Origin of the sequence: Bradyrhizobium ivorense, assembly GCF_900696085.1 — a bacterium.
GTDB classification, from domain to species: domain Bacteria; phylum Pseudomonadota; class Alphaproteobacteria; order Rhizobiales; family Xanthobacteraceae; genus Bradyrhizobium; species Bradyrhizobium ivorense.
This window is the reverse complement of record NZ_CAADFC020000004.1, coordinates 1,644,064-1,742,598: the sequence shown is the minus strand read 5'-3', so window position 1 is coordinate 1,742,598 and position 98,535 is coordinate 1,644,064. Positions and strand designations below refer to the sequence as shown.

Annotated in this window: 86 protein-coding genes and 1 tRNA gene; 48 read left to right on the top strand and 39 right to left on the bottom strand. The window is 65.8% G+C overall.

Annotated elements, in window-relative coordinates:
* Both CI41S_RS08815 and CI41S_RS08810 read left to right on the top strand, forming a co-directional pair.
* Positions 1 to 354: transposase (locus CI41S_RS08815; RefSeq protein WP_139858513.1), on the top strand; the 354-nt coding region annotated here is incomplete at its 5' end.
* Positions 355 to 784: 430 nt separating this feature from the next.
* Positions 785 to 1,885: an LLM class flavin-dependent oxidoreductase gene (locus CI41S_RS08810; RefSeq protein WP_139858512.1), complete on the top strand. Its 1,101-nt coding sequence runs from the start codon at positions 785 to 787 to the stop codon at positions 1,883 to 1,885.
* A 51-nt stretch (positions 1,886 to 1,936) separates the two neighbouring features.
* Here CI41S_RS08810 and CI41S_RS08805 read toward each other — a convergent pair whose 3' ends face one another.
* Positions 1,937 to 4,204 (bottom strand): T6SS phospholipase effector Tle1-like catalytic domain-containing protein, encoded by a 2,268-nt coding sequence (locus CI41S_RS08805; protein ID WP_139858511.1) that lies wholly within the window; start codon positions 4,202 to 4,204, stop codon positions 1,937 to 1,939.
* 214 nt (positions 4,205 to 4,418) lie between these two features.
* Here CI41S_RS08805 and CI41S_RS08800 point away from each other — a divergent pair, with 214 nt between their 5' ends.
* A complete protein-coding gene (locus CI41S_RS08800) occupies positions 4,419 to 4,838 on the top strand; it encodes a hypothetical protein (protein ID WP_139481756.1) in 420 nt (139 codons plus the stop codon).
* 3 nt (positions 4,839 to 4,841) lie between these two features.
* On the opposite strand, the gene CI41S_RS08795 is transcribed toward CI41S_RS08800, so the two are convergent.
* A complete protein-coding gene (locus CI41S_RS08795; RefSeq protein ID WP_172627952.1) occupies positions 4,842 to 5,459 on the bottom strand; it encodes a TetR/AcrR family transcriptional regulator in 618 nt (205 codons plus the stop codon).
* Positions 5,460 to 5,510: 51 nt separating this feature from the next.
* Here CI41S_RS08795 and CI41S_RS08790 point away from each other — a divergent pair, with 51 nt between their 5' ends.
* The 3 genes from CI41S_RS08790 (at position 5,511) to CI41S_RS08780 (ending at position 10,551) form a co-directional block, all read left to right on the top strand.
* Positions 5,511 to 5,765 carry a hypothetical protein gene (locus CI41S_RS08790; protein WP_139858510.1) on the top strand — a complete coding sequence of 85 codons (255 nt, stop codon included), beginning with the start codon at positions 5,511 to 5,513 and terminating at the stop codon, positions 5,763 to 5,765.
* Between the two features lie 280 nt (positions 5,766 to 6,045).
* A complete protein-coding gene (locus CI41S_RS08785) occupies positions 6,046 to 9,513 on the top strand; it encodes an acyl-[ACP]--phospholipid O-acyltransferase (RefSeq protein WP_139858509.1) in 3,468 nt (1,155 codons plus the stop codon).
* A 72-nt stretch (positions 9,514 to 9,585) separates the two neighbouring features.
* The gene (locus CI41S_RS08780) at positions 9,586 to 10,551 is read left to right on the top strand and encodes an alpha/beta hydrolase (RefSeq protein WP_139858508.1); all 966 of its coding nucleotides are present in this window, start codon (positions 9,586 to 9,588) and stop codon (positions 10,549 to 10,551) included.
* A gap of 65 nt (positions 10,552 to 10,616) precedes the next feature.
* Here the strand turns inward: CI41S_RS08780 and CI41S_RS08775 are convergent, their stop codons facing one another.
* Positions 10,617 to 11,822 (bottom strand): ABC transporter substrate-binding protein, encoded by a 1,206-nt coding sequence (locus tag CI41S_RS08775; protein WP_139858507.1) that lies wholly within the window; start codon positions 11,820 to 11,822, stop codon positions 10,617 to 10,619.
* A gap of 320 nt (positions 11,823 to 12,142) precedes the next feature.
* Positions 12,143 to 12,367 carry a hypothetical protein gene (locus CI41S_RS08770; protein ID WP_139481761.1) on the bottom strand — a complete coding sequence of 75 codons (225 nt, stop codon included), beginning with the start codon at positions 12,365 to 12,367 and terminating at the stop codon, positions 12,143 to 12,145.
* Between the two features lie 1,195 nt (positions 12,368 to 13,562).
* Between CI41S_RS08770 and CI41S_RS08765 the strand changes: the two genes are divergently transcribed.
* Positions 13,563 to 13,760 (top strand): hypothetical protein, encoded by a 198-nt coding sequence (locus CI41S_RS08765; RefSeq protein WP_139481762.1) that lies wholly within the window; start codon positions 13,563 to 13,565, stop codon positions 13,758 to 13,760.
* A 2-nt stretch (positions 13,761 to 13,762) separates the two neighbouring features.
* Here the strand turns inward: CI41S_RS08765 and CI41S_RS08760 are convergent, their stop codons facing one another.
* The 3 genes from CI41S_RS08760 to rpmB form a co-directional block, all read right to left on the bottom strand.
* Positions 13,763 to 14,425 (bottom strand): SOS response-associated peptidase, encoded by a 663-nt coding sequence (locus tag CI41S_RS08760; protein ID WP_139858506.1) that lies wholly within the window; start codon positions 14,423 to 14,425, stop codon positions 13,763 to 13,765.
* 68 nt (positions 14,426 to 14,493) lie between these two features.
* Positions 14,494 to 14,952, bottom strand: a complete 459-nt coding sequence (locus CI41S_RS08755; protein ID WP_139858505.1) for a very short patch repair endonuclease — start codon at positions 14,950 to 14,952, stop codon at positions 14,494 to 14,496.
* Between the two features lie 127 nt (positions 14,953 to 15,079).
* Positions 15,080 to 15,388, bottom strand: a complete 309-nt coding sequence (gene rpmB / locus CI41S_RS08750) for a 50S ribosomal protein L28 (protein ID WP_139481766.1) — start codon at positions 15,386 to 15,388, stop codon at positions 15,080 to 15,082.
* A 379-nt stretch (positions 15,389 to 15,767) separates the two neighbouring features.
* Here rpmB and CI41S_RS08745 point away from each other — a divergent pair, with 379 nt between their 5' ends.
* The 6 genes from CI41S_RS08745 (at position 15,768) to CI41S_RS44170 (ending at position 23,411) form a co-directional block, all read left to right on the top strand.
* Entirely contained in the window at positions 15,768 to 16,568 is an 801-nt protein-coding gene (locus CI41S_RS08745; protein WP_244626448.1) for a DUF3108 domain-containing protein, read from the top strand.
* Positions 16,569 to 17,353: 785 nt separating this feature from the next.
* Positions 17,354 to 20,890, top strand: a complete 3,537-nt coding sequence (locus CI41S_RS08740) for a helicase-related protein (RefSeq protein ID WP_139858504.1) — start codon at positions 17,354 to 17,356, stop codon at positions 20,888 to 20,890.
* Between the two features lie 26 nt (positions 20,891 to 20,916).
* On the top strand, positions 20,917 to 21,186 hold the full coding sequence (locus CI41S_RS08735; RefSeq protein ID WP_139858503.1) for an RNA-binding S4 domain-containing protein: 270 nt from the start codon (positions 20,917 to 20,919) through the stop codon (positions 21,184 to 21,186).
* A 175-nt stretch (positions 21,187 to 21,361) separates the two neighbouring features.
* Positions 21,362 to 21,700, top strand: coding sequence for a ferredoxin FdxA (gene fdxA, locus CI41S_RS08730; protein WP_139481769.1), 339 nt, complete (start codon positions 21,362 to 21,364; stop codon positions 21,698 to 21,700).
* 431 nt (positions 21,701 to 22,131) lie between these two features.
* Complete coding sequence (locus tag CI41S_RS08725) at positions 22,132 to 22,938, top strand: CarD family transcriptional regulator (RefSeq protein WP_172626779.1); 807 nt, start codon at positions 22,132 to 22,134, stop codon at positions 22,936 to 22,938.
* A gap of 209 nt (positions 22,939 to 23,147) precedes the next feature.
* Positions 23,148 to 23,411: a hypothetical protein gene (locus CI41S_RS44170; protein WP_244626431.1), complete on the top strand. Its 264-nt coding sequence runs from the start codon at positions 23,148 to 23,150 to the stop codon at positions 23,409 to 23,411.
* Between the two features lie 132 nt (positions 23,412 to 23,543).
* On the opposite strand, the gene CI41S_RS08715 is transcribed toward CI41S_RS44170, so the two are convergent.
* Positions 23,544 to 23,786, bottom strand: a complete 243-nt coding sequence (locus tag CI41S_RS08715; RefSeq protein ID WP_139858501.1) for a hypothetical protein — start codon at positions 23,784 to 23,786, stop codon at positions 23,544 to 23,546.
* A 164-nt stretch (positions 23,787 to 23,950) separates the two neighbouring features.
* Between CI41S_RS08715 and CI41S_RS08710 the strand changes: the two genes are divergently transcribed.
* The gene (locus tag CI41S_RS08710) at positions 23,951 to 24,307 is read left to right on the top strand and encodes a response regulator (RefSeq protein ID WP_139481771.1); all 357 of its coding nucleotides are present in this window, start codon (positions 23,951 to 23,953) and stop codon (positions 24,305 to 24,307) included.
* Positions 24,308 to 24,382: 75 nt separating this feature from the next.
* On the opposite strand, the gene CI41S_RS08705 is transcribed toward CI41S_RS08710, so the two are convergent.
* Genes CI41S_RS08705 through cyoA form a run of 7 tightly spaced genes read right to left on the bottom strand, consistent with a single transcriptional unit; the run spans position 24,383 to position 31,296 of the window.
* Positions 24,383 to 24,916, bottom strand: coding sequence for a response regulator transcription factor (locus tag CI41S_RS08705; protein WP_139481772.1), 534 nt, complete (start codon positions 24,914 to 24,916; stop codon positions 24,383 to 24,385).
* Positions 24,909 to 26,237: an ATP-binding protein gene (locus CI41S_RS08700; protein WP_244626447.1), complete on the bottom strand. Its 1,329-nt coding sequence runs from the start codon at positions 26,235 to 26,237 to the stop codon at positions 24,909 to 24,911. Before CI41S_RS08700 ends, CI41S_RS08705 begins: the two co-directional genes overlap by 8 nt.
* A 28-nt stretch (positions 26,238 to 26,265) precedes the next feature.
* Positions 26,266 to 27,084 carry an SURF1 family protein gene (locus CI41S_RS08695; RefSeq protein WP_172627951.1) on the bottom strand — a complete coding sequence of 273 codons (819 nt, stop codon included), beginning with the start codon at positions 27,082 to 27,084 and terminating at the stop codon, positions 26,266 to 26,268.
* 2 nt (positions 27,085 to 27,086) lie between these two features.
* Complete coding sequence (cyoD, locus tag CI41S_RS08690; RefSeq protein ID WP_139858499.1) at positions 27,087 to 27,479, bottom strand: cytochrome o ubiquinol oxidase subunit IV; 393 nt, start codon at positions 27,477 to 27,479, stop codon at positions 27,087 to 27,089.
* Positions 27,476 to 28,105 carry a cytochrome o ubiquinol oxidase subunit III gene (gene cyoC, locus CI41S_RS08685; protein WP_139858498.1) on the bottom strand — a complete coding sequence of 210 codons (630 nt, stop codon included), beginning with the start codon at positions 28,103 to 28,105 and terminating at the stop codon, positions 27,476 to 27,478. The genes cyoD and cyoC overlap by 4 nt, the downstream gene beginning before the upstream one ends.
* Positions 28,102 to 30,111 (bottom strand): cytochrome o ubiquinol oxidase subunit I, encoded by a 2,010-nt coding sequence (gene cyoB, locus CI41S_RS08680; protein ID WP_139858497.1) that lies wholly within the window; start codon positions 30,109 to 30,111, stop codon positions 28,102 to 28,104. Before cyoB ends, cyoC begins: the two co-directional genes overlap by 4 nt.
* 9 nt (positions 30,112 to 30,120) lie before the next feature.
* Positions 30,121 to 31,296 (bottom strand): ubiquinol oxidase subunit II, encoded by a 1,176-nt coding sequence (gene cyoA, locus CI41S_RS08675; protein WP_139858496.1) that lies wholly within the window; start codon positions 31,294 to 31,296, stop codon positions 30,121 to 30,123.
* Between the two features lie 185 nt (positions 31,297 to 31,481).
* Here cyoA and CI41S_RS08670 point away from each other — a divergent pair, with 185 nt between their 5' ends.
* Complete coding sequence (locus CI41S_RS08670) at positions 31,482 to 32,789, top strand: MFS transporter (protein WP_430650003.1); 1,308 nt, start codon at positions 31,482 to 31,484, stop codon at positions 32,787 to 32,789.
* Positions 32,790 to 33,051: 262 nt separating this feature from the next.
* Here the strand turns inward: CI41S_RS08670 and CI41S_RS08665 are convergent, their stop codons facing one another.
* Positions 33,052 to 34,548, bottom strand: coding sequence for a M48 family metalloprotease (locus CI41S_RS08665; RefSeq protein ID WP_139858495.1), 1,497 nt, complete (start codon positions 34,546 to 34,548; stop codon positions 33,052 to 33,054).
* Positions 34,549 to 34,605: 57 nt separating this feature from the next.
* Positions 34,606 to 35,349 (bottom strand): thermonuclease family protein, encoded by a 744-nt coding sequence (locus tag CI41S_RS08660; protein WP_139858605.1) that lies wholly within the window; start codon positions 35,347 to 35,349, stop codon positions 34,606 to 34,608.
* Between the two features lie 452 nt (positions 35,350 to 35,801).
* Between CI41S_RS08660 and CI41S_RS44935 the strand changes: the two genes are divergently transcribed.
* The 5 genes from CI41S_RS44935 (at position 35,802) to CI41S_RS08615 (ending at position 48,984) form a co-directional block, all read left to right on the top strand.
* On the top strand, positions 35,802 to 43,289 hold the full coding sequence (locus tag CI41S_RS44935) for an Ig-like domain-containing protein (protein WP_283813064.1): 7,488 nt from the start codon (positions 35,802 to 35,804) through the stop codon (positions 43,287 to 43,289).
* A gap of 145 nt (positions 43,290 to 43,434) precedes the next feature.
* The gene (locus tag CI41S_RS08630; RefSeq protein WP_139858494.1) at positions 43,435 to 44,640 is read left to right on the top strand and encodes an ABC transporter substrate-binding protein; all 1,206 of its coding nucleotides are present in this window, start codon (positions 43,435 to 43,437) and stop codon (positions 44,638 to 44,640) included.
* A gap of 148 nt (positions 44,641 to 44,788) precedes the next feature.
* Positions 44,789 to 45,583 carry an enoyl-CoA hydratase gene (locus CI41S_RS08625; RefSeq protein ID WP_139858493.1) on the top strand — a complete coding sequence of 265 codons (795 nt, stop codon included), beginning with the start codon at positions 44,789 to 44,791 and terminating at the stop codon, positions 45,581 to 45,583.
* 3 nt (positions 45,584 to 45,586) lie between these two features.
* Positions 45,587 to 46,342 carry a VOC family protein gene (locus CI41S_RS08620; protein ID WP_139858492.1) on the top strand — a complete coding sequence of 252 codons (756 nt, stop codon included), beginning with the start codon at positions 45,587 to 45,589 and terminating at the stop codon, positions 46,340 to 46,342.
* 527 nt (positions 46,343 to 46,869) lie between these two features.
* Positions 46,870 to 48,984, top strand: coding sequence for an acetate--CoA ligase family protein (locus tag CI41S_RS08615; protein ID WP_139858491.1), 2,115 nt, complete (start codon positions 46,870 to 46,872; stop codon positions 48,982 to 48,984).
* 338 nt (positions 48,985 to 49,322) lie between these two features.
* Here the strand turns inward: CI41S_RS08615 and CI41S_RS08605 are convergent, their stop codons facing one another.
* The 3 genes from CI41S_RS08605 to CI41S_RS08595 form a co-directional block, all read right to left on the bottom strand.
* Positions 49,323 to 50,123: an enoyl-CoA hydratase/isomerase family protein gene (locus CI41S_RS08605; protein WP_139481782.1), complete on the bottom strand. Its 801-nt coding sequence runs from the start codon at positions 50,121 to 50,123 to the stop codon at positions 49,323 to 49,325.
* A 196-nt stretch (positions 50,124 to 50,319) separates the two neighbouring features.
* Positions 50,320 to 51,480 carry an acyl-CoA dehydrogenase family protein gene (locus tag CI41S_RS08600; protein WP_139481783.1) on the bottom strand — a complete coding sequence of 387 codons (1,161 nt, stop codon included), beginning with the start codon at positions 51,478 to 51,480 and terminating at the stop codon, positions 50,320 to 50,322.
* A 30-nt stretch (positions 51,481 to 51,510) separates the two neighbouring features.
* On the bottom strand, positions 51,511 to 52,578 hold the full coding sequence (locus tag CI41S_RS08595) for an acyl-CoA dehydrogenase family protein (RefSeq protein WP_139858490.1): 1,068 nt from the start codon (positions 52,576 to 52,578) through the stop codon (positions 51,511 to 51,513).
* Between the two features lie 268 nt (positions 52,579 to 52,846).
* Between CI41S_RS08595 and CI41S_RS08590 the strand changes: the two genes are divergently transcribed.
* On the top strand, positions 52,847 to 53,629 hold the full coding sequence (locus tag CI41S_RS08590) for an SDR family NAD(P)-dependent oxidoreductase (RefSeq protein WP_139481785.1): 783 nt from the start codon (positions 52,847 to 52,849) through the stop codon (positions 53,627 to 53,629).
* A 393-nt stretch (positions 53,630 to 54,022) separates the two neighbouring features.
* Here the strand turns inward: CI41S_RS08590 and CI41S_RS08585 are convergent, their stop codons facing one another.
* Positions 54,023 to 54,301, bottom strand: coding sequence for a GlsB/YeaQ/YmgE family stress response membrane protein (locus CI41S_RS08585; RefSeq protein WP_139858489.1), 279 nt, complete (start codon positions 54,299 to 54,301; stop codon positions 54,023 to 54,025).
* A gap of 25 nt (positions 54,302 to 54,326) precedes the next feature.
* On the bottom strand, positions 54,327 to 54,929 hold the full coding sequence (locus CI41S_RS08580) for a YidB family protein (RefSeq protein WP_139858488.1): 603 nt from the start codon (positions 54,927 to 54,929) through the stop codon (positions 54,327 to 54,329).
* 155 nt (positions 54,930 to 55,084) lie between these two features.
* On the opposite strand from CI41S_RS08580, the gene CI41S_RS08575 reads away from it, so the two are divergent.
* The 3 genes from CI41S_RS08575 to CI41S_RS08565 all read left to right on the top strand — a co-directional run bounded on the left by CI41S_RS08575 (position 55,085) and on the right by CI41S_RS08565 (position 57,111).
* Entirely contained in the window at positions 55,085 to 56,095 is a 1,011-nt protein-coding gene (locus CI41S_RS08575) for a 2-dehydropantoate 2-reductase (protein ID WP_139858604.1), read from the top strand.
* A gap of 82 nt (positions 56,096 to 56,177) precedes the next feature.
* Entirely contained in the window at positions 56,178 to 56,384 is a 207-nt protein-coding gene (locus CI41S_RS08570; RefSeq protein WP_139858487.1) for a hypothetical protein, read from the top strand.
* A 304-nt stretch (positions 56,385 to 56,688) separates the two neighbouring features.
* Positions 56,689 to 57,111: a CAP domain-containing protein gene (locus CI41S_RS08565; protein WP_139858486.1), complete on the top strand. Its 423-nt coding sequence runs from the start codon at positions 56,689 to 56,691 to the stop codon at positions 57,109 to 57,111.
* Between the two features lie 10 nt (positions 57,112 to 57,121).
* On the opposite strand, the gene CI41S_RS08560 is transcribed toward CI41S_RS08565, so the two are convergent.
* From CI41S_RS08560 to CI41S_RS08550, 3 genes are all read right to left on the bottom strand, one after another.
* Positions 57,122 to 57,718, bottom strand: coding sequence for a hypothetical protein (locus tag CI41S_RS08560; protein ID WP_430650010.1), 597 nt, complete (start codon positions 57,716 to 57,718; stop codon positions 57,122 to 57,124).
* Positions 57,719 to 57,988: 270 nt separating this feature from the next.
* Positions 57,989 to 59,086, bottom strand: coding sequence for a helix-turn-helix transcriptional regulator (locus CI41S_RS08555; RefSeq protein ID WP_139858484.1), 1,098 nt, complete (start codon positions 59,084 to 59,086; stop codon positions 57,989 to 57,991).
* A 215-nt stretch (positions 59,087 to 59,301) separates the two neighbouring features.
* On the bottom strand, positions 59,302 to 59,940 hold the full coding sequence (locus CI41S_RS08550) for a TetR/AcrR family transcriptional regulator (RefSeq protein ID WP_139858483.1): 639 nt from the start codon (positions 59,938 to 59,940) through the stop codon (positions 59,302 to 59,304).
* A gap of 77 nt (positions 59,941 to 60,017) precedes the next feature.
* Between CI41S_RS08550 and CI41S_RS08545 the strand changes: the two genes are divergently transcribed.
* Positions 60,018 to 61,523 (top strand): flavin-containing monooxygenase, encoded by a 1,506-nt coding sequence (locus tag CI41S_RS08545; RefSeq protein WP_139858482.1) that lies wholly within the window; start codon positions 60,018 to 60,020, stop codon positions 61,521 to 61,523.
* A gap of 115 nt (positions 61,524 to 61,638) precedes the next feature.
* Positions 61,639 to 61,715, top strand: a tRNA-Arg gene (locus CI41S_RS08540).
* A gap of 32 nt (positions 61,716 to 61,747) precedes the next feature.
* On the opposite strand, the gene CI41S_RS08535 is transcribed toward CI41S_RS08540, so the two are convergent.
* On the bottom strand, positions 61,748 to 62,677 hold the full coding sequence (locus CI41S_RS08535; RefSeq protein ID WP_210242625.1) for a LysR family transcriptional regulator: 930 nt from the start codon (positions 62,675 to 62,677) through the stop codon (positions 61,748 to 61,750).
* Positions 62,678 to 63,083: 406 nt separating this feature from the next.
* Between CI41S_RS08535 and CI41S_RS08530 the strand changes: the two genes are divergently transcribed.
* From CI41S_RS08530 to CI41S_RS43330, 8 genes are all read left to right on the top strand, one after another.
* The gene (locus CI41S_RS08530; protein ID WP_139858480.1) at positions 63,084 to 63,683 is read left to right on the top strand and encodes a flavin reductase family protein; all 600 of its coding nucleotides are present in this window, start codon (positions 63,084 to 63,086) and stop codon (positions 63,681 to 63,683) included.
* Between the two features lie 2 nt (positions 63,684 to 63,685).
* Positions 63,686 to 64,102, top strand: coding sequence for an ester cyclase (locus CI41S_RS08525; protein WP_139858479.1), 417 nt, complete (start codon positions 63,686 to 63,688; stop codon positions 64,100 to 64,102).
* 4 nt (positions 64,103 to 64,106) lie between these two features.
* The gene (locus CI41S_RS08520; protein ID WP_139858478.1) at positions 64,107 to 65,714 is read left to right on the top strand and encodes a 4-hydroxyphenylacetate 3-hydroxylase family protein; all 1,608 of its coding nucleotides are present in this window, start codon (positions 64,107 to 64,109) and stop codon (positions 65,712 to 65,714) included.
* Positions 65,715 to 65,838: 124 nt separating this feature from the next.
* Positions 65,839 to 66,744 carry a dioxygenase family protein gene (locus tag CI41S_RS08515; protein ID WP_139858477.1) on the top strand — a complete coding sequence of 302 codons (906 nt, stop codon included), beginning with the start codon at positions 65,839 to 65,841 and terminating at the stop codon, positions 66,742 to 66,744.
* A 375-nt stretch (positions 66,745 to 67,119) separates the two neighbouring features.
* Complete coding sequence (locus CI41S_RS08510) at positions 67,120 to 67,437, top strand: DUF485 domain-containing protein (protein ID WP_139858476.1); 318 nt, start codon at positions 67,120 to 67,122, stop codon at positions 67,435 to 67,437.
* Complete coding sequence (gene actP / locus CI41S_RS08505) at positions 67,434 to 69,128, top strand: cation/acetate symporter ActP (protein ID WP_139858475.1); 1,695 nt, start codon at positions 67,434 to 67,436, stop codon at positions 69,126 to 69,128. The genes CI41S_RS08510 and actP overlap by 4 nt, the downstream gene beginning before the upstream one ends.
* Positions 69,129 to 69,151: 23 nt before the next feature.
* Positions 69,152 to 70,507 (top strand): fumarylacetoacetase, encoded by a 1,356-nt coding sequence (gene fahA, locus CI41S_RS08500; protein ID WP_139858474.1) that lies wholly within the window; start codon positions 69,152 to 69,154, stop codon positions 70,505 to 70,507.
* A gap of 15 nt (positions 70,508 to 70,522) precedes the next feature.
* Positions 70,523 to 70,675 carry a hypothetical protein gene (locus CI41S_RS43330; protein WP_172627950.1) on the top strand — a complete coding sequence of 51 codons (153 nt, stop codon included), beginning with the start codon at positions 70,523 to 70,525 and terminating at the stop codon, positions 70,673 to 70,675.
* On the opposite strand, the gene CI41S_RS08495 is transcribed toward CI41S_RS43330, so the two are convergent.
* Positions 70,638 to 71,714 carry an AraC family transcriptional regulator gene (locus CI41S_RS08495; RefSeq protein WP_139858473.1) on the bottom strand — a complete coding sequence of 359 codons (1,077 nt, stop codon included), beginning with the start codon at positions 71,712 to 71,714 and terminating at the stop codon, positions 70,638 to 70,640. The genes CI41S_RS43330 and CI41S_RS08495 overlap by 38 nt on opposite strands.
* Before the next feature lie 240 nt (positions 71,715 to 71,954).
* Here CI41S_RS08495 and CI41S_RS08490 point away from each other — a divergent pair, with 240 nt between their 5' ends.
* The 3 genes from CI41S_RS08490 (at position 71,955) to CI41S_RS08480 (ending at position 74,894) form a co-directional block, all read left to right on the top strand.
* Positions 71,955 to 72,722, top strand: coding sequence for an enoyl-CoA hydratase/isomerase family protein (locus CI41S_RS08490; protein WP_139858472.1), 768 nt, complete (start codon positions 71,955 to 71,957; stop codon positions 72,720 to 72,722).
* Between the two features lie 2 nt (positions 72,723 to 72,724).
* Positions 72,725 to 73,936, top strand: coding sequence for a CaiB/BaiF CoA transferase family protein (locus CI41S_RS08485; RefSeq protein ID WP_139858471.1), 1,212 nt, complete (start codon positions 72,725 to 72,727; stop codon positions 73,934 to 73,936).
* A 109-nt stretch (positions 73,937 to 74,045) separates the two neighbouring features.
* Positions 74,046 to 74,894, top strand: coding sequence for a tetratricopeptide repeat protein (locus tag CI41S_RS08480; RefSeq protein ID WP_139858470.1), 849 nt, complete (start codon positions 74,046 to 74,048; stop codon positions 74,892 to 74,894).
* Positions 74,895 to 75,203: 309 nt separating this feature from the next.
* Here the strand turns inward: CI41S_RS08480 and CI41S_RS08475 are convergent, their stop codons facing one another.
* Complete coding sequence (locus CI41S_RS08475) at positions 75,204 to 75,914, bottom strand: hypothetical protein (protein WP_139858469.1); 711 nt, start codon at positions 75,912 to 75,914, stop codon at positions 75,204 to 75,206.
* A gap of 382 nt (positions 75,915 to 76,296) precedes the next feature.
* Here CI41S_RS08475 and CI41S_RS08470 point away from each other — a divergent pair, with 382 nt between their 5' ends.
* A complete protein-coding gene (locus tag CI41S_RS08470) occupies positions 76,297 to 77,838 on the top strand; it encodes an aspartate ammonia-lyase (protein WP_139858468.1) in 1,542 nt (513 codons plus the stop codon).
* Positions 77,839 to 77,993: 155 nt separating this feature from the next.
* Here the strand turns inward: CI41S_RS08470 and CI41S_RS08465 are convergent, their stop codons facing one another.
* Positions 77,994 to 79,829: a c-type cytochrome gene (locus CI41S_RS08465; protein ID WP_139858467.1), complete on the bottom strand. Its 1,836-nt coding sequence runs from the start codon at positions 79,827 to 79,829 to the stop codon at positions 77,994 to 77,996.
* 245 nt (positions 79,830 to 80,074) lie between these two features.
* On the opposite strand from CI41S_RS08465, the gene CI41S_RS08460 reads away from it, so the two are divergent.
* Positions 80,075 to 80,755 carry an alpha/beta hydrolase family protein gene (locus tag CI41S_RS08460; protein WP_139858466.1) on the top strand — a complete coding sequence of 227 codons (681 nt, stop codon included), beginning with the start codon at positions 80,075 to 80,077 and terminating at the stop codon, positions 80,753 to 80,755.
* 93 nt (positions 80,756 to 80,848) lie between these two features.
* Positions 80,849 to 81,577, top strand: coding sequence for an aspartate/glutamate racemase family protein (locus tag CI41S_RS08455; protein WP_139858465.1), 729 nt, complete (start codon positions 80,849 to 80,851; stop codon positions 81,575 to 81,577).
* Between the two features lie 138 nt (positions 81,578 to 81,715).
* Here the strand turns inward: CI41S_RS08455 and CI41S_RS08450 are convergent, their stop codons facing one another.
* Together CI41S_RS08450 and CI41S_RS08445 are read right to left on the bottom strand one after the other, a co-directional pair.
* Complete coding sequence (locus tag CI41S_RS08450; RefSeq protein ID WP_139858464.1) at positions 81,716 to 82,492, bottom strand: SDR family oxidoreductase; 777 nt, start codon at positions 82,490 to 82,492, stop codon at positions 81,716 to 81,718.
* Between the two features lie 37 nt (positions 82,493 to 82,529).
* The gene (locus CI41S_RS08445; RefSeq protein WP_139858463.1) at positions 82,530 to 83,504 is read right to left on the bottom strand and encodes a ketopantoate reductase family protein; all 975 of its coding nucleotides are present in this window, start codon (positions 83,502 to 83,504) and stop codon (positions 82,530 to 82,532) included.
* A gap of 163 nt (positions 83,505 to 83,667) precedes the next feature.
* Between CI41S_RS08445 and CI41S_RS08440 the strand changes: the two genes are divergently transcribed.
* Positions 83,668 to 84,468: an enoyl-CoA hydratase-related protein gene (locus CI41S_RS08440; protein WP_139858462.1), complete on the top strand. Its 801-nt coding sequence runs from the start codon at positions 83,668 to 83,670 to the stop codon at positions 84,466 to 84,468.
* Between the two features lie 9 nt (positions 84,469 to 84,477).
* Here the strand turns inward: CI41S_RS08440 and CI41S_RS08435 are convergent, their stop codons facing one another.
* Positions 84,478 to 84,747, bottom strand: coding sequence for a hypothetical protein (locus CI41S_RS08435; RefSeq protein WP_244626428.1), 270 nt, complete (start codon positions 84,745 to 84,747; stop codon positions 84,478 to 84,480).
* 56 nt (positions 84,748 to 84,803) lie between these two features.
* The gene (locus CI41S_RS08430) at positions 84,804 to 85,688 is read right to left on the bottom strand and encodes a LysR family transcriptional regulator (protein WP_139858461.1); all 885 of its coding nucleotides are present in this window, start codon (positions 85,686 to 85,688) and stop codon (positions 84,804 to 84,806) included.
* Between the two features lie 105 nt (positions 85,689 to 85,793).
* On the opposite strand from CI41S_RS08430, the gene CI41S_RS08425 reads away from it, so the two are divergent.
* The 4 genes from CI41S_RS08425 to CI41S_RS08410 all read left to right on the top strand — a co-directional run bounded on the left by CI41S_RS08425 (position 85,794) and on the right by CI41S_RS08410 (position 90,164).
* Positions 85,794 to 87,155, top strand: a complete 1,362-nt coding sequence (locus CI41S_RS08425) for an FAD-dependent oxidoreductase (protein ID WP_139858460.1) — start codon at positions 85,794 to 85,796, stop codon at positions 87,153 to 87,155.
* A 24-nt stretch (positions 87,156 to 87,179) separates the two neighbouring features.
* Positions 87,180 to 88,184, top strand: a complete 1,005-nt coding sequence (locus tag CI41S_RS08420; RefSeq protein ID WP_139858459.1) for an ABC transporter substrate-binding protein — start codon at positions 87,180 to 87,182, stop codon at positions 88,182 to 88,184.
* 389 nt (positions 88,185 to 88,573) lie between these two features.
* On the top strand, positions 88,574 to 89,347 hold the full coding sequence (locus CI41S_RS08415; protein ID WP_139858458.1) for an ABC transporter ATP-binding protein: 774 nt from the start codon (positions 88,574 to 88,576) through the stop codon (positions 89,345 to 89,347).
* The gene (locus CI41S_RS08410; protein ID WP_172627948.1) at positions 89,340 to 90,164 is read left to right on the top strand and encodes an ABC transporter permease; all 825 of its coding nucleotides are present in this window, start codon (positions 89,340 to 89,342) and stop codon (positions 90,162 to 90,164) included. The genes CI41S_RS08415 and CI41S_RS08410 overlap by 8 nt, the downstream gene beginning before the upstream one ends.
* 158 nt (positions 90,165 to 90,322) lie before the next feature.
* Here CI41S_RS08410 and gtdA read toward each other — a convergent pair whose 3' ends face one another.
* A complete protein-coding gene (gtdA, locus tag CI41S_RS08405; RefSeq protein WP_139479729.1) occupies positions 90,323 to 91,363 on the bottom strand; it encodes a gentisate 1,2-dioxygenase in 1,041 nt (346 codons plus the stop codon).
* 104 nt (positions 91,364 to 91,467) lie between these two features.
* Between gtdA and maiA the strand changes: the two genes are divergently transcribed.
* The 3 genes from maiA to CI41S_RS08390 are packed head-to-tail and all read left to right on the top strand — an operon-like array spanning position 91,468 to position 93,780.
* On the top strand, positions 91,468 to 92,100 hold the full coding sequence (gene maiA, locus CI41S_RS08400) for a maleylacetoacetate isomerase (RefSeq protein ID WP_139858456.1): 633 nt from the start codon (positions 91,468 to 91,470) through the stop codon (positions 92,098 to 92,100).
* Positions 92,090 to 92,596 carry a MarR family winged helix-turn-helix transcriptional regulator gene (locus CI41S_RS08395; RefSeq protein WP_139479727.1) on the top strand — a complete coding sequence of 169 codons (507 nt, stop codon included), beginning with the start codon at positions 92,090 to 92,092 and terminating at the stop codon, positions 92,594 to 92,596. Before maiA ends, CI41S_RS08395 begins: the two co-directional genes overlap by 11 nt.
* The gene (locus CI41S_RS08390; protein WP_139858455.1) at positions 92,596 to 93,780 is read left to right on the top strand and encodes a 3-hydroxybenzoate 6-monooxygenase; all 1,185 of its coding nucleotides are present in this window, start codon (positions 92,596 to 92,598) and stop codon (positions 93,778 to 93,780) included. Before CI41S_RS08395 ends, CI41S_RS08390 begins: the two co-directional genes overlap by 1 nt.
* 250 nt (positions 93,781 to 94,030) lie before the next feature.
* Here the strand turns inward: CI41S_RS08390 and CI41S_RS08385 are convergent, their stop codons facing one another.
* The 5 genes from CI41S_RS08385 to CI41S_RS08365 all read right to left on the bottom strand — a co-directional run bounded on the left by CI41S_RS08385 (position 94,031) and on the right by CI41S_RS08365 (position 98,387).
* Complete coding sequence (locus tag CI41S_RS08385) at positions 94,031 to 95,641, bottom strand: benzoate-CoA ligase family protein (protein WP_139858452.1); 1,611 nt, start codon at positions 95,639 to 95,641, stop codon at positions 94,031 to 94,033.
* Entirely contained in the window at positions 95,638 to 96,783 is a 1,146-nt protein-coding gene (locus CI41S_RS08380; protein WP_139858450.1) for an FAD-dependent monooxygenase, read from the bottom strand. Before CI41S_RS08380 ends, CI41S_RS08385 begins: the two co-directional genes overlap by 4 nt.
* A gap of 221 nt (positions 96,784 to 97,004) precedes the next feature.
* Positions 97,005 to 97,217 carry a hypothetical protein gene (locus tag CI41S_RS08375; RefSeq protein WP_139479723.1) on the bottom strand — a complete coding sequence of 71 codons (213 nt, stop codon included), beginning with the start codon at positions 97,215 to 97,217 and terminating at the stop codon, positions 97,005 to 97,007.
* A 111-nt stretch (positions 97,218 to 97,328) separates the two neighbouring features.
* A complete protein-coding gene (locus CI41S_RS08370; RefSeq protein ID WP_139858448.1) occupies positions 97,329 to 97,550 on the bottom strand; it encodes a cysteine rich repeat-containing protein in 222 nt (73 codons plus the stop codon).
* 42 nt (positions 97,551 to 97,592) lie between these two features.
* Positions 97,593 to 98,387 carry a hypothetical protein gene (locus CI41S_RS08365; RefSeq protein WP_139479721.1) on the bottom strand — a complete coding sequence of 265 codons (795 nt, stop codon included), beginning with the start codon at positions 98,385 to 98,387 and terminating at the stop codon, positions 97,593 to 97,595.
* Positions 98,388 to 98,535 lie beyond the last annotated feature (148 nt).

Here is a 98,535-nt window from a genome sequence, read left to right as displayed (position 1 = left end):
GCCAGCGCCATCGACGACACCTCCCGCTTCATTTCGTCGAAGCGGGCGGGGCCGCTGTTCGGGCTGACGCCGAAGAAGTATCAGTCGGGCGAGACCGACTATTCCGGCCGCATCAGCAAAAACGGCGACGCCGCGGTGCGCGAGGCGCTCTATGAGGCCGCCCACAGCATCCTGAGCAAGCCGATCAAGGGCTGCGCGCAGCTCAAGAGCTGGGCGATGCGGATCGCCCGCCGCGCCGGCATCAGCAAGGCCAAGGTGGCGCTGGCGCGCAAGCTCGCCGTGATCATGCTGCGCATGCTCAAGGACAACGTCCCCTTCAACGCGACTGCCAAGGCAACCGCCATGGCGGCTTAAAACAGGAGCAAACAAGTTTTCGGGCGGGTCACCACACCAGCCTTCCCGAAGCGAAGTCCCTTCGCCGGGACGATGGATCAGGTCAGGCCGTCATCCGGGTTGTCGACGCATCCGTTGATGCGATCACGCTTCCGTAGATTGGCCGGCCTGCTCCTCTTAGAACCCCATCAGGCGACGGCCACCGCGCCGATCCCGTACAGAAGCAGGTTCCCGGCGAGCGGATGATGCAAAAAGGGATTGACTAACCAAGGCCCGTTACAGAAGCCCGGATGGAGCGAAGCGAAATCCGGGACGGTTGTGCCGGTTGCGAGATCCCCGGATTGCGCTTCGCTCCATCCGGGCTACGCGCCACTATTCCGCCGCTGAAGCGGCCGCTACTCTCCCATCGCGTGCGCGCAAGACACGCATCAAACAAGATGAGAGGAGACCCATGCAACTCGGATACTTCGCGATGCCGTCGCATCCGCCGGAGTGCGGATTGAAGGAGGGCCACGATTGGGACCTGCAGGTGCTGCGCTGGCTCGATGAGCTCGGCTATCAGGAAGCCTGGATCGGCGAGCATCACACCGCGCCGTGGGAGCCGCATCCGTCGCCGGATCTGTTGATCGCGCAATCGTTGCTGCAGACGAAAAACATCCGCATCGGCCCCGGCGGCTTCCTGCTGCCCTATCACCACCCGGCCGAGCTCGCCAACCGCGTCGCGATGCTCGATCATCTCTCGAACGGGCGGCTGAATTTTGGCGTCGCGGCCAGCGGACTGCCGAGCGACTGGGCGATGTTCAACGTCGACGGCATGTCCGGCCAGAACCGCGACATGACCCGCGAGGCGCTGGAGATCATCTTGAAGATGTGGATCGAGCCGGGGCCCTGGACCCACAAGGGCAAGTTCTGGACGGTGACGAAGCCGGACACGATGTTCGATTTCCTCAAGCCGCACATCAAGCCGCTGCAAGCGCCGCATCCGCCGATCGGTGTCGCGGGCCTGTCGAAGAACTCCGACACGCTGAAGCTGGCCGGCGAGCGCGGCTTCATCCCGATGAGCCTCAACCTCAACCCGGCCTATGTCGGCAGCCACTGGGATTCGGTGGAGGCTGGCGCCGCCAAGACCGGCCGCACGCCGAGCCGCAAGGATTGGCGCATGGTGCGCGAGGTGTTCGTCGCGGATACTGACGAAGAGGCGTGGAAGCTCTCGACCGGCGACATGATGGGCCGGATGATGGGCGAGTACTTCCTGCCGCTGCTCGGCCACTTCGGCTTCAAGGATTATCTGAAGGCCTCGCCTGACGTGCCCGACAGCGACGTCACCGTCGAATATTGCGCGCGCCACAACTGGATCGTCGGTTCGCCCGCGACCGTCACTGAGAAGATCGAGAAGATCTACCGGGAGGTCGGCGGCTTCGGCGTGCTGCTGGTGTTCGGCTTCGACTACAAGCACAAGCCCGAGGCCTGGCACCATTCGCTCCGGTTGTTGAAGCAGGAAGTGCTGCCGAAGCTGAAGCATCTCGATGCTTCGGTGGGCCGCGCGGCGTAAGCCCTTGCGAGATGTGGAAGGTGGGGCGCGCAGTCATGCGGCCCTGCGCTTCTACAGCAAACGCACGGTTACCTTCGCCTTGCCTTTGTTGGCGACATAGAACCAATCGGTGACCCACGGCAAGCCGACGACGGCCTCGTTGACATACAGGAAAATCTCGCCGCTGCGGTCGGCCGTGAACCTTGCTTTGTAAACCTGTGGGGCGCTGTTTGGCGCAGGCACCGGATCGAGAAAATACTCGTCGACCCCGGTCTCTCCGACGCGTGCGATCAGCCTGAACCACGGCCGGAACAGGACGCGGCGAAGCAGGATCGTCGCATATCCGCGCCAGCGCGTTGCGGGCTCGATGGTCGACGTCCTGTATCCGATCGGCGTGACCGCACGCCCGGAGTCCTCCCAGGGTTCGGTCATGGTGATTGCGATTTCATACTTGAAGCCAGTACGGACCTTCAGCCCGGTCGGCGCGCATATCGCGGTCGTGTCGAAATCGGTCGCATCCTGCGGGATACCCTTGTCGACGGCGACGAGCTTCTCGGCTGCCGTGCCCTTGCAGAAAGCGCCTGTCGAATCGAAGGCGTTGAACAGGAAATGGCTGAGCAGTGTCGCGCTGAACCATACCAGGAGGGCGGTAAGGAAGGCCGGAACGACATGCCGTTTCCCCGCATTGAGGATCGATTGATAGATGGTGCTGGTCCGGAAGTTATACAGCGTGTTGTGCAGAAAGCCTGACAGTGCAACCGGCTTGGCGCGGTCGCGCCAGATGATCCGCATCCTGTCGCTGATCGTGGCGCTGAGCGAACTACCGATGGTCATCAGCACGACAACGGCCGCGATCCCGCCGGCGAACCACTCCGGGTTGCCGGCGTACCAATCGGTCCACCAGTGAAACGACTTGGGCAGGAACGATTCGACGAAGCGCACAAGCTCCGAAACCATCCTGACATGGGAATCGAATTCGTGTTCCTTGTGCTGGTTGTGGAACAGCCAGAACGCCGCCAGATGCAGCGATGCCGCCAGCGTGGCAAAGTAAGCGATCCGCCGCATCCAGACGTAATTCCACAGCTTCTCCTGCGCGGCATAGCGCGCCGGCGCGCCGGCTGGCGTCTCGAATGTGTCAGGGCCCAGCGGGCTCACCCGACCGCTTCGCGAGACCACCACATAATTGGGCGGAAGTCCGATCGGCGCATAGGCGTTGCAGCCGCTGTCGATCCGCTCGAACACGCTTTCGTGGATCTTCGGCACCGGCACGCTGACGCCGGCGTAAGAATCGTTGCAGAGCTCGGCGACTTTGCGAGGACCGTAACGGTAATAGGCGCCGAGACCCGCCCGCGAATCGTAAAGACGGCCGTCCTTGTCCTCGGCCGACTTGATCGATTTGACCGCGTCGGGCTCGGCGGCGGGCGCGCTCTTGAAGACCAGACCGCGCTTGGCCGCTTGCTCGACCAGCCACGCCAGCGGCACGAATGCGACGGCATCGTCCGGATAGCCGCCGCCGACATTGGCGTGCATTCCGACGAACCACACCTGGACGAGGCGCTCATCATCGATGGTCGCCGGAACGACTGGCGGCGGCTGTCCGGGTTCCTGCTCGGTCCATAGCACCGGATGGAAGGTGGTGCGCTCGTCGTCGAGGGCCAGCGCATGTCGTGCGCAATTCACGCGTGGGCTCAGGACCCGGTTCGGCAGTTCGAGTGGCCACACCCAGTTGCTGATGCCGCGGGTCATCTCGTCGATCGGCAGGCCATAGGCGGCGACGGTGTCCCAGATGCCGATGAACTCGATCGTCGGGACCGCCTTCCGCTCGATCTTCGCATAGGACTTGTTGCTCTGAAGGTGATCCAGCACCGGCACGAGGATATGGTCGCGAATGGCGCGGAACAGCACTTCGATGCGCCATACGGAGTGGTAGCCGTCCGCGCGATACGCCCGGTAGGCCTTCACCGCGCCGTCATGCAACTCGGCCTCGGTATCCGCGACGACCAAGCCCTGATCGAGAATGAGCGCAGCAAGCACGCGCGCGGTGAATGCGCCGCGGCTAAATCCGAACAGGTAAATCTTCGAATGGTTCTGGTGGTCGTAGTTCCGGCAGATGAACTTGTACGCATCAAGGATATTGCGCTTGAGACCGTAGCCGAAGGCGCCGCCAAGCAGCGCAAGCGGAACGAACGACGAGGTGCCGACGCCGTCATCATACTTGGCGGCCTGGCTATCGTTGTTCAGATCGAGCGCCTGAAATATCCGCCAGACATTCGTTCGCCAAATGCTGGAGGCTGCGTTGCCGGTGCCGTCCGACAGGATGATGATCTTGGGACTGGGCATCGCAAGGCGCTCGCGGAAGGGTCAAACCAAGAGTGCAGCGTAGTAGGCGCAAATGCGCGCGCTACTTTGGATCGTTCTTAATCATTCGATACCGCGTTAGGTGTGAACTGGCGCACAAAGCGTCGCCCGGTCGCAGTCATGTGAGAGCGCGGCGACTATCGCGATGCAGCGAAAAGGCTTAACCTCGCTGCAAGGGGCAATTGAGGGCACAGCGATGCAAGCCCGCGTTCGAAAATTTGCCCATGTGCTGGAGCGCTTCGGCCTTGCCATGGCAGGGGCGGCGAGCGGCCTGTTCGTAGCCATCCATGTCGGTTCGAGCGTATCGGCACTGACCTCGCAGGCATTCCTGCTCATCATGATGCTCGGCGGCGCCATCGGTTTCTATCTCGGCATCGATACGCCGCCAAAGCTGTTCCACCCGAAGGGCTCGACCTCGATGCGCAAGATCGATGCGGCCGAGCTGCTCAGCGCGGTCGGCACCTTCCTTGCGACGCTGGTCGCATTCTTCTCGGTCGGCGTTGTCGTATTGCGCAGCGAGCCGGACATCAGCTGGACCGCTGCGATCATGCTGGGCTGGGTCCTCGGCGTCGCCATGCAGGTCGTCGCCGGCACGATCGCGCGAATGCGTGCCTGATCGTCAACGGCGCGGAATGCCCAGTCCTGCGAGATGCGTGTCGATGAAGTGCGCGAGCCGCTCGCGCAGCCGCTCCGGCGGCACCGCGACCATGCGCTCTTCCAGGCCGAGCGAGATGATGCCGTGCACCGCGGAGAACATCATCCGCGACAGCAATGCGACGTCGCCCGGATCGTGATCGGGCAGCAGCCGCACCAGCGGCGCGTGCATCACCGCGAACGCATCCATCACCATCGCGAGGATGTCCTCCGGAAACGGCCGGTCGTCCTCCATCCGGTGCTCGAACAACGAGCGCAACAGATTGGCGTGCTCGGTCGCGAAGCCGAGATAGGCATCGGCGAGCCCGTGCAGCTGCCGCAGGGGATCGTCGGACGGAACCGCCGTCAGCCGGGCGGTCAGCGCCAGAACCGTTTCCCGGTTGACGGTCAGGATCAGGCCGTCGAAGTCGCCGAACTCGTTATAGACGCTCCCGATGGAACACTCGACGGCCTCGGCGACGTCGCGAACCTTCAATGATCTCAGTCCCTTAGTCGCGATTAACTGGCGCGCGATCTCGATCAGCAAAAGCCGCCGCTGCAGTTTTTTTCGATCCCGTCGCGATTCTTCTTGAACAATGTTCATTTTCAGGCTACTAACTTGAGCGTTGCTCAAAACGGCTTGGAGGCCACCCAGATGCAGACCCTAGCACTTCAACAGACCACCACCTTCGACTACGCGATCGACCTCGTGAAGGGCTTCGGCCGTTCGATCGTTGATCTGGCGACCGCGCCGATCGAGCGGATCGCCCGCGCCTGCGACGTCGCAGGCGTGCTGGAGCAGCGGCGCGCCGAGGCGCGCGCGCCGCGCCCGGCGGCGTCCGGCAGCGGCCGCTGCAACCAGCGCAACTGCCCGCTGTCGCCGTTCGGCGGCCTGAGCGAGCTGACCTGAACCGATCGGGCAATTGTCCGCGAAACCGCAACAAAGCACTCACCATGTCCGCCGTCAGCCCGTCCCACGCTCGGTCGACCACAGGCCCGAATAAGGTCTCGTACATCTCTGTCGGGCAGTGTCCCAGCGCCTCGCTGCCGGCAAGCTGCGCCGGTTCGAACCGATCCGTTACGAAAAAGACTAAAGGCTGCGGCATCCCGTTCATTTCACATCGCCAGTCCCCCGACCCGCGACATTGCACCACATTCGGCGCTGCAGGCCCGAACTCAAGGAAACGGTCATGATCAAGGAATTGATGTCGTCCCGCCGCTTCGCGCCGTTGTTCTGGGCCCAGTTCTGCTCGGCACTGAACGACAACGTGCTGAAGAACGCGCTGGTCATCATGCTGCTTTACAGCGCCGCCACCGAGCAGGGCCCGATGCTGGTCACGGTGGCCGGTGCCGTCTTCATCTTCCCGTTCTTCGTGCTGTCGGCGCTCGGCGGCGAGCTCGCCGATAAATACGTCAAGTCGGTCGTCGCGCGGCGCCTGAAATTCTTTGAGATCTTCGCCGCCGCCTTCGCCGCGGCCGGCTTCTTCCTGCATTCGATCCCGCTGCTGTTCATAGCATTGGCGCTGTTCGGCACGGTCGCCGCGCTGTTCGGCCCGGTGAAATACGCCGTGCTGCCCGACCAGCTTGCGGTATCCGAGCTCGCAACCGGCAACGCGCTGGTCGAGGGCGCAACTTTCATGGCGATTTTGATCGGCACCATCGCCGGCGGCCTGTTCGTCGCGGGCGCCAGCCACATGGGCTGGATCTGCACCGCCGTGGTCGGCCTGTCGGTGCTGTCCTGGGGCTTTGCGTCGCGGATTCCGGTGACGCAGCCGTCGGCGCCCGATCTGCCGATCACCAAGAACCCCTGGACCTCGACCGTGCGCCTGTTGCAGTCGCTCTATGCCGAGCCGCGGCTGTGGGATGGCATGGTGATCGTGTCGTGGTTCTGGATGGTCGGCGCCATCGTGCTGTCGCTGCTGCCGGCGTTGATCAAGGACGGCGTCGGCGGCACCGAGAGCGTCGTGACGCTGTGCCTCGCCATCTTCGCGATCGGCATCGCCGCCGGCTCGTTGTTCGCCGCCCAGCTCAGCCATGTCCGCCCCAATCTCGCTTTGGTGCCGATCGGCGCCATCGTGATGGGCATCGTCGGCCTCGACCTCGCCTGGGCGATCGGCCACACCTCGCTTGGCAAGGACGTCAGCGCGGCGGCGTTCGCGGCCTCGTTCGGTGGCTTCCGCATGCTGGTCGACTTCTTCCTGTTCGCCTTCGGCGGCGGCCTGTTCGTGGTGCCGTCGTTCGCCGCGGTGCAGGCCTGGACTGCGCCGTCCGAGCGCGCCCGCATCATCGCCGCCGGCAACGTTTTGCAGGCCGGCTTCATGGTCGGCGGCGCGCTGCTCGTCGCGGCGCTGCAGGCTGCAGGCCTTGCGATCGCCTGGATCTTCTTCGGCCTCGCGATTGCGAGCTTTGGCACGGTGTGGTTCGTGCTGAGCAAGTGGGGCAAGGAGGGCGTGCGCGACTTCGGCGCGCTGCTGTTCCGCGCCCTGTTCCGCGTCGAGGTCCGCGGCATGGAGAACCTGCCGGCTCCGGGCACGCGGATGCTGATCGCGCCCAACCATGTCAGCCTGGTCGACGGCCCGCTGCTGCACGCGACTTTGCCGATCGACGCGAGCTTTGCGGTCGATACCGGGATCTCCAAGGCGTGGTGGGCAAAGCCGTTCCTGAAGATGATCAAGCACTACACGATGGACCCGTCCAAGCCGCTGGCCGCGCGCGACCTGATCAAGCTGGTCGCCGCCGGCGAGCCGGTGGTGATCTTCCCGGAAGGGCGCATCACGCTGTCGGGCTCGCTGATGAAGGTCTATGACGGCACCGCGATGATCGCCGACAAGGCCGACGCCGTGGTCGTGCCGGTCCGCATCGAGGGCGCGCAGCGCTCGCATCTCAGCTATCTCACCAATGGCGAGATCAAGCGTTCCTGGTTTCCCAAGGTGACGATCACGATCCTGCCGCCGGTCAAACTGCCGGTCGACCAGTCGCTGCGCGGCAAGGCCCGCCGCAACGCCGCCGGCGCCGCGCTGCAGGACGTCATGATCGACGCCATGGTCAAGAACGGCATGCTCGACCAGACGCTGTTCGAAGGCCTCGGCCACGCCTATCGCGACCGCGATACCGGCAAGCCGATCATCGAGGACGCGCTCGGCACCAAGCTGACCTATCGCAAGCTGATCCTCGGCGCGCAGGTCTTGAGCCGCAAGCTCGAGCAGGGCACTTCGGTCGGCGAGTATGTCGGCGTGCTGCTGCCGAACTCGGCCGGCGTCGCTGTGGTGTTCATGGCGCTGCAGACCATCGGCCGGGTGCCGGCGATGCTCAACTTCTCGGCCGGCCCGGTCAACGTGCTGGCGGCGATGAAGGCGGCGCAGGTGAAGACTGTGCTGACCTCGAAGGCGTTCATCGAGAAGGGCAAGCTCGACAAGCTGGTCGCCGCGATTTCCGGCCAGGCCCGCGTCGTCTATCTCGAGGACGTGCGCGCAAGCATCGGTCTTGGCGACAAGATCGCGGGCTTCCGCGCCGGCATCGCGCCGCGCGTTGCCCGCAAGGCCAACGATCCCGCGGTGGTGCTGTTCACTTCGGGCTCGGAAGGCACGCCGAAGGGCGTCGTGCTGTCCCACCGCAACATCCTCGCCAACGCCGCGCAGGCGCTGGCGCGGGTCGATGCCAATGCACGCGACAAGGTGTTCAACGTGCTGCCGGTGTTCCACTCCTTTGGCCTCACCGGCGGCATGATGATGCCGATCCTCGGCGGCATCCCGATCTTCATGTACCCGTCGCCGCTGCACTACCGGATCGTGCCCGAGCTGATCTACCAGACCGGCGCCACCATCCTGTTCGGCACCGACACCTTCCTCACCGGCTACGCCCGCTCGGCGCACGCCTACGACTTCCGCACCCTGCGCCTCGTCATTGCTGGCGCTGAGGCGGTGAAGGAGCGCACCCGCCAGATCTACATGGAGCGTTACGGCATCCGCATCCTCGAAGGCTACGGCGTCACCGAGACCGCGCCGGTGCTGGCGATGAACACGCCGATGGCCAACCGCCAGGGCACCGTCGGCCGGATCTCGCCGCTGATGGAGTACCGCCTCGATCCGGTCCCCGGCATCGAGGAGGGCGGCCGGCTCTCGGTGAAGGGTCCGAACGTGATGCTCGGCTACCTCCGCGCGGAAAATCCCGGCGTGCTCGAGCCGCTTGCCGAGGGCTGGCACGACACCGGCGACATCGTCACGGTCGACGCCCAGGGCTTTATCGCCATCAAGGGCCGCGCCAAGCGGTTCGCCAAGATCGCCGGCGAGATGGTCTCGCTGTCGGCGGTCGAGGCGATTGCATCCGCGCTGTGGCCGCAGGCGATGTCGGTTGCGGTGACGCTGCCCGACCAGCGCAAGGGCGAACGCATTGTGCTGCTGACGACGCAAAAGGACGCCGACCGCGCCGCAATGCAGCGCCAGGCCAAGAGCGCCGGCGCCTCCGAGCTCGCGGTGCCCGCCGACATCCGCGTGGTCGACAAGGTGCCGCTGCTCGGAACCGGCAAGACCGACTATGTCGGCGCCACCGCGCTCGCCAAGGAGATCGCCGAGCAGCTGGCTGCTGCGCCCGCGCCACAGGCCGAGCCGGCTGAGGAGGAAGCCGAGACCGAGCCGGCGCCGCAGCAGCACGTCGCATGACGGACGGGTTGTGCTTTTCGGGAGCATGTTGTCAGATGGCTGGCAACTGCTCCCGCAAGAAAGCACATCCTCATGCCGCTTCCGCTCGATCCCGTCGTTGAAAAAATCATCCCGCTGCTGCCGCTGCGCGATCCCACCGTGATGACGCCGCAGAGCGCCCGCGACTCGCTGCGCGCGCTGGCCGATGCCCGCGCCGCGGTGCCGCCGCCGCCGGTCGAGCATGTCAGCGACATCGAGGTTCAGGGCGGCGCCGGCAAGCGCCCGGCGCGGCTCTATCGCAACGGCAGCGGCAGGGCGCCGACGGTGATCTTCTTCCACGGCGGCGGCTGGGTCGCCGGCGATCTCGAGACGCATGATCGCCAGGCCCGCAACCTCGTGATCGAGACCGGCGCGGTGGTGATCTCGGTCGATTACCGCCGCCCGCCCGAGACGCGCTTTCCCGGTGCGTTCGAGGATGCGTTCGCCGCCGTCCGCGATGTGGTCGCGCGCATCGGCGAGTTCGGCGGCGATCTTTCGCGCGTCGGCGTCGCCGGCGATTCCGCGGGCGGCAATCTCGCCGCCACCACGGCGCTGGCCTGCCGCGATGCCGGCATCAAGCTCGCCGGGCAGCTGCTCGTCTATCCCGTCACCGACGTCGTCGGCAATTTTGCCGATCCGACCGAGAACGCAAGATTCCCGTCGCGCGCCGAGAATGCCGAGGGCTATTTCCTGACCCGCGCGACCATGGAGTGGTTCTGCGGCCATTACCTCGCCGAGATGGCCGACGGCGCCGACTGGCGCGTCTCGCCGCTGCGCGCCAAGAGCCTTGCTGGTGTCGCGCCGGCGGTCGTCACCACCGCCTGGTTCGATCCGCTGCGCGACGAGGGCCATGCCTATGCGAGGGCATTGAAGGCGGCCGGCGTGCCGGTGAGGTATCACGAAGGCGAGGGTCTGATTCACGGCTATTTCGGCCTCGGCGATGCCTCGGAGACCGCACGGACCGAAGCGCAGCGCGCGCGCGCCGATTTCAAGGCGCTGCTGGTGAAGGGGGTGGCGTAGCTCTCTGCCTTCACCTCTCCCCGTGAAGAACGGGGAGAGGGAGAGGATAGAGCGTGCCACGCTCCTCAATCATTCCCGATCGTGTCGCCGAACAGCTCCCACGTCTCGCCGTTGAACTTTTGCAGCCGCATCGCCTCGACGGGGAAGTAGTCGGTCGGCGACGTCTTCAGCTTGATGCCGGGCAGGAACATCGGCAACGCGATATCGAGGTTCGCAGCCTGCTTCATGATGTTCTCATGGGTGAGGTCGTCGCCGCACTGCTTCAGCACCTGCACCGTCGCCTCCGCCACCACATAGCCGTAGACGATCAGCTGGTCCTGCCGATTGCCGTCCGGAAAATACGTCGTCATGAAGTCCTGCCAGGCGATGACGTCCTTATCGTCCTTCCACTGCGGATCGTTGGGATCTTTCAGCGAGTAGGACGAGATGATGCCCTTGGAATGCTCGAAGCCGGCGGGCTTCAGCACCGAGGACACCGAGGTCGAGGTCGCCGCGAGGAAGAACAAATCGGGCTTCCAGCCGATCTCGCCGATCTTCTTGATCGCCTGCGCCGCCTGCTTCGGGATCGCGTGCATGAACAGCACGTTGGCGCCCGATGATTTCAGCTTGACGATCTGGCTGTCGACCGTCGGATCGGTCGATTCATAGGTCGCCTCCGCCACCACCATCTTGGCGGTGTTCTCAGGCCCCAGGCCTTTCTTGAATCCGTTGCCGTAATCCTTGCCGGCGTCGTCGTTCTGGTAGAACAGCGCGATCTTCGCGTCCGGCTTTTGCGTCAGCACGTACTTCGCATAGACCGCGGTCTCGGCCTGGTAGGACGGCTGGAAACCGATCGACCACGGATAATGCGCATGGTCGCCCCACAGCGTGGCGCCGGCGCCGACGAACAGCTGCGGCACTTTCTTGTCGTTGAGATATTTGCGCACGGCAAGGCCGGTCGGCGTGCCCAGCGGATTGAGGATCGCGGCGACCTCCTCCTGCTCCACCAGCTTGCGGGTCTGCTCCACCGTCTTCGGCGGCGAGTAGCCGTCGTCGAGCGTGATCAGATTGATCTTGCGCCCGTTCACGCCGCCCTGGTCGTTGATCATCTTGAAGTAGGCGGCCTGCGTCTTCGCGATCACGCTGTAGGCCGACGCTGCGCCTGAGAATGGCGAGGTCTGGCCAAGCTTGATCTCGGTGTCGCTGGCACCCGTGCCGTATTTCTTCTCCGCCGCGTGCGCCTGCGTCGCAAGCGCGAGCACGGCTATGGCCGTGATGGCCTTCCATGTCATTGAGAGCCTCCCTGTGGCGTTCTTGTTGTTGGCCGGGAGAGCTTAACGACGCCGTAGCGGAGAGGCTTGCGGCGAGACGCCGGGGCAGGGATGCAGAAATGTGGCGAGGTTTGCCGCGATGTGGAATGTCGCGTTTTCTTCCTTCACCTCTCCCCGCCTACTTCACCTCTCCCCGCCTGCGGGGAGAGGTCGGATCGCATGAGCGTAGCGACATGCGATCCGGGTGAGGGGGTACAGGTACGTCCGCCAGTTCACTGGTGGAGAGAGCCCCTCACCCCGACCCTCTCCCCGCGAAGAGCGGGGCGAGGGAGAAGAGAAGTCTACCGCACCGTCACGCTGCCGGTGGTGATCGGATCGGTCGGGAGCACGGTGGCGCCGGCGCGGCTCGCAGCGGCGTTGGTGATCATGCCCGTTTGCCCGACGGTCACATTGCGGGGCGGGTGGAATTCGAGGAGAAACAGCGCAGTCGTCGCCAGCACCGCAATCGCGGCTGCGGCAATCGCAGGCACCAGTCTTCCGCGCGGATCGATTGCGCGAACTTGCATTGACCAATTCCTTCGTTGAGGTCGTTCTTGAGACACGATCTATGTGCGGTGCGGCATCTTCCCAAGAGTGCGGCGCGTGCGCCTCACGATGAGTTGTGCTGACCGTGATCTTCCTGCAACGCTGGAACGGCTCCAAAAAATTTGCGCCGAATCGCGAGCGTCGCGGGCGGCCTCGTTCGCACAGAACGCGTGGTGAGAGGTAGCGGTCTTTTGCATGCGCCTCATGTGCTCGCAATGTCGTGAGCAAGTCGCGCGCGTTAAGCATTCTTTCACCGCGCTCCGCATCGTGTGCGCTGTGTGATGCTGTGCGTGACATCTGCCGCCACTGTCTCGCCGTCATTGCGAGGCGCGTCAGCGACGAAGAAATCCATCTCTCCTCGGATCACATTGTGGATTGTCTTGCTTCACGCGCGCCGACACAGAGAAGAATCTGCCTCGCGCCTCGCGCCATCGCGCGCAGCTGACGATGCCATCAGCGCCACTCGATTCACCTGTCAGACAGCGGAGGGTAAGCGCCCGCATCCTCGCGGCCGAATCGGCCCGAGCTTTGCGGCAGGCCGCCCTCGCTTCGGAAAGCAGAGGGCGCAGGGAACGCCGGGTGCCGACACGCACCCATGGGCCCCGTGCAACAAAAAGCACGGGGGTAGGACCACAGGTACGGCCGGGTAACCCGGCGTTCCCCGCGCGGATGGTTTACGGCTTATACGTGCTCTCCCCGGCGAGACCTGGCTTGATTGTCACCGCTGCCGCGCATTCGTCATGCACGGCGCAACGCCTGCCACTGGGGCGTAGGGACCACACGACTTCACCGTCCGCGATGAAAGCCCGGATCGTCGGCCGAGGCCTTCTCGCGTCCACCGCATCCCGCTTCCAACGTCCGTGACGACCGCGATACGCCCCTCCTGGAGGAGGCGGGATGCGCTGTTTCTAATGCTGATTTCCGTAAATTGAAAGAGGAATATTTTCATCGCGGGGACTGGACAGGACATATCGCGCTGAAAATGCTGTCAGAATTCGTTCTTTGGCGCACGCGCGGCACGGCGCCCAAATTCTTCGCCGTTGTGTTCACTTGTGGACGGTCTTGCCCCCGCGGCAGGCGTAGCGTTCTTCCATCATCGCACAGACATCCTGGCAGCTATCGGTGACCGAGAACGCCCATTGCGCTCCCGCCTCACTCTTGGAATGGAGCCGCGTGATGCAGATCAAGCTTCCCGACACCCGCAGGTCCCCGCAGCAGCGCCTCGCGGATGAATCGATCCGCCTGCGCAATGAAGCCAACGCGATGCCTTCAGGCGTCGCCCGCGACCGCCTCATGCGCATGGCCCGCCAGGCCGAGACCGCCGCGAATATCGACGCATGGGTGGCCTCGCGCGGATTGAAGACGCCGACGTAGAATTAAGCGGCGGGCTTGTCTTCCTTGTCCTCCCCGCGCATCACGATCTTTAACGCGTCATCGGCCAGCGGCCGCTGCAACGCCTTGGCCTCGCTCCACGGCGCGCGCAGCCAGACATCGCGCTCCTCGTCCGTGGTCAGGATCACCGGCATCGCCTTGGCGTGGATCGGCTCGACGATCGCGTTCGGCGCCGTGGTGAGGAAGCCATAGACCAGATGCGGCCCGGGGATCGGCTTCGACTTGGTGCCGCGATCGGCCTTGGTCTCGGTCCAGATGCCGGCAAAGGCGCAGAGCGGGCGATCGTCCGACAACGCGAACCACACCACGTCCTTCTTCTTGGTCTTGGGATTCGGCTCCGGCGCATATTCGGCAAAGCTGTTGAGCGGCACCAGGCAGCGGTGCGCTTCCGTCAGCCAGCCGCGCCAGTGCGGCGATGAGGTGTTGCGGATGTTGGTGACCGGCGGCCCGCCGCTGCGCGGCGGCGGCGGCATGCCCCAGCGCATCATCACCATCTCCCGCTCGCCGCCGGCATCGCGCACCACCGGCGCCGGATAATCCGGAAACACCCCCGGCATCGACGGCAGATTGCCGACATAGCGATTGACCACGCGAAACAGCCGGAGGATGGCCTCCTGGTTCGTGGTGATGGAGTAGAGGTTGCACATTGGGTGTTAGTGCGTGTGCCTGCTGAGGCGTTGGTCCACTAGACGAAGCGGTGCGTCGGCCCACCTCATCAGCGCTTGCGATGTCTCAATCGGCTTGCGGATCGTTTTACGCTTCCAACCTTTCGGCGTAGAATTTTTGTGGTGAGAATTCTTGCAAGGGTCTCCGACTTTTTGGTCTCGCATTCCCAAATTACAATAACGTCCCAACCTAAGGCGCGTAACTCTTTCTCCACGCGCCTATCTCGTGCGACATTGGACTTAAATTTCGTCGCCCAAAACTCTGACGAGGGTGCAGATGCTTTGGGGCAGCGCGGGTGCCGATGCCAGAAACACCCGTGGACGAAGACGGCCAACCGGCGGCTTGTAAAGAGCAGATCAGGCGTTCCTGGTAGATCGGCTCTATGGAGCCGAAATCGTAGACCAAGCCCATGCGCAGCACGGCGCACCCGTACCTCCGGCGCGGTATCCTTCCCGCAGATGACGCCCAGAGTTCGCTGCAGGCGATCGAGAGCTATCGCCTGTTTCATCGATATTATCCGACGTTCTTGCACGTAGAGGACTGAGTTAATCTCGGACCAAAACAAAAACGGCCGGGTCATCGACCCGGCCGATCAAATCTCTTTCAGCTTTTCCCGCTTCTCGCGGCCGCCCCGCTCAGCTCGCCTGCTTCACCGGCGCCGGCTTGCCGACCTTCTTCTCGATCGCGCGCTTGAGTTCGAGGGCGCGGGGCGAGAGCACGTCGGCCTTGGCCTTGATCAGGAAGGCGTCGAGGCCGCCATTGTGGTCGACGCTCTTGATCGCGTTGGAGGAGACGCGCAGGCGGACGTTGCGGCCGAGTGCATCGGAGATGAAGGTCACGTTGCACAGGTTCGGCAGGAAGCGCCGCTTGGTCTTGATGTTGGAGTGGCTCACCTTGTGGCCCGTCTGGGGGCCCTTGGCGGTCAGTTCGCAGCGCCGGGACATTTGCAAAAATCCTTTTCCATCCCCGCCTCTTGCGGGCGGAGCGTGCGGTCACGCGGCCCGTGCAGGGGTTTTGAATTCGCGTCCATTTTCCAGGAACCGCGGGTGTATAGGGGCAGAATGGGAGAGCGTCAAGGTTTTATAGCGGCTTCGCCCTCGTCCGAATTGCTGGGTTCATCAGCCGTTCCAGCCACTTAACGCCGCATGAGGCAACCATATAAAGGGCGTATTCCGTTGCAACGCTTAGTTCCATACAGGACGCTCGCGTTGTCCGGCCACCTTGTTCGCCTGGATGACAAGACAGAGCGCCGATAGCAGGACCGTCAGGTAAGTGACCACCCCGATTGCCATTTTGCCTCCCTATGGGTGGCTCGTCGGCCTCCTGGCCGGCGCTTTTCTGCTGTTCGGCCCGGAGGCGTCGCGCGCCCAGGGCCGGCTCGAGGCGCAGTATGAGGCGACGCTCGCCGGTATCCCGGTCGGCAAGGGCTCCTGGACCGTCGACATCGGCGAGGAGGCGTTCTCGGCCTCGGCCCAGGGCGGCACCGCGGGGCTGTTGAAGGCGTTTTCCGGCGGCAGCGGCTCGGGCGCCTCGCAGGGCCGGATCGTCAACGGCATCCCGGTCGCCACCGCCTACAGCGCGACCACCACCACCGCGAAGAAATCCGAAACCATCCGCATGGTGCTGGCGGGCGGCACCATCAAGGACTCCGCGATCGAGCCGGAGCCGCCGGTCGATGCCGACCGCATCCCGGTCACCGACGCGCACAAGAAGGGCGTGTTCGACCCGATGACCGGCTCGCTCTTGCGCGTGCCCGGCAATGCCGAGCTGATGAGCCCGGATGTCTGCCGCACCTCGGCCGGGGTGTTCGACGGCCGCATGCGCTACGACCTCAAGCTCGATTTCAAGCGGGTCGAGATGGTGAAGGCCGAGCGCGGCTATCACGGCCCGGCGCTGGTCTGCGCAGTCTATTTCGTGCCGATCGCGGGCTACATCCCGGATCGCCCGGTGATCAAATATCTCGCCGCCCAGCGCAACATCGAGATCGCCTTCGCGCCGATCGCCGGCACCCGCCTGCTGGTGCCGTTCCGCATGACGATCCCGACCCCGCTCGGCCAGGCCATGCTGGAGGCGACGTCGTTCGTCACCACGGCCGCGCCGCCGCGCGTGGCGAAGACGCAGTAGGATTGATTTCGCGGGCCCTGCCGCACTGTTCGACCCGTCATCCTGAGGTGCGAGCCTCTTCGGCGAGCCTCGAAGGATGAATCGGCCCCGCTGGCGGCCGTCGACCCTTCGAGGCTCGCAAGAGCTCGCACCTCCAGCGACAAAGGCGAAGCCTTTGCGCGGGGGTGACGGGTTGAGCTTCGTAGCTTTGTAGCCCGGATGCAGCGAGGCGAAATCCGGGGCCGGAATACCCGCGGGTCGACTGGTCCCGCATTCCGCTTCGCTGCATGCGGGCTACGCTTGGCCGACGCAACAAACGTCACCCGAATCCAGTTGACTCTTGCCCGGTTCTGATTCGACTCGGTGACCCCTGGAACTTAAGGAATTCAGTCCGCATATCCTGTGCTTGTGGAGCCCTCTCAAACTTGATCTAGTGCCGCGGCCTCAGACCGGACCGAGATGTTGCGGTGAACGTTTCAGGCATGGAATGGAGTCAGCGATTCGGCCGCGATTCGTTCTAGACTCGTTCCGAAGCTTAAGCTGACAGCGGAAAGCGTCGCATTGTGAGACAGATTTTGCGCGAAAGGACGCGTGATCCGGGATGCCGTGTTGCTGGATCGCGCCGGAGTGACGATATTGACGGAGCGCGCTGCATGGTCTCCCTCGCGCGGAGAGTCCCCCTCACCCGGCGCGATGCGCCGACCTCTCCCCGCCTTCGCCAAGGCTTCGGCGGACACGGGCGCGGCGAGGTAATTTTCTAGGCGCGCATCCGCGCGGCACGCGGCAACAAGAAACATCTGCAAAATATGGCTTTCACATCTTCGTTCGGAACTGACCGCGCTCCCGGGGCCGGCGTCACCGCCGTGCTGGGCCCGACCAACACCGGCAAGACGCACCTGGCGATCGAGCGGATGCTGGCGCATTCGTCCGGCCTGATCGGGCTGCCGCTGCGACTGCTCGCGCGCGAGGTCTACAACAAGATCGCGGCGCGGGCCGGCGAGGACAATGTCGCGCTCGTCACAGGCGAGGAGAAGATCAAGCCGAAGGCGCCGCGCTTCTGGGTCTCCACCGTGGAGGCGATGCCGCGCGATCTCGACGTGTCGTTCCTCGCCGTCGACGAGATCCAGATCGCCGCCGATCTCGAGCGCGGCCACGTCTTCACCGATCGCATCCTCAACCGCAGAGGCCGCGACGAGACGCTGCTGCTCGGTGCTGCGACGATGCGCCCGATCATCGAGCGGCTGCTGCCCGGCGCCTCGATGGTGACGCGGCCGCGGCTGTCGCAGCTCGAATATGCCGGCGACCGCAAGATCACGCGGCAGCCGAGAAGAACGGCAATCGTCGCGTTCTCCGCCGACGAAGTCTATGCGATCGCCGAACTGATCCGCCGCCAGCATGGCGGCGCGGCCGTGGTGCTCGGCTCGCTGTCGCCGCGCACAAGAAATGCGCAGGTCGCGATGTTCCAGAACGGCGACGTCGATTACCTCGTCGCCACCGACGCGGTCGGCATGGGGCTCAATCTCGACGTCGATCACGTCGCCTTCGCCTCCGACCGCAAATATGACGGCTACCAGTTCCGCCGGCTGACGCCGGCCGAATTCGCGCAGATCGCAGGCCGCGCAGGCCGCGCCACGCGCAACGGCACGTTCGGCACCACGGGTCGCTGCGCGCCGTTCGAGCCGGAACTGGTCAACGCGCTGCAGAACCACACCTTCGACAGCGTCAAGATGCTGCAATGGCGCAACGCAAAGCTCGATTTCGCCTCGCTCGGCGCGCTGCAGGTGTCGCTGGCGCTGCCGCCCAATCATGAGGCACTGACGCGGGCGCCGATCGCCGAGGACATGCGCGTGCTCGACCATGTCGCGCGCGACGCCGAGGTGCGCGACATGGCGCATGGCGCCGCCGCCGTGGAGCGGTTATGGGAGGCCTGCCAGGTTCCTGATTACCGAAAGCTGTCGCCGGCGGCCCATGCCGAACTCGTGAGCACGCTGTACGGCTTCCTGATGCAAAAGGGGCGTATCCCTGACGCATGGTTCGCCGCCCAGGTCGACCAGGCCAACCGCACCGACGGCGATATCGACACGCTGTCGGGCCGGATCGCGCAGATCAGGACCTGGACCTTCGTGGCCAACCGGCCGGACTGGCTGTATGACCCGGAGCACTGGCAGGGGATCACGCGCGATCTCGAAAATAAATTATCCGATGCGCTGCATGAACGGCTCACGGAGCGTTTCGTTGACAGGCGGACCAGTGTATTGATGCGCCGCCTGCGGGAGAACTCAGTTTTGAATACGGAAATTGGCAAGACCGGCGAAGTGATCGTGGAAGGTCACGTGATCGGCCGGCTCGATGGTTTCACCTTTGCGCCCGATGCGGCGGAAGCCGGCTCTGACGCCAAGGCGCTGCAGGCCGCCGCCCAGCAGGTGCTGGCGCGCGAGATCGATGCGCGCGCGGAGAAACTCGGGGCCGCCCCGGACGAGCAGTTCGTGCTGACCTCCGACGGCACCATCCGCTGGACCGGCGATGCGGTGGCAAAACTGGTCGCGGCCGACGACGCGCTGCATCCGCGGCTGCGCATCATTTCCGACGAACGGCTGACCGGCGCCTCGCGCGAAGCGGTGCAGACCCGGCTCGATCTCTGGCTCAAGACCCACATCGAAAAGCTGCTCGGGCCGCTGTTCGAGCTCTCCAAGCCCGAGGATCTGCAGGGCATCGCCCGCGGCATCGCCTTCCAGCTGGTCGAGGCGCTCGGCGTGCTCGAGCGATCAAAAATTTCGGCCGAGATGAAGGATCTCGACCAGCCGTCGCGCGCCACCTTGCGCAAATACGGCGTGCGGTTCGGCGCCTATCACATCTATTTCCCGCAGCTCTTGAAGCCCGCGGCGCGCTCGCTGGCCTCGCTGCTGTGGGCCGAGAAGCAGAGCAATGTCGACATGGCTGCGCTGTCGAATGTGCAGCATCTGGCCTCAAGCGGCCGCACCTCGTTTCCGGTCGACAAGCAGCTCGCCCGCGATGCCTATCGCGTGCTCGGCTATCGCCAGTGCGGCGAGCGCGCGGTGCGCGTCGACATCCTCGAGCGGCTCGCCGATCTGATCCGCCCGGCGCTAGCCTGGCGCGAGACCTCGCCGGGCGAAAAGCCCGCCGGCGCGTTCGACGGCCGCGGCTTTGTCGTCACGCAAGCGATGACCTCGCTGACCGGATCGGCCGGCGAAGATTTCGCCTCGATCCTGCGCGCGCTCGGTTACCGCATGGACCGCCGCCCGCCACTGCCGCCGAAGCCGGTTGAGGCTGCGCCGGCGGCCGTCGAGACCACGGAGACCGTCGCGGCGGAAGCGCCGCCGGCCGAAGGCACGACTGAAGCCGCCGCAGACGCGCCGGTCGATGCCGCCACCGCGGCGACCGGCGTCGGCGCCGAGGTACCCGATGCAGCCGTCGAGGCCACGGCGGAGGCGCCCGTGGCGGAGGCCGTCGCGGAACAGCCGGTCTCCGGCGATCCGGCGCCATCAGCCGCGTTGCTGCCCGATGTCGGCTTCGCGCCCGCGCCCGCGAGCGAGGAGACGCCGGCCGTCGTCGAGCCGCAGCCCGAGGCAGTAGCCGCGCCGGCCGAGGCCCCCGTCACCGAGGCTGCATCCGAACCTGCCCTTGCTGAGGCTGCCGCGGAGACGCCGGCAGAGGCCGCTGCGGAAGCGCCTGCCGAGGCGGCGAGCGCCGAGACCGCGCCTGCCGACGCGGCCCCGGCTGAAGCCGCTGCCGCTGCCGCGCCGGAAACCCCGGCCGAGCCGCAACTGGTCGAAGTCTGGCGTCCCGGCGGCCGTTCCGACGAGCGCCGTCCGCATCATCGCGGACACGACCGCAACCGCGGCCGTCATCAGGGCCAGCAGGCTGAGGGCGGCGCACCGGCGACGGAGGGAGCCGAGGGCGAGAAGCGCGAGCAGCACCGCCGTCCGCGCCGTCACCAGGATTTCCGCCACAAGCCGCGCGAAGGCGCCCCCGCCGAGGCCACGGCCGCACCCGCCGACGGCGCGCCGGGGCGCGACAACCGCGAGCAGCGCGGCGAGCGCCGCGAGCGCTTCGAGGGCAAGGGGCGCGATCGCGACAACAACGAGCGGCGCCGCGACAACAAGTTCGGCGGCGGCGAGCGCAAGGATCGCGGCGACCGTGACCGCGGCGGCCGCGATTTCGGCCGTGACAAGGGCGGCCGCGACAAGCGCGAGAGCGGGCCGTCGCACCGGCCCTACGCCTCCAGCGCGCCGCGCGAGCGCGACCGGCCGATCGATCCGAACTCGCCCTTCGCAAAGCTCGCTGCACTGAAGGAGCAGCTCGCGGGCAATCGCAAGGAATAGGGCATAGCGTTTTCGAGCGAAGTGGATTGGACAGACAGCGCCTCGACAAATGGTTGTGGCACGCCCGGGTGGTGAAGGCCCGCACCAGCGCGGCCGAGCTCGTCGCGTCCGGTCACGTCCGCATCAACGGCACGCGCGAGAAATCGCCGGGCCATGCCATCAAGCTCGGCGACGTCGTCACGGTCGCGCTCGACAACAGCGTCCGCGTGCTCAAGGTGGTGGGCTTTGCCGAGCGGCGCGGCGATGCCGCCTCGGCGCGCGTGCTCTATGATGATTTGCAAGGCGGCCGGGAATAGCTATCTATCAAAAGTGCTTTCGAGCGAAGCGGGGACCGGTTCGCGTGAAGAAGGCGCGTCAAACGAGAATATAGTCGGCAATTCCTTGCCTTTTTGGGCCGCCGCTTCCCTTGCGGCTGGGGTATTCCTGCGCTAGGCAACCCCAGAAAAACGCTGACCGTTTCCGGAGTTTTGGATGACCTACGTCGTCACTGAAGCCTGCATCAAGTGCAAATATACCGACTGCGTCGAGGTCTGCCCCGTGGACTGCTTCTACGAGGGCGAGAACATGCTGGTCATCCATCCTGACGAATGCATCGATTGCGGCGTGTGCGAGCCGGAATGCCCGGCGGATGCCATCAAGCCGGATACCGAGCCGGGGCTGGAGAAGTGGCTCGAGGTCAACACCGAATACGCCAAGAGCTGGCCGAATATCACCCAGAAGAAGGACGCGCCCGAGGACGCCAAGGAGTGGGAGGGCAAGGAAGGCAAGTTCGAGAAATATTTTTCTCCGAATCCTGGAACCGGCGACTGATTCGCTGGTTGCGACCTGATTCGCGCGGTGTCGTGTAAGCTGACGGGCTTTGGCGCCCGTTCAGGGGCCCGGCCAGCCCCGATGATTTAACCCTAATGACGGACATATGACCGGGGCTACCCCGGATATGCCCGGAATCGGGCGTAAATCATTGATTTTTGCGGAAAATGTGCTATATTCTTGGGATTACAAGCCAAGAACCCCTGCCATGCGTATCTTGTGGCTTCGAGGTTCCCGCAAACATCGAACAGGGGCGTGGCAGTTTCCACGCGCAGGCTGTGTCACAGAAAACGCGTAAAAAGAGTGCTTCTAAGACGACCAAGAAAGCCGCTGTTGTTGCTCGCAGCGCAACCAAGGGCCGTGCCAAGGCGTCCGTGAAGGATACCAAAAAAGCGGCGGCCGCAAAGTCCTCCAAGAACAAAAGAAGCGTGATGCCAGAAAAGACTGCCAAGACTGCTGCGAAAGCGGCAGCTGCGAAGACCACTGCCGCGAAGGTCGCCCCCAAGGCTCCCGTTACCAAGACTGTTGCTGCGCCGAAGCCGGCCGCCCCGAAGGCCGCCGCCCCCGCCGCCGCTCCGAAGGCTGCCGTGAAGCCGGCCGCCGCGCCGCGTCCGGAAGAGAAGAAGGTCGTGACCCAGCGCCAGGGCTTCAAGGCCAACGAATTCGTCGTCTATCCCGCTCACGGCGTCGGCCAGATCCTGGCGATCGAGGAGCAGGAGATCGCGGGCGCCAAGCTCGAGCTGTTCGTGATCTCGTTCATGAAGGACAAGATGACGCTGCGCGTCCCGACCGCGAAGGTCGCCAATGTCGGCATGCGCAAGCTGTCGGAGCCGGCGCTGGTCAAGAAGGCGCTGGAGACGCTGAAGGGCCGCGCCCGCGTCAAGCGCACCATGTGGTCGCGCCGCGCCCAGGAATACGAAGCGAAGATCAACTCGGGCGACATCGTCGCGATCGCCGAGGTGGTCCGCGACCTCTACCGCTCGGAATCGCAGCCGGAGCAGTCTTACAGCGAACGCCAGCTCTATGAAGCGGCGCTCGACCGCCTGTCGCGCGAAATCGCGGTCGTGCAGCACTCGACCGAGACCGAAGCGGTCAAGGAAATCGAGAGCCAGCTCGCCAAGAGCCCGCGCCGCGGCGCCAAGGCCGAATCGGCTGAAGGTGAAGCCGAGGGCGATGCCGACGGTGAGGATCTCGACACCGACGGCGACGACGCCGCCGTCGAGGACGAAGCCGCCTGAGCGGCACGGCCAGAAGTTTTTTGCGGAAAGCCCGGTCGAGAGACCGGGCTTTCTGTTTTGTCCAACTGCGTCACGCTGACATCTTGGTTCGACGTCGCTCACCCATTGATCCAGGTCAATATCGCCCATCCCTTGCCACCGAGGATGTATCGGGCCGCGCTCGACGTGGCTCCGTCACTTTCGGTCCACGTGCGATGAGGAGGATCAACATGCGTCGGAGGAGGAATCTTTCGAAGGGATCAGTGACAGTCGCGGGACTGGCGGCCAGCCTCGTGCTGGGGCTTGCAAGCGTCCCTCTCAGTTCATCGCCAGCCAGCGCCGTGGTTTACTGCCAATACGTTGGCTATCCGGTCGGCTGCGTGGCGCGGGCCGGTGTCGTGCTCAGGCCTCGTCCGGTGGCGCGCGCTGCGGTCCGTCACAACGCTGGCGGCAACTTGAACGGTGGCGTCAATCGCGTCGGGGTACGGCGATAGCGCCCTTCTCCTCGACAGGTGCTGTGGATTGCGCGTAGCTCCGTAACCGGGATGCAGCGAAGCGAAATCCGGGGCGCTGTCACGGTGGATTGGGCTGTCACGATTGCGCTGCACTTCATCCGGACTGCAGCGCTAGTTGCGCGTTGCGACCAGTTTGTCGACCTGCTCCTTCAGGTCTGCTTCCATGTTGGAGATGATGTCCCGCAGCCGGCGAGCGCTGGAGAGTTGCTCCGGCGTGAGAGGGCGATCGCTGCGCTCCTGCTGTCTTCGAACCGGGTCTTCAGCGACTGAAGTCGGATTGTCGGACGGGCTCGAATAGTTTTCAGCTCGATCCGCATGGTCAGGATTTTGAGCGGGGCGAAGCGAGTTCCGCATGAGCTTTGGTTCCTTCGGTCATGATACCCGATCGGCATTCATGACGCGCAACCCTCAAATCTGGTTCCGGCGGAACCGGCAGGAACTTACCAAACGAGTGACTCCGAACAGAACTCGAAACGGCTCTCGGCGCTTATCCTATGTTAATTGCGGGAGATCTTCTCATGGGCTACGCCAAGATGTTGCGCCAAGTCGCAATTGTCGTCGAAGATGACCCCATCCAGCGCGACATGATCGCGCTCTTGCTGGAAGAGAGTCATTTCGACGTGATCCAGTGTGAGGATGCCGAGACCGCCGCGCTCGCGGTCAAGATGCGTCACCCTGCGTTGGTGATCACCGATATCGGGCTGACCGGCAAGATGAACGGCATCGAGCTTGCGCAATTCGCGCTCGACTGCGACCGGAAAGTGCGGGTCATGGTGATTTCGGGCCAGCGTCCGGCCGACGCCTTGCCCGACGGCGTCAAGTTCTTCGAGAAGCCGATCTACCCGGTGACCCTGCTGCGGGAGGCGGTGCAATAGCTTTCGCCGGAATAGTGGTCCACGCAGGACGATCCCGAGATCGAATGGCATGAGGCAGGATGCTCGCTAGGGCGGCTACTTCACCCGCTGCTTCTCCAGCTTCCGTGCCAGCGTCCTGCGGTGCATGCCGAGGCGGCGGGCGGCTTCGGAGATGTTGAAATCGGTCTCGATCAGGGTCTGGTGGATGCGCTCCCATTCCAGCGTCTTGATCGAGGTCGGGCGGGCGCCGAGCTCGATGGCGGCGTTGCCGGCGGCCTTCTGGAACGCGGCCTCGATGTCGTCGGTGTTCGACGGCTTTGCCAGATAGTGGCAGGCGCCGAGCTTGATCGCCTCCACCGCGGTCGCGATGCTGGCAAATCCGGTCAGCACCACGATCAGCATGTCGGGATCATGCGCGTGCAGCGCCTCGACGCAGGCGAGGCCCGAGGCGCCGCCGGCGAGTTTCAGGTCGACCACGGCATAGCCGGGCGATTGCTGCTCCAGCAGCGGGCGGACCTCGTCGAGCGAGGCCGCCACCGCGACGCCGTAGCCGCGGCGCTCGAACGAACGCTTCAGCGTGCGGGCGAAGCCCGCATCGTCCTCGACGATCAGGAGCTGACGTTCATCCATCCAGATGGTCTCCGATCGCAAGCGTCGAGAGCGGCAGTTCGAGCCGGACCGCGGCGCCGATGTCCGGCCGGTTGCGCGCCGTCACCACGCCGCCGAGCTTGCGCACGACGTTGACCACCAGGAACAGGCCGAGGCCGCTGCCGGGCCTGCCCTTGGTCGACTGATAGGGTTTTCCGACCTGCGGCAGCATCTCGCGCGCGAAGCCGGGGCCGCGGTCGGTCACCGACACCACCAGCGTGTCGCCCTCGCGCTCGGCCGTCAGCTCGATCCAGTCGCGCGAGACCTCGGCGGCGTTGTCGAGCACGTTGAAGATCGCCTGCTTCAGCGCGATGTCGGACACGATCGCAAGATCGGCACCGAACGCATTGCGGAAATACAGCGTGGCCGACGGCCGCGACGTCCGCCATTCCTCCACCAGCGCGGTCAGGAACGCCGCGACCGTGGTCGGCGCCGAGCCTTCGCCGCGCGCCTCGCCGGCCGACAGCAGGATGCCGGTCACGATCGTCTTGCAGCGCTGCAGCGAGGTTTCCATCTCGGACAGGTCATGCGACAGCTCGGCGTCGGAGGCGAGCGCCGGCATGCGCCGCCAGTCGCTCAGGATCACCGACAGCGAGGCGAGCGGCGTGCCGAGCTCATGCGCGGCGCCGGAGGCGAGCAGGCCCATCCTGACGATGTGGTCCTGCTCGGCGGCGTGCTGGCGCAGCGCGGCGAGGCGCGCGTCGCGGTCGCGCAGATTGCGGTTGATCCGGGTCACGAACACCACCAGCAGCACGGCGTCGAGCACGAGGCCGATGAACGTGCCGGTGATGTAGCGGCTGAAGGCATCGCCAAAGCCGTGCTGCGGCGGCGCCAGCGGCTCGTAATAGCCGGTCAGCCAAGCGTAGCTCATGCAGACCAGCGCCACCAGCGACCAGGTCGAGGGCGCATCGAGCAGCACCGCGCCGAGCGTCACCTGCAGCAGATAGAGCGAAGTGAACGGGTTGGTGGCGCCGCCGCTCAGGTACAGCAGCGTCGTCAGCGCCGCGACGTCGAGCGCCAGCGCGACCAAAAGCTCGCGGTTGTTGATGTCGGCGCGGTAGCGCAGCCAGAGCAGGCTGATCAAATTGAGCGCCAGCAGGCCGCAGATCACGGCCGCCATCGGCATCAGCGGCAGTGCGACGTCCATCCAGAAATGCACGAAGGCGATGGTGACGATCTGGCCGATCACGGCGATCCAGCGCAGCTGGACCAAGAGGGCCATGTTCTTGCGATTGGTCGCGAGGTCGGCGGGAGCGGCAAGATCGAACGGCATGCCGGCAGCCGCGCTCACGTCGGACGGCATCACCGCCGTGCCGGTGGCTGTCTTTGCGTCATGCAGATCCGATGTGCGCTCGAGCATCTGGGCCTGGGTTGCGAGACAGATTGCGGGCTGCGCCGACCAGGCGGCGCACGGCGGCGCGTCGGGAAGCGGAAACGCCGGCGCGGCCCCTGCCGCTGACGACGCGCAGGAGCGCGGCCGCCAGCATAATGGCCAGCGCGAACCATGTCAGCGCGTAAATCAGGTGGTTGTTGGGAAAGCGCACGATCGTGAGGCCGCCGACCGGGAAGCCGCCGGGGTTTGCCGCAGCATCCGCATCGATGAAGAAGGGCGCGACGTCGGACAGGCCGTGGCTGGCCGCGATCGCGGCGACATCGCGCGAATACCAGCGGCCGGCCGCAGGATCGTTGCTGCGCAGGAAGGCGCCCTTCGGCTCCGATATCCGCAGCAGGCCGGTGACGCTGACGGGGCCGTGCGGATCGCCGGCACGTCGCGTTGCGGGATCGCGGCGCTCCGGCGGCACGAAGCCGCGGTTGACCAGCACCGTGGTTCCATCGGCCTGCCGCAGCGGGGTCAGCACCCAGAAGCCGGGGCCTTCATTGGTCACCGCCTGCACCAGCGTCTCGTCGTCATTCAGGAAGGTGCCGCTTGCGGTGACGCGGCGGTATTCGTCGCTCGCCGAAGTCACCGCCGGCCAGGATGACGGGGCAGGCGGCGCGACGGCGGCGGCATTCATGCGCTGCTCGACGCGCGCGATCAGCGCCAGCTTCCAGGTCCTGCGTTCGATCTGCCAGACCCCGAGCGCCGTCAGCAGCACCACGCCCAGCATGCCGAGCGTGAGCAGCAAATACGGCGGTCTGGCAGCCCGCATCGTCACGGCATCTGGCTCATGTCGTGCACGGGCATCATGTTGACGTTGAGATGATGCATGACCCACAGCGAGCCGGTCAGCGCGATCACCACCATGACCACGGTGAAGATCATCGCCATCATGGTCCAGCCGTTCTCGGATCGCGTGTTCATGTGCAGGAAGTAGACCATGTGCACGACGATCTGGATCGCCGCGAGCACCAGCACGATCAGCGCGGTGATCGCCTTGTCGGTGATGGCACCGGTCATCACCAGCCAGAACGGCACTGCGGTGAGGACGACCGAGAGGCCGAAGCCGATCAGGTAGCTCTTCAGCGAACCGTGGGCGGCGCCGCCATGGACGTCATGGCCGTGGTCGCCGGCATCGGTGTGCACAGCGTGAGAGTCGGTTGTCATCGCAGCACTCCCAGGAGATAGACGAAGGTGAAGACGCCGATCCAGACCACGTCGAGGAAGTGCCAGAACATCGACAGGCACATCAGCCGGCGCCGGTTGGCCGCGGTCAGGCCGTAGCGCGCGGACTGCACCATCAGCGTCACCAGCCAGACCAGGCCGAAGGTGACGTGCAGGCCGTGGGTGCCGACCAGCGTGAAGAACGACGACAGGAAGGCGCTGCGCTGCGGCGTCGCGCCCTCGTGGATCATGTGGTGGAACTCGGTGAGCTCGATGCCGAGAAAGGCGAGGCCGAACAGCCCGGTGACCGCGAGCCAGAATTGCGTCGCGCCGAGCTTCGACTTCTCCATCGTCAGCATGGCAAAGCCATAGGTGATCGAGGACAGCAGCAGCATCGTGGTGTTGAGCGCGACCAGTTTCAGGTCGAACAGGTCCTTCGGCGCCGGGCCGGCGGCATAGTTGCCGCCGAGCACGCCATAGGTCGCGAACAGCATCGCGAAGATGAGGCAGTCGCTCATCAGATAGATCCAGAAGCCCAGCATGGTGCTGGCGCCTTCCGGATGCGCATGCTCGTCGATCACGTGGAAGATCGGCTCGGCGTTTTGCGCAGGTGCGGCTGCGACGGTCATGACTGGGCTCCCGCGGTGAGAACGCGCGTCCTTGCGGCTTCGACCTTGCCGACCTGGTCAGCCGGAATGTCGTAGTCGCGGTGATAGTTGAAGGTGTGGCCGATCGCGACCGCGAGCAGCGCGACGAAGCAGACCGCGGCGAGCCACCAGATGTACCAGATCAGGCCGAACCCCATCGCCGTCGCGAGGCCGGCGAGGATGATGCCGGTCGCGGTGTTGGAGGGCATGTGGATCGGCTTGAAGCCGGTCAGCGGGCGCGAGTAGCCGCGGCGCTTCATGTCCCACCAGGCGTCGTTGTCGTAGACGACGGGCGTGAAGGCAAAATTGTAGTCCGGCGGCGGCGACGAGGTCGCCCATTCCAGCGTCCGTGCGTTCCAGGGATCGCCGGTGGTGTCCTTCAGCTGCTCGCGCCTGAGAATGCTGACCGCGAACTGCACCAGCATCGCGATGATGCCGAGCAGGATCAGGAAGGCGCCGAAGCCCGCGATGATGAACCAGATCTGCAGGGACGGATCGTCGAACACGCGCAGCCGGCGGGTGACGCCCATCAGGCCGAGCACATAGAGCGGCATGAAGGCGAAGTAGAAGCCGGAAACCCAGAACCAGAACGACAGCTTGCCCCAGAACGGATCGAGCTTGAAGCCGAACGCCTTCGGGAACCAGTAATTGATGCCGGCGAACAGGCCGAATAGCACGCCGCCGATGATCACGTTGTGGAAGTGCGCGACCAGGAACAGGCTGTTGTGCAGCACGAAGTCGGCCGGCGGCACCGCGAGCAGCACGCCGGTCATGCCGCCGAGCACGAAGGTCAGCATGAACGCCACCGTCCACATCATCGGCAGCTCGAAGCGGATGCGGCCGCGATACATCGTGAACAGCCAGTTGAACATCTTGGCCCCGGTCGGGATTGAGATGATCATCGTGGTGATGCCGAAGAACGAGTTCACGCTGGCGCCGGAGCCCATGGTGAAGAAGTGATGCAGCCACACGAGATAAGACAGGATGGTGATGACGACGGTGGCGTAGACCATCGAGGTGTAGCCGAACAGCCGCTTGCCGGAGAAGGTCGCGGTCACCTCGGAGAAGATGCCGAATGCCGGCAGCACCAGGATGTAGACCTCGGGATGGCCCCAGATCCAGATCAGGTTCACGTACATCATCGGGTTGCCGCCGAAGTCGTTCGTGAAGAAGTTGGTGCCGACGTAGCGGTCGAGCGACAGCAGCACGAGCACCGCCGTCAGCACCGGGAAGGAGGCGACGATCAGCACGTTGGTGCAGAGCGAGGTCCAGGTGAACACCGGCATCTTCATCATCGTCATGCCCGGCGCGCGCAGCTTGACGATGGTGCAGATCAGATTGATGCCCGACAGCGTGGTGCCGACGCCGGCGACCTGCAGGCCCCATATGTAATAGTCAACGCCGACGTCAGGACTGTAGCCGATGTTCGACAGCGGCGGATAGGCCAGCCAGCCGGTGCGAGCGAACTCGCCGACGAACAGCGACATCATCACCAGCACGGCACCGCCGACCGTCATCCAGAAGCTGAAATTGTTGAGGAACGGGAACGAGACGTCGCGGGCGCCAATCTGCAGCGGCATCACGTAGTTCATCAGGCCGGTGACCAGCGGCATCGCCACGAAGAAGATCATGATGACGCCGTGGGCGGTGAAGACCTGGTCGTAGTGATGGGCGGGCAGGTAACCGTCGGAGCCGCCGAACGCGATCGCCTGCTGCAGCCGCATCATGATGGCGTCGGCGAAGCCGCGCAGCAGCATCACGATGCCGAGGATCATGTACATGATGCCGATGCGCTTGTGGTCGACGGTGGTGAACCACTCGCGCCACAGATAGCCCCAGAGCCGGAAGTAGGTGACGATGGCGAGCAGGGCGAGCCCGCCGGTCGCGACCACGGCGAAGGTGCCGACCAGGATCGGCTCGTGAATCGGCAGCGCTTCCAGGTTGAGGCGGCCGAAGATCAGCTTGAGGATTTCCGGGTTGTTGAACATGCGGCCCTCTCAGGACTCGGATTTCGAACGCTGGCCTGATAGCAGCGACGTCGACGGATGGGCAGGGGAGAACGCGGGAGAGAACGGCGGCGGCTGCAGCCCGACGCCGCGCAGCGGCGTCAGGTCGAGCGGTGCGGTGACCTCGCGCAGTGGCGTGTCCTTCAATTCGTCGATCGAGCAGATTCCGGCGACGAAGGTCGGCTCGCTGCCGAGCGGCGCGCCGCGGCGGGCGTATTTGTCGTAGGTCAGCGGCAGCGTGTTGTTGAGGCCTTCATGGCCGAGACCGCCCTTGGCGTCGATCGCCATCATCTCGCTCATGCACATCTTGCCGGGCTCGACGCACATATTGAGGATCAACTTGTAGAGGTCGCGATCGACCGTGCCGTAGAGCCGGACCGGATCGTTCTGGCTCGGGCGCTCGAGCTGCAAATAGTCGCTACGGCCGAGCATGTTGCCGCTGGCCTTGGCGCTCGCGACCCACTTGTCGAACTCGGCGGGCGACACGCTCTTGAAGTCGAAATGCATGCCGGAGAAGCCGGCGCCGCTGTAATTGGCGGAGAAGCCGCGGAAGGTGCCTTCCTTGTTGGAGACCGCATGCAGCTTGGTCTCCATGCCGGGCATGGCGTAGATCTGGCCGGCGAGGGCGGGGATGTAGAACGAGTTCATCACGGAGGAGGCCGTGATGCGGAAGCGGATCGGGCGGTCGACCGGCGCGGCCAGCTCGTTGACGGCGGCGACGCCGTATTGCGGATAGAGGAACAGCCACTTCCAGTCGAGCGCGACCACCTGGACATCGAGCGGGGCGTCCTTGCGCTCGATCGGCTTGTCGGCGGCGATGCGGCCGAGCGAGCGATAGGGATCGAGCAGATGCGTGCCCATCCAGGTCAGCGCGCCCAGGCAGATGATGATGAGCAGCGGCGCCGACCAGATCACGAGCTCGAGCTGGGTCGAGTGATCCCACTCCGGCTCGTAGGCCGCCTCGGTGTTGGACTGGCGGTAGCGCCAGGCGAACAGCACGGTCAGCGCCATCACCGGCAGCACGATGATCAGCATCAGCACGGTGGAGATCACGACGAGGTCGCGCTGCTGGGCGGCGATGTCGCCGGCGGGCGCCAGGACGACGAAATCGCACCCGCCCAGCAGGGCCGCAAACGGCAATAAGGCCAGTAATTTCAAGGCGCGCACGGCGGACCTCACAGGATTCTTCGGCTGGAATTTTATGAGTTTCGTCAAGGGGTAGCTGCGATGCAGCAAAGTTGACATTGGACAATTTGTCCAATGTTGCAGTGCGGGATACAAGCTCAGAAAGTCAACCGGACCGCGTGGCAAAGGTTGCCTCGCGACCTCATCTCAAGGACGGTTTCGGCGCGATGGCACAGGTTCCTGCAATGGCTCACGGCACCTCGACGGCATCAGTTTACGAGCAGGCGAAACCCGGCGAGATCGCGATCGGCGTCATCATCGGACGCACGTCGGAGTTCTTCGACTTCTTCGTCTATGCGATCGCCTCGGTGATCGTGTTCCCGAAGCTGGTGTTTCCGTTCGTCAACGAGCTCACCGGCACGATCTATTCATTCGTCATCTTCACGCTGGCGTTTGCCGCGCGGCCGCTCGGCACCGTGATCTTCATGGCGGTCGACCGCCGCCACGGCAAGGGCGCCAAGCTCGTCATCGCGCTGTTCCTGCTCGGCACCTCGACGGTGGCGATCGCGTTCCTGCCCGGCTACGACACCATCGGCTATGCCGCGATCTGGCTGCTGGCGGCAGCGCGGATCTTGCAGGGCATCGCCTGGGGCGGCGCTTGGGACGGCCTCGCTTCGCTGCTGGCGATGAACGCGCCGTCGCATCATCGCGGCTGGTACGCAATGGTGCCGCAGCTCGGCGCGCCGCTCGGGCTGATCGTGGCGAGCGCGCTGTTCGCCTTCTTCGCCGGCAACCTCTCGGCGGACGACTTCTTCGACTGGGGCTGGCGGTATCCGTTCTTCGTCGCCTTCGCCATCAACGTGGTGGCGCTGTTCGCGCGGCTGCGCATGGTGGCGACCGACGAGTATTCCGAGTTGTTCGAGAGCCGCGATCTCGAGCCGGCGAGGGTCGGCGAGACCGTCAAGGAAGAGGGCCGATACATCCTTCTCGGCGCCTTCGCGCCGCTGGCGAGCTTTGCGCTGTTCCACATGGTCACGGTGTTTCCGCTGTCCTGGGTGTTCTTGTTCACCAAGGAAAGCCCGGTGCGCTTCCTGATCATCGAGATGATCGGCGCGATGGTCGGCGTGTTCGCCATTATTGCCTCCGGCATGATCGCCGACCGGGTCGGCCGCAAGCCGCTGCTATTGGGATCGGCGATCGCGATCGCGGTGTATAGCGGTTTTGCCCCGCAGCTGCTCGATGCCGGCGCGGTCGGCGAGACCGTGTACATGGTGGGCGGCTTCATCCTGCTCGGGCTGTCGTTCGGCCAGTCGTCGGGCGCGATCGCCTCGAGCTTCGCGCCGGCCTATCGCTACACCGCCTCGGCGCTGACCTCGGATTTCGCCTGGCTGTTCGGCGCCGGCTTTGCCCCGCTCGCCGCGCTGTTGCTGGCGACGCATTTCGGCCTGATCTCGGCCGGCGCGTATCTCTTATCGGGCGCGGTGTGGACCTTGGTCGCGCTGTGGCTCAGCGGCCTCCGCGAAGCCGAGGGCTGAGCCCTTGTAGCCCGGATGAGCGAAGCGACATCCGGGAAAGCTCTCATCGCGGATGCACCTGCCCCGGATTACGCTGCGCAGCATCCGGGCTACGGTTCTTCTCCTTCCCCCTGAAAGGGGGAAGGTCGGGATGGGGGTCAGCCACGAGCGACGGTGTACGCGGGGAGACATGATCCCCACCCGCTTTGCTCTAGCGAGCAAAGCGACCTCCCCTTTTCAAGGGGAGGTGGAAACGCCTCGATGAACCTTTCCCGACGTGCGCCTAATCCACCACGATCTTGACGCGGTCGCGCGGCTTGACCTGGGCGTGGGCGTCGAGGCCGTTGAGCACGCGGAAACGCTCGGCGGGGTGATCGACGCCGGCCATGCGGTGCGACAGCGATTCCACGGTGTCGCCGGGCTGCACGTTGATCACCTTGATGCGCAGCGGGCGCGCGGCCTGGATCTCCTCGAGCGTCAGGCGGCGGAACGAGTTGACGGTCTCGCGCGCGTTGCGCTCGCTCTCGGTCGACTTCTGCTTGGCGGCGAAGATGAAGCGGTAGACGTCGCTGCCGAAGCGCAGCGCGTAGACCTTGAACTGCCACTGCTCGCCATGCGCGGTGGCGGACGCCGCCGGAAAGCCGTTGATGCTGAGATCCTCGGTCGAGGATTTCTCGACGCCTTCCATCCAGCCCGAATTGAGATAGTCGCCGAGCGACTGCTCGGCCGGCACCCGCACGACGTCGAAGCGCATCGCCTGGCTGCCGCCCTCGCGCACGCCGATCACCGCCTGCGCGGTATTGTCGAGCGTGAAGTTGTCGGGCGCGGTGAAGGTGAAGCCGAGCTTGGGATGCAGGAAGCGGCGGCCGCGCACAAAACCTTCGCTGGGGTCCTCGCCATAGACGATGTTGTCGATCGCGGCGAGATAGGTCTCGCGGTCGCGCTCGCTGTTCTCCGGCGAGGTGTATTGCCGCGCCGTGGTCTGCGCATTGTTGATGCGCTCCGGCGTCGCCGGATGCGACGAGGTAAAGTCCTGGGCGCGCGGATCGAGCGCGGTGCGGCCGACCTTGAGCGCCGCATTGCGCTCCATCGCGGTCAGGAAGCGCGAGGCGCCGAACGGGTCGAAATGCGCGCGGGCGGCGATGCCGACGCCGATGCCGTCGGCCTCGAACTCCTGCTGCCGCGAGAAGCTCGCCATCGTCAGCTTGGTCTTGGCGAGCGCCAGCGCGGTGAGATCGGGGTCGGTGCTCATGTCGGTGACGACGCGCGTCACCACCGCGGCCTGCCGCGCCTGGTCCTCGCGCATCGCGGCGTGCTTGGCCAGCACGTGCGCCATCTCGTGGCTCAGCACCGAGGACAATTCCGAGGTGTCGCTGGCGAGTGCGATCAGGCCGCGCGTGACATAGAGCTGGCCGGTCGGCAGCGCGAAGGCGTTGACCGCGCCGGAATTGAGGATGGTGACCTTGTAGGTCTGATCGGGCCGATCGGAGGCCGCGACCAGCCGCTCGACGGTCTTGCTGATCAGCGCCTCGAGCTTGGGGTCGTCATAGGCGCCGCCATAGGTCGACAGGATGCGCTCATGCTCGCGCTCGGTGGCCGGGGTCTGCTGCACCACGCGACTAGGCTTCACCGGCGCGGCTGCGGCCGGCGGCGCGCCGACCTGCTCGAAGCGGCCGACATTGCCGCAGGCCGCGAGCGTCAGCGCGGCGCAGACGAGCGCCGGCGCAGCCGAAAGGCGGCGACCTGTCACTCCCTCGCGCCGTCCTTCGCGCTCAATCACGTCAAAATCTCACAAATTGTCGAGCAAACCGCCCGCGGGGGTCCGTGCGGATCTCCCCTAGTTCCCGCCGAGCACTTCAATCTGCCCCACCCGGAGCAGTTCGATTCGCGGTCCACGTCGAGCTTCCACCCAGCCTCGGACACGAATCCTTCGATTTTCGAGGGACTTGGGCGCAAGCCCGGCCGCCTCAAACGCAGGGACTATGCGCTTTGAAATCGTCGCCGCAAAGTCCTGAGTCCAGTTTCGACCGAAATTCAGGTAGGTCATTGACCCAGCTTGACGCACGGACAAAACCCTGCCCTCGACCACCGTAAAGCGCCCGATCCCGGCCAAAATATCGCCCGGACTTTCGGCGTTTTTTATGACGGTGGACGTCGCCCAGGTTCCCGATCGGGCGGCCCTCGCCTCGGCCTCCGCCGCCATCAGCGCCGCGGCACAGTCCCTGTCGGCGATGGCGGGCGACACCAGCGCGAATCCCTGTCGCAACAACTCGCTCTGTACGGGTGTCTCGCTACCAGCGAGGAAGGCGTAAGCCGGCTGCCGGCCGTAGCGATCCGGCGTGTCGTCATTGCCGCGCAAGCTCACGTCGCGCCCGACCAGCAGTGCCGACAATGTGGCCGCAGCTTTCACGCGATCCGCCACCTCGATACCGGCGAGCTTGACCTCGCGGTCGTCGTCGAGCCGAAAGCTGCGCGCATCGATCACAGCAGCGACGCGACCCTCGCCCTGCATCTCGAAATTGCATCCGGCCGCCGTAGCCCGGTCGTTGCACACGCCGATCAGCGCGGCGCACGTTGTCATCGCCAGTCCGATCGGGCTGCGAAGCGATGCTCTGTCGCGCGTGCGCGTCATGTGTTCGTCACGGCCAGCGTTGTGTGTCGCCATCATGAGCACGGGGCGGCCTTCGAGATCAACGGGTGCGACCTCGCCGTGTGATGTGTCGCAAGCCGTAGCCCGGATGCAGCGAAGCGAATCCGGGGCCGCTGTATCCGCGGATGGATCTCCCCGGATTACGCTTCGCTGCATCCGGGCTACGCGCACCGTCGCGAACCTTCTCATCGCGCGCACGATCAGCGCGCGCAGCGGTCGCCTGAACGGCTGCGTTCTTCCGCGCATTCACCATTCTGAAATCCGTGCGCGGATTGAGAATTCGTTGTCCTTGCAAGCGTTTAGACGCGCAGCGTAACTAGCTCCTAATTTTTCGTAAAGGCGACGGACTTTCGTTGCCTCTCGCATATTGCCGAGGATTGTTCGTGGCGAATCCCGTTGTCCTGACGCTGACGACCAGCGACCCGCTCCACGATTATCTCCAACTCTACATCGCGATCGAGGCGATCAGCGTCGGTGGCGGCATGGCGGCCGCGAACACCGACTACATCATCAACTTCTCGACCTCCGGCAGCGCGCGCACGCTGCAGCTGCTGGACGATCTGCCGGCCATCAATCTGATGAGCGGCTCGACGCTGACCTTCGACGGCAACTCCGACTACAACAATCAGCTCGGCGGCCAGGACTACAGCGACGTCATCGACGCGCGCGGCTATCAGGGCTTCGTCGTCACATCAGGCAAGGTGACGTTCAAGAACCTCACCATCATCAACGCCGTTGCCAGCGGCGGCAATGGCGGCGTTGGTGGCGGTGGCGGCGGTGCGGGGCTCGGTGGCGGCCTGTTCGTCGGGCAGAACGCCGACGTCACGCTGAACAACGTCAATTTCGGCAGCAACAGCGCCATCGGCGGCAATGGCGGCGTGGTCGATCCGGCCGGCGGCGGCGGTGGCGGCGGCGGCATCGGCGCCGACGGCGGCAGCGGTAATGGCGGCGGCGGTGGTGGTGGCGGCTTCGGCGGTCACGACTATTTCGGCGACCATGGCAATGGTGGCAACGGCTACAGCGAGGCCGGCTCCGACTCGCAGCATCCGTCCACCGGCGCGCAGACCTCGGGTGGCACGCCGGCAACCGTCGTCGGCCCAGGCGGCGGACAGAGCGCCGACAATTACGGCGGCAGCGGTTTCGGCGCGCACGCCGCCGGCGGTGCGAATGGCGGCGGTGGCGCCGGTGGTGTCGGCGGCGGCGGTGGTGGCATCGGCGGTGGCAGCTCGGTCGGCGGCGGCCCGTCGGGCACGCTGATCGGCTTCGGTGGTGCCGGCGGCGTTGGTGGCGGTGGCGGCGGCGGCATTTATGGCGGCGGCAATGGCGGTTTCGCCGGCGGTGGCGGCGGCTCCGGCACCGGCAGCGGCTACGCGCACACCGGCGGCAATGGCGGCTTTGGCGGCGGCGGCGGCGGTTCGAACGGCACGCCCGGCACCGGCGGCTTTGGCGCCGGCAGTGGCTCGCTCGCCGGCGGCGGTGGCGGCGGGTTAGGCGCCGGCGGCAACATCTTCGTCCAGCAGGGCGGCAAACTGACGGTGATCGGCGGCAGCCTGATGGGTGCCACCGAGACCGGCGGCACCGGCGCCAACGGCGCCGGCAACGGCTCCGGCTATGGCGACATCTTCATCCAGGGCACGATGGTCGTCACGCCGACGCACACCGTTTCCACCCTCTTTGAAGGGCTGCAGACCGTCACGACGCTCACGATCGGCGACAAGATCGCCGACGAGCGCGGCATCAGCGGCAGCGGCACCACGGGAAAGCTGGTCGTCACCGGCGGCGGCACGCTGACGCTGACCGGTGCGAGCAGCTATGTCGGCGGCACCCAGATCGACGGCGGCAATACCGTCTCGATCACGGCCGACAACAATATCGGCGGCTCGGCCGGCGCGCTGATCCTCAACGGCGGCGGCACGCTGACCACGACCGGCGGCTATAGCTTCACGCACGCCATTCAGCTCACCAATGGCGGCGGCACCTTCAACGTATCGTCCGGCACGATCGCGGCTACCAGCTCGATCAGCGGCTCCGGCACCTTCACGCTGTCGGGTGCCGGCACGCTGCAACTCGGGATGGGGCAGCTCGCCGGGCTGACCGGGACGTTCGGCCTCAGCAGCACGCATCTGTCGCTGACATCGGGCGGCACGTTCGACGACACGCTCTCGCTCAGCGGCAACTCGATCCTGTCGATCGCGAACGGTGTGACCGTCACCGACACTGCTCTCGTCACCGGCGGCGGCAATCTCGGCATCGACGGCGGCGGTACGCTGGCGCTTGGCCATGCCGCCAACAGCTACGGCAACACCACGATTTTGTCGGGCACGGTGTGGGTCACCGCGGCCGGCGCCGCCGGCACCGGCACCATCTCGTTCACCTCGGGCATCGCCGGCACGCTGAAGATCGACAACGCCGCGCTGAGCGGCAATGCGTTCACCAACACGATTGCGAACTTCAACCCCGGCCAGTCCATCGACCTTACCGGGCTGCAGTACAACACCCAGACCCCATCGCTCAACACGGTCAGCCTGTCCGGCAACACGCTGTCGGTCTCCAACGGCACCACGACCGATACGCTGACCCTTGCCGGGGTCGGCGCCGGGACCAGCTTCCAGCTTTCGCAGGATGCAAACGGCGGAACCATCGTGCAGGTGGTCTCGACCCGCGTGTTCAATGTCGCCAACGTCGCCCAGCTCAATGCCGCCATCCTGCAGATGGATTCCGGCGGTCAGAACGCCGCGCCGAATGCCAACTACACGATCAACATAACCGCCAACTTCAGCCTGACCTCGGAGCTCTACGCGCTCAATCTGTTGAGCGGATCGAGCGTCACCATCAACGGCAGCGATGGTCACGGCGGCGGCTACACGATCGACGGCCTCAACGCCCAGCGCGGCTTCTTCGTCTATGCGGGCAATGTCAATCTCGAGAACCTGACCATCCAGAACACGGTGGCGGCCGGCGGCGGCATCGTCAAGGGCGGCGGCGGCGGTGGTGCCGGCCTCGGCGGCGCATTGTTCGTCTCGTCGAACGGCAGTGCCACGATCGACAATGTCACCTTTCACAACAGTGCCGCGATCGGCGGCAACGGCGGAACCGGCAGTACCGCGTCTGCCTCCAACATCGACGGCTTCGGCGGCGGTGGCGGAATGGGCGGCAAAGGCGGAAGCAGCAGCGGTGGCGGCATCGGTCTTGGTGCGCAGGGCGCGAACTCTGCGGCCCTTCAGAACGGTGCGGGCGGCATCGTCGCCGGTGCCGCGGGCGGAGGCAAGGGAGTCGATGGCTACCTGATCCCTTTCGGGGGCGGGACGATTCTCTACTGGTATGGCGGAACGGGCGGCGCCAATGGCGGCGGCGGCGGCGCGGGTGGCTTCTACGGCGACAATAATCGCGCGCCCGGCACCGGCGGTGGTGTCGGTGGCGGCAACGCCGCCGACGGGGGCGATGGCGGCTATGGTGGCGGCGGCGGGGCGTTCGGCGATGGTGGCTTCGGCGGCGGCGGCGGCTACGCCGGCAATGGTGGCTTCGGCGGCGGTGGTGGCGTCAGCGCCCTCGGCGGCTTCGGTGGCGGTAATGGCACGTCGGGTGGCGGTGGCGGCCTTGGCGCCGGCGGCACGGTCTTCGTTCAGCAAGGCGGCTCGCTGACCATCAAGAGCGGTTCGCTGTCGAACGATGCAGGCTTCAACGCCGTCAGGGGCGGCAGCAACGGCGGCGGCCAGGCCAGCGGCTCGGCATTCGGCTCCGGCATCTTCATCCAGGGCAACAACACGCTCAGCTTCGCGCCCGGCAGCGGCGAGACGCTGACGATTGCCAACGACATCGCGGACCAGACCGGCAGCGGCGGCACCGCGGCCAATGCCGGCACCGGCGGCGTTGCGATCAGCGGCGGCGGCACCGTCGTGCTCGGCGGCAACAACAGCTACACCGGCAACACCACCGTCTCCGGCGCCGGGACGTTCGTCTCGATCTCCGCCAACGTCAATCTCGGCGCCGTCAGCAGCATCCTGAAGCTCGGCGACGGCACCGGCATCTCGTTCACCGGCGGCTTCACGCAGACGCACAACATCACCGTCGCCGGCGACCCGATCTTCAACGTCGCGGCCGGCGAGGTGGTGACCCAGAGCGGCGTCATCTCGGACGGCACGACGGCGGGCGATGTCGAGATCACCGGCGGCGGCCGCCTGGTGCTGGCGGCGCACAACACCTATTCGGGCGGCACAGTCATCGACGGCTCGATCCTCGAACTGGCGGCGAACGGTGCGGCAGGCAGCGGCGCGATCGACTTCAAGGCCAATACCGACGGCAAGCTCGTGCTCGACGCCGCGGCCTTCACCGGCACCTCGCTCGGCACTGCGATCACCGGCTTCAACGGCGGCGACACCATCGATTTCACCAATCTCGCCTACAGTGCCACGGCGACGCTGTCCTATGTCAACGGTGTGCTGCTGGTGAAGAGCAGTGGCGGCACCACGCTCGCCTCGTTGAACCTGAGCTTCGGGGCCGGCGGCTCGGCCGCCTCCCTCGTGCTTGCCTCCGACGGGGCGGCCACGCCGCATCTCGAACTGCGGTCCGAGATCAACATCACCTCGGTCACGGCTGATACCACCGGTCATCTCACGCTGCTGAACACCGGCAAGGTCGTGACCATCACGGTCAATTTCAGCGCCGCGGTGAACGTCACCGGCGCGCCGGAACTGGTGCTCAACGACGGCCGGGCCGCGACCTATGTCGGCGGCAGCGGCTCGCAGGCACTGGTGTTCAGCTACACGGTGCAGGCTGGAGACCAGACACCCGATCTCAAGGTGCAGAGTCTTTCGCTCAACGGCGGCACGATCCGGGATCCGGCCGGGCAGGACGCGACGCTGGACCATGCGGCCGCCGACCTGCATCTGGTGATCGACGGAGTGGCCCCGACGGTGTCCGTGACCCCGAGCCAGACCTCGCTGCTGGTCGGACAGGCCGCGACCGTCACCTTCACCTTCTCGGAGGCGGTCACCGGCTTTGCCCTCACCGATACCACGGTCGGCGGCGGCGGGCTGAGCAACCTCGTCCATGTCGGCGTCAACGGCCTTGGCCAGGACGTCTACACCGCGACCTTCACGCCCGACGTCACCAACACCGAGGCCGGTTCGGTGCAGGTCAACGCGTCGAGCTATGCCGACAGCGCCGGCAATACGGGCGCGGCCAGCAACACCGTCAGCTTTACCGGCGATACGCTGGCGCCGACGGTCGTGGTGACGGCCGATCACGCCACGCTGCATGCCGGCGACGCCGCGGTGGTGACATTCACCTTCTCCGAAGCAGCCACCGGCTTTACCCCGAGCGATGCCACGGTCAGCGGCGGCGGGCTGAGCAATCTCGTCCATGTCGGCGTCAACGCCGACGGCAACGACATCTACACCGCGGTCTTCACGCTCGACGCAGCCAACGCCGGAATGGGCTCGGTGAAGGTCAACGCGTCGAGCTATGCCGACAACGCCGGCAATGCCGGCGCCGCCAGCAACAGCATCAGCTTCTCCGGCGACACGCTGGCGCCGACCCTGGCCGTGTCCGCCGATCGCACTGCGCTGCTGGCCGGCCAGACCGCCACCGTGACTTTCACCTTCTCCGAAGCGGTCGCGAGCTTCGCGCTTGGCGATATCACCGTCCATGGCGGCATTTTGAGCAACCTCTCCCATGTCGGCGTCAACGGCGCGAGTCAGGATGTCTACACCGCAACCTTCACGCCCGATGCCGACAACGCGGTAGCAGGCTCGGTGCAGGTTGCCGCATCGGTCTATGCCGACGTCGCCGGCAACGGCGGAGCGGCGAGCAACAGCGTCAGCTTCAGCGGCGACACGCTGGCGCCGGGCGTCGTGCTGACGATGGACCCGGGCACGGTGCTGGCCGGACAGAATTCGACCGTGACCTTCACCTTCTCGGAGGCGGTCACCGGCTTCGGCCTCGGCGGCACCACCGTTCACGGCGGCACGCTGGATAACCTCGTCCATGTCGGCCTCAATGGCGCGGGCGAGGACATCTACACCGCCACCTTCATCCCCGATGTGGCCAATGCCGAGACCGGTTCGGTGCAGGTCGACGCGGCGAGCTATGCCGACGCGGCCGGCAATGCCGGGACGGTGGGCAATGTCGCGACCGTTGACGGCGACACGCTGGTGCCGATGGTATCTGTCACGGCCGATCACACCGTGCTGACGGCCGGCGACACCGCGCTGGTGACCTTCACCTTCTCCGAGGCGGTCGCGGATTTTGCGTTTGATGATGTTACCGTGCATGGCGGCGCGCTCGATCATCTGGTCCATCTCGGCTTCAACGGTTCAGAGGACGTCTACACCGCGATCTTTACGCCGGACGCTACCAATGCCGAGACGGGCTCGGTGCAGGTCGATCTATCAGGCTATACCGACGTCGCCGGCAATGCCGGCGCCGCCAGCAACACGGTCAATTTCAGCGGCGACACGCTGGCGCCGACCGCCTCGGTGGTCGCAACCCCGACTACGCTGCTCGCCGGCCAGACCTCGCTCGTGACCTTCACCTTCTCGGAGGCGGTCAGCGGCTTCACCCGCGACGACATCATTGTTCATGGCGGCACGCTCAGTGGCCTGACCCATGTCGGCCTCAGCGGCGCGCAGGACGTCTACAGCGCCGTGTTCACGCCTGATGCCAGCAACAGCGAGGCCGGCTCGGTGCAGGTCGATGCGGCCAGCTACACCGACGCCGCCGGCAATGCCGGCGCGGCCAGCAACACCGCTCACATCGGCGGCGACACGCGGGCGCCGACGGTGCTGGTGACGGCGGATCACACCTCGCTGCTGGCGGGCCAGACCGCGCAGTTGACCTTCACCTTCTCCGACCGCAATCTCGCCTTCGCGCTCAGCGACGTCACCGTGCATGGCGGCGCGCTCGGCCAGCTGGTGCATGTCGGCCTCAATGGGGCGGGCGAGGACATCTACACCGCGACATTCACGCCCGATGCATCCGATGCGCTGTCGGCGTCGGTGCAGGTGAAGGGGTCGTCGTTTACCGACGCTGCCGGCAACAGCAATGCGGCCAGCAACACGGTCAGCTTCGACGGTGATACCAAGGCGCCAGCGGCGCCGACGCTGGCGCTGCACCAGGACAGCGGCATCTCCGGCACCGACCACGTCACCAGCAATCCGCTGATCGACTACGCTACGTCCGACTCAGCCGACAGCCTGCAATACCGGGTCGACGGCGCGGCGAGCTTCTCGAACGATGTGCCGACGGGCCTCGCCGACGGTGTGCACACGGTGTCGGTCCAGGAGGTCGATCCTGCCGGCAATGTCAGCGCGGTCTCGAGCCTGACCTTCACGCTCGACACCACGGCGCCGCATCTTGCGGGGATCAGCGCCACGCCTTCCGGCGGTTTCGCGAAGACCGGATCGACGGTGCAGTTGACGCTCGGCTTCGACGAGGCGGTCAATGTCAGCGGCGGCACGCCGGCGCTGACATTGAACGACGGCGGCAGCGCGATCTACGACGCGGCGGCGACGGCGCTGCTCGGCGATTCCTCGAAACTCGTGTTCGATCACGTCGTGTCGGCGACCAATCACGTCTCCGCGCTTTCCGTCACCGGCTTTGTCGCCAATGGTGCGGTGGTCAACGACATCGCCGGCAATGCCGCCGATCTCTCCACGGTCTCGGCGGCGTTCGACGCGCTGCACATCAACGAGACCACGGCGCCGGCCTTCACCATCGGCGTCATCACGCGGCCGGAGCTGCACTTCAACGAGAGCGGCCAGATCATGCTCGACGCAGCCGCGTCGGCATTCATGGGCCAGTACGGCATCGAGTATCTCTATCTCGGCCTGCCGCCGGGAACACCTTATCCGCCGGTCGATATGCACGTTTGATCCCGCGCCGCCGCAACGCGTCATTCCGTAGAACGAAAAACCGATGGCGGTCACTGCGGCTTGCTGCGGTGCGGGCCATGCGGCATGATCCGGCCCGCGAAACGGACCTGAAGGAATGAGGTCCGTGCTTCACGGGAGGCTTTGGATGAGACGAGTTGTGGCCGGTGCACTGGCCTGCATGTTTGCGATCTCGGCGCATGCGGCGCTGGCGCAGGACAAGCCCCCGCTGAAACTCGGCGGCATTCTCGACATGTCGAGCCTCTATGCCGACATTACCGGTTCCGGCAGTGAAACCGCCGCCAAGATGGCGGTGGAGGATTTCGGCGGCGAGGTGCTGGGGCGCAAGATCGAGGTCGTGGTCGGTGACCACCTCAACAAGGCCGATCTCGCCGCCAACATCGCCCGCGACATGCTCGACAACCAGGGCGTCGAGATGATCTTCGACGTCGCGGCCTCCGCCACCGCGCTTGCCGCCGGCGAGATCGCCAAGGCGCGCGGCAAGATCGTCATGTTCAACGGCCCGGGCTCGATCCGCCTCAGCAACGAAGCCTGCGGCCCCTTCACCGTGCACTACGTGTTCGACACCTTCGCGCAGGCCAACGTCACCGGGCTCGCCGCGGTGAAATCCGGCCTCGACACCTGGTTCTTCCTGACCGCGGACTACGCTTTCGGCCAGGACCTGGAGAAGGACACCTCGAACGTGGTGGTGAAGTCGGGCGGCAAGGTGCTCGGCAACGTCCGGCACCCGATCAACACCTCGGATTTTTCGTCGTTCCTGCTGCAGGCGCAGGCCTCCAAGGCCAAGGTGATCGGGCTCGCCAATGCCGGCGGCGACACCATCAACGCGATCAAGCAGGCGGCGGAGTTCGGCCTCACCAAGGGCAGCCAGAAGCTGTCGCCGTTGCTCGCCTTCGTCACCGACATCGACAGCGTCGGGCTCGAGACCGCGCAGGGCCTGCTGCTGGCCGAAGCGTTCTACTGGGATCTCAACGACGACACCCGCGCGTTCTCGAAGCGCTTCATGGAACGCGTCAAGCGGGTGCCGACCTCGGCGCAGGCCGGCGTCTATTCCTCCGTCACGCATTACCTGAAGGCGGTGAAGGCCGCCGGCACCACGGATTCCGCCGCCGTCATGAAGGTGATGAAGGAGACCCCGATCAACGACATGTTCGCCAAGAACGGCCGGATTCGTGCGGACGGCCGCATGGTGCACGACATGTATCTGTTCGAGGTCAAGAAGCCGTCGGAGTCGAAAGGGCGCTGGGACGACTACAAGCTGCTGGCGACCGTGCCGGGCGACCAGGCGTTCCAGTCGCTCGAAGCCTCGCGCTGCCCGCTGGTGAAGAAATGACGCAGTTCCCGCGTCGTCATTGCGAGGAGCGAAGCGACGAAGCAATCCATGCTTCCGCGAGTGGAGAGATGGATTGCTTCGCTTCGCTCGCAATGACGGTGCGGAGGCAGTCTTTGTGCGAACCAACAACAACGAAAGGCAAAACGCCATGAGCGATAGTCAGATGGTCCTCCAATCCCTCGAGCAGGGCCTGCTCACCATCACGATGAACCGCCCCGAGCGGCGCAACGCGCTCAATCCGGACATGACGCGCGGCCTCATCGAGGCGGCGCGGCGTGCCGAGGGCGATCCGGAGGTGCGCGCGGTGCTGATCCGCGGCGCCGGCGGCACCTTCTGTGTCGGCGGCGACGTCAAGTCGATGGCGGAAGGCCGCGCGCCGCTGCCGTTTGAGACCAAGATGGCGAATCTGCGCCGCGGCATGGAGGTCTCGCGCATCCTGCACCAGATGCCGAAGCCGGTGGTGGCGCAGCTCGACGGCGCCGCGGCCGGCGCCGGGCTCTCGATCGCGCTGTCCTGCGACCTCCGCGTCGCCAGCGCGTCCTGCAAGATCACCACCGCGTTTGCAAAAGTCGGCTTCTCCGGCGACTACGGCGGCACCTATTTCCTGACAAAAATGCTCGGCAGCGCCAAGGCGCGCGAGCTCTACCTGATGTCGCCGGTGCTGTCGGCGCAGGAGGCCTACAATCTCGGCATGGTCTCCAAGGTGGTGCCCGATGCCGATATCGAGGCCGAGGCGCTGGAGCTGGCGCGCTCGCTGGCGCAGGGGCCCTCGGTGGCGCTCGGCTACATCAAACGCAACATCAACAATGCCGAGACCATGACGCTGGAAGCCTGCTTCGACGGCGAGGCGATCCACCACTCCCGCGCCGGCGAGACCGCCGACCACAAGGAAGCGGCCAAGGCCTTCGTCGAGAAGCGCAAGCCCACCTTCCAGGGCCAGTAGATCATGGCCGACTACATCCGGCTGCGGCAGATCTGCCTGGTGGCGCCGCAGCTCGCGCCCGTGATCGCCGACATCTCCGCGATCATGGGCCTCGATGTCTGCTACCGCGACGGCAACGTTGCCAAATACGGCCTCGAGAACGCGCTGCTGCCGGTCGATACCATCCTGCTCGAAGTGGTCGCGCCGTTCGAGCCGGGGCCGGGCACCGCGGCCGGCCGCTTCATCGAGAAGACCGGCGGCCGCGGCGGCTACATGGCGATCTTCTGCTGCGAGGATCCCGATGCGCGCGGCGCCAACGCCAATGCGATCGGTGTGCGCACCGCGAACGTGATCACGCATGCGCCGTATCACGGCGTGCAGCTGCACCCGCGCGACTGCCGCGCCGCCTTCATCGAGTTCAACCACACCGACGGCAGCGACGATGTGCTCGGCCCTTATCCGCCGGCCGGCCCGGACTGGCAGACGTCGATCCGCAAGGACACGACCCTGGCGCTGACCGAGGTCGAGATGCAGAGCGAGGCGCCGCAGGGGCTGGCGGAACACTGGGGCCGGATTCTTGGCGTGCCAGCAGATGGCGCTACCGTGAAGCTGCCGAACAGCACCTTCCGCTTCGTCAAGGGCGAGGCCGAGATCATGAGCGGCTTGACGTTCAGGGTCGTCGACAAAGCCAAGGTGCTCGCCGCCGCGAAAGCGCGCGGCTGCGCGGTGTCGGGTGACGAATTCTTCCTCTGCGGCGTCACGTTCCGCCTGACGGCGTGAGTTCGTAGCCCGGATGCAGTTGGTAGCCCGGATGCAGCGAAGCGAAATCCGGGGCCGCATTCTCCGCGGATGGACCGCCCCGGATTGCGCTGCGCTCCATCCGGGCTACGGATCTTGCGCTTTCTATCCCCGTCATCCTGAGGAGCGCGCTCTTGCGCGCGTCTCGAAGGATGAATCGGCCCGGCTGGTGGCCGATTCATCCTTCGAGGCTCGCCAAGGGGCTCGCACCTCCAGCGACAAAGGCGAAGCCTTTGCGCGGGGATGACGGGGATGGAGTCAGGCTACGCATCTCAGTCCCGTCACCCCCGCGCAACGGCTTCGCCGTTGTCGCTGGAGGTGGCCGCTTCTTCAGCGGCCCTCGAAGGGTCGACGGCCCCGGCTGGTGGCCGTGCATCCTTCGAGGCTCGCAAGAGCTCGCACCTCCAGCGACAAAGGCGAGCCTTTGCGTGACGATGACGGGAGAGTGATTGAGCGCGCGGCCACGATCCAATATCGTCGCTCACAACAACAACAATGGAACATCCCCCATGCCGCATCCGCTCGATTCCTTCTTCGCACCAGAAAGCATTGCGCTGATCGGCGCCTCGCGCGATCACGAGAAGATTCCCGGGCGGCTGCTCGCGATGCTGCGCAAGAACGGCTATCCGGGGAAACTCTATCCGATCAATCCGAACTATGCGGAGATCGACGGCCTGCCATGCTTCAGACAGGTCGCGGAGATCGGCGCGCCGATCGATCTCGCGGTGATCGTGATTCCCGCCCGCGCGGTGCTGGCGGCGCTGCAGCAGTGCGCCGACGCCGGCGTCAAGAACGCCGTCATCATCTCTTCGGGATTTGCGGAGGAGGGCGGCGACAGCGCGGCGATGCAGGATGCGATCGTGGCGCTGGCGAAGCGGACGGGGATGCGCATCTCCGGTCCGAACGCGGAGGGCTTCTATAGCGAGGTGCAGAAGGTCGCGGCGACCTTCAGCCCGACCGTCGACGTCAAGCCGGACCATGTCCCGCTGATCGCGACCACGCGGCGGATCGGCATCGTCGCGCAGAGCGGCGGCATCGGTTTTGCCATCAAGCATCGCGCCAAGGCGCTTGGCGTCGCCATCAGCTACGTCGTCAGCGCGGGCAATGAGAGCGATCTCGGCGCCGGCGAGTTCCTCGACTACATGGTGCAGGATGCCTCGACCGACGTGATCATGCTGTTCATCGAGGGCATCCGCGACGTCGACAAGTTTCTTGCCGCCGCGAGGCGCGCCGCCGAGCTGCGCAAACCCGTGATCGTGACCAAGGTCGGCCGCTCCGGCGCCGGCGAGCGCGCCGCCGCCTCGCACACCGCGAGCATGGCGGGCTGGTCGGCGGCCTATGACGCGGTGTTCGCGAAATACGGTTTCATTGTCTCCAACGATCTCGATGAAGCGGTGACGATCGCGGCGGTGCTGGCCAGCAATCCGCTGCCGAAGGGCGACCGCGTCGCGGTGCTCACCGTCTCCGGCGGCGCCGGCATCTGGGGCGCCGACACCGTGTCGCTGCAGGGCCTGCGTGTGCCGGAGCTGTCGGCCGCGGCACAGGAGCAGATCAAGCAGTGGATGCCGTCCTACGGCGCCGCCGGCAATCCGGTCGACGTCACCGCACAAGGCGTCGCCTCGGGGGGACTGCAGAAGAGCATCGAGCTGTTCGATGCATCGGACGAAGTCGACGCCACGCTGGTTGTGCTGTCGCTGTCGAGCGAGGTGCGGATGCCGTTCAAGGAGGCCGAGCTCAAGCCGGTGATCGCGGCGCAGCACAAGCCGGTGGTGTTTTATTCTTACACGCTGCCGTCGCAATTCGCGCGGCAGGAGCTCGCCAAGTCGGGCGTCGTCGTGCTCTCGGGACTCACCCATATCGGCGTCGCGATGCGGCGGCTGGCGGATTATGCCAGGTTCAAACCGGCGCCCGATGTGATGACGCCGGCCGGCGGTGGGCGCGACCTCTCCGCGCATCTGACGTCGAAGACGCTGTCCGAGCACGACAGCAAGGCGCTGCTGCGCGCCGCCGGCATCGCGCTGCCGGACGAAGTGCTGGTCACCGGGCGCGACGGCCTCGATGCGGCGATCGCGCGCGTCGGCTTCCCGCTGGTGCTGAAGATCCAGTCGCGCGACATCCCGCACAAGAGCGAGGTCGGCGGCGTCCGCGTCAACATCGCGGCCAAGGGCGAGGCCTTCACCGCCTATCGCGACATGCTGGAGAGCGTGCAGCAGCATCGGCCGCTGGCTGCGATCCAGGGCGTGCTGGTCGGGCCGATGGCCAAGAAGGGCGTCGAGATCATCGTCGGCACGATGACCGACAGAACGTTCGGGCCGATGGTGATGGTCGGCCTCGGCGGCATCACCACCGAGCTGTTCAAGGACGTGGTCTATCGCCCGGCGCCGGTGAGTGCGGCGGAAGCGACCACGATGCTGCAGACGTTGAAGGCCGCGCCATTGCTGCAGGGCTTTCGCGGCGCGCCGAAAGCTGACGTCGCGGCATTGTCACGGCTGATCTCGGAGATTTCGGTGCTGGCGGCAGATCACGCGAACGAGATCGCGGAGATCGAGGTCAACCCGGTGCTGGTGCACCCGGAGGGGCAGGGCGTCACCATCGTCGACGCGCTGGTGGTGCCGAAGAGTTAGCGCGCTCCCTCCCCACCGTCGTCCCGGCGCTGGCCCCTAGGGCATGCATACATCTGGTGCGAGGGCTTACAGGTCAGGAAGGCACCACCGGATGGGTTCCCTCCCCCCTTGCGGGGTCCGAGGCGAGCGGAGCTCGCTCTCGAGGTTAGGGAGAGGGGTAAGCCGCGCGGGCGGTGTTTGTGGCTTACCCCTCTCTCCAACTCTCCCCCGCAAGGGGGGAGAGAGCCCTCCCACCTCCCGTGTAGCCTTAAGCAAAGACCGGCTGGGTGATGAGTGAAATGTGTGCATGCCCTAGGCCTTCGCAGGGACGACCGTGTTGAGGGGCCGGCGCCTGCGGCTTACCGCCCCTTGAAATTCGCGACGCGGCGTTCGGCGGTGGCCTTGACGCCTTCCTTGAAATCTTCCGTCGCGCGCAGCTTGGTCTGCTCGACCAGCTCGTGGTTGGTGGCGGCGAGGACGCGGTCGGCGAGGCCGGCGCGCATGGTGGCGCGGGTCGAGATCAGGCCGAGCGGCGAGCATTCGGCGATCTCCTGCGCGAGCTTCATCGCCTCTGCGCGCACCTGGTCCTGCGGCACCAGCACGTTGGCGAGGCCCCAGCGATAGGCCTCCTCGCCGGTGACGCGGCGGCTGGTGTAGAACATCAGCTCGGCGTTATTCTTGCCGATCAGCTCGGGCAGCGTGGCGGTGAGACCAAAGCCCGGATGGAAGCCGAGCTTTGTGAAGTTCGCCGAGAAGCGCGCCTCGGGGCAGGCGACGCGGAAGTCGGCTGAGACGGCAAGGCCGAGGCCGCCGCCGATCGCGGCGCCATGGATCGCCGCGACGATCGGCTTCTTGTTGCGGAAGATGCGCACCGCCTGGACGTAGAGGTGGTTGATCGGCAGGTTGGAGGCCGGATCGGTCTTGGCGCGCTCCTCCTGCTCCTGCCGCGCAGGATCGCCGAAATTGGCGCCGGCGCAGAACGCCTTGCCTTGCGCGGCCAGCACCGAGGCGCGGATCTCGATATTGTTGTCGAACTCTTCCAGCGCGTCGGCGATCTGGTTGATCAGTGCGACGTCGAAGAAATTCAGCGGCGGCTTGCGGATTTCAATCAGGCCGACATGGCCGTGGGTCTCGACGCCGATATCCGTGTATTTGGTCATGTCTTCTCTCCGTAAGGCTTCAATCTCTCGGCGCTCGTCACCTCTCCCAAGGGGAGAGGTCGATTTGCGCCAGCAAATCGGGTGAGGGGTTGTGCTCTCTCATGGGACCGTAATCCCTCACCCGGCGCTGCGCGCCGACCTCTCCCTCCGGGAGAGGTGTGAGTGATCGCGGTGAGATCGTCGGTCCCATCGGGTGTCAGCGCAGGCCCAAACCGCGGGCGATGATGCCGCGCAGCACCTCGGTGGTGCCGCCCTGGATCGTCAGCTTGGGCGCGGTCTTGATGGCGAAATCGAGCTGCTTCTCCAGCGTCTCGCGGTTGCTTGCGGTCTCCTCGACGAACGCCGCGAGATCGCGCACCCGGTGCGGCAACTGCTGCTCCCACACCGTGCCGATGTCTTTCACGATCGAGGCTTCCACCACCGGCTCCTTGCCGGCCTGCAGCATGCCCGCGACCGACACCGACATGCGGCGCATGGTGTGGACCTGCGCCACCAGTCGGCCGATGCCTTCGGCGGAGCGGGTGTCCGGATTCTTGCCGACCGCGCGCACCAGCTCGGTCAGCACGTAATAGGTCTCGAGGAAGCGCTCGGGCCCTGAGCGCTCATAGGCGAGCTCGCTGGTCGCCTGCTTCCAGGCGCCGTCGACTTCGCCGAGCACGTGATCGTCGGGCACGAAGTAGTCGGTGAACACCACCTCGTTGAATTCGAACTGGCCGGTGATCTGGCCGATCGGGTTCACCTTGATGCCCGGCTGCTTCATCTTGACCAGAAATTGCGTCAGGCCGTGGCGGCGGTTTTCCTTGGTCGGTTGCGAGGTGCGGAAGATCGCGATCATGTAGTCGGCGATATGCGCCGACGAGGTCCAGATCTTGGTGCCGTTGATCAGGTAGCCGCCGTCGGTCTTGGTCGCGCGGGTCTTCGCCGCGAACAGGTCGGAGCCGGAGTTCGGCTCGCTCATGCCGATGGCAAAGCAGACCTCGCCGCGGCAGATCCGCGGCAGGATGTCCATCTTGATGTGCTCAGGCGCGTACTTCAAAAGCACCGGCCCGCTCTGGCGGTCGGCGACGAAGAACCGCCGGGTCGGCGCGTTGGCCACCCGCATCTCCTCGGTCACCACATAGCGCTCCAGGAACGAGCGCTCCTGGCCGCCGTACTTTTTCGGCCAGGTCATGCCGAGCCAGCCTTTGGCGCCGACGCGGCGCGAAAACTCCGGCGCGTCATTGTCCTCGCGGTTCGGCGCATGGGGATCGAAGGTGCCGGCGGCGATTTCCTCGGCGAGGAAGGCGCGCACCTCTTTACGAAGCTGCTCGCATTTTTCCGGCAGGCGGATCGGATCGAAACGAAGGGCTGCAGTCATGATGTCCAGTCCTGATCTTTCTGCCTGATCTCAGCGCGAAGCCACCAGCGGCCACAATTCGTCGGCGCCGCGGTTCGCCACCAGTTTGCCGAGCTCGACGGCCCAATAGCTTTCCGAGCCGAAATCGTCGCGCCAGGCCAGCGCGCGCAGCGAGTAGCGGTGCAGGATGTGCTCGCTGGTGAAGCCGATCGCGCCATGCACCTGGTGCGCGATACCGCCGCCCTTCTCGGCCGCTTCCGCGCAGCGGATCTTTGCCGACGCTGCCTCGAGGAACACCGCGTCATTGTCGAGCGATTTGGCGTTGACGATGGTGTCGGCCGCCGAGGTCGCGGCGGCGAGAGCAGCGGCGGATTCGCCGGCGAGGCGGGCGAGGTTGTGCTGCACCGCCTGGAATTTCGAGATCTTCTTCTCGAAGGCGACGCGCTCGTTGGAATAGTGCACCGAGATGTCGAGCATCGATTCTAGGCTGCCCGCGATCTGCAGGCTGCGCACCACGCCGCCCATCAGCATCAGCGTGGTCTGCTCGAATCCCTTTGGCGCGGGCTTGATCGTGGCCGGCTGCACCTTGTCGAGCGTGACGATGTCGCTGTGATCGCCGCCGAGCCCGATGCCGGATTCGATCCGGCATTTCGCGGCGTCGACCAGCGCGATCGAGACGCCGTCCTTGCTATCGGCCAGCACCGCGAAATGCTTTGCCTCTTTGGCAAACGGCACGCCGCGGGCGCGGCCGGAGAGGGAGCCGTCGGCGGCCAGCGTGATGCGGTCCTTCGGGCTCGCGGGCAGCACCGTCATCTTGCCTTCGGGCGAGGCGATTTGCGCCTGTGTCAGCAGCCAGCCGGCCAGCATGGTTTCGGCCAGCGGAACGGCGATGGCGTGGCGGCCGGCGACGTTGAGAACCGCAAAACCGTCGGCGAGGCTGGCGCCGGAACCGCCGAGTTCGTCAGGCACCCAGGAGAGCGGCAGGCCGGCTTCGGTCAGCGCCTGCCACAGCGGCGCCTTCCATGCGCCCTGCTTGTCGTGATTGATGGTCTGGGCATCCGCGAGATCGGCGAAAATCTTGTCCGCGGTCTCGGCGACGATGTTCTCACTCTCCGCCACAGCGTTCCTCATGTTGATTGGCGCAAGGCGCCGTGCGGCGGGCCCTGCTTGCGCTATTTGTCTTGCGCTCAATGATGAGGAAAAGCCATAGCCGTGACAAGCATTGCCCGCAGGGCCACTTGCGCAGGTGGCATGCGATCAGCCATGCAATGAATTAATTCCGCAGTGCGGATTTCGCAGTTTCGCGGGCCAGATTTTTCAGGGATCCGGCTGCGCGATATGGTATGCCACCGCAATTCATCTGGCTCACAACAACAAGGAAACGCAGATGTCGAAGGAAGGTTTGTGCGCGATCGTGACGGGGTCGGCATCGGGGCTTGGTGCCGCCACCGTGCAGATCCTCGCCACCGAGGGCGCGCGCATCATCGTCAACTATTCCAACAGCAAGGCGGAAGCCGAGGCGACCGCGGAGGCTTGCCGCAAGCAGGGCGCCGAGGTGCTGGTGGTGCAGGGCGACGTCTCGCGTGATGAGGACTGCAAGAAGATCGCGGCCGCCGCGCAGGGCTGGGGCCGCCTCGACGTGCTGATCAACAATGCCGGCACCACCAAGCATGTGCCGCATCACGATATGGATGGCCTCACGGCGGAAGATTTTCAGCGCATCTATGCCGTCAACACCATCGGCCCGTTCCAGATGGTGCGCGCCGCGCGAGCTTTGCTCGAGGCCGGCGCGAAGGCATCGGGCCGGCCGTCGGCGGTGGTCAACGTTTCCTCGGTCGCCGGCATTTCCGGCGGCGGCTCGTCGGTCGCCTATGCCGCGAGCAAGGGCGCGCTCAACACCATGACACAGTCGCTGGCGCGCGCGCTGGCGCCGCTGATCCGCGTCAACACCGTCTGCCCCGGCTATATCGATACGCCCTGGTTCACCAAGGGCCGCGGCGAGGCGGGCGCCAAGCAGGTGCGCGATGCCGTGGTGGCGCGGGTGCCGCTGAAGGTGGCGTCGACGGCCGAGGATATCGCCAACCTGGTCTGCTTCCTGGCGAGCCCGGCGTCGAGCAACATGACCGGCGAATTCGTCCGCATGGACGCTGGCATGCATTTGATTCAGTAAGGCGCAGCGACTCAGCGCTTGCTGGTGATCGCGCCAAGTGAGGTGAGCACATCTGTCAGGCTCCCTCTCCCCTTGCGGGAGAGGGTGGGGAGAGGGGTGGCCGCGGGCGAGATGATTGGTGGAGGCTTTGCTCTTGTAATCTTGAGCTCGCGTCATCGGCACTCGGTGGAGAGAGCGCGTCGTGTGGTACCCCTCTCCCCAGCCCTCCCCCGCAAGGGGGGAGGGAGCCCGGCTAGCGTGCTCGCCTTACGATACAGTGCAGGCGCGGTGAAGCAGCGCTCAACGCCCCCGTCATTGCGAGCGTTAGCGAAGCAATCCATCTGTCCGCTTGCGGAGGCATGGATTGCTTCGTCGCTTCGCTCCTCGCAATGACGGGACGTGACGGCTCCGCCGTCACTTGTTACCCGGATCCGAAATCACCCGCGCGGCGACCAGCCGGTTCCAGATGAACAGCACCACCAGCGCGCCGATGGTGGCGGTGATGAAGCCGGCACCCTGCTCGGGACCGTAATGGCCGATCGCTTGTCCGACCCAGGTTGCGAGGAACGCGCCGGCGATGCCGAGCACGGTGGTGAGGATGAACCCGGTCGGGTTGTTCGGCCCCGGCGACAGGAATCGCGCGATGATCCCGGCGATGAAGCCGACGATGATGATCCAGATGATGCCGCCCATGTTGATCGCCCTCCGCTGAATTCCGTCACAGCCTGCCGTGCAGCTCGTCGCCGCTCGGCAGCCGGCCGTCCGGCGTCAGATGATTGATCGCGTCGGGCAGATACTGGCTGAGGCCCTGCAGCAATTCATCGCGCGACAATCCGCTCTGCGACGCCAGCGAGTTGATCTGGTCGGCGCCGAGCGCGTTGGCGAGATCGCCGGGTTCGATCGACTTGTTGGGACCGTTGCTGACCCAGGAACTGGCCGTGTCGCCATGGCCCTTGTCCTGCAGCTGCTGGAGCAGGTCGTTGAGGCCGCCGCTCAGCACGGTGCCGGCCGCGCCGCCTGCGAGCAGGCCGCCCAGTCCGCCCTTGAGGAGATCGGAGAGCCCGCCGCCGCCGGCTCCGCCGGGCAGGCCTACGGTGACATTGCCGGGCAGCGGCGGCGCCTGAGCCGGCTTCGGGGTCGGGGCGGCCTCACTCGGCTGGCCGCTGCCGCCGAAATGCTTGACCGCTTTCCAGGCCAGCAGTGCCAGGATGGCCATCGTGATCGGCGACATTCCGCCGCCGGAGCTATCGGATTGTGAGCTTGGCGCGCTCGGGCCGCGGGGGCCGTTCTGCATGCCGTTGAGTACGTCGAGCAAACCCATGTCGTTTCCTCCTGCCGCAACCGTGCCCCGCCGCGGAAACATAGCTGCGGGCCATGACGGTTACAAGGCGACGAACCGTCCGGACCCGCGGCGCGTTGAATAGGTCTCCACCCCGTGCTCTGCTATCGAGCCTTGATGAACGGATGTTGGGTCAGATGAACGAGAACCGGCCGATCGGCATTGCAGGCGCCGGCAGCATCGGCTGCTTCGTCGGCGGTATGTTGGCCGCGGCCGGCCGCCGCGTTGCGCTGCTGGCGCGGCCGCGGGTGGTGGAAGAAATTACCACCAATGGGCTCCGCGTCACCAATTACGACGGTGCCGAGCAAAAGCTAGCCGCTGACCGGCTGATCCTGTCGGACGATCCGTCGATCTTCGCCGATGCGCAGATGGTGCTGGTGACGGTGAAGAGCGCCGACACCGGCGAGATGGCCGAGCTGATCGCGCGCCATGCCGCGCCCGATACCGTGGTGGTCAGCCTGCAGAACGGCGTCGGCAATGTGCCGGTGCTGCGCGAGCGCCTCGCCGGCCGCAGCGTGCTCGGCGGCATGGTGCCGTTCAATGTGGTGGCGCTCGGCGACGGCCGCTTTCATCGCTCGACCTCGGGCGACATCGTGATCGCCAACGACGACGCCGATACCGCGGCGCGCCTCTCGGTCCCGGGCCTTGCCATCCGCGCGACCGGCAACATCGACGGCGTGCAGTGGGGCAAGCTGATCGTCAACCTCAACAACGCGCTCAATGCGCTGTCCGACATTCCACTGCGCCAGCAACTCGCGCAGCGCAACTGGCGCTGCCTGTTCGCCGACCAGATGGCGGAGGGGCTGGCCGCGGTCCGCGCCGAGGGCATCGCGCCGGTGTCGCCGACGCCGCTGCCCTCGAGCTGGATGCCGCCGCTGCTGCGGTTGCCGGATGCGGTCTTCGAGATGCTGCTCGGCCGCACCATGAAGATCGATCCCGAGGCGCGCTCCTCGATGTGGGAGGACCTGCAGCGCGGCCGCCGCACCGAGATCGACTATCTGCAAGGCGTCATCACCGCGATCGCCGATCGCCGCGGCCTCGACGCGCCGCTGTCGCGCCGCGTCATCGCACTGGTCCGGCAGGCCGAAGCCAACGGCAAGGGCTCGCCCGGGCTGACGCCGGAGCAGATCCGCGCGGGCAGAGCATGATCCGGAAAAGTGCGAAGCGGTTTTCCGAATCGATCACGCTCCAACAAAGGGTGCGATGGATTGCGTTCGGAAGGAGAGTGGCATGAAAGCGATTGTCGTGATGTTGGTGACGATTGCAGGACTCAGCTCAACCGTTGCACACGCCGCGCCGCCGACCGTGGTGCCGTCACCGGGCTACGACGCGCGGCTGCAGGAGCAGCGCGCCGCGAGGTCGGCGCGATCGGGCGAACAGATAACCCCGCTCGCGCGGCCAATGAAGCACCACCACAAAAAGCGTGCGCGAAACTAGGCGAACGGCTCCGCTTCACCGCTCCCCGCGAGGGGGCGTTTCCAACATTTCGGAATATTGGAAGAATATCGCTGAGTTGCCCGACATGTCAAGTGCCGAACGCCGGCCGCCGCCGGCTACTTTGCATGGGGTTGTTTTTCGGCATTTTTGGCAGGCGCCCCCTGCGGCGATGCCGGCTGTTGTTCGTTCGCGGATGAATCCTCTATAGATGCCCCCTCCCATCCCGCGCCTTGCAAATGTCGCATGGCGGACAAGGCACCGACAACCCACCGCATCACCCCACGCAATGATCAGACGATTTGAAATGAGATCCGCCGTGCTCGCGCTCGGTCTCGTGTTTTGCTTCGCGACGACGGCCGGTGCCGCCGACTATGCCGGCGCCATCAGTAGCTATCGGCGCGCCCATGCCATGCCTGCGGTGAAGCTCGATGCCAGGCTGAATGCAGTGGCGCTGAAGCAGGCGCAGGCGATGTCGGCGAGCGGATCGGTCAGCCACTCCGCCGGCGGCAGCTTCTTCACCCGCATCAAGCCGCTGAAGAAGCGGCGCGCTGCGGAAAACATCGGCGCCGGCTTCATCGCTTTTGCCGAGATGCTGAAGCAGTGGGAGAATTCGGCGGGGCATCGCGAGAATCTGCTGATGCCGGGCGCGAAGCGCGTCGGCGTCGCCTTCGTCGACAATGCGAAGTCGCCGTACCGCAGGTTCTGGGCGATGGTGATCAGCGACTAACGCGAGGTCGTCAGCCGCGCTTCGCGGTCCGGCTCGGCGTCGCCGGCGGTGCGGGCTGCGGCGTGAAGATCTTCTTGAGATCATCGAGGCTCTGCGACAGCCGCGGCCATTCGCAGGAGAACGTGTTCTTGGCGCATTGCGCCGCGCGGATCCGCGCCGCCTGCTTGACCGGGCTTGCGACCGGCACCGGCACCTTCTCGGTCGGGCTGCGCAGCGATGCCTGCTGAAGCTGCGGCGGATGCTGCTGCGGTTGCGGCGGCGGCTCCGGCGCCTTCTCCTGCTCCTGCAGCTGCTTGGCGTTGAATGCCGCGACGATGCTCGAGCGGCGCTGCTTCTCGAGATAGGCGGTGTATTCGAGGTCGATCCGCTTCTGCTCTTCCGGCGTCGGATTGGGACCGGCGATGTCGTAGCTGCGGTCCTGCATGAAGTCGTAATAGGTGTAGCCGCCGCCCGGCTTGCGGCGTCCGGCGAATTTGGAATTGCACTCGGCGAGCTGCGCGGTCTTGTCTTGCTTGGTCTTCGCCTTCTCGGCGAGATCGGCGCAATCCTCAAAATCCTTCGGTGAACTGCGCCACCATTGCGCGCGCGCCTCCGCGGACGCCAGCATCAAGCCGGCGGTACAAACGGCAACAGCCAACGTCGATGATCGTGACGGCATCACGGACATTGAAACCAAACCTTGGGAACACAGATTTTACCGATTGTCGCCATTTTGGTGACGCTTGTCACCCCCGGAACCCGATGATTTCGGTGCGCTGCGGAACGGCAATTTCGTCGCTGTGTCTGATGGAACACAGCCTTTCGCATCTCCGCCACATTTGAAGGCGTCTTAAGCGCGCTGGCGTGCAGAACTTCCGAACAATTCGTGTCGAATCCTTCACTTCACCTTGTGCAGCAGCGCCACCAGTTCCGCCTGCCGGTGCGTGCCGGTTTTCTGGAAGATCGCCTTCAACTGATTGCGCGCGGTGGCGAGCGCAACGCCGGCCTGCACGGCCGCATCCTCGACCGAATCGCCGCGCGCAAGCCGCGTCGCGAGACGCGCCTGCGCCGGCGTCAGCTCGAAGGTCGCGGCGAGCAGCGCCTGGTCGAATGCGGGATTACCTTCGAGGTCGCGGATCAAGAGGATCGCGCGGGCGCCGAGGAACGGCGAGCGCGCTGCCGGCAGCACCGGCTGCATCTGGATCACGATCGGCCGCTTGTCGATCCTGCGCACCACGATCGGCGATGACGGCAATGGCTGCAGGTCCGAGGTGTGGGCGAGCTGATCGATCAGCCGCGTCAGGTCGGCATTGGCCTGGCGGTCGCGCAGCGTCAGCCGATTGTTGCGGATCGCAAGTTCGGGGCCGAGACAGGCCTCGGCCTGGCTGTTCATGCCGATAATGGCGCCGAAGCGGCCGACGGCAATCGCCGCGACCTGAATCAGGTCGAGCGCGCTGGTGACGCCCGACAATGCGGCGCGGCCGGCGACGGTGGACAGCGTCGCGGCTTCGGTGAGCCGTCCCGATATTCTCGCCAGCGCCTTGATCTCGTCGGCCTCGAACATGCCTTCCTTCGGCGAGCGCTGGATGGTCAGCGCCCACAGCGCCGGACCGGCGTGGAAGCCGACGCCGGCGAACCATTTCAGCCCGAACTCGCCGAGCGTGGCGTAGAGCGGATCGCGCAGCATCTCGGCTTCCGACTCGAACAGATCGCCATCGGTGATCACGGTGGTGCCGGCGATCATCAGCGGCACGCCGCGGGCGGCGCGGATGTCGGTGCGATGCAGGTTGGTGGGGAAGTAGATCCTGGTGAAATAATCGGTGATCGAATCGGTGCGCGGAATGTCCTCGGTGCGGACATCGCTCTGCAGCATCGCCGCGCCGGTGGCGCCGACCGCGGTGCAGACCTGGTCCATGAAGGACGGCCATCCCGCGGGATCGAGCACCACGTCGCCGAGGCTCGCAGTCACATGGTCCAGTCTGCGCAGGTCGATCAAGGCTCAGCTCCGCCCGATGCAAGAAGCCGTTTACTTCGCGAGACGAAACCCGCTGCACTCGCTTACGCCCGCTACCGTGCTTAGGAAAGCCGGTGCCGCCCAACTTGCAAGTTAAATTACCGCCAGGGATATGAGCTGCTTCACCAGGCCCGGATATTTCGGCGCGAAATCGCCCGATTTGGCCTGTTTGCGCCGTGGTTTCCTGCGACGGACCGCTAGCTGCGGTGGCGATCGGCCTCAGCCAGCGCCACGCGGCAGAAGCTGGCCGCGGCCGCGACCACCTCCTCGAGCGGCTGCGGATACGCCTTCGACACCCAGCGCAGCGCGATCGAGATCACCGCGCCGACCATGCCGATCGAGAGCAGCGCGGCCGCTGACGCCTTGTCGCCGCGTTTCGGATCGCTCGCCGGCGGCACCAGGATGTTGCTGAAGGTGCACAACGCATCGAGCTTGACCGCATCGACCGCGGGGCTGATGCCGGAAATTTCCAGGAGGAACACCCGCGCCGGCTTCGGATGCTGCTTCAGCCGCGTGAAATATAGCGTCAGCGCCGCGTGCAGCCGCGCCTCGGGATCGTTGCCCGCGCTTGCCGCAGCCGCCGCCATTTCCTCATGCAGATGGCCGACGACATGGCTGTAGGCGGCGATCAGCAGCGCCTCGCTGTTGGCGAAGGATTCGTAGAAATAGCGCTCGGTCAATTCGGCAGCTTCGCAGATCGCCTTCACGGTGGCGCCGCGATAGCCGACCTCGCCATAGACCTCGACCGCCGCATCGATCAGCTTGAGCCGCCGCTCGGCGCGGCGTTCCTCGGCGTCCATGCCGCCATAGAGGCGGGCTTTGCGGCTGCTTCCCATGAAAAAGTATTGACACGCGGCATTGTCAGATGTCAAGTTATCTGACAAGATAGATTGTCAAAACGGGAGGTGCGGGCGTGTCCAGTCATTTCGACGTGCTGATCGTGGGCGCGGGCCTCTCCGGCATCGGCGCCGGCTATCATCTGCAGAAGAACTGCCCGGACCGCAGCTACGCCATTCTCGAGGGGCGCGATTGCATCGGCGGCACCTGGGACCTGTTCCGCTATCCCGGCATCCGCTCCGACTCCGACATGTACACGCTCGGCTATTCGTTCCGGCCGTGGACCGAGCCGAAGGCGATCGCCGACGGCCCGTCGATCCTGAATTACGTGCGCGACACCGCGCGGATGTACGGCATCGACCGGAAGATCCGCTTCAACCACCGCGTCATCAGCGCCGACTGGTCGTCGGCCGATTCACGCTGGACGGTCGAGGTCGAGCGCGGGCCTGAGAAGGCGATCGAGCGCCTGACCTGCAGCTTCCTGTTCATGTGCAGCGGCTACTACAAATACGAGCAGGGCTACACGCCCGATTTCCCCGGCATCGCCAATTTCGCCGGCCGCGTCGTGCATCCGCAGAAATGGACCGACGACATCGACTATGCCGGCAAGAAGGTGGTGGTGATCGGCTCGGGCGCCACCGCAGTGACCTTGGTGCCGGAAATGGCCAAGACCGCCGCGCATGTCACCATGCTGCAGCGCTCGCCGACCTATGTCGTGGCGCGGCCCGACAAGGACAAGGTGGCCGACTGGCTGCGCGCGCGGCTGCCGGCAAAGCTCGCCTACGGCCTCACGCGCTGGAAGAACGTGCTGTTCGGGATGTATTTCTACCGGCTCTGCAAGCGCGACCCCGAACGGGTGAAGAAGCTGATCCTCGGCGGCGTGCGCCACGCGCTGGGGCCGGACTACGACGTCGCCACCCATTTCACGCCGCGCTACAATCCGTGGGACCAGCGGCTCTGCCTGGTGCCGAACGGCGACCTGTTTGAATCGCTGCGCAGCGGCACATCGTCCGTCGTCACGGACCAGATCGAGACGTTTACGCCCGAGGGCATCAAGCTGAAGTCAGGCAAGGCGCTCGACGCCGACATCGTGGTGACGGCGACCGGCCTCGATCTGCAGGTGCTCGGCGGGCTCGCGCTCAGCGTCGACGGCGCCGCCGTCGATCTCTCCAAGACCATGAACTACAAGGGGCTGATGTACTCGGGCGTGCCCAACCTCGCTGCCGCGTTCGGCTACACCAACGCGTCCTGGACGCTGAAATGCGACCTCTCCTGCGAATATGTCTGCCGCACGCTCAACTACATGAAGGCCAACAATTACGCGCAGGTGACGCCGCGGCGCAACGATCCCGATGTCACCGAGCTGCCCTGGGTCGATTTCTCCTCCGGCTACATCCAGCGCGCCGCCGCGAAATTCCCCAAGCAGGGCTCGCGCCGGCCGTGGCGGCTGTATCAGAACTACGCCCTCGACATCATGACCCTGCGTTTCGGCGCGCTCGCCGACGACGCGCTCGAGTTCCTACCGGCGCGCCGGACCGCGGCGGCGAACGCGGCCTCGGGCGAGGCGCGGCAGGTGGCATAGCGCAGCGGACGCGCGAATTCCGCGCAACTTCATGCGCGCCGAACGTCTGCGCAGGCTGGCGATCAGGCGCCAGCTCTGCTATGGGATGCACGCCCGCATGCTTCGCCGGGTTCGCGGTCCCGTAGCTCAGCCGGATAGAGCGACGGTTTCCTAAACCGTAGGTCGGAAGTTCGAGTCTTCCCGGGATCGCCATTACTATCCGGTTTGCCAAGGCTCGCGGGAATTCAGGCCTCTTCAGCGGAATCCAATTCCTTCGCGATCGCTTTGAGCCGCTCGCGCAGCCAGAGATGGCCGGGGTCGGTGGTGTGGCGCGGATGCCAGAACATCGCCTCGTGGATGTCGGGCACATCAAAGGGTGATTCCACGAGCCGAATGCTGCTCGTTGGAATCAGGCGCTTGGCGGCGCGTTCGAGGACGTGAGTGACCAGTTGCGTGCCCTGAATCAGGAAGGGCGCCAGCAGAAAGCTTTCAACCGTGACGTCGATCTGGCGCTGGATGCCGAGCTGCGCCAGATACTGGTCCGCGAGGTTGAGCTGCCGATCGCGTCCGATGCCGTAGACCAGATGCGGCAGCCGCAGAAACTGCTCCTGCGTGATCTCGCCCTCCCGCACCGCCGGATTGTCGGCATCCAACGCGCAGAGCCAGCGATCGCTCATCAGCGCGGCAGAGAGAAATTCGCTGTCGCCGAACAGCTCGCTCGGCTCGATGACAAGGTCGGCCTGGTTCGCCTGAAGGATGCGGGCGGGATCCCGCGAACGCGGCAGCAGGTGAATCGTCACGTTCGGCGCTTCGGCGGCGACCGCACGGACCAGAGGCGCCAGCAGCACCAGACCCGCATAGTCGGACGCGCTGATGGAAAATGTCCGGACGTCCGCACCAGGATCGAACCGCGGCTTCTGCAGCAGCCTGGTTTCGATCCGGTCGAGCGTCTCGCGCAGCGGGACGATCAGCTCCTCGGCGTTGCGCGTCAGTGCGAGATCCCGGCCGACGCGAACCAGCAGCGGATCGTGAAACATGTCCCGCAGCCGCGCCAGCGCAGCGCTCACCGCGGACTGGCTGAGGCCGATGCGCTCGCCGGCGCGGCTGACGTTGCGCTCGTTCAGCAGCGCATCGAGTACAACGAGCAGGTTCAGATCAACGTTCCGAAGGTTCAAAACAGGCTCCCGTCGATGGAGCAGATCGCAGCATTCAAATCGCACTGACTGCCGGCGGCAGTGATACATCGGCATTGAGTCCGTTGAGATTCTGCAATGCGGCAGAGCTCAATGCTAGCAAGTTCAATACCATCAACGTTCACAGGCGACAATCTAGCGGGATGCGAAGCCCCGCCAAACGGATGCCCTAGCCGCGAATGCCGCCGAAAGCCGCAGCCCTCGCGATGCGGCAGAAGGCTGTATCCACGCGGCCAATAGTTCGAATCTCAAATATCGATTGGACCCTCCCTCTACCCTGCGCCTACCGTTGGATCGTCGATGCAACGGACGCGCTCAGTCGCGGCACGCAAACAAGAGCGAGCAAGTCGCAAGCGTGGCGCAGGTGCGGGATGCGGCGGGAGGATATATGGCCGAGTGTGAGGCACGATATGCGCTGCCGAGCGAACGCAGCGACGACGTCGGACAGGCGTCGTGGGAGCTGGAAGGCGGCTCCGACGCCAACGTGTTCCGCGCGGCAATGCGGCGCATGGTCGGCGGCGTCACCGTCATCGCCACGCGTCACGAAGGCCGGCCGTGGGGAATGACCGTGAGTGCGTTCACTCCGGTCTGCATGGATCCGCCGACGCTGCTGGTCTGCGTCAACAGCCGCACCGTGACGGCGTCGGACATTTTGCGCGACGGCCGCTTCGCCGTGAACCTGCTGAGCCAGGCCCAGCTTCACGTTTCCCAGCTCTGCGCCAGCGCCGGCTCGGACAAGTATGTCGACGATCACATCGTCCCGGCCGCGTTGCTCCCAGGCCGGGTCGTGATGCCGATCCTGCGCGATTCCATCGTCAGCTTTGATTGCAAGGTCGCGGAAGCCCGACCGGTCGGCAGCCACAACGTCGTCATCGCGACCATCGAGTCGATCCTCGCACCGACGTCGCGACGCCCGCTGCTTTACGGCGAAGGCAAATATCTGCGCGGCGTCGGGATCGACGACTTTGCTGCGCTCGAAGGGGCATAACCATGACGCTGACCGGACTGCCCGGGCTTCTGTACCGGGCCTACAACGATCACGATCCAGCTGCGGTCGCCAGGCTGTACGCCTCCGATGCGACCCATGAGGACGTCGCGCAGGGCAAGCCCAAGCGCGGCCCCGCCGAAATTGCAAACGGGCTGAGCAAATTCTTCAGCTGGTTTCCTGATGCGCATTGGGCTGCGCAGGCCCAGATCACCGATCCCTCCGGATCGGTCGCGATCACCTATCTCATGACCGCAACGCTGCGCGGGCAGATGGGACCGATCCTGCCGCGCGGTCAGCGAGTGTCACTGCAGGGCGTTCACGTCCTTCATACGGGAGAGGGCGTGATCCTCTCCAGCAGAGACTACTGGGACGCGACCACGTTCCAGCGCCAACTCAACACCCCCCAAACTGGAGACTAGAGCAATGAGGTCCGGCAAAGAGTATCTCGCGTCCCTGCGTGACGGCCGAAAGGTCTACGTCGGCGGCGAGCTGATCGAAGACATCACGACCCATCCGGCCACCAAGGGCTACGCGCACGCGATCGCCGAGTATTACGACCTTCACCTCGATCCGAAGAACCAGGACATCGCGACCTTCGTCGACGCCAACGGCAAGCGGCAGTCGATGCACTGGTTCCTGCCGCGATCGAAGGAAGACGTGGCGCGACGCCGGAAGTACTGCGACTTCCTGTGCCGGCATTTCAAGGGCGGCATCTTCACGCGGCCGCCGGCCGGCATGAACGTCGTCATGTTCACCCAGGTCGACGACCAGAAGCCGTGGGCGGAGAATTCCCGCTTCAAGAACGGCAAGCGCGATCTCTCCAAGAACATCCAGCGCCAGTGGGAGGAGGTGACGTCGAAGGACCTCGCGATCTCCCCGATGTTCCTCGACGTGCAGTTCGATCGCGGACGCGACAACGCGATGGCCGAGACCCCGATGCTCAAGATCATCGAGGAGCGCGACGACGGCATTCTCGTCCGCGGCTGGAAGGCGATTGGCACGTCGGTGCCGTTCGTGAACCATCTTCTGATCGGCAATTTGTGGCGTCCGGGACAGACGCCCGAGCAAACCGTCTACGCTTTGGTGCCGATCGCGACCAAGGGCATCTCGGTGGTCGCGCGCAAGTCGAATGCCGAGCCCGACGCCGATCCCTATGATCGTCCGCTGGCCACCATCGGCGACGAGCTCGACGCGATGGTGTATTTCGACGACGTGCTGATCCCGTGGGCTCAAGTGCAGCACATCGGCAATCCCGATCACGCCAAATGGTATCCGCAGCGGCAATTCGACTGGGTGCATCTGGAGACCCAGATCCGTCATTGCGTGCATGCCGAGCTGATGGTCGGGCTCGCCCTGCTGCTCACGCAATCGCTGGGCACGACCAACAATCCGGTGGTCCAGGCGCAGCTTGCGGAATTGATCCGCTTCCGCGAGACCTGCCGCGCCTTCATGATCGCCGCCGAGGAAACCGGCTTCGCCACCCCCGGCGGGCTGTACAAGCCCAACAACATCTACATCGACTTCGGCCGCGCCTACTATCTCGAGCACCAGCACAAGATGGTCAACACGCTGATCGATTTCTGCGGCCGCGGCGTGGTCATTCAGCCCTCCAAGCGCGAGCTGGAGGATCCCTACATCGGGCCGAAGCTGGCGGAAGCGCTGCGCGGCGCCGAGATCAGTGCGCATGACCGGATCAAGATCTTCCGGCAGATCAGCGAGCGCTTCCTCACCGAGTGGGGCAGCCGCCATGAGATGTTCGAGAAGTTCAACGGAACGCCGCTGTATCTCATCAACCTGCTGACGATGCAGCGCACGGAGTACCAGGTCGACGGCCCGCTCACCGAGCTGGCGCGCCAGGTGCTCGGCTTCGGCGACACCGCGGAGTTGGGCAAGCGCGCGCAGGAGGCCGAGAAAGCCTCGCACTACGCCAGCGTCCGCTTCCAGCCCGATTACGCCAAGGCGCAGGACGTGCACGACGGCTACATCGGCAGCGACGGCGAGAAGAAGCCGGCCGCGGCTGCCGCGAACTGACATCTGCGCCCCCGGGACGGTTCGCTGTCCTGGGGCGTGCCGGTCCGGACCTGCGCGCGATCCGAGACGCGAGACGGAAAATCCGTCCCGCGATATTGCAATGAACCTCTCCGGGGATCCCTCCATGACTCGGTTTGATGATCGCCTGCTGACCAAGCGGGTCGTCGAGAGCTTTTCGCAGACACCGAATGAGCGGCAGAGATCGTTGCTGGTCGAGCTCGTGACCACGCTGCACGATTTCGTGCGCAGGACCGACCTGACGTTCGAAGAGTGGAACGCGGCGATCGACTTTCTGACGCGCACGGGACAGAAATGCACGCCGATCCGTCAGGAGTTCATCCTGTTGTCAGACGTGCTCGGTGTGTCGATGCTGGTCGATGCGGTCAATCACCGGGAAAGGGAGGGCGCCACCGAGACCACCGTTCTTGGGCCCTTCTATGTCGGCGAGCACAAGGACATGCCTGATGGCAGCGACATATCTGCCGGACTGAGCGGCAAGCCGATGTTCGTGACTGCGCGCGTGACGGCGCCCAGCGGCGTGCCGGTCGCGAACGCGATCGTCGACGTGTGGCACGCCGACGATGAGGGATTTTACGACACGCAGAGGCCGACGCACGCTACGGGCGACGGTTCGTTGCGCGCGCGCTTCAGAACCGATGCAGCCGGCCTGTTCTCGTTCCGCACCATCCTGCCATGCAGCTATCCGATCCCGACCGATGGGCCGGTTGGCGAACTGATCCGCGCCTCAAACCGCCACGCCATGCGGCCGGCTCACGTTCATTTCCTGGTCAACGCAGCGGGCTTCGAGCCGCTGGTGACGCACGTGTTCATGGATGGCGATGATTATCTCGACTCGGACGTCGTGTTCGGCGTCAAGGAAGAGCTGGTGTGCCCGGCCGAGCGGCATGATGGCGCGGTGATGCCGGACGGAAGCAAGGCATCTGGCCCCTGGTATACGATGACCTACGACTTTCATGTTCGGCCCGGCACCGGCCACCTGCCGCAGCCCCTCGCCGCGGGCGCCGGTTAAGCTCGAAGCTCGGACAAATCATGTCGCGAGATGCGAAGCTACATCACCATCCACACTGTCGTCGCCCGGCTTGACCGGGCGACCCAGTACGCTGAGGCTTCTCGGCTCGACAACGACTGCCTCTGGAATACTGGATCACCCGCTTTCGCGGGTGATGACACCGAGGCTGGGCTATTGATGCGCGAAGTGGATATCGCGACGCCCGTCCCATGGCATGAAATCACCCGGAGTTTGGCAGGATATCACCTTGCCGGACGCGATCCGGATTCTAATGCTCCGAGCCTGGAGAGGAGACACCCCGAGCCCTGAACCTCCGCGGCGCAACGCACGCGCATCGGCACGGCGATCAGCAAATGTCTCCGAGGGAGGAATCGGATGCTGCACCTTTCGCCGGACCGCACGCGAAAAATCCTTGCCGACGCCGCGTTCAGGGAGCTCGTCTCGGGACGCGCGCGGCTGCGATGGGGTCTGTCCATCCTGACGCTGGTCATGTTCTTCGGCTTCATCGCGCTGATCTCGACCGCGAAAGCCGCGCTTGGCGCAAGTTTTGCCGGCAGCGCGATGCCGCTCGGCTTCGCGCTCGCGCTTCTCATGGTCGCGGCGATCATCGCCTTCACGGGCTTCTACGTTCAGCGCTCGAACGCGCGCTTCGACGAACTGGCGCGCAGCGTCAACCGGGAGCTCGGCCGATGATCGCCAGATCGCTGTTGATCGCGCTTTGCGTGGCGTTTCCATTCGCGGCCATGGCTCAGGGGGCGCCCGCGGCGGGGGCCCGCGGGCCCGACTGGATCGCGATCGCCATGTTCCTCGCGATCGTGGCCGTCACGCTCGTCATCACCTGGCGCTCGGCCGGCAGCACGCGATCGAAGGCCGGCTTCTACACCGCCGGACACGCGATCACGCCGCTGCAGAACGGGCTGGCGACCGCCGGCGATTTCCTGTCGGCGGCCGCCTTCCTCGGCATCTCCGCGCTGGTCTATGCCAACGGCTTCGACGGCTTCATCTACGCGCTGGGGTTTCTCACGGGATGGCCTATCGTGCTGTTCCTGATGTCGGAGCGCATGCGCAATCTCGGCAGCTACACTTTCGCGGATGCGGCGGCGTTTCGCCTGCAGCGGACGCCGGTCCGCCTCGTTGCCGCGACCGGAAGCCTCGTCGTGGTGCTGTTCTACCTGATCGCGCAGCTGATCGGCGCCGGCAAAGTGATCCAGCTCTTGTTCGGCATCAACTACATCTTCGCCGTGCTCGGCGTCGGCGTGCTGATGATCCTCTATGTGATCGTCGGCGGCATGCAGGCCACCACCTGGGTGCAGATCACCAAGGCCGTGCTGCTGCTGTGCGGCGGAACGCTGCTGGCGCTGGCAGCGCTGTGGCATTTCGACTTCAGCCTCGGACGGCTGCTTGCGGCCGCGAGCAGCATCCATCCCAAGGGAGCCGCCATTCTCGTCCCCGGCGGACTGTTTGCCGAGCCGGTGTCGGCGATCTCGCTTGGCCTCGCTTTGGTGTTCGGCACCGCCGGCCTGCCGCATATCCTGATGCGGTTCTTCACGGTGAGGGATGCCGCGGCCGCCCGCAAATCCGTGTTCTATGCGACGGCCTGCATCGCCTATTTCTGCTGGATCATTCCGGTGCTGGGCTTTGCCGCCGCGGCGATCCTGATGGCCGATCCCAGCTATTTCAATGTCGCGGCATCCGGGCAGTTCAACAAGATCGCCGATTTGGTCGGCGGCCCGAACATGGCGTCGATCCATCTCGCCCACGCGATGGGCGGTCCGCTGCTGCTTGGGTTCATCTCCGCGGTGGCATTCGCGACCATCCTTGCCGTCGTCGCCGGCCTGACGCTCGCCGGCGCCTCCGCCGTCAGCCATGACATCTACGGCCAGGTGCTGGCCGGCGGCAAGGCATCCGAGGCGCGCGAGCTGCTGGTCTCGAAGATCTCGGCGATGGCGATCGGCGTCGTTGCGGTTCTGCTGGCCTATGCCTTCGAGAACCAGAACGTGGCGTTCATGGCGGGACTTGCGTTGTCGGTGGCCGCGAGCTGCAACTTTCCGGTGCTGGCGATGGCGATGTTCTGGCGCGGCACCACCACGCGCGGTGCCGTCGCGGGCGGCCTCGCGGGCCTCGCCGCATCGGTCGTGCTGGTCGTGCTGAGCAAGACGGTCTGGGTCGCCGTCCTCGGCTTCCCGACCGCGCTGTTCCCTTACGACAATCCCGCGTTGGTCTCGATGCCGCTCGCCTTCCTGTTCGTCTGGCTGTTCTCGGTGACGGACCGCAGCGAGCGCGCGGCGCGCGAGCGCGAGGCGTTTGCGGCGCAGTTCATCCAATCCGAGATCGGAACGGTCCTGGCCAGCGAACGCCCGGCGCTCGCCGCCGCGGCCTCGTGACATCGAGGAGCCTGGAAGACAGCATGACCAACGCGATTCAACTCGACGAAACCCACGACCCGGCACGGCGGAGTTTTGTCGAGACCGCAAACGGCGGCGCGACCGACTTTCCGATCCAGAATCTGCCGCTCGGCATCTTCGGCACCACGGCCGATCCGCAGTCGCGGATCTGTACGGCCATCGGAGACTTCGTCTTCGACCTGAAGCGGGCGCTCGGTTCGGATGAGCGCCTCGCGGCGCCGATCCGCCAGGCGCTGCAGCAAGGCACGCTCAATGCGCTGTTCGCACTCGGACCTGTGGCGATGCGGGAGCTGCGTCGCCGCGTCGCCGATCTGCTTGGTCAGGGCAGCGCGGCCAACGACACCAGACGCCGTGCCTCCGAACTGCTGACGCCGATCGCGGACGCAACGCTGCATCTGCCCACACGCGTCCCGAACTACACGGACTTTTATGCCGGCATCTATCACGCGCAGGCGGCAGGCGCGCTGTTGACGCCGGAAAATCCGCTGCCCGCGAACTACAAATGGGTGCCGATCGCCTATCACGGCCGCGCCTCGTCGGTGCAGGTCGGGCGCGGAATCGTACGGCGGCCGCTCGGGCAGCGTCCGCCGGCGGTGGCGGGCGCAGCGCCGGGCTTCGGCCCGTGCGAACGGCTGGATTTCGAGCTCGAGATGGGCTTCTACCTCGCTGCCGGCAACCGGCTCGGCAATCCCGTCCCGATCGCCGAGGCATCGCAGCAGATCGTCGGCTATTCGCTGCTGAACGACTGGTCGGCGCGCGACATCCAGCGCTGGGAGATGTTTCCGCTCGGACCGTTCCTCAGCAAGAGCTTTGCCACCTCGGTGTCGCCGTGGGTCGTCACGTCGGATGCGCTGGCGCCGTTCCGCGTCGCGGCGCTGGCGCGGCCGGACGGCGATCCGCGTCCGCTCGATTATCTGTTCGACACGGCCGATCAATCGCACGGCGGATTGGATGTTCATCTCGAGGTCCTGCTCTCGACCGCGCAGATGCGCGCCGCGAACCAGCCCGCCGCGGCAATTCTCAGCTCCAATGCCAAATACCTGTATTGGACGCCGGCGCAGATGGTCGCGCACCACAGCATCAACGGCTGCAATCTGCAGCCGGGCGACCTGATCGGCACCGGCACCATTTCGGGGCCGAGTCCGGCGCAGCTTTCGAGCATGCTCGAGTTCACCGCCGCAGGGGCGAGGCCGGCCGTGCTTCCGAACGGCGAGCACCGCGGTTTCCTCGAGGACGGCGACGAGGTCACCTTCCGCGGCCGCTGCAGCCGGGAAGGTTTTGCGAGCGTCGGGTTCGGCTCATGCGTCGGCAGGATCGGGCCCGCCGATGCCGTGATTGCCGGAAGCAACCATGCCTGACAGCGGGAGGCTGATATGGAATGTCAATCTTTGCTCATCCATGCACACCTTCAGAACGCGGCGGTCGACCCGGACGATGTCCGGTTCGGACAGCTCCTGACCTTGGCGGTCGGGCTGTCGCTGCTGTTGGTCACGCGTCTGGCGATGCTGCTGCTCGCTGCGCTGTAGGGTGACGGAAGTCCGACGGCGAGCGGTTGGTCCACTTCTTGAACGCCTTGCGGAAGCTGGTGGCGTCGGCAAAGCCGACCCGCTCGGCGACCTGGTCGATGGCCAGATGGGTGTTCTCGAGCAGCTCCGTCGCAATCGACCGCCGCATCCCGTCGACGATCGACTGGAACGACTGCCCGTCCTCCGCCAGCCTGCGGTGGAAGGTTCGTAGCGACAGCCCGAGCTGCGATGCGATCTCCGGCGCGCCGGCAAATCGGTTCGGACTGTTGAGACATGCGGCTCGGATCCGCCTGACCAGCTCGGATTCGCCGGGCCGCTCGGTCATGACGACGTCGCAGAGCTGCTGGCAGATCTTCGCGGTGATCGGGTTGGCGTTGGGGCAGGGCAGATCGAGCACCTTGGCGTCGAAATGCCATTCCATGCGATCGGTGCCGAAGTCGATCGGGCAGTTGAACATCCGCTCATAATTGCGCCAGTGCGCGGGGGCCGGAAACGGAAAGATCATCCGCTTGCTCGGAAACGGCGACTCGAGGATGCGGCTGAACACCGCGGTCATCGAGCTGCGCCAGAATTCCGCGGCGAACGGCAGCAGGTCGCCGAGCGGATCGAGCCCATGGCTGCGCAGGATCGCGGTGGTGCCGTGCTCGATCCGGAAGCTGATCTGCCGCACCGCCGGGCCCGCCATGGTGATGTGATCGAGCGAAAACATCAGCGCTTCGCCGAACGTCCGGCTGGAGACCAGCGCATAGCCGTAGATGCCGTAGTCGCTGATGCGCTGCCGGGCGCCGGCGAGCAGGCCGATGTCGGATCGCTTCGCCAGCCGCATCGCGTTGCGGTAGATCGCCAGGCGCTGGCGGTGCGAGATGCGGGCATGGGGATCCTCGAGCTGGGAAGCGTCAAGGCCAGTCCGCGCAAACAGCTCGCGCACCGACACGCCCTCCGCCGCCAGCTCGGCGGCCAGCGCGCCGAGGCCGAGCAGACTCTGCGTCGGCGCATCGGGATCGCTCGAGATCGGCATCACGATCTTGATCGGCTTCATGGCGCGTCCTCCACGTCCGGCTGGCACAGATTGACAGGCCGACGAGCGGCTCTTCCGGCCGCTTGGCAATTTTCGACATCATAATTGGCAGAGCTTGACGTTGTCACGCTTGTTATGACGGGCGACATTCAAATCATCAGAACAGCGGGACGCGAGCAAGGCAGCCTGCAACGAGGAGACGTCCGCCCGCCGCGTCGAGAGCGCGGCTGGCCGGCTTTTGCATCGAGCGGAGGGAACCCGATGGCGACAGTACTTCACGAGATGGACGGCAAGGTCGGCGTGGTCACGCTGGCGAAGCCGCCGCATAATTTGCTCGACGACCAACTCATCAGGGATCTGGTCGGCGCCTACCACGCGGTGGTCGCGGCCGGTTGCCGCGCCATCCTGCTGCGCAGCGCGATGCGGCACTTCTGCGCCGGCGCGGAGATGGCCTCGTGGGGAACCGGCACCAAGCTGCACACCGACCAGGCCGGGCTCGAAGCGATCTCGCGCAGTCTCGAGGATGTGCCGGTCCCGACGGTCGCCGCCGTCAATGGCGGTGTGCTCGGCGGCGGGCTCGAGCTCGCCTTGACCTGCGACATGATCATCGCGGCGAATACCGCGTTCCTCGGCCAGGTCGAGGTGGCGGTCGGATTGCTGCCGTTGCTCGGCGGCACGCAGCGCATCGCGCAACGCGCCGGCATCGCGCGGGCCAAGGAGATCGCGATGCTCGGCCGCCGTCACACGCCCGAGGCGTTCGAACGCTGGGGCATCATCAATCTCGTCGTGCCGGAAGCGGAACTGGGTGCGTCATCGATGACCATGGCGCGGCAGCTCGCCGCCGGCCCGACCAAGGTCATCGCCGGCGTCAAGATGCAGGCGAACCTGCAAGCGCGCGGCGGCGTCGCCGCAGCCGACGCGCGACAGGTCGAGATCAACGACATGATCTGGAAGACCAGGGATCGCCAGCGCGGCGCCGATGCCTTCTTCGCCTCGGGCCCGGCAACCGCCGTCTTCGAGGGAGACTGACGATGTCGGCTGCGCCTCTTCAGGGACTGCGGGTGGTCGATTTCACCCGCGTATTGGCCGGTCCGCATTGCACCAAGGCGCTGCGCGATCTTGGCGCCGATGTCACCAAGATCGAGCCGCCGTCCGGCGACATCGGCCGCGCCGGACTGCCGTTCGTCAGCGGCATGGGCCTCTATTTCGTGCAGCAGAACGCCGGCAAGCGGAATCTCAGCATCGACCTGAACTACGCGGAGGGGCGCGAGATCGTCACCCGCCTGTGCAGGGATGCCGACGTCATCGTCGAGAATTTCCGTCCCGGCACCTTGGCGCGGTTCGGCTTCAGCTACGACGACGTCCGCGCCTTCAATCCCGGCATCATCTATGTCTCGCTCAGCGGCTACGGGCAGTCGACCTCGTGGCGCAATCGTCCGGCCTTCGCGCCGACGGTGCAGGCCGAGACCGGGCTGACCTCGATCGTGCAGGATCATTTCGGCGCGGCGCTGTCCGAGCCGCGCGGCGATTCCTGTAGCCATGCCGATGTCTATACCGGGCTGCAGGGCGTGATCGCCGTGCTCGCCGCGCTCCAGCATCGCAACCGCACCGGCGAGGGGCAGCACATCGATGTGTCGATGGCCGCGACGATGCTGTCGGTCAACGAGCGCGCCGGCGCGATGATGTCGGGCATCGACACCGACGGCGAGCCGATCGCGCTGTCGGCCAATGAGTCGCACATCTTTGAAATGTCGGACGGCACCCGGCTGACGATCGCCGCCAGCCCGATCTACTCGCCGATGTTCACGCGCTATTGCGCGATGATGCGGCGGAGCGATCTGCTCGCCGATCCGCGCTATGCCACCGCCAGCCTGCGCCGGCAGAACCTCGCGCCGCTGCTCGCTGACATCCGCGCCTGGATCACGACGTTCGAGAATCTCGAGCAGTTGCAGGCGCAGGTCAGCGAAGCCGGGCTCGCGGTCGGGCGCGTGCGCACCGTCAATGAGTTCGCGGAGACCGACTGGGCGAAAGAGTGGAATGCCGTGGTCGAGGTTGATGACCGCGCCGGCGGGCTGGTCCGCATGCCCGGCAATCCCTGGATTTTCAGCCGCTCCGAACTGCCGTCCCCCGGCGTGCCGGCCTATCAGGGCGAGCACAACGAAGACATCCTCGGCCAGCTCGACATCGCGCCGGAGCGGATCAGGGATCTGCAGCAGCGCAATATCCTGCTCAGCAAGCGATAGGAGGACGTCTCCGGGGCAACGTTTCGAAACGCGCCATCACGCGACTGTTGCTGGACGTCGGCGTCTCGGCGATGCTAACCGCCGAAACGACGATTCCATCGCGAGCCGCATGCCGAAACCGCCTCCGCCACCGTCCGCACATCGCGGGCAAGCTCCGTCTCCCGCCCTGCAGCGCGCCGCGCTGGCGCTGCAGATGGGGCAGTTCGCCGAGGCCGAGCGGCTTGCCGGCGAACTGCTGAAGGCGAGCCGGACCGATGCCGGCGCCGCCACCATCCTGGCCCGGGCGCTGCTGGCGCAGAACCGCGGCGCGGAGGCGATCGCGCCGCTGGAGCGGATCGCGCGGCGCCTCGAGGATGCCGGTGTCGAGACCCTGCTTGGCGCGGCGCTGGGTGGGGCCGGACGCGGCCGCGAGGCGATCGAGCTGTTGCGCAAGACCATCGCGCGCCGGCCGCCGTTCTTTCCCGCGTTTCAGGAACTGGCGGGTCAGCTGTCCGCGGCCGGACGCCTCGACGAGGCGATTGGTGTCATCGAGGACGCGCTTGGCCTCGCGCCCGGCGCCGTCGAGCTGCAACTGTCGCTGGCGCGGCTGGTTCTTCAGCGCAACGAGCGCGGCCGGGCGCGCGACCTGCTCGAAAAGGCGCGCACCGCCGCGCCGGGGCACCCCGAAATTCTCACCACGCTGGCGCGGGTGCTGCTGCTCGACGGCAACTATGCCGGCGCCGCCGATCTCTATCGCCAGGTGCTGGCGCTGCGGCCCGACGATGCGATGACGCGCGCCGATTTTTCCGCCTGTCTGCTCGAGATGGGCGACCGCGCCGCCGGCGAAGCCAATCTGCGCCTGGCGCTGCGCGGCCGCCCGCACATGATCGGCCGCACCACCCACGCGCTCGCCAAGTCCTCGCACGGCCGCTTCTTCTTCCGCCCCAGCGCATTCGCGAAGTTTTTGAGCGAGCCCTAGAAATCCTTATCGTCATTCCGGGGCTCGCGCCGAAGAGGCGCGCCCCGGAACGACGAGTCCGTCGCGAGATGGCGCATCTGCGTCCCCCACCACAACTGTCATTGCCCGGCTCGACCGGGCGATCCAGTACGCCGCGGCCTATCGGCTCAACAACGACTGCCTCTGGAATACTGGATCACCCGCTTTCGCGGGTGATGACACCGAGCAAGCTGTTTGACACTTGAATCAAACCACCACCGCCATCCCCGCACAAAGGCGAAGCCTTTGCGCGGGGATGACGGGACTAACGTTGGCGTGTGTTGAGAACAGCTACGTCCGGAATTGCCGGCGATACAGCCCGGGCTCGCGGCTGATCTGCTTGGTCAGATCCTGCACCCGCAGCGTCTCGTCCGGTGTCATCGCCGCGGTCTGCGCGGACCAGTTGTCGCGCTTGACCGGGATGCATTGCGCGACCGGCGTGCCCTTCGGCAGCACGCCGTTGAAGCTGGTGTCGTGCCAGCGCGCCGGGAAATGAATCCAGCTGTCGTGATAGAGGTCGCAATCGACGAGGCCGCTCAGCGTGGTGAACGGCAGGTCGAAGCGATTGAGCGGATGGGTGAAGAACAGCGAGTAGCCCTCCGGCGCCTCGATGGTCCACAGATTGTGAAACTTGATCACGAAGCGGTCCGGCTCGAACAGCGGCGTGCCGGTCACCTGGCTCTCGTCATGAAAACCGATCGGGGCGCGCGGGAAGTCGAGCACGCCGGTGGGGAGGTCGTTGTCCCAGGTGATCTCGCCGTTCTCGACCCTGAGGTCGCAGATCAGCGGCAGCAGGAAGCCCGTGGTCATGGCGTCGACGAACGGCGGGCAGCGCTTGACGGTATCCTCGTCGCGCATGTTGACCGCGTTGAAGGCCTGCGTCGGCATCGCCTTGAGCCAGCCGGGTAGGCCCAGCGTCGCCGGCACCGGCGGCGGGATCTTGCCCTCGAGCTCCGCCGGGCAGCGGAAGGTGATGGTCAAGCTGTCATGAGCGTTGGACACGATTTCGAGTTCTGCCTCGTTGTCGGTGTGGAGCTGTTAGTCGATCCGGGCCACGCTGCAATGTCACAAAGCCGTGGTTGGCTGGCAAGACATGTTTGGAAACAAGAGGCTATCTCAAGTTCCGCGGGCAGCGTCAGCGTCGTTCCGTGCCCGTGCTCATGACTGCATCACTGCTTTCGGTATCTCGCAACCGCGAACATCGCGATGTCCGGGATGCGGAGCCGGCTTTCACCAGCAATCCACGCAAAACGCCGCCGGACCGGCGGAGACGCCATTGGCTTTGTTCCGGGGCCGGGGGCATCATGCGCGTGGGGAACGCGGCTGCGATCTCAGCGCGTCTCATTGAAACGATGCCGCGACATCAGAGGTAACGGAGGTACCGATGGCCGAATCGAAGGTTGAGACCGCCACCACCGCTAGCGCCGCGCCGCCATCGGGCGAGAGCTCCGGCCCCAGCGAACTTGCGGTCGCGACCGTCCGCACCGTGCCGATCGGGCAGGCGCAGTCGCGCACCGAGCACGACCTGCTCGGCGAGGACGAGGTCCCGGCTAACGCGCTGTGGGGCATTCACACCAAGCGCGCGGTGATGAACTTTCCGATCACCGGCGTGCCGGTTGGCCATTTTCCGGAGTTCGTCCGCGCGCTGGCGCTGGTCAAGCAGGCGGCGGCTCGCGCCAACAAGCGGCTCGGCTATCTCAGCCCCGAGAAGGCCAATGCGATCGAAGCCGCCTGTGCCCAGGTGGCCACCGACAAGGTCTACGCCGAATCCTTCGTGGTCGACGCGATCCAGGGCGGCGCCGGCACCTCGACCAACATGAACGCCAACGAGGTGATCGCCAACGTCGCGCTGCGGCTGATGGGCCGCAACCCCGGCGACTATCACGCGCTGCATCCGAACGACGACGTCAACATGGCGCAGTCGACCAACGACGCCTATCCGACCGCGCTGCGGCTCGCGGTGATCCTCGCCACCCAGCCGCTGGTGCGCGCGCTGGATGATCTGGCCTATGCCTTCAAGGGCAAGGCGGTGGAATTCGCCGACGTCCTGAAGATGGGCCGCACCCAGCTGCAGGACGCGGTGCCGATGACGCTCGGCCAGGAGTTCGACGCCTTCCACGTCACGGTGAAGGAGGACGTCGCGCGGCTGAACGAGATCTCGAGCCTGTTCCGCGAGGTCAATCTCGGCGCCACCGCGATCGGCACCGGCATCAACGCCGACCCGCGCTATGCCGCGCTTGCGGTCGAGGAGCTGTCGCGGCTGTCGGGCCAGCCGATGGTGCTGGCCTCCAACCTGATCGAGGCGACCTCCGACCTCGGCGCCTTCGTGCTGTTCTCCGGCGTGCTCAAGCGCGTTGCGGTCAAGGTCTCGAAGATCTGCAACGATCTGCGGCTGTTGTCGTCGGGGCCGCGCACCGGCATCGGCGAGATCCGGCTGCCAGCGGTGCAGGCCGGCTCCTCGATCATGCCCGGCAAGGTCAATCCGGTGATCCCCGAGGTGGTCAACCAGGTCGCCTTCCTGGTGATCGGGCACGACCTCACGGTGACGATGTGCGCCGAGGGCGGCCAATTGCAGCTCAACGCGTTCGAGCCGACCATCGGCTATTGCGTGCTGAGCTCGCTGCGGATGCTGACCGCGGCGGTCGACACGCTGACAAAGCGCTGCGTCGAGGGCATCGAGGCCGACCGCGAGCGCTGCCGCAGCCTGGTGCAGGGCTCGATCGGCCTGATCACCGCGCTGGCGCCCACCCTCGGCTATGAGGCGAGCTCGCGCGTCGCCCGCCGCGCGCTGCAGGAGAACCGCTCGGTCGCCGGCATCGTGCTGGAGGAGAAGCTGTTGACCGAGGAGCAGCTCAACCAGCTGCTCGAGCTGGAAGCCATGACGCGTCCGGCGCGCCGCCAGGGCGCGCCGGTGCCAAAGGTGTGAGCGGGACACTGAGGGAAGCCGCGGAGGAAGTGCACTCCCTCTCCCGTTTCTCCACGAGTCGCGTTGCGGAGAGAGCCCCCACCCGCATCGCGATGCGATGCGACCTCCCCCGCAAGCGGGAGAGGTGCAGCGGGCCTGCGGCGCCAGCCTAATTCTCAAAGCGTCTTGATGAACTCGATCAGCGCGCGCCGCTCGTCCTCCTTCAGCTCCGGCCCGATCACGCCGCGCCGCTTCTCGTTGGAGAATTCGTGACCGGAATTGGAGTTGCCGCGCTTCGACGTGTCGAGCTGGAAGCCGTTCTTGATGCTGTCCTTCCACACGTAGCCGAGATCCTTGGGGTCATATTCCCGGCTGCCGAGCCAGAACGTCGCCGGCCGGTCCTTCACCGGCGACAGCAGCGCGTAGATGGTCGGCACCGACCCGTTGTGCAGATAGGGCGGCGTCGCCCAGATACCGTTGAGCGGCCGCACCTTGTAGGCCAGCGGCGCCTGAATCTTGTTCGGCATGTAGCCGTCGATCCGCTTGCGGTCCTCGGGCGGGGTCTTGTTCTGGTCGTACCAGTAATTGACCGTCTTCTCGACCAGCTCGCCGAGCGCCGGTCCGAAGGCCGTGTCCTTGAGCTTCAGATTGTCCGGCGTCTCGACGACGCGGGTCGCGAGGCCCTCGGCCTGGGCGCTGTCGGTGCCGATATGGCTGATCGGAACGAGCTCGACATCGAGCAGCGGCTGGCCGGCCTCGTTCTTGATCCAGCGCTTGGTGTCCTTGAACAGCGCGAAGGCTTCGCTCGGCGGCAGCGCCTTGCTGTCGATCGCCGGGCCATGGCACTCTTGGCAATGCGCCCTGTAGAGCTCGCCGCCCTTCTTCGCGAGATCCATGTTGATCGGCGGCAAAATGTTCTCCGGCCATTTCGGCGACGCCAGCCCGCCGAAGCCCTTGTCCGGGCTCGGCGGCTCGCCGGCGATCATCCGCTCCATCTCGTACAGCACCTCGACCCGCGCGCTCGACTTGTACAGGCCCTTGGCCTCGTCGAGCAGATTGAGCTCGGCGCTGACGCCGAGCGCTTCGCCGGCATTGCGCACCATCGGCTGCATGATGGAGCCGTCATACTGCACCCAGCTGAACCACGGCGCATTCCAGATCCGCGGGAAATGCACCGGCGCCGAATGCGAGGCGTAGTTGTTCGGATTGTTCAGATTGATCGAGAACACCTGGTTGCCGATCCGGTTCAGCGCGTCGAGCCGGGCGTAGCCCTCCTCGACGCTGTTGGCGGCGACCTTGGTCTCCAGCGCGTTGATGTTGGCGTACTGCTTTAGCACCAGATCGAGCTGGCCGCGCAGCGCCATGCGCTCGTCGAGGCTGGCGTCCTTGCCGAGAATCTCCTCGGCAAAGCGGGCGAAGCGGCCGGGCCAGAACCGCGTCAGCAGCAGCGACAGGCCGACGCTCTTCTGGAACTCGAACAGATTGGTGTTGGCTGGGCCGCCGTCGATCACGATTGCCGTGCCGCGATAGTTGAAGCTGCCGGTATGGCAGGCCGCGCAGGTCAGTCCAATCCCGTTCATGTCGGCCTTGCTGTGCGGATTGCGGAACGGCGCGCCATTGGCGTCCAGCATCGGGCCGCCGGTCGCGAAGCCGATCGGCAGCGGATCAGCCTTGCCCGGAATCACGGTATCCGGAATGAAGCCGAAGCGGCCGAGATAGTCGGTCTCGGAAAGCCGCGGCGCCGCGCCGATCAGCGGCCAGACCGTCGGCTGCTCCAGCGCCATGAACCATTCCTTGGGAATGCCGAAGGTCCTTGTGCCCTGGTCGGCATGATAGAACCAGCGCAGCCGCTCGGCGCTGACATTCTGGTCGAGCCACACGGTCTTGGCCGGCGCCTGATAATCGACGGCCTTGACGTGGAAGCCGCTCGTGACCGTCTCGATGTCGTCCTTGAAGTAGAGCAGGCCGGCGACAATCAACAGCCCGATGGTAACGATCGTCTTGCGAGGCATGCCCCGTCCCCCAGATTCGCGGTCACCGCGCGTGATATGGATGAGATGTTAAGAATCGCCGAAAACGGATTCGCGTCCTGCGTGTATCGTGCTGTGCACCATCCTACAGTAGCGCCGCTTGATCTACCAACGGAAATGTTCGGCGGCTGTGAACCAGTTCACGTTTCGCGGCAACGTCCGGGCGGCATTTGCGCGCATCGCGGTGGAAAGCTACAACTGCAATGCAATTTTTTCCGAGGCATGGCTTGAACGCGGCCGGCGCAGAGCAGCTCACTATCGCAGTCTCGGACAACAGCAATGTGTCCGCGCTGCTGCTGCGCCCGGCCGAGCCGCGCGCAGCCTATGTGTTTGCCCATGGTGCCGGCGCCGGCATGGCGCATCCGTCGATGCAGACGATCGCGGCTGGCCTCGCCGAGCGGGGCATCGCGACCTTGCGCTATCAGTTTCCCTACATGGAGAAGGGCAGCGGCCGGCCCGATCCGCCTGCGGTGGCGCAAGCGACCGTGCGCGCCGCGGTGGCGGAGGCCGCGCGCCGTTGCGGCGATCTGCCGCTGTTCGCCGGCGGCAAGTCGTTCGGCGGGCGCATGACCTCGCAGGCCCAGGCGAAGGCGCCGCTGGCCGGCGTGCGCGCCCTGGTGTTCCTCGGCTTTCCCCTGCATGCCGCCGGCAAGCCGTCGAGCGAGCGTGCTGCGCATCTCGCCGAGGTCAAGATCCCGATGCTGTTCCTGCAGGGCACGCGCGACGCGCTGGCCGAGCTTGATCTGTTGCAGCCAATGGTGAGGGGGCTGGGTGCGCGGGCGACATTGCAGCTGGTGAAGGAGGCCGACCATTCCTTCCACGTGCTGAAACGCTCCGGCCGCAACGACGGCGAGGTGATGGCCGAGGTGCTCGATGCGTTCGCGGCGTGGGTCACGAAGCTTTCGTAGCCCGGATGAAGCGAAGCGAAATCCGGGACAGATCATCCGCGCGGAGAATTTCCCGGATTGCGCTTCGCTTCATCCGGGCTACTAATTCTTGCCATGACAAAGATCCTGATCGTCAATCCCAACACCACCGCATCGATGACCGCAACGATCGCGACCGCCGCGCGGGCGGTGGCCGCGGCAGGCACCGAGATCGTGGCCGTCACCTCCGCGATGGGCCCGGCCTCGATCGAGGGCTTTTATGACGAGGCCTTCGCCGTCCCCGGGCTGATCGACGCATTGCGCAACGCGCCCGACGCCGATGCCGGCATCATTGCCTGCTTCGACGACACCGGGCTCGATGCCGCGCGCTCAGTGGCGCGCTTCCCGGTGGTCGGGATCTGCGAGGCGGCGCTGGTCACCGCCGGACAGGTCGCAAAACGCATCGGCATCGTCACCACGCTGCCGCGCTCGATCGTGCCGCTGGAGGAACTGGTGCGCCGCTACGGCTTTGCCGAACGTGCCGCGGTCACCGCCTGCGACGTCGCGGTGCTGGATATCGAGAAGCCTGGCTCGGGCGCCAAGGCAAAGCTACAGGCGGAGATCGCGCGGGCGCTGGACAAGGGCGCGGACGCCATCGTGCTCGGCTGCGCCGGCATGGCCGATCTCGCGCATGAATTGTCGCGGCAGTTCGGCGTGCCCGTGGTCGATGGCGTCGCCGCTGCCGTGAAGCAGGCGGAGGCGCTCGCCGGCCTCAAGCTGACGACATCACGCCGCGGCGCCTACGCCTCGCCGACGGCGAAGGCATACACGGGATTGCTCGAAAGGTTTGCGCCGAAGGAGTGATGGCGTCATTGCGAGCGAAGCTGCGTAGCCCGGATGAAGCGCAGCGCAATCCGGGACAGATTATCCGCGGTGATCCGCGGTTACGGTGGCCCCGGATTACGCTTCGCTGCATCCGGGCTACACTCCGAGCTACGCCGGTCACACCACCCCGCCATAGATCTTGTCGCGCAGGCGGCGCATGCCGGACAGCCAGCGGTCGCGGTTGGCGGCCTTGCGCTGCATGTATTCCTGCACTTGCGGATGCGAGAGGATGAGGAAGCGTTCCTCCGCCATCGCCTCGATCACCATCCGCGCCACCTCTGGGGGCTGCAGCACGCCGTCGACCCGCGCCGCGCTCGGGCCCGGCGTCGTCATGCCTGTCTGTACCGACTGCGGGCAGAGCACGGAGACGCGGATGCCGCGATCGCCATACTGGATCGCGAGATGCTCGGCGAGCGCGACCGCGGCGCTCTTCGTCACGCCATAGGCCATCGAGTTCAGCGACGCGAGCAGCCCCGCCGCCGACGCGGTGTTGAGCAGATAGCCGGAACCGCGCGCGACCATGCCGGGCACCAGCGCCCGCGCCGCGAACACATGGCTCATCACGTGCACCCGCCAGCTCACGTCCCAGTCTGCATCCGAGGCGGACTCCTGTCCCTTGCGCGACAATCCGGCATTGGAGAAGAACACGTCGACCGGTCCGTATTTGTCCTCGGCGGCGGCGATCAGCGCCTTGACGTCGTCTTCCAGCCCGACATCGGCCGTCACCGCAAGCCCGTCGATGTCGCCGGCGACGCTGGCGAGCCGGTCGCGTGATGTCTTGAGGTCGGCGACCACGACGCCGCGCGCGCCGGCCGTCGCATAGGCCCGCGCCACCGCTTCGCCGATCCCGCTCGCGCCGCCGGTGACGACGCAGACCTTGTCCTTGACTTGCATGGTTCGCTGTCCCTGCTTGTTGTCGTTGCGCGGATTGTCAGCCCGAATACAGCTCCTTGTCACGCGCCTTCTGGATCGCGAGCGCGGCCATCAGGTCGAGCATCGGGGTGGCGAGGCCGGCAGTGCGCGCAAACGCGGCCGGGGCGCGGACCAGCACGTCGATCTCCAGGGCGCGGCCGAGCTCGAAATCCTGCAGGATCGACGGCTTGTGGTCCGGCGCCGGGCCCGAGCGGGTGACGCGCTTGACCGCGGGGATGTAGCGCGTTGCGATCGCATTGGCCTCGTCGAGCAGGCGCGGGATCACCTCTTGCATCGCCGGATCGTCGCGGACGCCGCGCGCGGTCAGGCCGGTCAACAGGCAGAGCACCGACATCGACATGTTGGTGAGCAGCTTTGACCAGATCGTCTCGCGGATTTCCTTGACCTCCGGCGACTCGATCGCGGCGTCATTGAGCGCGGCGCGCAGCTGCGCAATGCGCCCGCTCGGCCGGTCGTCGCATTCGCCGATCAGCAGGCGGTTGCGGTCCGGCGACAGGTTCGCCACCACGCCGGGCGCGATCACCTCGTTGGAGGAGAAGATCACGCCGCCGATGATGCGTTCCTTTGGCACGGCGCTGCGCAAGCGCCCGCCGGGATCGAGGAAGCCGAGATCGGGAACCGCAGGATGCTGCTGCGGCAGGCCGAGATCGTACCACCAGGGAATGCCGTTCTGCGCGAACACGATCGCGGTCTCGCCGTGCAGCAGCGGCGCCAGTCCGGCCGCGAGCGCGTCGATGCCGGTCGCCTTCAGCGTGCTGATGACGACGTCCTGCGGTCCGAGATCGGCCGGATCGGCCGATGCCTTCACCCTGGCGGTGACGGCGGTGTCGCCGACCTTGAGCGTCAAGCCATCAGCCTTGACCGCGTCGAGATGCGCGCCGCGCATCACGCAGGAAACCTCGTGCCCGGCGCGCGCCAGCCGGACCGCGAAGTGGCTGCCGACGGCGCCCGCGCCGAAAATGCAAATGCGCATGGATGGAACAGTCCTCGAATGCTACAGCGGCAGTTTCCACAGACGCGCAGCATCGCGCAACCGGTCATGCGCGTGACGCGGCCCGGCGCGCTCGAAAGTGATGGATCAGGCCATGTGCTCTCGGCCATAGTGCCGCCAGACCGACAATGAGGGAGACACGTCCATGTCCGCCAGCCCAGTCCTGTGGAGCCTCGATGCGCGCGGGGTCGCGACCGTCACGCTGAACCGCCCGGAGGTGAACAATGCCTATGACGGCGCGCTGATCGAGCGCGTGCTGGCGGCAATCGACGATCTCTCCGGCAAGCCGGCGCGTGTCGTGGTGCTCAAGGGCAATGGTAAACACTTCCAGGCGGGCGCCGATCTGAAATGGATCAACGGCGTGCGGCCGAAATCGGCCGAGGAGAACGAGGCGGCGTCGCGCGCCACCTTCGAGGCGGTGCAGCGGCTCAACACGCTGCCGGTGCCGACGGTGGCGCTGGTGCAGGGCGGCTGCTTCGGCGGCGGCACCGGCGTGATCGCGGCCTGCGACGTGGTGATCGCGGCCGACAACGCGCTGTTCTCGATCACCGAGGTGCGCTGGGGACTGACCGCGGCGATCATCATCCCGCAGCTCTGCGACGCCATCGGCGTGCGCCAGGTGCGGCGCTACGCGCTGACCGGCGAGCGCTTCGGCGCCGAGGATGCGCGCCGCATCGGCCTGGTGCACGATGTCGTGCCGCTGGCCGATCTCGACGGCGCCGGCGCCAAGGTCGTGGAGCAGCTGCTGGCCAACGCGCCGAATGCGCTGGCCGAGACCAAGAGGCTGGCGCTGGAAAGTTCGTTCGGCGGCATGGCTGTCGACGACGCCGCCTACAAGCGCCTGGTGCATCTGCACTCCGCAAAACGGCAGACCGAAGAGGCGGCGGAAGGACTGGCGTCGTTTGCCGAGAAGCGCGCCGGCCGCTGGGGCGGCGGCGCAGCGTAGGCACGCCGCTCAGCAGCCGTTGCAGATGCCGCGGATGCTGCGATAGACCTCGGCGTCATCGCGGCGCATCTGCTGCAGCGATTGCAACGTCTTCGCTTCCGATGATGGCCCGGCCAGAGGCGCGGGATCTGGCTTGCGCCGCGCCGCAAGCTCCTGCTCCTGGCGGTGATAGCAGGCCTCGCGCTCGGCCTTGTCCTGGATGAAGCGGCAGGTCTCGAGCGCCGCCGCGGGCGTGGCGACGACGATGAGACAGAGCGAAGCTGAGACCAGGCGTTTCAAGACGAGCGATCCTTTCGCGCCGTTGTCTCAGGTTCGTACGCGAGGGGCAAGGCGCGTCACAGCGGCTGCGCCAGCGCCTTCTTCAGCGTCTTGAGCAGCGCCTGCACCGCGGCGGCGTCGATGCGGCGCTCGGGAACGGTGGCCTTCACCCACAATTCGGGGATCGGAAACTCCGGCAGCACCGGCTGCAAGGTGCGGTCGCGCAGCGCGTCCTCGACCAGATAGTGCGAGAGCAGCGCGATGCCGTTGCCGGCGATCGCGCTCTGCGCCAGCACGCGGCCCTCGTTCGAGGACAGATACGGCCGCACCTGGATGTTGATGCGGCCGCGCGGTCCCTCGAACGGCCATTCCGGGCCGGTCGGCAGAAAACTGAGGCAGCGGTGATCGACCAGGTCGCGCGGATGTTTTGGCGTGCCGTGCTTGCGCAAGTACGCAGGCGCGGCGCACAGCAGCCGCGGCAGCAGGCTCAGCGGCTCGTCGACCACGCCGCCGAAGGAATGCGGGAAGGCGCCGATCGCGATGTCGAATCCTTCCGTCACCGGATCGACCGGACGGTCGATCATCACGATCTCGAGCTTGACGCTTGGATTCTGCTTCTGGAACGCGGTGAAGGCATCCGCAAGCCGCGCGACGGTCAGCGAGGTCGGCGCCTTGACGCGCAGATGATCGGTGAGGTCGCGCCGCTTCTCGCCCATCCGCGACAGGAGATCGCCGACATCGGCGACGACGCCGCGCGCGCGATGCACATATTGCTGGCCGGCTTCGGTCAGCCGCAATTGCCGGGTGGAACGGTGGAACAGCGCGGTGCCGATGCGCTCCTCGAGCTGGGTGACGCGTTTCGCTACCACCGACGTCGCGACGTTGAGCTTGCGCGCGGCGGCCGAGAAGCCGCCAGCGTCGGCGGTGGCGAGGAAGGCTTCGAGATTGACCAGCGTGTCCATTTGCCTTTCTCGATTCGAGAAAGCTGATTACATTATTTGGTGGATTGTACTTCAATTCGCATCAATTCATAGTCGGCATCAATCAAATTGATCAGGGCGGAAATGATGCGGTCGAACACGATCGAAGAACCGGCGCGGCAAATCCCGGTCTACGGCGAATACGACGTGGTCGTGCTCGGCGGCGGACCGGCCGGAATCGCGGCGGCGGTGGCCGCGGCGCGGGCCGGGCGGCGGACACTGCTGATCGAGCGCTACGGCTTCCTCGGCGGCATGGGCACCGCGGCGGGCGTGACCAACTTCTGCGGCCTGCACGCCAATGTGTTCGGCGAGATGCATCGCGTGGTGCAGGGCATCGCCTCCGATCTGCTCGCGCGGATCGACCGGCTCGGCGGGCTGAACGCGCCGCATCTGATCCTCGGCAAGATTCTTGCGCAGGCCTACGACACCGCGGCCTACAAGATCGCCGCCGACGATCTGCTCGCACATCACAAGGTCGACATCCTGTTCCACGCCCTCGGTGCCGGCGTCGTGATGGACGGGTCGCACATCCGTGCGCTGATGGTCGAGACCAAGGCCGGCCGCCAGGCGGTGCTGGCCAGCGTTTTCATCGATTGCTCCGGCGACGGCGATCTTGCGGTGTGGGCCGGCGCGCCGTTCGAGGTCGGCGACAATGCCGGCAACATGCTCTACCCCTCGATGATGTTCCGCCTCAACGGCATCGATCCGGTTAGGGCCGGCGATGCCTGGCGGACCATTCCGGCGCTGATGGCCGAGGCGGAGGCGAGCGGCACACACACGTTTCCGCGCAAGTCCGCCATCGTGCGGCCGCAGAAATCGCAGATCGAGTGGCGGGTGAATTTCACCCAGCTTGCGCGCGAGGACGGCAGTGCGGTGTCCGGCATCGACCCCGACGACATGACCCGCGGCGAGATCGAGGGCCGGCGCCAGGCGGTCGAGGCCTTTGCGTTCCTGCGCACGGTGCCAGGTTTTGAAAACAGCTACATCGTCGATCTGCCGCCGCAGCTCGGCATCCGCGAGACGCGGCGGGTGATCGGCGGCTACATGCTGTCAGGCGAGGACGTGCTCGGCTGCGCCTCGTTTGCGGATTCGATCGGCGTCAATGGCTGGCCGAAGGAATCCCATGTGCCGGGCGACGTGATCTTCGAATTTCCGCCGATCCCGGACAGCCGCGGCTACAATGAATTGCCGTACCGGATGCTGGTGCCCGAAGGCGTTGACAATCTGTTGATCGCCGGCCGCTGCGCGTCGATGACCCATGAGGGTCAATCGGCGGCGCGCGTCTCCGGTGCCTGTTTCGTGATGGGCGAGGCGGCCGGAACCGCGGCGGCGCTGGCGCTGTCGGGCAACACGATTCCGCGCGACATTTCCGTCGAAAAGTTGCAACAACAGCTCACGACGCAGGGCGCATTCATCGGCCGCGATCAGGCCGTGCCCAAGGGGTCATAGGGCGATTATAGGCGGAGGACGGCGATGAAGGGTTGGGCGCGGCTCGTGCTTGCGGGTCTCGTGATGTGGGCAGCGAGCAGCGTCGCGCAGGCCGATGATCTCTTGAAGGCGAAGATCGGCGTGCTGCGGCTGTCGTCCTCGGCGCCGGTGTTCATCGCGCAGGACAAGGGCTACTTTCGCGACGCGGGGCTCGAGGTCGAGCTGAAATTCTTCGACGCGGCGCAGCCGATCGCGGTCGCGACCACGTCGGGCGACGTCGATTTCGGTATCACCGCGTTCACCGCCGGGCTCTACAATCTCGCCGGCAAGGGCACGCTGAAGGTGATCGGCGGCATGAGCCGCGAGAAGGCCGGCTATCCGCTGATCGGCTACTTCGCCAGCAACAACGCCTATGCGACCGGCCTCAAGACGCCGAAGGATCTCGCGGGCAAGCGCGTCGCGGTCACCCAGGTCGGCTCCAGCTTCCACTACTCGCTCGGCCTGCTCGCCGACAAATACGGCTTCAAGCTCTCCGACGTGAAGGTAGTGCCGCTACAGTCGTTGTCGAACGCCGCCGCGGCGCTGAAGGGCGAGACCGTCGATGCCGCGCTGCTGCCGGTCTCGACCGCGCGCTCTCTGATCGATTCGGGCGGCGCAAAATTGTTGGGCTGGGTCGGCGACGAGACGCCCTGGCAGCTGGGCGCGATCTTCGCCTCGCCGAAGACGCTGACCAACGCACCGCTGGTGACGAGATTGCTCACCGCGCTGCTGCGCGCCGACCGCGAATATCACGACGTGATCCTGGCCACCATCAAGGACGGCGTGGTGCCGATCACCGAAAGCACAAAACCGCTGCTCGAGATCATCGCCAAATACACCAACCTGCCGGTCGAGCAGGTGGTCGGCAACTGCGCCTATATCGATCCCGACGGCAGGCTCGACGTGAAGAACGTCGACAACCAGATCAAATGGCTGCAGGAGCAGGGCTTTGTCGACAAGGGTTTTGACGCGAATACGATCATCGCAAAGGACTATGTGAAGGCGGATTGATTGATGGCAGGCCGCACACATCACATTCATCCCGTCACCCTGAGAAGGTGTGAAGCTTTGTCCTCATCCACCGCTGTCATCGCCCGGCTTGACCGGGCGATCCAGTACGCCGCGGCCCCTCGGTTCATTCACTACCGCCTCTGGAATACTGGATCGCCCGCCTGCGCGGGTGATGACACCGAGCAAGTTGAGCAAACCAACGCTGTCACCCCCGCGCAACGGCTTCGCCGTTGTCGCTGGAGGTGGCCGCTTCTTCAGCGGCCCTCGAAGGGTCGACGGCCCGGCTGGTGGCCGTGCATCCTTCGAGGCTCGCAAGAGCTCGCGCCTCCAGCGACAAAGGCGAAGCCTTTGCGCGGGGATGACGGGACTGGCAGTGAGCTCGTAGCGCCATGGACCTGATCGCCGACCATATCAGCCATCGCTTCGGCGCGCTCGACGTGCTCGACGATGTCTCCTTCCAGGTCGCCGCCGGCGAGGTGGTCGCGATCGTCGGGCCGTCCGGCTGCGGCAAGAGCACGCTGCTGCAAATCCTCGGCGGCTTGCTGCAGCCGGGTAGGGGCGCAGCGCAGTTGCGCGGCGCGCCGCCGGCGGGCAGCCTCAATCCGCTGACCTTCGTGTTCCAGGATTTTGCGCTGCTGCCCTGGAATACGGTGGAGGAGAACGTCGCGTTCCCGCTGCTGCACACGGCGTTGAGCCCCAGTGAGCGCGGCGCCGTGATCGACGACGCGCTGCGTCGCACCGGCCTTGCCGATTTTCGCGCGGCCTACCCAAAGCAGCTCTCCGGCGGCATGCGGCAGCGCGTCGGCATCGCGCGGGCGCTGGCGGTGCGGCCGGCGATCCTGTTGATGGACGAGCCGCTGTCGGCGCTGGATTCGCAGACCCGCGAGCTGCTGATGGAGGACTTTGTCGGGCTGCTCGCCGACGGCGCGATGGGCGCGGTGTATGTCACGCATAACCTCGAGGAGGCGGTGCGGCTCGCCGACCGCGTCGTGGTGCTGTCGCGCCGCCCGGGCCGCATTCGCGAGATCGTGAGCATCCCGATGACCCGCGCCGAGCGCGGCGCGGTGGATGCGCGCGGCAAGATGGCCGCGCTGCAGGCCGACCTGTGGTCGCTGATCCGCAAGGAAGCGATCGATGCCGAGCGCGAGGTCCAGCATGCTTGATCGCGCGCCGCAGGCGAAGGAGCAGGCGACGGAAGCCAAGCGTCCGGTCGAATTTCGCGGCGCCGGATTTGCGCCGGGCGGCAGCCGTTCTTCCGGCTGGGTCGCGCTCGCGCTGGTCATCGCGGTCTGGCAGCTCGCCGGCAGCGCCGGCTGGGTCAATGCGCTGTTCCTGCCGGCGCCGTCGGCCATTGCTGTAGCGATCACCAAGCTCGCGACCTCGGGCGCACTGTGGCATCACCTCTCATGGTCGCTGCTGCGTATCGGCACCGGCTGGATCATCGGCACGGTCGCCGGCGTCATTGTCGGCTTTGCGATCGGGCTGTCGGGCATGGCGCGCGGCGTCGGCATCACCTTCATCTCGGCGCTGTTCCCGATCCCGAAGATCGCGCTGCTGCCGCTCTTGATCCTGTGGCTCGGCATCGGCGAAGAACCGAAGATCGCGACCATTGCGCTCGGGGTGTTCTTCTCGACCGCGATCTCGGTCTATAGCGGCGTCGATGCGGTGCCGCGCAATTTGATCCGGATGGCGCAGAGCTTCAACGTCCCGTTCCACGCCATCGTGCGCCGCGTGATCTGGCCCGGCGCGCTGCCCTCGATCCTCGCCGGCTTCCGCATCACCGCCTCGGTCGCGCTTTTGCTGGTCGTAAGCGCCGAGATGATCGGCGCGGAATACGGCATTGGCGCCTTCGTGCTGCAGGCCGGCAATCTGATGCAGACCGACCAGTTGCTCGCCGGCGTCGTCATCCTGTCGCTGTTCGGACTGGCGGTAGGGAAGTTGATCAACCTGCTCGAGGCGCGGCTGCTGCATTGGCGGTGAGGGCACGCCGTCATTGCGAGGCGCCAACGGGTCGCGCGAATGCGCGCCCGATGACAGGCTCCGCGACGAAGCAATCCATCTCCCCGCGAATGCGGAAAGTTGGATTGCTTCGCTTCGCTCGCAATGACGGTAGGAGGCGCCTTTGCCTCCCTAGCCAGTTACGCGTTCCCGCGATCCTCGCGGAACAGGTCGAGCTTCTGCTGCACCGGGCGGTCGGAGAACGAGAACAGCACCGAGTCGGTATCGGCCTCGTGCGTCACCCAGTGCCAGCTCGGCACCACGAACAGGTCGCGCGGACCCCATTCAAAAGTCTGGTCGCCGATCCTGGTGCGGCCCTTGCCTTCGATTGCGGCGAACACGGTGGCGTCGGTCGAGCGATAGCGCGCGGTCTTGAAACCCTTCGGCAGCAACTGGATGAAGGTGCCGATGGTCGGCATCGCAAAATCGCCGGTCTCGGGGTTGGAGAAGCGCAGCTTCAGGCCGTGGCAGGCGTCCCACTCGTCGCTGGCCTTGGCCTTCTCCAGCGCCTCGCGGGTGTACTCATAGGGATAGTTGAAGATCGGCGAGGTCTTCGACGTCCGCCGCTGGTCGACCGGCAGCAGATTGTGGCCGTAGCGCCCGAAGCTCGCGCCGGACGGTTTCGATATCTGCTGCTGGTCCTCCTTGGCGCCCTCGGCAAACGAGCAGTCGAAGAACTGCACCATTGGGATGTCGAGCCCGTCGAGCCAGAACATCGGCTCATTGGTCTCGTTGGAATGATCGTGCCAGGTCATCGACGGCGTGATGACGAAATCGCCCGGCGCCATCGCAGTGCGCTCGCCGTCGACGGCGGTGAAGGCGCCCTTGCCCTCGAGCACGAAGCGCAGCGCCGACTGGGCGTGGCGATGGGCGGGGGCGATGTCGCCCGGCACCACCATCTGCACGCCGGCGAACAGCGAGGTCGTGATCTTGGACTGGCCGCGCAGGCCGGGATTTTCCAGCACCAGCACGCGGCGCTCGGCCTCCTTGGCCGTGATCAGCTTGCCGGCCTCGTTCATGTAGTCGCGGATCTGGTCGAACTTCCACAGATGCGGGCGGCAGGCGCTCTTCGGCTCCGGCGTGATCAGATCGTTCATCACGTTCCACAGCGCCGAGAGGTTTTGGCCATCGATCTTCTTGTAGAACGCCTCGCGCTCCGGGGTCTTCTGCACGGCTTCCATGGCAAGCCTCCCATCGTTCTTGTCGGTTCGATTGATTGACAGTATACTGACAATGTGGCTAGCGTCAATCAACCAGCCAATAACGAGGTGCAAGGGAGGTTCCGATGAAGCTGCATGGCTATTTCCGCAGCAGCGCGTCCTACAGGGTCCGGATCGCCCTCAATCTGAAGGGACTCTCGCCCGAACATCTGCCGCATCATCTGCGCAAGGGCGAGCAATGCGCGCCGGCTTATCTCGCGATCAACCCGCAGGGCCTGGTGCCGACGCTGGAGAATGACGCCGGCGCCATTCTGACCCAGTCGCTCGCCATCATCGAATGGCTGGACGAGACCCATCCCAATCCGCCGCTGCTGCCGCAGGACCCGCTGCGCCGCGCCAAGGTGCGCGCCTTTGCGCAAGTGCTCGCCTGCGACACCCACCCGGTGCAGAACCTGAAAGTGCTGGCGCGGCTGCGCCAGCTCGGCTTCCCCGAAGGGCAGGTAACGGAGTGGGCGGCGTGGGCCAACCGCGAGGGCTTGTCGGCCTGCGAGATCCTGATCGCGGGGGAAGGCGGGCCGTTCTGTTTCGGCGATGCGCCGACTTTGGCCGATCTCTGCCTGGTGCCGCAGCTCGCCAACGCGCGGCGCTTCGGCGTCGACGTCTCGGCCTTTCCGCGCCTGCTGAAGGCCGAGGCCGCGGCCAGGCAGGTCAAGGCATTCGCCGACGCCGCTCCGGACCAGCAGCCCGATGCCGAATAGCAAACCCGTCACCATGGACGCGGTCTACACCGCGCCCGGCTATCTGTTCCGCCGCATGCAGCAGATCGCGGTCGCGCTGTTCATCGAGGAGTGCAAGGCGTTCGATCTGACCCCGGTGCAATACGCCGCGCTGATCGCGATCTCGACTCATCCGGGCATCGACGCAACGCGGCTCTCCGCGGTGATCGCGTTCGACCGCTCCACGCTCGGCAACGTCATCGAGCGGCTGCAGGCCAAGGCGTTCATCGTGCGCAAGCCCGCGCCGGAGGACAAGCGCGTCAAGCTGCTGTATCTTACCAAGGCGGGCGCCGCGGTGCTTGATCAGATCATGCCCTCGGTCGACAAGGCGCAGGCGCGAATGCTGCAGCCGCTGAAGCCGGCCGACCGCAAGACGCTGCTGGCGCTGCTGACCCAGTTGGTCGATCTCAACAACGAGGCCTCGCGCGTGCCGCTGCGCGCCGAAGATGCGCTCGAACATTTGGGAAGGTCCACCTGATGGCAGGGGCAAAACCGGTCCTGATCGCGGGCGGCGGCATCGGCGGGCTCGCCGTGGCGCTGGGGCTGGCGCAGAAGGGCATTCGTTCGATCCTCCTGGAAAAGGCTGCCGCGCTCGGCGAGATCGGCGCCGGCATCCAGCTCGGCCCGAACGCCTTCCACGCCTTCGACTATCTCGGCGTCGGCGAGGCCGCGCGCAACATGGCGGTCTATATCGACAAGCTCCGGCTGATGGACGCGCTCACCGCCGACGAGATCACCCATATCGATCTTGGCGATGCGTTTCGCGCGCGCTTTGGCAACCCTTACGCGGTGGTGCATCGCGGCGATCTGCACGGGGTGTTCCTGCGCGCCTGCGAGAGTCATGAGTTGATCGAGCTGCGCGTCTCGAGCGAGGTGACCGGCTACGAGCAGGACGGTTCGTCGGTGACTGCAACAATCGCCAATGGCGAGCGCGTCACCGGACGCCTGCTGATCGGCGCCGACGGTCTGTGGTCGAACATCCGCAAGCAGGTGGTCGGCGATGGCCCGCCGCGCGTCTCCGGTCACACCACCTATCGCTCGGTGATCCCGACCGAGCAGATGCCGGAGGATCTGCGCTGGAACGCGGCGACGCTGTGGGCGGGACCGAAGTGCCACATCGTGCATTACCCGCTGTCGGGCTGGAAGGTGTTCAACCTCGTCGTCACCTATCACAACGATGCGCCGGAGCCGGTCGCCGGCAAGCCGGTTTCCGAAGCCGAGGTGATGAAGGGTTTTGTCCACGTCCATGAGCGGGCGCAAAACATCATCCGCCACGGCACCAACTGGAAGCTCTGGGTGCTGTGCGACCGCGAGCCCGCCGAGCGCTGGATCGACGGGCGCACCGTGCTGCTCGGCGACGCCGCGCACCCGATGCTGCAATATTTCGCGCAAGGCGCCTGCCAGGCGATGGAGGACGCGGTCTGCCTGTCGCACATGCTGGCCAATCACGACGACCAGGATGCTGCACTCGAAGCCTACCGCGCGCAACGCTTCCCGCGCACCGCGCGCGTGCAACTGATGTCGCGCGCGATCGGCGAGCACATCTATCACCCCGCCGGCGACCACGCCCGCATCCGCAACGCCATCATGAGCGCGAAGTCGCAGGATCAGTGGTGCGATGACATCGCGTGGCTGTATGGCGGGACGGGGCTGAAGGCTTAGTTTTCCGAGCGTTCGCTGAGAGAGCGCGCCGTGTGGCACCCCTCTCCCCAACCCTCCCCCGCAAGGGGGGAGGGAGCCCTTCCGCCGGTGTGCTCCTTACATCCGCGTTGAGTCAGCATTGATCGCCACGAACCAATCTCCCGAGAGGACGCATGCGTGTGAGGTGAGCACGCTGGTCAGGCTCCCTCCTCCCTTGCGGGGGAGGGTGGGGAGAGGGGTGGCCCCGGGCGAGACGTTCGCGCCGGCTCGACTACATCCGCATCACCGCCTGCCGGTCGATCTTGCCCGTTCCGGTCTTCGGCAACTCGTCGACAAACGTCACCTCGCGCGGGTATTTGTACGGCAGCAGCTTTGCCTTGACGTAATCCTGCAGCCGCCGCGTCGCCTCGGTTGCGTCGAAGCCGCCGCGGTTCATCACCACCACGGCCTTCAGCGTCATGCGACGGTCGGGCAGTTCGGCGGCGTAGACGGCGCATTCGCGGACGTCGGGGTGATCGGCGAGGCAGAGCTCGACCTCGAGCGGATAGATCCACTGGCCGGAGATCTTGACCAGGTCGTCGGCGCGGCCGCGGAAGAAATGAAAGCCGTCGCTGTCGCGCACAAAGCGGTCGCCGGTGTAGATCCAACCATCCTCGCGCACGGTCTCGGCAGTCTTGTCCGGCCGATTCCAGTACAGCGGCGTCGCGGAATCGCCGCGCACCCACAAAATCCCTTCCTCGTCGTCGCCGACCTCGCGGCCATCGCTGTCACGCAGCATGATCTCGTAGCCCGGGACGCGCATGCCGGCGGCGCCGAGCTTTTTTGTCTCGGCGCGATTGCAGAGATAGATGTGCAAGACCTCGGTCGAGCCGAGGCCCTCGATGATCTCGAGCCCGGTCAGCCGCTTCCAGCCATTGAAGACGTCGGCCGACAGCACCTCGGCGGCGGAAACCGCCATGCGCAGCGAGGAGAAGTCGGCAGCATCCGCGCCCTCCGCCTTGGTTAGGGTCACGTAGAGCGTCGGCAGGCCGAAGAACACCGTCGGGCGGTATTGCTCGATCGCGGCGAAGATCGCGGCCGACTTCGGCTGCCCTGGCAGCAGCAGCGTCGCCGCGCCGACCGAGAAGGGGAAGGTGATCGAATTGCCAAAACCGTAGGCGAAGAAGATCTTCGGCACCGAGAAGCAGATGTCGCCGGGCGAGAGCTTCAGCACGCTGCGGGCAAAGGCCTGTTCGCTATAGGCCATGTCGTGCTGCAGATGCACGATGCCCTTCGGGCGGCCGGTCGAGCCCGACGAATACATCCAAAACGCCATGTCGTTGCGATGCGTGTCGGCCGCGTCGAGCACGCTTGCGAAATCCGGCAACCATTCGCCTGCGTTGCGCGCCTCGGCCACGGCGTGCTCGCCTGCCGTGCCGTTGACCACAATCAGCGTGCGTAGCGGCGTGTCCTTGCAGGCCTCGGCGCTGAAGCGCGAACAAAACTCGGCGTCGGTGACCGCGACCTGCGCGCCGGCGTCGGACAAATAGAATTGCAGCAGCTCCGGCGTTGTCAGCGTGTTGATCAGGAGCGGCACAAAACCCGCGCGCACCGCGCCGAAGAATGCCGCCGGATAGGCCGGGGTGTCGTCGAGGAACAGCAGGATGCGGTCGCCGCGCGTAAGGCCCAGCGACTGGAAGGCGTGGCCCCAGCGTGCAGCCTCGGCGCAGAGCTCGCGATAGGTCCGCGTGCCGGCCGGGCCGGTCAGCGCGAGGCGCTCGGCATTGCCGTTGCCGAGATTGTCGAACAGGATGCGGCTCGCATTGTAGCGCTCGGGAAGCGCAAAGCCGATCTCGCGCGCGCCGGGATTGTCCTGCGGGACCTGGTCGGCGATCTCGGTCATGGCGTGCCTCTCGAAGACTTGCCCTTTGCGGCCTCGTAACGGGCCATGAAGGCCGGCGACATCGCGCGCAGCCGCGCATCGTCGATCCGGCCGGAGCGGGTGATGTAGCTGTAGGCAAAATCCATCAGGCCCAGCTTCATGTGCACGGGAAAGTGCTCGTACCAGTCGGCGCTGGTGCGCGCGGCGGTGACGAGTTTTTTCACGATCGGCTTGCGCTCGCTCTCGTAGCGCGCCAGCGCCGCCGCAATGTCGTTCTCCGCCTCCAGCGCCTTGGTCAGCGCGATCGCGTCCTCGATCGCGAGCCGTGTGCCCGAGCCGATCGAGAAATGCGCCGAATGCAGCGCGTCGCCGATCAGCACCATGTTGCCGTGCGACCAGCGCTCGTTCCAGATCCACGGGAAATTGCGCCACACCGATTTGTTCGAGATCAGCCGATGGCCGTCCAGCCTCGCCGCGAACACGTCCTCGCAGATCGCCTGCGACTCTTCGATGCTCTTGCCGGCAAAGCTGTAGGCGTCCCAGGTCGCAGCATCGCACTCGACCAGGAAGGTGCTCATGTCCCTGGCGTAACGATAGTGATGGGCGTTAAAGCTGCCGCGCTCGGTGGCGACAAAGGTCTGCGACAGCGTCGCGAAGGGCTTTGTGGTGCCATACCAGGCGAACTTGTTGGTGGATTGCGACACCGAGGCGCCGAACGCGCTCTCAAAGCTGCGGCGAACCATCGAGTTCAGCCCGTCGGCGGCGACGATCAGATCGTAGCCTTGGAGCTGGTCGACAGATTGCACCGACGTGTCGAAGCGCGGTGCGATACCGACGCTGCGCACCCGCGCTTGCAGGATCTGCAGCAGCGCCAGCCGCCCGATCGAAGAGAAGCCGACGCCGTCGATCTCGACGCTCTCGCCGCGCAGGTTCAGCGTGATGTTCTTCCAGCTCTCCATCTGTGGGGTGATGGCGTCGACCGTCTCGGGGTCGTCGGCACGCAGAAACTCCAGCGCCTGCTCGGAGAACACCACGCCAAAGCCCCAGGTGGCGCCGGCGGCGTTCTGTTCGAACAGGTCGATCTCGGCGTCGGGGTGACGCTTCTTCCAGAGATAGGCGAAGTAAAGCCCGCCGGGCCCTCCGCCGATCACGGCGATCCGCAACGTCTGCCTCCCAGATTGACAGTGTACTTACAATTTGGGTCCAGACTAATCGCCCTCCGGCGGGAACGCCAGAGGGAAAATGCGCGCGGGTCGTTGGTCTCTATTCCGTCATGCCCGGGCTTGTCCCGGGTCCACGTCTTGGGTTCCGCGTCAGCAAAGACGTGGATGGCCGGGACAAGCCCGGGCATGACGATAGGTCGGCGCCAGGTTTGGCGACGCGCTCAATAGCAGCGGCGGACCTTGACGCCGCCGACCCAGACCCAGCGGCAGCCGGCAGCGACGGGCTTGCGGACGACGACGGCGCCGCGCGGGCCGGCGCATCCGGCACGATAGGGGCCGCGTCCGCAGACGGCGGCGCTGGCCTCGGAGGATTCAAAAATCATGACGGCGGCAAAGGACAACAGGGCCGCGGCGATCAGCAAAAATGCGCGCATGGTAATCCCTCTCCCGGGGAGATCTGGTTGGGCCTGTGGTTGATCAGCAAGGTGCTACGGATCCGTGCCCGGCGATCCGCCGGGCACACGTCGGGTCTCTGTCCGCAGCGGCTACTTCTTCTCCGCCGCCGCCAGCACCTTCTTGCAGGCGGGTGTCAGTTTGTCGCTCTCCTTGGCGAGGCAGGCGATGATGCGGCCGCCGCCGGGCGTCACGCTTTTGCAAAACTTCTCGTAGTCGCCCATGCAGGCGTCGCGCTGCGCGGCAGTCAGTTCCTGGGCGAAGGCGCCGCCCGCGGCGGTGAGCAGCGCGGCGGTCAGGATGATACGCAACATCTGTCGCTTCCTTTTCCGGTCGGGTTGCAGGAGCAAACGGGATCAGCGCGCCGCGAAAGGCGCCAGCACGTCGCGGCAGGCCGGCGAAAGCGAGCCGGCATTGTCTCCAAGGCACTTCACGATCCGGCCGCCGCCGGGTTGGACGCCACCGCAGACCGAGCGGACGTCGGCGCCGCAGGCCGAGCGCAGCACGAACAGCTCTTCGCGCGGGCGCAGCGGCCGCAGCACGATCACGGTCGCCGCGGGGGCTGCCGCCGGTGCCGCGGCGGGCGCAGCCGTCGCGGTTGCGCCGCCGGCGGCCGGCGCCGCGCCACCGCCGCTGGCGGCGGTCACCGCCTTTTCGCAGCCCGGCGAGAGTTTTGCCTTGTTCTTCTCCAGGCACTGCAGCGCCGGGGCGCCGCCGGGCGGCACGCCGGCGCAGACCTTGGGATAATCGGACTGGCAGGCGCTGCGGATCGCCGAGACCTGCGCGCTCGACGGCTTACCCGCCGCCGCTGCGGCCGGCTTGGCGGCGGTCGCAGCCGGCGCGGCTTCGGTCTTTGCGGGTGCGGCGTCCGTCTTCGGCGCAGCCGCCGCGGCCGGCGCCTCCACCGCGCGCACCGCGCTCGCGCAGGCCGAACCGAGGCTCGCCATGTTCTTCTGCAGGCATTGCAGCGACGCTTCGCCGCCGGGCGGAACGCTGGAGCAATGCGCGATGTAGTCGTTGCGGCATTGCGACTTGATGGCGTCGCGCTGCGCCTGGGTCGGCGCTTGCGACAAAGCGGGTGCGGCGCTCACCAATGTCACGGCCGCAAGCCATGCGGACAGCTTCGCTGCTCGTGTCAGCACGTTCATCATTTGACTTAATCCCTTGTTGTCGCCGGAGGCCGCCGCTCCGATCGAACCGAGTTTTGAAAAAAGTCTTCTTGTCGCAATCTCAACGAGCGATATCATTTTCGCTTTCGAGTTCCACTGCAAGCAGATTGTTGCTATGCATTGGATCAGG

Bases quoted from the DNA above. Each gene is read 5' to 3' on its own strand.
- CI41S_RS08810 (WP_139858512.1), top strand. From the start codon at position 785: ATGCAACTCGGATACTTCGCGATGCCGTCGCATCCGCCGGAGTGCGGA.
- CI41S_RS08805 (WP_139858511.1), bottom strand. From the start codon at position 4,204: ATGCCCAGTCCCAAGATCATCATCCTGTCGGACGGCACCGGCAACGCA.
- CI41S_RS08800 (WP_139481756.1), top strand. From the start codon at position 4,419: ATGCAAGCCCGCGTTCGAAAATTTGCCCATGTGCTGGAGCGCTTCGGC.
- CI41S_RS08795 (WP_172627952.1), bottom strand. From the start codon at position 5,459: ATGAACATTGTTCAAGAAGAATCGCGACGGGATCGAAAAAAACTGCAG.
- CI41S_RS08790 (WP_139858510.1), top strand. From the start codon at position 5,511: ATGCAGACCCTAGCACTTCAACAGACCACCACCTTCGACTACGCGATC.
- CI41S_RS08785 (WP_139858509.1), top strand. From the start codon at position 6,046: ATGATCAAGGAATTGATGTCGTCCCGCCGCTTCGCGCCGTTGTTCTGG.
- CI41S_RS08780 (WP_139858508.1), top strand. From the start codon at position 9,586: ATGCCGCTTCCGCTCGATCCCGTCGTTGAAAAAATCATCCCGCTGCTG.
- CI41S_RS08775 (WP_139858507.1), bottom strand. From the start codon at position 11,822: ATGACATGGAAGGCCATCACGGCCATAGCCGTGCTCGCGCTTGCGACG.
- CI41S_RS08770 (WP_139481761.1), bottom strand. From the start codon at position 12,367: ATGCAAGTTCGCGCAATCGATCCGCGCGGAAGACTGGTGCCTGCGATT.
- CI41S_RS08765 (WP_139481762.1), top strand. From the start codon at position 13,563: ATGCAGATCAAGCTTCCCGACACCCGCAGGTCCCCGCAGCAGCGCCTC.
- CI41S_RS08760 (WP_139858506.1), bottom strand. From the start codon at position 14,425: ATGTGCAACCTCTACTCCATCACCACGAACCAGGAGGCCATCCTCCGG.
- CI41S_RS08755 (WP_139858505.1), bottom strand. From the start codon at position 14,952: ATGAAACAGGCGATAGCTCTCGATCGCCTGCAGCGAACTCTGGGCGTC.
- rpmB (WP_139481766.1), bottom strand. From the start codon at position 15,388: ATGTCCCGGCGCTGCGAACTGACCGCCAAGGGCCCCCAGACGGGCCAC.
- CI41S_RS08740 (WP_139858504.1), top strand. From the start codon at position 17,354: ATGGCTTTCACATCTTCGTTCGGAACTGACCGCGCTCCCGGGGCCGGC.
- fdxA (WP_139481769.1), top strand. From the start codon at position 21,362: ATGACCTACGTCGTCACTGAAGCCTGCATCAAGTGCAAATATACCGAC.
- CI41S_RS08725 (WP_172626779.1), top strand. From the start codon at position 22,132: ATGCCAGAAAAGACTGCCAAGACTGCTGCGAAAGCGGCAGCTGCGAAG.
- CI41S_RS44170 (WP_244626431.1), top strand. From the start codon at position 23,148: ATGCGTCGGAGGAGGAATCTTTCGAAGGGATCAGTGACAGTCGCGGGA.
- CI41S_RS08715 (WP_139858501.1), bottom strand. From the start codon at position 23,786: ATGCGGAACTCGCTTCGCCCCGCTCAAAATCCTGACCATGCGGATCGA.
- CI41S_RS08710 (WP_139481771.1), top strand. From the start codon at position 23,951: ATGGGCTACGCCAAGATGTTGCGCCAAGTCGCAATTGTCGTCGAAGAT.
- CI41S_RS08705 (WP_139481772.1), bottom strand. From the start codon at position 24,916: ATGGATGAACGTCAGCTCCTGATCGTCGAGGACGATGCGGGCTTCGCC.
- CI41S_RS08700 (WP_244626447.1), bottom strand. From the start codon at position 26,237: ATGCCGTCCGACGTGAGCGCGGCTGCCGGCATGCCGTTCGATCTTGCC.
- CI41S_RS08695 (WP_172627951.1), bottom strand. From the start codon at position 27,084: ATGCGGGCTGCCAGACCGCCGTATTTGCTGCTCACGCTCGGCATGCTG.
- cyoD (WP_139858499.1), bottom strand. From the start codon at position 27,479: ATGACAACCGACTCTCACGCTGTGCACACCGATGCCGGCGACCACGGC.
- cyoC (WP_139858498.1), bottom strand. From the start codon at position 28,105: ATGACCGTCGCAGCCGCACCTGCGCAAAACGCCGAGCCGATCTTCCAC.
- cyoB (WP_139858497.1), bottom strand. From the start codon at position 30,111: ATGTTCAACAACCCGGAAATCCTCAAGCTGATCTTCGGCCGCCTCAAC.
- CI41S_RS08670 (WP_430650003.1), top strand. From the start codon at position 31,482: ATGGCACAGGTTCCTGCAATGGCTCACGGCACCTCGACGGCATCAGTT.
- CI41S_RS08660 (WP_139858605.1), bottom strand. From the start codon at position 35,349: ATGACAACGTGCGCCGCGCTGATCGGCGTGTGCAACGACCGGGCTACG.
- CI41S_RS08630 (WP_139858494.1), top strand. From the start codon at position 43,435: ATGAGACGAGTTGTGGCCGGTGCACTGGCCTGCATGTTTGCGATCTCG.
- CI41S_RS08625 (WP_139858493.1), top strand. From the start codon at position 44,789: ATGAGCGATAGTCAGATGGTCCTCCAATCCCTCGAGCAGGGCCTGCTC.
- CI41S_RS08620 (WP_139858492.1), top strand. From the start codon at position 45,587: ATGGCCGACTACATCCGGCTGCGGCAGATCTGCCTGGTGGCGCCGCAG.
- CI41S_RS08615 (WP_139858491.1), top strand. From the start codon at position 46,870: ATGCCGCATCCGCTCGATTCCTTCTTCGCACCAGAAAGCATTGCGCTG.
- CI41S_RS08605 (WP_139481782.1), bottom strand. From the start codon at position 50,123: ATGACCAAATACACGGATATCGGCGTCGAGACCCACGGCCATGTCGGC.
- CI41S_RS08600 (WP_139481783.1), bottom strand. From the start codon at position 51,480: ATGACTGCAGCCCTTCGTTTCGATCCGATCCGCCTGCCGGAAAAATGC.
- CI41S_RS08590 (WP_139481785.1), top strand. From the start codon at position 52,847: ATGTCGAAGGAAGGTTTGTGCGCGATCGTGACGGGGTCGGCATCGGGG.
- CI41S_RS08585 (WP_139858489.1), bottom strand. From the start codon at position 54,301: ATGGGCGGCATCATCTGGATCATCATCGTCGGCTTCATCGCCGGGATC.
- CI41S_RS08580 (WP_139858488.1), bottom strand. From the start codon at position 54,929: ATGGGTTTGCTCGACGTACTCAACGGCATGCAGAACGGCCCCCGCGGC.
- CI41S_RS08575 (WP_139858604.1), top strand. From the start codon at position 55,085: ATGAACGAGAACCGGCCGATCGGCATTGCAGGCGCCGGCAGCATCGGC.
- CI41S_RS08570 (WP_139858487.1), top strand. From the start codon at position 56,178: ATGAAAGCGATTGTCGTGATGTTGGTGACGATTGCAGGACTCAGCTCA.
- CI41S_RS08565 (WP_139858486.1), top strand. From the start codon at position 56,689: ATGAGATCCGCCGTGCTCGCGCTCGGTCTCGTGTTTTGCTTCGCGACG.
- CI41S_RS08560 (WP_430650010.1), bottom strand. From the start codon at position 57,718: ATGCTGGCGTCCGCGGAGGCGCGCGCGCAATGGTGGCGCAGTTCACCG.
- CI41S_RS08550 (WP_139858483.1), bottom strand. From the start codon at position 59,940: ATGGGAAGCAGCCGCAAAGCCCGCCTCTATGGCGGCATGGACGCCGAG.
- CI41S_RS08530 (WP_139858480.1), top strand. From the start codon at position 63,084: ATGGCCGAGTGTGAGGCACGATATGCGCTGCCGAGCGAACGCAGCGAC.
- CI41S_RS08525 (WP_139858479.1), top strand. From the start codon at position 63,686: ATGACGCTGACCGGACTGCCCGGGCTTCTGTACCGGGCCTACAACGAT.
- CI41S_RS08520 (WP_139858478.1), top strand. From the start codon at position 64,107: ATGAGGTCCGGCAAAGAGTATCTCGCGTCCCTGCGTGACGGCCGAAAG.
- CI41S_RS08515 (WP_139858477.1), top strand. From the start codon at position 65,839: ATGACTCGGTTTGATGATCGCCTGCTGACCAAGCGGGTCGTCGAGAGC.
- CI41S_RS08510 (WP_139858476.1), top strand. From the start codon at position 67,120: ATGCTGCACCTTTCGCCGGACCGCACGCGAAAAATCCTTGCCGACGCC.
- actP (WP_139858475.1), top strand. From the start codon at position 67,434: ATGATCGCCAGATCGCTGTTGATCGCGCTTTGCGTGGCGTTTCCATTC.
- fahA (WP_139858474.1), top strand. From the start codon at position 69,152: ATGACCAACGCGATTCAACTCGACGAAACCCACGACCCGGCACGGCGG.
- CI41S_RS43330 (WP_172627950.1), top strand. From the start codon at position 70,523: ATGGAATGTCAATCTTTGCTCATCCATGCACACCTTCAGAACGCGGCG.
- CI41S_RS08495 (WP_139858473.1), bottom strand. From the start codon at position 71,714: ATGAAGCCGATCAAGATCGTGATGCCGATCTCGAGCGATCCCGATGCG.
- CI41S_RS08490 (WP_139858472.1), top strand. From the start codon at position 71,955: ATGGCGACAGTACTTCACGAGATGGACGGCAAGGTCGGCGTGGTCACG.
- CI41S_RS08485 (WP_139858471.1), top strand. From the start codon at position 72,725: ATGTCGGCTGCGCCTCTTCAGGGACTGCGGGTGGTCGATTTCACCCGC.
- CI41S_RS08480 (WP_139858470.1), top strand. From the start codon at position 74,046: ATGCCGAAACCGCCTCCGCCACCGTCCGCACATCGCGGGCAAGCTCCG.
- CI41S_RS08470 (WP_139858468.1), top strand. From the start codon at position 76,297: ATGGCCGAATCGAAGGTTGAGACCGCCACCACCGCTAGCGCCGCGCCG.
- CI41S_RS08465 (WP_139858467.1), bottom strand. From the start codon at position 79,829: ATGCCTCGCAAGACGATCGTTACCATCGGGCTGTTGATTGTCGCCGGC.
- CI41S_RS08455 (WP_139858465.1), top strand. From the start codon at position 80,849: ATGACAAAGATCCTGATCGTCAATCCCAACACCACCGCATCGATGACC.
- CI41S_RS08450 (WP_139858464.1), bottom strand. From the start codon at position 82,492: ATGCAAGTCAAGGACAAGGTCTGCGTCGTCACCGGCGGCGCGAGCGGG.
- CI41S_RS08445 (WP_139858463.1), bottom strand. From the start codon at position 83,504: ATGCGCATTTGCATTTTCGGCGCGGGCGCCGTCGGCAGCCACTTCGCG.
- CI41S_RS08440 (WP_139858462.1), top strand. From the start codon at position 83,668: ATGTCCGCCAGCCCAGTCCTGTGGAGCCTCGATGCGCGCGGGGTCGCG.
- CI41S_RS08430 (WP_139858461.1), bottom strand. From the start codon at position 85,688: ATGGACACGCTGGTCAATCTCGAAGCCTTCCTCGCCACCGCCGACGCT.
- CI41S_RS08425 (WP_139858460.1), top strand. From the start codon at position 85,794: ATGCGGTCGAACACGATCGAAGAACCGGCGCGGCAAATCCCGGTCTAC.
- CI41S_RS08420 (WP_139858459.1), top strand. From the start codon at position 87,180: ATGAAGGGTTGGGCGCGGCTCGTGCTTGCGGGTCTCGTGATGTGGGCA.
- CI41S_RS08415 (WP_139858458.1), top strand. From the start codon at position 88,574: ATGGACCTGATCGCCGACCATATCAGCCATCGCTTCGGCGCGCTCGAC.
- CI41S_RS08410 (WP_172627948.1), top strand. From the start codon at position 89,340: ATGCTTGATCGCGCGCCGCAGGCGAAGGAGCAGGCGACGGAAGCCAAG.
- gtdA (WP_139479729.1), bottom strand. From the start codon at position 91,363: ATGGAAGCCGTGCAGAAGACCCCGGAGCGCGAGGCGTTCTACAAGAAG.
- maiA (WP_139858456.1), top strand. From the start codon at position 91,468: ATGAAGCTGCATGGCTATTTCCGCAGCAGCGCGTCCTACAGGGTCCGG.
- CI41S_RS08395 (WP_139479727.1), top strand. From the start codon at position 92,090: ATGCCGAATAGCAAACCCGTCACCATGGACGCGGTCTACACCGCGCCC.
- CI41S_RS08390 (WP_139858455.1), top strand. From the start codon at position 92,596: ATGGCAGGGGCAAAACCGGTCCTGATCGCGGGCGGCGGCATCGGCGGG.
- CI41S_RS08385 (WP_139858452.1), bottom strand. From the start codon at position 95,641: ATGACCGAGATCGCCGACCAGGTCCCGCAGGACAATCCCGGCGCGCGC.
- CI41S_RS08375 (WP_139479723.1), bottom strand. From the start codon at position 97,217: ATGCGCGCATTTTTGCTGATCGCCGCGGCCCTGTTGTCCTTTGCCGCC.
- CI41S_RS08370 (WP_139858448.1), bottom strand. From the start codon at position 97,550: ATGTTGCGTATCATCCTGACCGCCGCGCTGCTCACCGCCGCGGGCGGC.
- CI41S_RS08365 (WP_139479721.1), bottom strand. From the start codon at position 98,387: ATGATGAACGTGCTGACACGAGCAGCGAAGCTGTCCGCATGGCTTGCG.